This is a genomic window from Flagellimonas beolgyonensis (assembly GCF_003992615.1).
GTDB classification, from domain to species: Bacteria; Bacteroidota; Bacteroidia; order Flavobacteriales; family Flavobacteriaceae; genus Flagellimonas; species Flagellimonas beolgyonensis.
On the sequence record NZ_RZMY01000017.1, the window covers coordinates 596 to 115938 of the forward strand.

Genomic DNA, 115343 nt, shown 5'->3' on the forward strand with positions numbered 1-115343 from the left:
ACACCAGATTGTTCATTGTTGATTGAACATTAACCCTTGACCATTCACCTTTTACCCAAAAAACAGATTTCTCTCGCTCGTTTCACTCGGTTCGAAATGACAACATCAGACCACTGCCCACTGACTCCTAACTCCTAACTACCGAACACTAACTACTGCCCACTGTCTACTGTCTACTGTCTACTGTCTACTGTCTACTGTCTACTGTCTACTGTCTACTAAAATTATTTCTTTCTTTTATAAAGCGGCACAGAAGAACAGGCTTCGCCGTACATCACGCTTTTGGCAATGGGTTGAAGTTTGGCCATCGCCATGAGGTAGGCATTTTCAGGAACAGGTTTGTGGGAGCACCCTTTGATAATCACAGGCTTGTCCGTAAACTCGGAAACATCCAAATTTTCCAAAAGGGTTTGGTACAATGCCGTTTCCAAATCTTCCAAGTCGCCCACGACCACTTTTTTGGCATACGGCAGCAATTTGGAGGTGACCAACATATACGCCCAACCGGGGATAATGGCATCCGAGGAACACGTGAGTGCCACATATACATCTTGGTAAGCAGTCCAATCTTGGGCTTCCACATGGGTGCGAAATTCCTTTTCCCGAAGAATCAGACCTTCGTACAACCAATCTTTGATGTCCAATACCCTTCGCTCTCCCTTTGGATAATAATCCTCCAGGTCGAAGGTCATCAATTGGCTTTTTGCCACACGGTTTACGATTTCTTTTTCCATAATTGTCATTCCTGCAGGTACCTGAGCGTAGTCGAAGGTAGTCAGAAATTGTTTTGAAATAAGTTGGATCCGCATCGTGCTTCGACTTCGCTCAGCATCCGTGCGGAATTAGATCCAATTAAAGCAGTCCCAATTCCAATTTGGCTTCTTCGCTCATCAATTCCTGGGTCCAAGGTGGGTCAAAAGTGATTTCCACCTCCACATCGTTCAGGCTATCTATGGTCTTTACCTTTTCCTCGACTTCAACGGGGAGGGTTTCGGCCACGGGACAGTTGGGGGAGGTCAAGGTCATCAGGATTTTCACATCATTCGCCTCGTTTACGAACACATCGTAGATCAATCCCAATTCATAAATATCCACAGGGATTTCGGGATCATAAATGGTCTTTAAGATCTTTACTATTTTCTCCCCCAGTTCTTGGGTATCTATGGTGATTTCTTCGCTCATCCTGTTTTTATTTTAGTTGTGTTTGATAGGCCACGGCGTACAATTTCAATTGCTTGATCATACTGACCAGTCCGTTGGCACGGGTGGGCGACAAGTGTTCTTTCAGGCCTATTTCATCTATAAAATCGGTATTCGCATCAATGATATCCTGCGGCTTTTGGTTGCTGAAAGCGCGAATCAAAATCGCAATGATGCCTTTGGTAATAATGGCATCACTATCTGCCGTAAACACCAGCTTATCGCCGTCCAGCTCTGCATGTACCCACACCTTGCTCTGACATCCTTTAATGAGGTTGTCATCAGTCTTGTATTGCTCTTCTATCAACGGAAGGGATTTGCCAAGCTCGATCATGTATTCGTAGCGCTGCATCCAGTCGTCGAACATGGAAAACTCATCAACTATCTCTTCCTGTATATCTTGTATGTTCATGTTGCTGTTTTATTCAAAAGTACAAAGTGAAATGTTGTACGTCAAATCGTGGCTATAAACATAACCTTTGGTTATAAAAGCATGTTCTTGGCCCGCTTTACTCCTTCCACCAACTTGTCCACTTCTTCCTTGGTATTGTAAAAGCTGAAACTGGCCCGAACGGTTCCCGGTATCTTGTAAAAATCCATGATAGGCTGTGCACAATGGTGCCCTGTTCGTACCGCAATGCCCAATTTGTCGAGAATGGTCCCGATATCATACGGATGCACCCCTTCAATATTGAAGGAAATGACCGAAGTCTTATGCTTGGCAGTGCCATAGATTTTTAAACCCTCAATGCTGAGCAAGCGTTCCGTGGCATACTGCAACAGTTCGTCTTCGTACTGGGCAATGGCATCAAAACCGAGTTGGTTCATGTAATCCAAAGCAGCTCCGAAAGCAATACCGCCGCATATGTTGGGCGTTCCCGCCTCAAATTTATGGGGCAAATCGGCATAGGTGGTCTTTTCAAAGGTGACCTCGGCAATCATTTCGCCCCCTCCTTGGTAGGGTGGCAGTTTGTTGAGCCATGCTTCTTTTCCGTACAAAATTCCCACCCCGGTAGGACCGCACATTTTGTGGGCCGATACGGTGTAAAAATCAACATCCAACGCTTGTAGGTCAGATTTAATATGCGCTGCCGCCTGTGCACCATCGATCAAAACCGCCGCACCCACTTTGTGGGCTCCTTCAATGATTTCTTCAATGGGATTCACTGTTCCCAATGCGTTCGACACATGGTTGCAAAATACCAATTTTGTCTTTTCTGATAATAGATTGTGGTACTTCTCCATCACCAATTCGCCCTCCATGTTCATCGGAATCACTTTCAAAGTGGCTCCTGTACGTTCGCAAAGCATTTGCCATGGCACAATGTTGGAATGGTGCTCCATGGCCGAAACCAAAACCTCATCCCCTTTCTTAAGAAAGGAAGTGAAACCTGTGGCCACCAAATTTATACTATGTGTGGTCCCAGAAGTAAAAATCACCTCATGGCTTTTACCAATATTGAAATGCTTCTGGATTTTTTGTCGTGCCACCTCATAGGCGTCCGTGGCCTCTTGGGACAACGTGTGCACCCCGCGGTGAATGTTGGCGTTGTATCGGTGGTAGTAGTCCACAATCACATTTACCACCTGATTGGGAGTCTGTGATGTGGCCGCATTGTCCAAATACACCAAAGGTTGCCCATGTACCGTGCGAGCCAGTATGGGAAAATCCTTTCGGATAGTTTGTATGTCCAAAGAGGTTTCTAACATCTTGGGGTTTCTATTTTGGAGAATTACAGGTCAAAACCAACGCGTACACCCAGTTTATTGGCAATGATCTTGTTGATCCGGGCTTTGAGTTCCGGGATGCGTACACTTTGCAACACGTTGTTGGCAAAAGCATACATCAACAGGGCCGTAGCTTCCTTTTTGGGTATGCCACGCGACCTTAAGTAGAAAAGTGCCTCATCATCCAACTGGCCAATGGTACATCCGTGGGAACATTTTACGTCATCCGCAAAGATCTCCAATTGGGGCTTGGAATTGATAGTGGCCTTATCACTCAACAAAATATTATTGTTCTGCTGGAAGGCATCCGTTTTTTGGGCAATCTTGTCCACAATGATCTTTCCGTTGAAGACGCCAGTGGAGCTGTCCCCAAAAATTCCCTTGTAATCTTGATGGCTCTCACAGTTGGGCTGTGCATGGTTCACCAAGGTATGGTGATCCACATGTTGCTTATCGCCCAAAATGGTCACGCCCTTCAAGGTTGAATCGATGCGCTCCCCGTTCTGGTAAAAGTTCAGGTTGTTACGAATCAGTTTTCCACCAAAGGAAAAGGTATGCACCCGAACCACACTATGGTCCTTTTGGGAAATATAGGTGTTGTCCACCAACGAAGCGGTCAAGGCATCGTTCTGTACTTTGTAATAATCCACAATGGCATCCTTGCCTGCAAAGATTTCGGTCACCGAATTGGTGAATACCTCATTCTCTGTTAAGCTTTGGTGCCGCTCAATGATCTGTACCTCGGCATTGTCCTCGGCAACTATCAAGTTACGGGGTTGCAACATCAAAGCTGCTTCATTACCCGTGGCCAAATGCAAGATCTGGATGGGCTTTTTGGGCATTTTATTCTTTGGAATGTAGATGTACGCCCCTTCCCTGCTGAAAGCCGTGTTCAAGGTAGTCAAAGACTCGTCCTTGGAGGCCACTTTGTTGAAATACACATCGATCACCGGTTGGAACATAGGCTTACTGAACGCGGAGCTCATCAAGCAGACATCCACTCCATCATGCGTAGTTTCGGACAGGTACGAACTGTACACCCCATCCACAAAAACAATCTTGTAGGTGTCGATTTCGTGCAAGAAATATTTCTTGATGTCCTTGTATTCCAAAGCCGTTTCCTGCTTGGGAAAAATGCTGAAATCAATTTTTTGAAGACTGTTCAGCGATGTATATTTCCAGGCCTCCTCCTTTTTGGACGGAAAGCCCTTTTCCTCAAAATTCTTGATGGCCGCGGAACGCACCTCATGAACAGGATTGTCCAAATCCACGGTGTCCTCGAATGCCAAAAATGATGAGATCAGTTTTTCCTTTAAATCCATATTTTTTTCAGTTATCAGTGGTCAGTTTTCAGTAATTAGTCTTCTGAAATCCGATGTCTGAAATCTTATTTCTGTTTAAACCGTTGCTTCCTGTTTGATCCAGTCGTATCCTTTTTCTTCCAGTTCCAAAGCCAATTCCTTGGTACCGGATTTCACGATCTTTCCGTTGTACAATACGTGCACATAATCGGGTACGATGTATTCCAACAATCGCTGGTAGTGGGTAATTACAACCACGGCGTTGTCCTTGTTGCGCAATTTGTTCACACCATTGGCCACAATGCGCAAGGCGTCGATATCCAACCCTGAATCGGTCTCGTCCAAAATGGCCAATTTGGGTTCCATCATCGCCATTTGGAAAATCTCGTTCCGCTTTTTCTCACCTCCGGAGAATCCTTCGTTCAGGGAACGTGACAAGAATTTTCGGTCGATTTCCAACAACTCGGATTTCTCACGGATTTTTTTCAACATCTCGTTGGCTGGCATTTCTTCCAATCCCCTTGCTTTTCGGGATTCGTTGATGGCCGTTTTCATAAAGTTGGTCACCGTAACCCCTGGAATTTCAACAGGATACTGGAACGATAGGAAAATTCCCTTGTGGGCTCTTTCCTCTGGGGCAAGGTCTTCCAAATCCTCACCTTCCAACAGGATGCTCCCTTCGCTCACTTCAAACTCTTCTTTTCCGGCTATAACAGAAGCCAACGTACTTTTTCCGGAACCATTGGGTCCCATAATGGCATGGACCTCCCCTGCATTCACCTTCAGGTCAATGCCCTTTAGGATTTCCTTATCTTCTACGCTCGCGTGTAAATTCTTGATTTCTAGCATGCTATTCTTCTTCAAATATTATTTTAAATAATTGGGTGCCTTGGGCAACTTTTCAAAATCTTCCTTGGAATGCTGTAGGTATACCTTGGCTCCATTTGCTTCCGCAAATTCCTCAAAGGCTGCCATACTCGCTTTGGTCTGGGCCACATCGAAATTAAAAATGGGCACTCTACGATATTCCCTGTTCTCATAAAAATGGTACATATCCCCTGAAAGTAACATAGGGCCATGTTCGGCCAAATCCACATACAACACTTGATGGCCAGGGGTATGGCCCGGCATGTATTTCATAACAACTGTACCGTCGCCAAAAACATCATAATCCGTATTGGCAATTTTTTGGATGTTGTTCAAATCCTTGATGGAGTTGTAGATGTCTGGGTTGCTTTTTTGGTTCTCCTCACTGGTCACAAAATCGTATTCCTTTTCTTGGACCAACCACGTGGACCCGGCCAATTGATTGGCATGTCCGATATGGTCGAAGTGGGTATGGGAAAGGCCAATAAAATCGATATCCTCTAGTTTCATCCCGATACTGGCCAGTTGATTGGCCAATGAATCCTTTCTGGAAACGGTAAAGGCACCATCGGGCGAAGTGTAGGGAGCGTCCATGCCCACTAAACTTTCGGGAAGGCCAGCATCCCACATCAAGGTGCCTTTTGGGTGCACAATCACGTAAAACGCATCGGCAAACTCCTTGGACTGCCCTGTATAGGTAGTGTCCTGTGAAAAGAGTTCCAATTTGTTGGCATTCACGGTTCCTCCACTGAATGCATATAACTTAACCTCGGGTTTTGCTTCTTCCGTAACGGTTTCCGCCTCAGCGGTCTCCTTTTTGGCATCTTTACAAGCAAACGCTCCGATAATGAACAATACTGCGATTACCTTTTTCATCTGATTCTGACTTTTTGATTATCCTACTGAACCTTCCAAACTGATCTCCAGCAATTTTTGGGCTTCCACGGCAAACTCCATGGGCAATTTGTTCAACACTTCCTTGCTGAAACCGTTCACGATCAACGCGATGGCTTTTTCCGTGTCGATACCCCTTTGGTTGCAGTAGAAAATTTGGTCTTCCCCAATTTTACTGGTGGTGGCCTCATGCTCTATCTGGGCCGTTTTGTTCTTTACCTCAATGTAAGGGAAGGTATGTGCGCCACAACGATTGCCCATCAATAAGGAATCGCACTGGGAAAAGTTCCGGGCATTTTCCGCCCTGCTGTTCACCTGCACCAAACCGCGGTAGCTGTTTTGGGACTGCCCTGCGGAAATTCCTTTGGAAATGATCGTACTTCGGGTGTTTTTGCCCAAATGAATCATTTTGGTACCCGTATCCGCCTGCTGAAAATTATTGGTCACCGCAATGGAATAAAATTCCCCGATGGAATTGTCCCCTTTCAAAATACAGGATGGGTATTTCCAAGTAACTGCGGATCCTGTTTCTACTTGGGTCCACGAAATTTTGGCGTTTTTCTCGCAAAGTCCCCTTTTGGTCACAAAGTTGAAAACACCTCCCTTGCCTTCTTTGTTGCCAGGGAACCAGTTTTGTACGGTGGAGTATTTAATTTCGGCGTTGTCCAATGCAATCAATTCCACCACAGCGGCATGCAATTGGTTTTCGTCGCGCGATGGCGCGGTACAACCTTCCAAGTAACTCACGTAACTGCCTTCATCAGCAATTACCAACGTTCTTTCGAACTGACCCGTTCCTGCTTGATTGATCCGGAAATAGGTGGAGAGTTCCATGGGGCAACGCACACCTTTTGGGATATAACAGAACGACCCATCGGAAAATACGGCAGAGTTCAAGGCCGCATAAAAGTTGTCCTTTTTGGGCACTACGGTACCGATGTATTTTTTGACCAATTCTGGATGTTCCTTTATGGCCTCCGAAATAGAGCAGAAAATAATGCCCTTCTCGGCCAACGTCTTTTTAAAGGTGGTGGCCACCGACACAGAATCCATCACAATGTCCACGGCAACACCGGCCAATTTCTTTTGCTCCTCAATGGAAATGCCCAACTTTTTGAAGGTATCCAACAATTCGGGATCTACTTCGTCCAAACTGTCGTACTTCGGTTTTTTATTGGGTGCCGAGTAATAGGAGATATCTTGAAAATCGGGTTTTTTATAGGTCACATTGGCCCATTCGGGTTCCTCCATTTCCTGCCAAGCACGAAAGGCTTCCAATCGCCATTCGGTCATCCAATCCGGTTCTTCCTTCTTTTTGGAAATGGCAATCACGATTTCCTCGTTCAACCCTTTGGGCAGGGTATCCGATTCTATATCCGTATAGAAACCATACTCGTATTCCTTGGTCTCCAGTTCTTTCTTTAATTCTTCCTCAGTATATGCCATAAATTCTTAAGTTAAAAGTTAAAAAGACAAAATGGTCAAAGTCCACTGCGCTTTTTAACATACTTGATATAATTTGCCAACTGTTTTGAAATGTTGATGATATCCTTTTTGTATTCATCCAATTCTACAGCTTCAAAATAACCTATCTCTTCCATCAGGTTGAAAAGATTTCTAACTTCTCCGGCAGAGCCTTTGGAGAAATACAGGAATCGTATCAATTCTTTGTCGGTCTCTCTTTCAAAACCTTCACTTACATTATTCGAAATTGAAATGGTCGCCCTTCTCATCTGGTCAACCATAGCAAAATCTTCTTTCAAAGGACTTTTCTTCAATAATTCATAAACTTTGGCCATAAACTTTACTGCCATTTTATAAACCTCCAAATTTTCAAAACAGGAATATTTGTTCGTATTATTCAATAATCCTTTACTTATTTCCTTTTAACTCAGTTCGCTTTCATTTTACAGTGAAAAACTTTCGCCACAACCACAGGTACGTTGGGCATTGGGATTGTTGAAAACGAATCCTTTCCCATTAAGGCCACCCGAATATTCCAAGGTGGTGCCCACCAGGTACAAAAAGCTCTTTTTGTCCACAATGATGCGTACATTATTGTCTTCAAAAATCTTATCCGATTCGTCGGCGGTCTTGTCAAATTTCAATTCGTAAGACAATCCGCTACATCCCCCACTCTTTACACCAACACGCACAAAATCGGTAGCCGCATCGTAGCCATCCTCTGTCATAAGGGACACTACTTTTTGTTTTGCTGAATCCGACACTTTTATCATCTTACTTGTATTAATTCTAAATAGTCCACAAATATACTGTATTAGAAGGGTTTTACCACATATACTAACATTATAATAACGTATAATTCCATAGGGGTTCTCTATGGATTTGGGAAGGTCAATTTATTTTAATCACGACAAGATCATTGGAGCCTTTGGAAGTGAGTCCTTCAAAGTCGACACTGGCAGTTTCTCCGATCAGCACCAAACTGCCTTGGGCATCTTCGATCACATCAAATCCAAAATCCAAATTGGCTCCGCCGAAGGTTTTTTGATAGGTAATGTTACCCTTGGCATCGGTCTTGATGACCCAAAAGTCGTTTTCCCCTTTATTTTCAGTAACGTCTCCATCATTGCTCTTGGAATTTCCGGCAATCACAAATCCACCATCTTTAGTAACTTCTAGCCCCTTGGCATCATCAAATTCGGTGCCGCCGAAGGTTTTTTCCCAAAGCAGATTGCCCTTATCATCAATTTTGATGAGCCAAATATCAGAGCTTCCTTTGTTTTGGGAAACATCCAAATCATTACTAAACGTATGTCCCAAAATGGCATAGCCATTATCCGGGGTTTTTTTGATATCGTAGGAAACCTCTATTCCCGTTCCCCCAAACGATTTTTCCCAAATCAAATTACCAGTCACATCTATATGAACTACCCAAAAATCATAGCTTCCCTTGGTGTTCGAAATGTCAAAATCATTGCTTTCTGAAAACCCACTGAGCACAAATCCGCCATCATTGGATTGAACAACTGCATGGGCCCGATCGTTATTGGTGCCTCCAAAATAACGGCGCCATTCCAAATTACCGTTGGCATCGATCTTATTGCCCCAAAATTCACCCACCCCATGACGGGTAAGGCTGGGACTCAACCCAAAATTGCCCTCGCCGTTGGACAGGGTCACATCCAAAAAACCGGCAAAGAAAAACCCTCCGTCTTCGGTTTCCACAACATCGTAACAATGGTCATGGCCGGCAAAACCATAGCTATGTTCCCATAAAATGTTTCCGCTGGCATCCAATCGGACTACCCAATTGTCGTGGAAACCCTCATTATTGCTTCCATCCCCGTCATCGCTCATCGCATAGCCAACAATGGCATAGCCACCATCTGTTGTTTGAACCAGCGACTGGCCCCGGTCGTCTTTTGAGCCACCATAGGTCTTGCTCCACTGTACGTTGCCATCCACATCCAATTTTAACAACCAATAATCGTTCACTTCCAGTTGTTTTCCAGACAAATCACCATCAATGCTATTACTGTAACCCAAAATGGCATAGCCACCATCGTTGGTAGGGATTATTTTTTGTCCCACATCGTCGCCAGAGCCACCAAAATTTTTGATCCATTCCACTTCACCTTTAAAGCTTACATCATTAATTATGATTGGGTCCACCTCCTCATCGGAACAGGACCAAAAACCAATCAATATCAGGATACCACATAGTTTTTTCATACCCTAATTGGACTTCTGCACCACAAATAGGCCTCGATTCATATCATTGATGATGATCTTCCCGCTATCAAAGTAGGGGTAGATGCTCCATACGCCATCAAACCGTGCCGTATTGCTGGACGGATACGTATCAAAATACCCTGATTCCGTAAGGTTACCAGAAGCAATTTCCGATAAATCCAATACCCGCATACCAGCCGTATAATTTGCCAAGAAAAATTCGTTGCCCTTGGTATAACCATTATGATCAATGGCTCCAGTTGTTCCAATATAGGTGGCATATAAAGAAGGATTATCCAAGTCTGAAAAATCGAAAATCAGGGTTCTGGAATTGAAGCCGAAGTTGACTTCATCCAGTTCATCACCCAAAATAAAATACCGTTGGTCCTCGGTAAACCAACCTTGGTGGGTATAGCTTAAATTTGAATAGGCAAGTGTTTTGATTTCAACCGGATTGGATTTATCGGTAATATCCACAATGGCAATTTGGTTTTCGTTGGCCCCGATATAAATCTCGCGTCCCAAATAATCCAGATCAGGCCCAAAATAAGTTACTACCTGGGCATCATGACTATAGCCATTGGCACCATGTCCGCCAACGCCAACGGGATTCAAAGGGTTTTGAATATCCACAAAGTGAACTCCGCCATTAAACGCATCGTCCCTCGCGGTTCCCACAGGATAGGCAAACCCCGAATTGGGATTGATCACCACGTTATGGGCATTTCCGATGCCAATGTAGCGCGCATCCGCTTCAAAAACTTGGGGAGGGTCTGTCACGTTCCTAAGTTTTGTCAAATCGAATACCTGCATGCCATGCCCTGTAGCCTCTGCTACGATGTATGCATAATCGCCATACACCTTGACATCGCGCCATGGGCTATTGCTGGTGGCCGTCATCAATTTTCCGAGATAAAGGGGATTTTGGGCATCCGTAATATCCACAAATGCAGTTCCATTATTCAATCCAATAATGGCATATTCATTCCCTGTTGTGGTATCGGTCCAGCCCCAGATATCATTTCCAGATTGGGCATTTAATGCGGCTAGATCCATGTTGAAAAGTAAATCGTAGCCGTCGCACGGGAAGATTCCTGCCATACCCCCAATACAGGTTGACGACCCGTGTGTGATTTCTCCCGAGCCCATATCTGGGGAGCCTCCTCCCCCTGTTCCGCCTCCAGTGTCGCCACCTTGATTGCCGGGGTTTTGCACTATGGGATTATTTCCCGGATCACTGCTTTCTTTTGAACAGGCCCAAAAAAGCGTAAGCACGAAAATGGCACAGATTCCTTTCTTCAACATATCACAGCAATTTTATGTTTCTTTTAAAGATACAATTTAATATTATCCTCTTTACTTTTGCAAAATGCTAGAAGACAAGAATCCACAACGCACTGCATTGGAACAATTGGGCGAATTTGGCCTTATTGACCACCTTACCAAAAATTTTGAGTTGAAACAACCGTCCTCCCTGCTTGGTGTAGGCGACGATGCCGCTGTTATGGACTTTAAGGGCCAACGGACTGTTGTCTCTACCGATATGCTGGTGGAAGGTGTCCACTTCGACCTTTCCTACATGCCGCTCAAACATTTGGGGTATAAATCCATCATGGTCAATCTATCGGATATTTATGCCATGAACGCCATAGCCACACAAGTGACCTTGTCCTTGGCTGTTTCCAACCGTTTTCCTTTGGAAGCCCTGGAAGAATTTTATGAAGGGGTGGCCTTGGCGTGCAAACTGTACCACGTGGATTTGGTTGGGGGCGATACCACCTCATCCAACAAGGGCATGATCATCAGTGTTACCTCCATTGGCATGGCCGATGCAAAGGATATCGTTTACCGAAAAGGGGCAAAGCCCAATGATCTTTTAGTGGTTTCCGGTGACGTGGGTGGTGCATATTTGGGATTGCAGGTTTTGGAACGGGAAAAGGAAGTTTTCAAGGTAAATCCCAATAACCAGCCCGACCTTTCACCCTACTCCTATATCGTGGAACGTCAATTAAAGCCAGAATCGAGAAAGGACATTGTCGAATTATTGCAAAAAGTGGAGGTGAAGCCTACCTCCATGATAGACATCAGTGATGGACTTTCTTCTGAAATTATGCATTTGTGCAAACGAAGTGATGTGGGTTGTAACCTCTTTGAAGATAAAATTCCATTGGACCCTACGGTAATCTCGACCTGCGAGGAATTTCAAATGGACAGTACCATGGTGGCCTTAAGTGGAGGTGAAGATTATGAACTGTTGTTTACCATCGATCAGGCAGATTTTCCAAAAATAAAAGGCAACCCCAATTTGACGGTTATCGGCCATATGACGGAAAAAAGTGAAGGCGTTCATTTAATAACCCGTGCCAATACCAAAATACCTATAACTGCCCAAGGCTGGAACTCCTTCAAAGCATAAAAAAATCCCGAAAATCAAGGGCATCCCTACTCATGGTCTTGGGGCACGTAACCATTAGCAGCAGGCAATTACTTAAGTTTCCGGGATAAGATTTGGGCCTCTTAAAACCAAAAAAAGGGCTATGCCACTTGGTGCACTACCCTACTTTTTCTTTTTTGGTACATTTCTTCCAATGTACTGTTGATTTCTTGCATTTGGGGGGTTAGGGCCGAAAGTTTGCCGCTAACATCCGTGGTGACTTCTTTTTGGCAATGGATACATTTGTATTCCTTGATGTGTTGGGTCACTTTTTTGGAAACCACATAATGGTGACCGAACAAGTTGCAGAAAAAAGCGGAGAATTTGTTACCATGGTGATGGGTAGAAGTTTTCATAAGCTGGGGCGGTGTTTGGAAAAGCATTGGAAGCGATTTGGGGAATCGAAAAATGCTGTAACTTGTTAATGGTAATTTTTTGTTATATCGTTATTGTTTAGTTAGACATTTCTATACGAACGCTTGTTGATAACTTTTTATTTTGCGCGCATCCACTTAAAATTATTTTTTCGATGAAATGCTTCTTTTTCGTTATAAACGCAAAAAAACTCGTTGAATTACAGTTTTGAAATATACCAATTCGAAAAGAAATTATCAACACCCTATGAACAAAAAATCGTTAACAATTACCGCTTTCGCCCTTTTTTCCCTCTTTTTTGGAGCCGGTAACCTTATCCTACCTCCTTTACTGGGATTCAAATCGGGAAACATGTGGTGGTTGGTCGCTTTGGGCTTTTGTGTTTCTGGGGTCTTGGTTCCCCTATTGGGCATTTTGGCCCATGCCAAATTACAGGGAACCATGTTCGATTTTGCCAAAAAGGTATCACCCCTTTTCAGTACGGTATATTGTTTTATTGTTTATGCCATCGCCATAGCTTTGCCCTCGCCCAGAACAGCTTCCGTGACGCACGAAATGGCCATTCAACCGCTATGGGATTCCTCCTATTTGCTTACAAGCTTTGTCTATTTTGTTTTGGTGTTTGTATTTGTTATCAACCGTTCCAAAATACTGGACCTTCTGGGGAAATTGTTGACACCCGCTATTCTTATTCTTCTTCTTTTGATCATTGGTGCGGCTGTTTTCAAAATGGATTTTGACTTATCTGCATCCACTATTACAGCCCCATTCAGTAATGGCATTTTGGAAGGTTACCAAACCTTTGATGCCATCGGAGCCGTTGTGGTTGGGGCGGTGATCATTATTTCCATCAACCTGAAGGAAACTTCTTCGGATTATGTGGAAAAACGCCAACTGATTACCCGAGCCGGAATTTGGGCAGGAACGGGTCTATTTTTGGTCTATGCAGGACTGATTCTGACAGGAGCTTTGTTCAGCGCTTCGTTTGACCATGGCATTACCCGAACGGCATTGCTTCGAAACATCAGTCAAGGCACCTTGGGGGGTACGGCCAATTTGATGCTCAGCATCTTGGTTAGTTTGGCCTGTTTTACCACCGCTGTTGGGATTGTTACGGGCACTGCGGATTTTATAAAGGGCCAGTTCAAGGGTTCGGATATGGCCTATAAAATCACAGCCTTGTTGGGTTGTTTGTTGGGTGTTTTGGTCGGACAGTTTAATGTGGGCTATATTATTGCCGTGGCATTGCCAGCACTGATGTTCATTTACCCCATTACCATCATCTTGATCTTATTGAACGTGCTGCCTGAAAAATATACTTCGCTATTCACCTTCCGTGGCGTGGTGTTCACGACCATCCTGTTCAGTATTCCAGATTTTTTGGGAAGTATTGGATTTGGAGACAAAATCGCACCCTATGTCGATTGGATTCCTTTCCATCAATATCAAATGGGATGGGTACTTCCCGCTTTTATGGTGTTTGTGGCCCTTAACTTCTACCATATTGGCAAAGGAAGGGTCAATGCCTTTTGATCAAATAGCCTTTCTAAAACTGCAAAAAATAAAATTCTGCGTGGTCCCGAACGGTGTGATGTGATCGTGGGTCCTGCAGTTTAATGTATTGAAGCCAGTGAAGGTGCTTCCCATACTTTCCGGACTGTATTGGGTAATGTCCAATCCGCTGCATTTTTTGGGGCCATCCAAAGAAAAGGTGCCGATCACCAAATAACTATTAACACACTTGTTTACGATATCGACATAGTTTTTTACCTGATCGGGTTCGGTTAAAAAATGAAAAGCGGCACGGTCGTGCCATACATCATAATTGCGTTCCGGTTTAAAATCGACAATGTCGCTCACCACCCACTTCACATTTTTGGCCCTATCCCCCAATCTCTTTTTTGCCTTTTCAATGGCTTTGGCGGATATGTCCAACACAGTGATGTCCTCAAAACCTTCATCCAATAAAAAATCGACCAGCAGACTGTCGCCACCTCCTACATCAATAATACTTGAAGTATGTGGCAACTCAAAAGAATCCAAAAATTCCAATGAAACCTCTGGTCTTTTCTGTGTCCAGCTTACCTCTTCGGGCGATTTGGTGTTGTACACATTTTCCCAATGGGCTTTTCTATCCTCCATAACCAACAAAATTTTTAATCAATAAAACACAGTGTCAAAAAAGGCCTTCATCTTGGCCGCGTAAGGCACCCCGAACTTTTCAAAAGCGGCCCTGGTCTGGGCATCGGGTTTCCAGTCGAAAAAGGCATGGCCGGCACCATCCACTTCCCAGTATTCAACAGTTTGTCCTTGTTCTTTCATCTTATCGATAAACGGTCGAACGGTTTCATCCTTGATCAACATGTCCTCGGTACCCCGAACAATAAATTGTGGAACGGCCCGATCTGCGACATTTGGAACATGGTGGGAAGGCGAAACAGCTACCAGATAGCCTTGATCGCTCTGTGAAATGAAATTCTTAAAATCCTTGGCATCGAAAGGACCATAACTGGGAGCCGCGGCTTGAATGGCTTGGGTGATTTCGCTTTTCACCTGATCAACGGATTTCGCCTTTGGCATGTACGTGGGCATGTACTCGTATACCCCTTCGGTTTTACCAAAACCTCCATCGCCGATCATGGTACTGAGCAGTGCGGCAGAGGCTGATAAATGCCCCCCAGCACTATCTCCCGTGACGCCAATTTTGGTTGGATCGATTCCATATTCCGATGCATGTTCCTGAATATGCGCAATGGCTCCGAATACATCCTCGATCAAATTGTGCATGTAATTGGGTGTTTCGTCTCCATCCAATTTGTTCACCCAACGGTAATCGATGCTGAACACCACATATTGATTGTCCTTGGCCAATTCGCGGGCCAGGCCCCGCATAATGTCTTCGTTATTGGAGGACCATCCCCCACCGTGAATGATCACCACAGCTGGTAAATTCTTGGCGTTCTTGGGTGCGAACACATCATACTTTAACGGTTTAACACCAGGTTGGGCATACACCACATCATGGGTGACCTTCAGATTTTCAACCAAGGTGTCTTCAATAAAAACTGCACCAACCCACATATCTTTGTCCACCGTAATTTTCATGGTCGGCTCAAAACTTTCCACGCTGGTTGTCCCCCACATGCCTCCTTTGTAGGTGTAGTAAATGGCATCGAGGGCATACCCTGAATCCGGTGAGGCTGTGATTGTTAACTCAGTGCCTGCGGCAACTTTACCATCTTCAGGAATTGAAGGTGAAACCGAATACGTGCCATGTTCCGATGGCACCAGAGTCACTGTGAAGCTTTCTTGGGCATTCAGGTTTACATTGGTTGTCAGAGCAGCTAAAAATAGGGCCATGAAAATAATGGGGTTGAAAGTGAAGGTTTTCATTTAATGTTATATTTCAAATAGATTTTTCGAAGAGACTAAAGTTAAGACATTGTTCGCTATTTCGATGCGGACTGCCAGAACTCCGCTTTTAAATTTAACCTTCAGGAAGTATTTTTGTGATGCTATGAAAGAATTAACCGAACGGGAAGTAGACCGTATCATAGAAATGGCGTGGGAAGACCGAACCCCTTTTGATGCCATTACGTTTCAATTTGGTCTATCGGAACAAGAGACCATTGCCTTGATGCGCCGCGAAATGAAACCTTCCAGTTTTAGAATGTGGCGACAACGGGTGCAGGGCCGAAAAACCAAACATGCAAAATTGCGTGACCAAGAAGTTGACCGTTTTAAATGTAGTCGGCAGCGTCACATTTCGGGCAATAAGATTTCCAAACGGTAGTCCTATTATTACCACTCCAAAATCAATCGGAATGTGCTTGTGACAAAACCAATGCGGCAATGTCCCGCGTAATTTGGGTGGGTGAATTACAATCGCAATTGCTGAGCCCTACAACATAAATATCGGCTTCAGGCAGGTACACCCCCATCGATTTGAAACCAAAAATAGAGCCTCCGTGTTCATAGCTCTTGGCACCGTCCAATTGTTTGATGTGCCATCCGTACCCATAATTGATGGGGTCACCATTGTTCAATGTGTAATTGGTAAACGCCAGTTGCGTGGTTTCTTTGCTGAGCAACACATTGTCCTTGATGGCTTCTTGCCATTTAAACAAATCCTCTACGGTGGACATGAGCGAGCCAGAGGCATAGGGAATGGAAAAGCTGATGTGCCGCTTGTTCACATACCTGTCCTTATTGTGGTACCCTGAAGCCCTTTTGGGCACTACCGTGGTATGTGTGGCATACCTTGAAGATGACATGCCCAACTTTTTAAAAATCCGCTGTTCCACAAAATCAGCATAGCTCAATCCAGAAGCTTTTTCGATGATATGGCCCAAGATCACGTAGCCAGAATTGTTGTATTTGAAAGCTTCCCCAGGGGCAAAATCCATAGGTTCGTTTTTGAAAAAATCAATCATTTCGAGAGGCTCCATATCCTGTTTGGCGATGGCATTCAATCCTTTAACGCTAGTGAAACTTTTAATACCCGAAGTATGGGTTAGCAAGTGATGGATCGTAATGGTGTGGCCTTGGGTTGGATAATCGGGTATGTATTTGGTAATATCATCTTCAAGTTTCAATTTTCCTTCTTCCATAAGCATGAGAATGGCCACTGCGGTAAACTGTTTGGTCATGGAACCGATCTCGAACACGTTATCCGTTTGCATGGGCACATCCAATTCCAGATTGGCCATGCCAAAAGCTTTTTCGTAAACAACCGACCCTCCCTTGGTAGCCATAAACACCGCTCCCGGGCCATTGGTTGAGAACTTGGCCTGCAAGATTTGGCCTATTTGATGTGCCAGGGTTTGGGATTGTACTTGAGAAATAACCCCGATAAAAATTAAAGTGATGGCAATGAACAGTTTTCTGCTCCAAGTTGTAAAATGCATTCTTCCTTCCGTTTTTTGATTGGTAAGGTTGGACGACATTAACTTGATAAAGGTTACAGCACAGTGAAATATAAAGACTTGAACTAATCGTTTTGTCTACGCTTTTTCTGGTAGTAGTAAATTGCGTAGGCAATGCCGGCCAAAACCACAAACGGCAAATAACTGCCTATTACCACGCCAATTTCATACCAATCGTCTGGTGCTTCCGCCATCTTTTTTTCGATGTCGGATTCCTGTAATAACATCATGGAAAACAGAAAGGACATACCTATTTATTTGTTCATCAACTCTTCGATCTCTTCCACGGTTATGGGAATGTTGCGCATCAAATTAAAGGGCTCTCCTTTCTCCTGGATCACCACATCGTCCTCAATTCGGATACCCAGGCCTTCTTTGGGAATATAGATCCCAGGTTCCACCGTGAAGACCATATTCGCCTTCATCGGGGTCTTCAATTCGCCATAATCGTGGGTGTCCAGACCAATATGATGGCTGGTACCGTGCATGAAGTATTTTTTGTAGGCAGGCCAATCCGGGTTTTCGTTCTGCACGTCCGCTGTGTCCAACAATCCCAAACCAAGCAATTCGGAGGTCATGATCTTACCGACTTCTTTGTGGTATTCGGCCCAAAGGGTGCCAGGCACCAACATTTTGGTGGCTTCGTCCTTCACTCTTAAAACTGCATTGTATACCTGTTTTTGCCTATCGGTAAACCTTCCGTTGGCAGGAATGGTCCGGGTCATGTCGCTGGAATAGTTGGCGTATTCGGCAGCTAGGTCCATCAAGATCATGTCGCCATCTTTCACCTGTTGGTTGTTCACCACATAATGGAGCACATTGGCGTTGGCGCCCGAGGCAATAATCGGGGTATAGGCAAATCCTTTGGAGCGGTTACGGACAAATTCATGAAGGTATTCGGCCTCGATCTCGTATTCCCAAACCCCTGGTTTTACAAATTCCAAGATGCGACGGAACCCCTTTTCGGTGATATCGCAGGCCGTTTGCATCAGAGCTATTTCCTCCGGCTCTTTTACCCCTCGTATTTTTTGGAGTATGGGATTGCTCTTGGCCCATTGGTGGGCTGGATATTCTTTTTTGCATTTTTCAATAAAACGATCTTCCCGGGTCTGGGTTTCCACCGCTTGTCGGTAATGCTCGTTAGTGTTGAAGTAGATGGTGTCCGCCTCGGTCATCAGGTCAAAAAACACCTTGTCAAAATCGGTGAGCCAATAAATGGTCTCTATGCCCGAAACTGCGGTGGCCTGTTCCTTGGTGAGTTTTTCCCCTTCCCAAACGGCAATATGGTCGTTGGTTTCCCGAACAAAGAGCACTTCCCTGTGCTTTTTGTCCATCGAATCCGGAAACAACAATAAAATGGTTTCCTCCTGATCGGCGCCGCTCAAATAGAAAATGTCCCTTGCCTGTTCAAAGGGCATGGTACTGTCCGCGCTAATGGGATAAATATCATTGGAATTGAAGATCGCAATGCTTTTTGGCTTCATTTCGGCCATGAACTTTTTGCGGTTCTTAACAAACAAATTGCTGTCTATGGGGAAGTATTTCATACAAAAGTTTTGATTTCTCCAAATGTAGTTAATTGCCATACCGATCACAAATGATTACCTTCCCTAATAAAACGGTACCATGCAACTGACCCTGAGTATTCCTGCCTTGCTTTTTCCGGCCATTTCCTTGACCATGTTGGCCTATAATGCACGTTATTTGGCCATTGCGGCCCTGATCAGGCAATTGCACAAACAGTTTGAAGAAACTTCGGCACAACCCTTACGGCAACAGATCCATTATTTGCGAAACCGATTGGGCATTATCAAAAACATGCAAGCCTCGGCCATTGTCAGTTTTTTACTGGCAGCCGTTACCATGTTCTTGATCTATGTGGAAATGTCGGGTTGGGCCAATCTCTGTTTTGGCATCAGCTTGGTGTTGTTGATGGTTTCCCTCATTCTTTCCTTTTTGGAGGTACAACTCTCTACCAAGGCACTGGGAATACAACTGAAAAATATGGAAAAATAGTCCTCCCAATCCATTATAACGGATTAAAAATCAGGGTTTATTTTGATTGTTGTAGGAATAGTAATCACAATCCTGGATGCGCAAAAATCTTGGCCCTCAGCGTATCAATTGAAAACCCTTTTTTACCAATTTCATGGTGGCATCCATAAAAGAGCCTAGAATCCAACCTTTGTTGAAAACTACATTTGTTCCAAATGAAAATGGAACACTATGCAAAGGGTACGGGATTTGGATTTTTTTAGAAATATCAAGGAAATTAGGGAATATGAGTTCGGTACTTTTTATTTTTTTGATGGTTTGGTCATCTCCGAAATGAACGAGGGGGCCACTTTTGATTGGACTGCCGCAGAAAGGGTAATCGCATGCGTTTATGAAGTGCTTGGGAAAGGAAAGCCCGTTGCCTACATCAGTAATCGCATCAACGATTATTCGGTTGTCCCCACGGATTGGCTCAAATTTTATAAAAACAGGCACAAATTAAAGTACTATTCCGTTGTCGCTTATAATAAAAGCGGTTTGACCAGTTTGGTCTTGGAAAAAATGTTTTTCCGAAATAAGATCAGACAATTTCCAGATTTACAAAGTGCCATAAATTGGAGTTTGGCACAGGTTGGCAATGGTATGGCACCCATTTCCAAACAACCTCTCTAGAATTCGTTCCTGAACGGTATGCCAACAAATATCTTTATTTTCGAAACGCATTCCGCTCCACATACTGCACCATATGTTTGGCCACATTGATGCCGGTTGCGGTTTCAATCCCCTTTAAGCCGGGTGAGGCGTTCACTTCTATGAGCAAAGGCCCATTATTGGAACGGATCATATCCACCCCTGCAATGCCAAGTCCAAGGTGTTTTGTCGCATTCAGAGCAATGAACTTTTCTTTGGGCGTTAATTGAACCGGTTCAATATTGCCCCCTCTGTGCACATTTGATCTGAAGTCGTCCAACCCACTGGTCCGTTTCATGCTGGCCACAATTTTGTTCCCAACCACTATCACCCGGAGGTCTTCTCCATTGGCTTCCGCTATATACTGTTGGAGCAAAATGCTGGTATTCATATTGTAAAGTGTATCAATAATAGATTTGGCCGACTTTTTACTCTCTGCCAACATTACTCCTTTACCTTGCGTGCCTTCCTGAAGCTTGATGATCACCGGTGGACCGCCCAATAACTCGATTTGCTCTTCTACATTGTCCGGGTTGATGGAAAAAACGGTTTCCGGCACTGGGATTCCCTTTTTGGCCATGATCTGAAGCGTGGTCACCTTGTTCCTAGCTTGTAAAATACCCGAAGACCTGGCCGTACTGAACACATGGTTCAATTCAAATTGTTTTACGATGGCTGCCCCATGGCGGGTAACCGTGGTGCCTATTCTTGGAATGATTGCGTCGAAATCTTCTGTAATATTATCCGCTCCAAAATAAATCTGTGGTTTTTCAGCGCCCAGCTTCACCGAGCATTTGGTATGGTCGATCAGATCCACATAATGTCCGGCCAACGCTACTTCATCGGCAATTCTTTTTGTGGAATAAACATTGGCTCCTGTTGAGAGGATCGCGATATCCATTTTTGGGCATAATTTCCCTTTCAAATTCGTATAAATCTTTGGATTATAGGACTTTTTCAGGAATTTTATTTTAGGCCGAATGGCCATCCATGATCAGAATGGGCATGGTCAACACCACCTTTGTGCCCAAGGCCGCACCGGTTTTGTCATCCATAAGATCAACCACATCGAACTTAAAATCACCAGAATATTTTTTGGTGAAAAATTCCAACCTATCCTGAATAATGGACAATCCCAGCGATTTGCTCTTAAAGGGGTTTTCATGGTTTCGCAGTTGAGAGGCTTTGCGCCCTACACCATTGTCTTCAATACAAATTTGCAGGTATGCTGCCGATCCTTCAAGGGAATTAACCGTTATCTGCAATCTTTTTTGTCCTTTTTTGGTGGTGAGTCCATGCCAAATTGAATTTTCAACAAAAGGCTGTAGCAATAAAGATGGAATCAAAATATGATCTATTGAAAGGTCCTTTTCTATTTGGGTCTCATAAACAATGTTGTTCTTAAATCGGTCACTTTCAATTTCCACATACATTTGAATGATGTTCATTTCTTCTTCCAAGGTAACCAGATCACGGCGGGAACTTTCCAAAATGCCGCGGATCAGTTTGGAAAACCTCCCCAAATAATAAATGGCCTTTTCCTGATTGTTCTCTATCAAATAGGATTTTATGGAATTCAGCGCATTAAAAATAAAGTGGGGGTTCATTTGGCTCCGGAGTGCGTCCAACCGAAGCTGGGCAAACTTGTTCTCCATTTTCATGGTCAGTTTTTCCGTGCGTTCCTTTTGCGCTTCCGAGCTCAGCCCTTCGATCTCGGCCTTGGTCTGCAACAACTCGTCAGACAAGGTCCGGTTGATGCTTTCCTTGATCACTTGGTTCTCTTCCAGTTGATCGATGTATTTTTTTTGCACATCCGCTTTTTCCTTGTATACCATTTTCTGTTCCAGGCCAATGGCCAATGCAAACAGCAGGCTCTCCACAAGTACGCCCAGGTAAAAAATGTAAAGGGTCTCCGAGTTGGCCCTGGTCTTTTCAAAAGAGAACAGGGTGATGATCAAATAAGAAACAAAAAGGGCCGACATACCGGACAAAATGTACCACTTGATCATTCGTTTTTGCAGCAGTACCAAGTAAAAACCCCAAACAAAAACAACCAGGCTCATGGGCAAGAAGAAGAACCCGTGAAAATAATCGATCAAATACGATCTGGGATTGTTCAATTGCACGGCCCATAGGAGTAAATATATGGAGCCCACCCCAAAATAGGCCCTGTATGTCCACTTTACAAACCTGGGGTGGCTTTCCTTAAGCTTCATGATGTCGAGAATAAAAAAACTGAACAGCATGGAGGCCAACAATTGGGTGGGATAGTGTACCCATCCCACAAAAACCCTTCCGGCATGGGTATGAAAAAAATCAGAAAAAAAGACCCCATCGATATACTTGAGCAGGGTAATGCCGTTCATGAGGGCATAGAGGCTGTAAAAAAGATAAAATCGTTTTTTGTGCTGAAAGAACTGGATCAGAAAGAAAACAAAAAGGTAGAAAAGCACGGACACCACAAAAAAACCAAATCCATTTTGGTTGCTTTCTTTGAGGAAATCGATCAACGTGTCTCCCATTTGCTATTGGCCCATACGATTTAAAAATGCATCCTTTTTGGTTCGGGAAATCGGTATCTTTTTATTGTTGGACAAAACCAGATATCCTTCCGACCGAAGGTACTCGTTTACCTTGAGCAAGTGTACAATGTAGGAGTTGTGTATCCTAAAAAAGACCCTGTTGGGCAACATGTCCTCCAGCTCTTTCAACTTTTTGGAAACCAACAATTGTTCCCCCGACTGCAAAAAGACCTTGGAATAGTTGCCGTCCGACTCACAATACACAATTTCATCAACACGCAGGAAGAGAATTTTGCCACTTACCGGAATCTGAACCACTTGTGGCGCACTTGCCTTGGAAAGCGCCTCAAACGTCTGTTCAAACTGTAGTTGGAAGTTTTGTGAACCGTTCAACTTTTTCAATTTTTGAACGACCCCGGCAATATCGTCCTGATCCACCGGTTTCAATAAATAATCCACTGCACTTTCCTTAATGGCCTGTATGGCATATTGGTTGTAGGCCGTGGTGATCACTATGGCAAAATTGCGATATTCCAGCTTGTCCAGAAGTGAAAAACCACTCATTTCGGGCATCTCAATATCCAAAAAAACACAATCCGGTTTAAGGTAATTGATTCCCGAAATGGCTTCTTTGGGAGAGGTAAATGTCTCAATCAAAGAAATGAAATCCGGGTATTTTCGCAATTCCCACGATAAACTGTTTATGGCCGCAACCTCATCGTCCACAATAATTGCCCTCATAATCTAGTGCTTCTTTTTCTCCAAATTAAAGATTGAACCCCGTTCACTTTCCTTCATCGTGATGTATGGTACCAATTGGTGTATGTACGGCATTTATTGCGTATGGATGGCTTTTCACACATTGGACATCTCCGTTCATCGATCCGCACATTATTATTGGTTTCTGACGAAACTGATTCTACTACCAATCACAATTGCAAATTACCGCAGTATCCATCCTCCTAATTTGGCCCATTGAAACCCAAAAAACAAAAAAATGAAAACAAACGTATTATCATTTAAAGTATTCTTGCCAATGGTTTTGTCTATGGCCTTGGCTATTTCCTGTTCACCGGACGATGGAGCCGATGGTGCTGTTGGACCACAAGGACCACAAGGACCACAAGGGGAACAAGGTGTTGCCGGACCACAAGGGGAACAGGGTGAGCAAGGCGAACCCGGAACGGCCAACGTGATTTACTCGGATTGGGTGAATACCGAATTTGGCAACAACATTATTGCTACCTCCGAATCCTTTTCCATAGCTGCGCCTGAAATCGATCCCGATATGTTGAATTTTGGCACCATCTTGGTCTATGCGCGACGAATAGATGCGGAAATCGGCAATATTGTTTACCAACTGCCGATCGTATTTGGAGCAGCCAGGCAACAATCCTATTATTTCAGGGCCCAAAGTGAAGAGATTATCATTTCCGTTGTGGGCAATGAACAAGGTGAAAGCGTGGGCGACGGTGCATTTTTACAGCAATATCGCTATGTATTGATCCCAGGAGGTGTTTCCACTTCAGGAAAGTCGGGCCAAGAATTGGACTTTTCAAAAATGACCTATGAAGAGGTCATCAACCACTTCAATATTCCCGAATAGGTCAACCCTTACCACCAAAGTTCCCCCTACTATCAATAATAAAAAAGAAAGGAGATGAAAAAACCAATTTTTGTAATCACCTTGCTGGCAACCCTAATCCTATCCTGCTCACCAGATGATGGAGCGGATGGAGCGATCGGACCGCAAGGCGAACAAGGGCCTGCAGGCCCACAAGGTATACAAGGGGAACAGGGACCTACGGGCCCACAGGGAGAACCCGGGGAAACCGGCACGGCAAATGTCATCTATTCCGATTGGATCCCATCCGGATTCGATTCACCCATTGCAGCTGTCAATGCCTCTTTTGCCATTGAAAATGTAGAAGCATTGACCGATGAAGTAAAAGCAACTGGTTACATTGCTGTATATGGCCGGTATACCCAGGCATACACCATTATTCAACCATTGCCAAAATCGTTGTTTGGCCTCCGTATGCAGCATTACGATTTCCAGATCAATGATCTGAACCAGAACATTTACATCTGGATCAGTTCCATTGATGGCTCCGATATAGAAATTCCCATTTATGATGATTACAGATATATCATCATTCCCGGAGGGAATCCTGCCGCTGGAAAAAGCGCGTTGGATTATTCCAAAATGAGCTATAAGGAGCTAATTGCTCATTTCAAAATTCCCGAATAACATACAATCCTCATTTTATGAAAAAGTTGCTTATTATTTTTATCGCATTGCAGCCTCTTTTGGGTACAGGTCAGGAGAAGAATACCATCATCACCGTAAGTGCCAAAGCCATTTACGTTGATCCCGCACCTACGTTTAAAGCCACCGTATCGCTAAGCCCGGCCTTCTCGAGCTATGCTTCGGACGGCATGGACCTTGAAGCTTTAAAATCCCATTTTAAAAAGGCTTTGGAATCGAAGGGAATTGCCTGGGAAGACATAAAGGAAACCCCCTTTGAATTTGGCTTTGAAACCATGGGCTATGACAAAGAAGGTGCCGTGTACGAATACACCACGACATCCATCGAAAAAATGCGGGGCTTTTTGGAAATAAAATCCTTGGGGCTCCAACGCTTGAATGCCATTGCCCTATTGGGCATCAACCAGCGTGAATACCAAACCCTTTACACCAATGCCCTGAAAGATGCCCACTCCAGGGCAACAGCCATTGCAGCTGCAATGGGAAAAAATATTGGAAAGATCGTGAAGGTGGAAGACAACAATTATATAGGCAAAAACTTAGAAGTCTCCATCTATTACGACCGACCTGTTGGGGAACATATCTTTAGCTTCAATGTTGCTTATGAGACCCAATAACGAAAGCGCAAACCAGATGATTTCTTTAATTGATTTGCCATGAGAAACTCCTTTTCATTATCTAAAATAGTATTGCTGCTTTTCGCCCTTGTCTTGGTCTGCTGTAGCAAGGATGATGCAAACGATGTGGCCTTTAGGTATGGCATGAGTCAATTTCAAGTTGATTTTCGAGCAAAGGAAACCATCCCCGCCCCTTCCATCAATTGGCCAAATGAAATTGGAAGTTTTGCCTTAAAAACTCCCGTACAAGGTTTGAAAATCGATGAAACCACCGGTTCCATTGCCATTGATAGAGATTTGTCCTTAGGCGAAAACAAAGTAACCGTCATCGCACAAAGTGGCACCCAAACCTGGGAAACCAGCCTAACGGTGACCAGTGTAATGAAATATTCTTTTTGGGTGGGTGGCCGAAACCACAATCCCGATTCTGATGTGGTCGAATATAATTCCATAATGCAGTTGTACGCCGATGGCACCTTGGAAATAGAACTAATCGACAATCCAGACTCGAAAGGTGTTGGGGTTTGGTCCATCGAGGACAACATTGTTCAATTATGGTTATGTACCTATTGCAGCGATGAAGATCCACAGCAGATACCCCAATCCGACGAACATTCCTATTTTGAAGGAGTCATGGAAAACGACATATTCGACGCAAAAATTTCAGGAGCTTGGTATGTGGTGCGCTTTGATCCCGATTCAACGATCCAATACGGCAATTTCATTTTTGAATGGGACTGATTAAGGGTTCTTATGGCAACAATCAAAACTCCTTCGGGAGTTTTTTTGGTTTAAAACCCAATTTTTCCTTATAAAGATTCTAAATAAGGTGTTCGAACCTGAGTATTGTTTGTTAATAACTCGACCGTACCGTAAATTTGTTGAAAAACTAGCTTATAATGAGTTTGATAAAATCTTCGTTGGCCCGGAAATACGTGATGGCACTTTCGGGTCTTTTTTTGGTCACATTTTTGCTACTGCACGTGACCATCAATCTAGCTTCGGTTATTTCCCCTGATTTTTTTAACGAAGCCTCCCATTTTATGGGCTACAACCCATTGGTTCAATTTCTGATGCAACCCATCCTGATTGCTGGTGTAATCGTCCATTTTGTTATGGGCTTTGTCTTGGAAATACAGAACAAAAAAGCCAGAAGCATTGGTTATGTGAAGTACAATGGGAGTGCCAACGCTCCTTGGGTTTCCAGAAACATGATCTATTCCGGTTTAGTGGTCTTGGCGTTCTTGGGACTTCATTTTTATGATTTTTGGGTACACGAAATGGCCTACAAATATGTGGAGGCCAATCCAGAAGACCCAACCCGTTACTATCATGAGACGGTGGAGAAGTTTGCTCCCATCTGGAGAACGGTGCTCTACGTGGTATCCTTTGTGTTGCTCAGTCTGCACCTATGGCACGGATTCGCATCCTCCTTTCAATCCATGGGTGTTAACAACAAGTATACCCCGAACATTAAACGAATTGCCAAAACATTTGCGGTGGTGGTTCCCTTGCTATTTGCTTTTATAGCCATTTACCATCATCTTAACCCAATAACACATTAATTATGGGCATATTGGATTCAAAAATTCCATCTGGGCCATTGGCCGACAAATGGACCAAACATAAAAACGACATCAACCTTGTTAACCCTGCCAACAAAAGGAACATCGACATCATTGTCGTGGGTACTGGATTGGCCGGTGGCGCTGCTGCTGCAACGCTGGCCGAATTGGGTTACAATGTAAAAACATTCTGCTACCAAGATTCACCCCGAAGGGCGCACTCCATTGCTGCACAAGGGGGTATCAACGCAGCCAAAAACTATCAGGGCGATGGCGACAGCAACTATCGCTTGTTCTACGATACCATAAAAGGGGGCGACTACCGCTCACGCGAAGCCAACGTTTACCGATTGGCCGAGGTGTCCGGTAACATCATCGACCAGTGCGTGGCGCAAGGGGTTCCTTTTGCCCGTGAATATGGCGGTATGTTGGACAACCGTTCCTTTGGTGGTGTATTGGTTTCCCGAACCTTTTATGCGAAAGGACAAACCGGACAACAGTTGTTGTTGGGCGCCTACGCAGCCATGAACCGTCAAATCAATAGAGGTAAAATCCAATCCTTCACCCGTCATGAAATGATGGATTTGGTTTTGGTGGATGGCAAGGCACGTGGAATCATAGCCCGTGACTTGGTAAGCGGTGAAATTGAAAGACACAGTGCCCACGCCGTGGTATTGGCCACCGGTGGTTACGGTAACGTGTTCTTCCTTTCCACGAATGCCATGGGAAGCAACGTGATGGCTGCATGGAGAGCACACAGAAAAGGTGCCTTTTTCGCCAACCCATGTTTTACCCAAATTCACCCAACCTGTATCCCGGTTTCAGGAGAGCATCAATCCAAGTTGACCTTGATGTCCGAATCGCTCCGTAACGATGGCCGTATTTGGGTGCCCAAGAAAATGGAAGATGCCGTGGCCATCCGAGAGGGAAGATTAAAACCTACCCAAATTGCCGAGGAAGATCGCGATTACTATTTGGAAAGAAGGTATCCCGCTTTTGGTAACTTGGTGCCCCGAGATGTGGCTTCAAGGGCTGCCAAAGAGCGTTGCGATGCCGGTTTTGGCGTGAACAAGACGGGCGAAGCCGTGTATTTGGATTTCGCTTCCGCCATCAAGCGATATGGTAAGGAAAAGGCCCTGACCTCTGGTATTAAAAATCCGGATGAGGCCACCATCATTAAATTGGGTGAAGAGGTCATCGAAGCAAAATACGGTAACCTATTCCAGATGTATGAAAAAATCGTGGACGAGAACCCGTACAAAACCCCAATGAAGATTTATCCTGCGGTGCACTACACCATGGGCGGACTTTGGGTAGATTACAACTTACAGACCACCATCCCCGGTTGTTATGCTGCCGGAGAGGCCAACTTCAGTGATCACGGTGCCAACCGATTGGGTGCCTCTGCATTGATGCAAGGTTTGGCCGATGGATACTTTGTATTGCCTTACACCATTGGCGATTACCTTTCCAGCGATATTAGAACCGGTAAAATTCCTACGGATTCCAAAGAGTTTGAGGAAGCTGAAAAACAGGTTCGCGAACGAATGGAAAAATTGATGTCCGGTTCCGGAATCCACTCCGTGGATTACTACCATAAAAAACTGGGCAAGATCATGTGGAACAAATGTGGTATGGCCCGTAATGCCAAAGGTCTTGAAGAAGCCATCAAGGAAATTTCTGAGCTTCGTAAAGATTTCTGGGAAAACGTAAAGGTGACAGGAAGCATCGAATCCAAAAACCAGGAATTGGAAAAAGCCGGAAGGGTCGCCGACTTCTTGGAGCTTGGTGAATTGTTTGCGAAAGATGCACTCCATCGAAATGAATCCTGTGGAGGTCACTTCCGTGAGGAATACCAAACCGAGGAAGGAGAGGCACTGCGTGACGACAAGAACTTTAAATATGTGGCCGCTTGGGAATACGTGGGCGAGCCCAAAGATGCCAAATTGCACAAAGAGGATTTGGTGTATGAGAATATTGAACTGAAGACACGATCCTACAAATAAAACGCTATGAAATTATATCTAAAAATATGGCGTCAAAAAGACGCATCCTCACCAGGTAAAATAGTAGATTATACCCTAGATGGTGTAGAAGGGGACATGTCTTTCCTGGAGATGTTGGATATCCTAAATGAAGATTTGATCGCCAAAGGCGAAGAACCTGTGGAATTTGACCATGACTGTAGGGAAGGGATCTGCGGAACCTGTTCGCTACAGATCAATGGGGAGCCGCACGGTCCGGATAGATTGGTGACCACTTGCCAATTGCACATGCGTAAATTCAACGATGGAGACACCATTGTTATTGAACCCTTCAGGGCAAACGCCTTTCCAGTGATCAAGGATTTGATCGTGGACCGAAGTGCTTTTGATCGCATTCAGCAGGCCGGTGGCTATATTTCCGTGAACACTTCCGGAAATACGGTAGATGCCAACTGTATCCCGATCAATAAGCACGCTGCGGACGAAGCCATGGATGCAGCCACCTGTATCGGTTGTGGTGCTTGTGTGGCCGCTTGTAAAAATGCCAGTGCCATGTTGTTCACCTCAGCCAAGGTATCCCAGTTTGCTTTGTTGCCGCAAGGACGAGTGGAAGCTGTGGAGCGCGTACAGAACATGGTCCGCCAAATGGATTTGGAAGGCTTTGGAAACTGCACCAACACCGGTGCCTGTGAAGTGGAATGTCCCAAAGGCATTTCGTTGACGAACATCGCCAGAATGAACCGAGAGTACTTGTCTGCCTCAGTGAAGGGATAAGAAAATCGTTTATACCACTAAGAAAGCCCAAATTCCGATCGGAGTTTGGGTTTTTTGTTATCTTAAGGATATGTCCAAACCCTATTCCGAAGATCGCATTAAGGTACCCCGTTTTAACGAGGAAGGTGGTTTTTATACCACCCCGGAACGTTCCAAGATCATGGGCAAGATCCGTGGTAAGAACACCAAGCCCGAACTGGCTTTTAGAAAGGCATTATGGGAAGCGGGCTACCGATACCGGATCGACTACAAAAAACTTATTGGCAAGCCCGATATTGCCCTTAAAAAGTACAAGACCGTTATTTTTATCGATGGGGAATTCTGGCACGGTTACAATTGGGAGGAGCGCAAGCACAAGATCAAAACGAACCGTGAATTTTGGATTCCAAAAATTGAGCGCAACATCCAACGGGATGTGGAAGTGAATAACGCCCTTGCAGAAAAAGGCTATACCGTGTTTCGGTTTTGGGAAACAGAAGTAAAAAAGAACCTAGAGACCTGTCTGGCAACCGTTTTAGCCCATTTGGATGCCGTTAAAGCTGCTTCTTGACCACCTTGAACACTTGAAGGACCTCGCCCAAGGGCAGCTCAAAATCCTGGTATTCTGGGGAAGTGTTCAAATTATGGCAAAGTAATGACTTGGTAGCCTTATCGTACCCTGTAAGTTGCTTACAGATAATCCGATCTGCACAAACCAAGACATAGGACTGGTTCCAATGGGTTTCTTTGTCTCGTGCCAAATGTTCCTTTTTGATTTCCAATCCCAGCACAAAGGCTTTGTTGGGAATGGTCTCCAAACTGCCATCGTTCATGGAATCCCCGGAAATTTCAAAAATCCTGTGGGGTTCATCAGCCAAAAAATCGACAATAAATCCACCCTGAAACGGATTCTGTACCTTCTCATCCTTTAAACTGGCCAAGTACTTTTTGTGCCATTCCATCAACACCAAAGGTGCCATCACCAAATACTTTCCATGTTCCAACGGATAAAAAACGCTACCATGTTTGGTAAAGGGCTGTTTGTTGGTATAGGCCTCGCCCATATCGTTTACCTCATGCATGTACATTTCGGCAATGGTAAGCCCAAAATACTCGGCAATTTTGGTCAAGTTCTTAATGGGAATGTTCGCGTCCTTTCTTTCGTAGAGCTGTATGGTACGCAGGCTAACACCTATTTCTTTGCCCAATTCGGATTGGCTGATATTTTTTTTCCGCCTTAACTGCTTAATTATATACATTTATTTTCTATATTGTGTAATATTGTTACGCAATATGCACTAGCTGCAGCGAATCCATCGCTTTTCTGTAATTGGGTTACAGGCCAAATATAGAAAATAGGATTAGACCCCAACCAATTATTGTTCAATCCTAAATGAATTTTATATGGGTTCCATCAAAAATCTGGGTCTGGTCATCAACAGTGATCTTATTTTTAACGAGGATGATTTTGGCAGGCCGATCAGTGAGCGGCTTTCCGAAATCTTGAGGCGAAACACCTCCAAAAACGACTTGGCCAACATTGCCATCCAAAGCGAAGTTAGCTTTTCCACCATCCGGGATGTGATTTACCGGACCAATAGCTTGACCAAGGTGAATGCCATGGCCATTTCGCTCTTAATCCACGCTGCTTATGAAAACTCCATTGGGTACAAGTTGCGGGCCGAAGGGGACATTATGTTCTTGGGGAGACTATTGAAGGTCTAATCGCAACAACCAATCGGTCTGTTTATCGTTTCCGATATAGTATGGGTGTTCGCCAAATTTGGTGAATCCGTGCCTTTGGTAGAATCGTATGGCTTTCGGGTTATGCTCCCATACGCCAAGCCAAACAAAGGATTTGTTCCATTTTTTTGCTAAACAAACGACCTCTTGCAATAGCCAAGCACCTATTTGTTTGCCCTGATGTTCGCCAAGCACATAAATACGTTCCAGTTCCACAGCTTCCTTTTCATGTACATCGGTTTGGGCAGCTCCCACGTTCAGTTTACAATAACCGACCAAATCGTTGTCATCGAAAACAAAATAAAAGAAGGTGTCCGGATCATTGAGTTCCTTGTCCAATTGATTGGGGGCAAAAGCCTTTTTCAGGTACGCCTTAAAATCATCGGGGTCATTGTCCTTTTCGAAAGCGTCGATAAAGGTATCCCTGGACAGGTTCACCAGGGTTTGTAGATCAGCATTGGTGCATGCACGCAGGGTAAGCGACATTACGGTTGTTTCCGTTAAATGTATCGCAAAAAAAAGAGCCTAACAAAGTGTTGGCTCCAAATTTTTCAGGGGGAATTGATCTATGGTTTTAAAGCATAAAAAGCTTTTTGATCAAAAGCATGAATCCTGTAAAAAAATCATTTCTGTAAACCTGTACGTTCTCGTCCATTGTGTTATTAGATTTTAGGGCCATGGTTAATTTGGATTAGGTGTTAATTTGGGTGAAAAAATCGATATAACCAAATATAAATCCGATAAACGGCAATTTAAAACTAATGTTGTGTAATCAATTCTTTTTGTTGTAAAAAAACTGTTACTATTTGCTAAATCTGCATTTCTGGAATTTCACCTTCCACAATGAGATTTCCTTCCGTTGCCTTTTCGATTTCCTCAACGGAAACTCCTGGGGCCCGTTCCAATAGCTTGAAGCCTTCCGGGGTTACTTCCAGAACGGCCAAATTGGTCACTATCTTCTTTACACAACCCACTCCGGTCAAGGGTAGGGTACAACGTTTTAAGAGCTTGGATTCGCCTGCCCGGTTGGTATGCATCATGGCCACGATAATATTCTCTGCCGATGCGACCAAATCCATAGCGCCCCCCATGCCCTTTACCATTTTTCCAGGAATCTTCCAGTTGGCGATATCCCCGTTTTCGGCCACTTCCATGGCCCCTAAAATGGTCAAATCCACATGCTTCCCCCGTATCATGGAGAAACTCATGGCAGAGTCAAAAAAGGAAGCTCCAGGCAAGGTGGTGATGGTCTGCTTGCCCGCATTGATGATATCTGGGTCTTCCTCCCCTTCAAATGGGAAGGGACCCATGCCTAAAACCCCATTTTCACTTTGGAACTCCACGCTGATATCGTCCCGTACAAAATTGGCCACCAAGGTGGGTATACCGATGCCGAGGTTCACATAATACCCATCCTTTACTTCTTTGGCTATTCGTTTTGCTATTCCGTTTTTATCTAACATTAGTTTCTAGTTCTAACGGTTCGTTGTTCGATTCGCTTCTCATACTTCTCCCCTTGGAAAATGCGCTGCACAAAAATGCCCGGGATGTGAATCTCATTGGGGTCAAGACTTCCTGCTGGGAGCAGTTCCTCCACTTCGGCCACGGTAATGGTGGCTGCGCCGCACATACACGGGTTAAAATTTCGGGCCGTTCCCTTAAATATTAGGTTGCCGGCCTCATCCCCTTTCCAGGCCTTTACGAACGAGAAATCGGCCTTAAATGCAGGCTCCAAAACGTACATTTTACCATCGAATTCCCGAGTTTCCTTTCCTTCGGCCACCTCGGTTCCATAGCCTGCCGGGGTATAGAATGCAGGGAATCCAGCTTGGGCCGCCCTGCATTTTTCTGCCAATGTTCCTTGGGGAGTGAGTTCCACCTCCAACTCGCCACTCAACATTTGGCGTTCGAACTCATCGTTTTCGCCCACGTAGGACGATATCATTTTTTTGATCTGGTGCTTTTGCAACAACAATCCCAAACCAAAATCATCCACACCGGCATTGTTGGAGATACACGTAATATCCTTAATACCCAAACGCACCAGTTCGGCTATTGCATTTTCAGGAATACCACAAAGGCCAAAACCGCCCAACATAAAGGTCATACCATCCTCAACGCCCTGTAGCGCCTGTTGTACATTGGCAACTGTTTTCTTGATCATTCAATTCTCATTTTTGATTGCCTGAAATTACGATATAAATAAAAAAGCCCCAAGCAAATTGGCATATGCTTGGGGCAAATCGTTCAATAAATGCCGTGGTTAGAAATCCAGATCGTCCAAATCGTCTTCGGTGTCTATTTCATCTTCTTGCTGTTTGGAACAGTCAATATTGATTGTCATTTCTTCAGGAGCCACAAATTCTTCTTTTGAGACACCCAATTCTTGATTAGCATAATTCTTTTTCATGTACAGGGCCCAAATCGGCAAGGCCATAGCAGCTCCTTGTCCATAAGTTATACTCGAAAAGTGTATGGAACGCTCTTCTCCGCCGACCCACACGCCGGTCACCAAGTTGGGTACCATGCCCATGAACCAACCATCACTTTGATTTTGGGTGGTTCCTGTTTTACCGGCGATAGGATTGTTCAGTTCGTAGGGGTATCCTGTTATGATCTCTTTGTACACGGTTTGGTCTTTTGCACCTGTATGTCTTAGTCGAGCTCCAGATCCATATTGTGTCACCCCTTCCAAAAGGTTGATCATGGCATAAGCAACTTCTTTGCTCAACACATCCTTTGTTTCCGGAGTGTATTCATAAAGTGCGGTTCCATTTTTATCCTCGATACGGGTAACCATTACAGGTTTTACATATACCCCTTGGTTGGCATAGGTTCCAAATGCACCAACCATTTCGTAAACACTCACATCAGGTGTACCCAAGGCAATGGATGGCACAGCAAGGATATCTTTGGTAATTCCCATGTTTTTAGCCAATGAAACCACAGAACCGGGTCCTACTCTATCTATAAGCTGTGCAGTGATGGTATTCACTGAATTGGCCAAAGCACTTTTTAAAGTCATATTTTCACCCGAATACTTTCCATCGGAATTTTTGGGCCTCCATGCCTCCATGTTTCCATGTTTTCCTGCTTCAATACTATATAGGTTATCTGGTAGGGTGAAACATGGGGAATAGCGCAATTGATCTATGGCGGCAGCATACACAAAAGGCTTGAACAGAGACCCTGCCTGCCTAGAGCCTTGTTTAACCAGGTCGTATTGGAAATGTTTGTAATCGATACCGCCTACCCAAGCTTTTACGTGCCCTGTTTGGGGTTCCATGGACATCATGGCCGTTCTTAAAAATGTCTTGTAGTAACGAATGGAATCCATTGGAGTCATAATTGTATCCTTTTCATAAGAATCAGTATTCCAATCGAAAACGGTCATTTCTGTTTTTTCGTGGAAGGTGGCCTCAATTTCCTTTTCGGACAATCCCTCCCTTTTATAGTGGCGCCATCTTTCCGAATTCCGCATGGCACGATCCATAATGGTATCAATTGCACCGTTAGAGATGTCCAAGAATGGTGTAGTAGGATTTCGTTTGGGCGTGTTTTGATGGAAGAACTCGGCCTGTAAATTTTTCATGTGTTCCTGCACGGCCTCTTCGGCATTGCGCTGCATACGGGAATCCACAGTAGTATACACCTTAAGACCGTCCAAGTAGATATTGTACTTTTCCCCATCGGGTTTCGGATTCTCCTCAACCCAATTGTTCAGCCAACCTTGTAAATACATCCTAAAATAAGTAGCCAATCCTTCCCTATGCGATTCCGGACTGAAATTGATCTTCATCTCGGTCTGCTGAAGGGAATCTTTTTCCGATTCGGTGATATAGCCATATTTGGCCATCTGGGCCAAGACAGTATTCCTCCTGTTTTTCACCAATTCTTCCCTGCGTATGGGATTAAACAACGATGAGTTTTTCAACATCCCTACCAAAACTGCCGATTCTTCCGTTCTCAGTTCTGAAGGTTCCTTCCCAAAATAAATACGTGCTGCGGAACGAATACCATCTGCATTGTTGATAAAATCATATTGATTTAAATACATTGCGATGATTTCCTCCTTTGTGTATTGTCTTTCCAGTCGAGTAGCTATAACCCACTCTTTAACCTTTTGAACAAGTCTTTCCAAACCTCCTGAAGGCTTTTTTGTAAACAACAATTTTGAAAGTTGTTGGGAGATTGTACTTGCACCACCTTTTGTTCCCAAAAAAGCTACAGCCCTTAAAGTGCCACGTGCATCTATTCCTGAATGCTTAAAAAACCTTGCGTCTTCAGTAGCAACCAAGGCATCTACTAAATTTTGGGGCAACTCATTGTAATCAACAGGTGTCCGATTATCATTTAAATATAATTTTCCCAAGGTTACTCCATCGGAAGAGATGAATTCTGTGGCCAAATTCGTTTCCGGGTTTTCCAACCGTTCAAAAGTCGGCATCTCGCCGAACACGCCCCATGAGGCCAGTTGAAAAATCAATACAACGGACAGAATGCCCACTGCGAATAGAATCCAAAACCATTTTATGAACTTAAAAAAGTCCTGCTGTTTTTTTTGTCTGGTCTTTGCCATTGTTATTTGGGTACTTTTTCTATTTCCAGTCCAACATCGGTTATTCCATCCAATTCATGGAGGCCATCCACCTCACCATTTTTCCGCATGGCATGGAAAACATTCACCTTATATACGCCAGATTGGGAAAAAACGATGTTTTCCTTGTACCAAAGTTTGTTTTCCTTCACACTGCCCACGCCTTTGCCGAGCCATTCCCCGGTAGGTTGGGCCATCTTGTATTCGAGGGTATCCTTTATGGTGTTGCCATCCGGATATTCAAACTCAGTAATCAAAAATAAATTGCTAAACGGGTAGGTTTCATCATTTCTAACGTTGATGAACATGTTGTAGTTGGCCGTGGAATCGAGTTCGGAAAACTCAAAATTGACAGGCGTGTCCATCTGCCATTTTCCATTTTTTATCGGTCTGAAATCGGAATAGACCAAATTATCGTTACAGGAAGCCAAAACGACCGAGGCCATACAAACAAACAACATCTTATTTCGCATTATTGGATGCTTTGGGTTTCGATTTTCTGCGTTTCTTATTTCTTCTTTGCTTCTTTTTTGGCCTGTCGAACCTGGTCAGGCTGTCTTGTCCTACCACATTCTCAAAGGTTGTTTTTTCTTCGCTCACATTGTCCGCTGCATAATCCTCCAGGCTTTCGATTTTTTGGTTCTTCTTGTTCAGTTCCAAAATTTCCAGCACTTGATCCTTGGTCAATGCATGCCAATTGGCAGGTTCGTCTTTATAGGAAAACCACAAGGTCTCTTTAAAAATATCGGCTTTTTGGCAGAATGCGATTCCTTTCTTGGTCTGTAGCTTACTGTCGGATGGTGGGAAATCTTTGAGGGCTTCGAGGTACACATCCAGTTCGTAGTTGAGGCAACATTTGAGCTTGCCACATTGCCCAGCCAATTTTTGGGGGTTAAGTGCCAATTGTTGGTACCTTGCCGATGCCGTGCTTACCGATCTAAAGTCGGTCAACCAAGTGGAGCAGCACAGTTCTCGACCGCATGATCCTATACCGCCCAAACGTTGGGCTTCTTGTCGGTAACCGATTTGGCGCATTTCTATTCGGATTCCAAAGGCCCTGGCCATATCCTTGATCAACTGCCTAAAATCGACCCGATCCTCTGCCGTGTAATAAAACGTGGCCTTGGATCCATCCCCTTGAAACTCCACATCGCTCAGCTTCATTTCCAGTTTCAGGGCAATGGCAATTTCGCGGGATCGTTTTTTGATTTCCTCCTCACGATCACGGCATTTCTGCCAAATATCGATGTCCCGTTGGGTCGCCTTTCGATACACTTTGGGAAGTGTTTTGTCGTCCGGTGAAACCTTTTTCCGCTTCATCTGTACACGGACCAACTCCCCGGTCAACGTGACTACGCCCACATCGTGTCCTGACTTGGCCTGGGTGGCCACAACATCGCCAATGGACAGGGTCAGGTTATCCGAGTTCCTAAAAAATTCTTTTCTACTGTTCTTGAAACGTACCTCAACACAATCAAAAGGTTTTTGACCGTTGGGCAACGACATATTGGAAAGCCAATCAAAGACCGTTAGCTTGTTACAACCATCAGTGCCGCAAGTACCATTGTTCTTGCACCCACGCGGTTGTCCATCCTTCCCGGTTGAACAACTGCTACACGCCATATATAGTATCTTGATTTAAGGAAGTGTCAACCAATTCCTTAAAAAGGGTTCATAAATAATTTACATGGTAAATATAGTACAATTTGTTGCAGTAGTGAAATGCTATCTTCCCGATTTACAACCTTTGAGAGGATCAAAATGGAATTGTGCAGATTGGTTGGGCCAATTAGAAAAACCATTTGGTGGGTACAAGTCCCAAAAATGAAAGAGCCTTCCCGTGGAAGGCCCTTGCTCAATAGTATATCTTTTTCACAGCTAACTTTTCCCCACCCTGTAAATCTGAGCTCAATAGCTCTATGGATATGAGTTAGTATTTAGAAGATGTGTTGTTATTAAAAAGGTTGCGTCCCTTTTGTCGTATGTGGAAAGAAATGGTATTTTAGCCCTCTAACAATTTGGAAAGATGAGCAACGAAAAAGAAGCAAAATTAAAGGCGCTAAAGTTAACCCTGGATAAGTTGGACAAGACCTACGGCAAAGGAGCGGTCATGAAAATGGGCGACAGTGTTGTGGAGAATGTCGAGGTGATTCCTTCTGGATCACTGGGACTGGACATCGCATTGGGTGTTGGCGGTTACCCCAGAGGCAGGGTCATCGAAATATACGGTCCTGAGTCTTCAGGTAAGACCACGCTAACCCTTCATGCCATTGCCGAAGCACAAAAAGCCGGTGGTATTGCTGCCTTTATCGATGCGGAACATGCTTTTGATCGTTTTTATGCCAAAAAGTTGGGTGTGGACATCGATAACTTGATCATCTCCCAGCCCGATCACGGGGAACAGGCACTGGAAATTACCGACAACCTTATTCGTTCGGGTGCCATTGATATTGTTATTGTGGATTCCGTTGCCGCATTGACCCCAAAGAGTGAAATTGAAGGAGAAATGGGGGATTCCAAAATGGGGCTCCATGCCCGATTGATGTCCCAGGCATTGCGAAAGCTCACTTCCACCATCAGCAAGACCAAATGTACCGTAATCTTCATCAACCAGTTACGGGAAAAAATCGGTGTTATGTTCGGCAATCCCGAAACCACTACCGGGGGTAATGCCCTTAAATTTTATGCCTCTGTCCGTTTAGACATAAGACGTTCAACGCAGATCAAGGATACCGATGGAGAGGTCCAAGGAAACAAGACACGGGTAAAAGTGGTCAAGAACAAGGTGGCACCACCCTTCAAAACTGCTGAGTTTGACATCATGTATGGCGAAGGCATTTCCAAAATTGGGGAAATCCTGGATTTGGGCGTAGCCTATGAGATTGTTAAGAAAAGTGGCTCTTGGTTCAGTTATGGGGACACCAAATTGGGTCAGGGCAGGGATGCCGTAAAAGCACTTTTAATGGACAATCCAGAGCTTTCCGAAGAATTGGAGAACAAGATAAAGGAAGCCATTACCGCTGTTAAATCGTAGTTCCGACATCCTTCCTTTTAGGATAATTAACTTTTGACATTTAAAATCCTACGCAACCCTTGCCATTACTGCACATCTAGGGATAAAAAGGATTTGTTATGAAAAAAGTATTGATGCCCGTATTCCTATTTGTGGCATTGGCATTGTTCAGCTCTTGTGAACTGGACGATGATTCCCCCAACTTTTACTTTACGGCACTTACCGTTGTTGAGGCAGATGTGCCCGAATCATTTGTATATGGAAATACTTATGATATTAACGTAACTTACATCAGACCAAATGGCTGTACCTTCTTCGAAGGGTTTGATGTGGCTAAAACCGCAGAGACCGAACGGGAAATTGTGGTTGTTGGTTCCGTCCTAACCGATGAGGACAGGGCCTGCACACAAGCTTTGGAAGAAGTTGTGGCCACAATGAAATTCAGCGTAATTTACACGGGCCAATACACATTCAAATTTTACACCGGGGAAGATGCGAATGGTAATCCCACTTATATTGAGTATGCAATCCCGGTAACTGAAAGAACAACTAATTAGGGAAACAAGCCAAAATTGACCAACATTTGGATCTTGAAGAGCTGATACATAATTGCAAAAAAGGAAAACGGCAGGCGCAGGCCGAACTATACCGGAGATATTCCGGTATTCTTTTCGGTATGTGTCTCAAGTATTCCAGGAACAGAACTGAGGCGGAGGATAATCTGCACGACAGTTTTATGACCATTTTTGACAAAATCGATCAGTACAGTTTTCAAGGGTCGTTTGAAGGTTGGATGAAGCGGATCACCATAAATACGGTGCTACAGAAATACAGAAAGGATCAATACTTGAATGTTATTTCTGAAAATATTGAAGAAGAAGTAGAGGTGGAAACGGACCAAACCGATATCCGTTTGTCCACATTATTGGGATATATCCAGGAACTGCCCAATAAGTACAGAATCACATTTTGTTTGTACGTATTGGATGGATATAGCCACAAGGAAATCAGTGAGATGTTGGGGACATCCACTGGCACCTCAAAATCAAATTTGGCCAGGGCCAAATCCATTTTGAGGGATAAAATCGAAAAAACCAAAATAAACATTGCTTAAAAGAGACCAACGATGGGGAAAAAGAAATTAGAGCAATTGTTCAAGGAACGTTTTCAGGACTTTAGGGAAGTTCCGGACGAAAAGGTCTGGAATTCCATAGAAGCCTCTTTGGACAACAAAAAACAACGAAAACGGGTATTGCCTATCTGGTGGCCCTTGGGAGGCATTGCCGCTGCAATGCTTTTATTACTGATGGTGTTCAATCCTTTTGAAGACCAAATTACAGAAACGGAGCAGATTATTTCCGATACCGAAGTGACCGATCCGAATGTTTCCAGCAAAGAAAATAAAACAAACGGCGAAACACCAAGCGCGATCGTAAACAGCCCTGTTGAAGAAAGTGTGGCGAATACAACGACCCGAAAAGATGTGGTGGAAAAGGAAAATCAGCCTATTGTATCTTCATCAGATATCGGAAAAATTGTTGCCGAAACTTCGGGCCAAAAATCAAATTCCAACAAAAAAGATGCTTTGGCAATTGCTTCTGATAAAAGTTTGGCTTCGGCTAATTTGAAGGAAGAAAATGCCAATGAAAATGGGTTGTCCAATGCACAAGATCAAGAAGCCGGTGTGATCAAAACCATCATGGATCGTGAAAAAGAGGCCATTGCACTACATGATGAAACAAGGGAAAAACCCAATGCCATTGGCAATGAAAGCGAGGTTGAAAAAGAAACCGATGCAGTCGTTGAAAACCAAGAAGAAGGCAAAATATCCATCTATGATGCCATTAAGGAACAAGAAATGGAAAGGGATGCCGTGGCAGCAAATTCATCCGGCAAGTGGTCCGTTGGGCCTTCCGTTGCTCCAGTTTATTACAACGCATCGGGAAATGGCTCACCCATACACTCCGACTTTGCTTCCAATTCCAAGTCGGGCAATCTTAATTTGAGTTATGGTCTTACACTGGGCTATGAAATTGGCAAAAAACTGAAGGTGCGGTCCGGGGTGCACAAGGTCAACTTTGGCTATGATACGAACGATGTTGTATTTTCATCTTCACTTCGGTCCTCTACCAGCGACAAGTTTGCCAACATCGATTACAGCCAAAATTCAGAGACCATAGTGGTGCAGAGCAAAAAGGTGCCTTCCAATTCGGACGTTGCCAGTGCCAAGGAAATTGCTGTGAACGAAACCCCCGCCTTGGATGGAAAAATGGTTCAGCAACTGGGGTACATCGAAGTACCACTGGAACTGAATTATACCCTTATGGACAGAAAATTTGGAATGGACCTCATCGGCGGTTTCAGTTCCTTGTTTCTCGTGGACAATGCCGTATTGCTTGAATCCAACGAACTGGTCACCGAAATGGGAGAAGCCAATAATGTGAACAATTTTAATTTCAGTGCCAATTTTGGAATGGGCTTCAATTACGAGATTGCCCCCAAGTTCCAAATCAATTTAGAGCCCGTATTCAAATATCAATTGAACACGTTTACGAATACCGCAGGTAGTTTCCGGCCGTATTCCATTGGCGTATATAGTGGTCTTCGATTCAAGTTTTAGATATAAAGAAGTTGGTTAGGAAGATTGTCCCTTTAGACAATCACTTAAGTGCCCCCTATCGGTGAGGGGCACTTTTTTTGTAAGTAATTCATTTATAAATTTTTAGTACATTGACCCCAACACTAACCTCAAATGCCGTGAAAGACGAATCATTTGAAGATATTCTTATTTATTTTTCCAAATCACTATTGGGCAAAGAAAATGAGGAAGACATCCTGTGGGACGTAGCCAAGAACTGCATATCACAATTGGATTTTGTGGACTGTGTGATCTATGTCCTTGATGAAAAACGGAAGGTTTTGGTGCAAGAAGCTGCGCACGGACCCAAAAACCCTAAGGATAAAATCTTGTTCAACCATTTGGAAATCCCGCTGGGCAGTGGCATTACCGGAGCAGTGGCAGTCTCGGGAATTCCGGAGATCATCAACGATACCTCCAAGGATGTTCGATATATCCGGGACGACGAAAACAGGCTGTCCGAGATTTGCGTCCCTATTTTATATGAAGAGGAACTATTTGGAGTTATTGATTGCGAGCATCCAGAAAAAGACTTTTTTACCGCCAGGCATTTAAAAATGCTCACTGCAATAGCATCCATTTGCGCCATCAAAATAAAAAGTGTCCGTGCCAATAAGGCCCTGTTGGATAAACAGGATAAACTGTTCAAGATCCGGGAGGAAATGTTGGAACTGAAGCTCAAAGCCCTCAATTCACAACTCAATCCTCACTTTGTCTTCAATTCGTTGAACGCCATCCAATATTTTGTTACTTCCGAAAACAAGCCAATGGCCTTGGAATACCTATCCACTTTTAGCAGGCTCATCCGATTTTATTTGAAACAATTGGGCAAGGACACGGTTTCGCTATATAACGAGATAGACATGCTCCACTGGTATCTCAAATTGCAAAAATTAAGGTATGATGATGCTTTTTCCTATGATATTTCTTTGGAGAAAAATTCCGATAAACTTCAAGAGGCGAGCATCCCTACTTTGGTCATACATACCCTCTTTGAAAATATTATTGAACACGCCATGTTCAACCAACACCAAGGACAATACTTCAACATAGCATTTAGGGCAGCTTCGGAATTTGTGACCGTTGCCGTTTCCTGTCAAAAGAATAATTCAAAAAACAACGTGCTCCCAGAATACAGGGAAGGTATTTTAAGATGGAAAGACCATTTGGAACTGCTGAACATGGTAAAGGGCTATGATATAAAAAATGAAGTAAAGACCAGTTCCGATAATGGAAAAACCATCGATACAATTGTTCTAACCCTTCCCAATTTGACCAAAGCCTGATCGAGTCAAAATTTAATTTGAACTTAGTTCCTGTAGAATAACTTCCCTAACTTCCTCCCGAAGTGTGGAAGTATCCTCCGTCGCCAAAATACCTGTTTCGAAAAACGGATGTACCTTGACCCGCACCCTGCCGGGGCCACCACTCAGAAAAGTAAATGAAAAGCGTTTTTTGTTGTCGTAAAAGGTCATGGGAACCACCGGGATTTTGTGCGCAATGGCCATTTTAAAAGCGCCGTCCTTAAATTGGTCCAGGACCACATGTTCTTCCGGAACACCACCTTCTGGAAAGATACAGATGCTCAATCCCTGATCCAAACGCCTTTGTGCCCTGCGGTATACCCCAGTGCGACTTCGCACATCGTCACGATCCACCATAATGCACACCCTTTTGTAGAAAAAGCCAAAAATGGGGATGTTCACCAATTCTTTTTTTCCAACAAAGACAAAAGGATTGCGGCTCACCACCAATATGAGCATAATATCGAGCATACTGGTATGGTTGGCCACCAGCATATAGCTCTTGCCCTTCACCATGCGTTGCTCCCTTTTGATGATGGGAATGCATCCCATGCCATATAAAATGGGGCGTGCCCAAAAATTTCTTGCCAGCCAAAAAAATTGGGGATAGGTGTGTTCGGAAAGCGTGAGGGCCAACAAAAAAGGAAAAAATAGAAGAATGGGTAACGTTACCAGCACATAGAACCAAATCCTATATAAAACATGACCCAAGTTTTTGATCAGTCCGAGCATGCGCCAAAAGTAGAATTTTTGGAAATGAATACGGCATTTCCTCAAAAATCTTTGGAATTGACCAAGAATTGATGCCAATTTTTCCAAGTTGTCCATGTCGCTTTTTTTAATCCTAGGGTATACGTACTTTTACGGGCAAAATTGAGATATGGCCCGAATTCTGACCGGAATACAAAGTACTGGAGTGCCCCATTTGGGAAATATTTTGGGAGCGATCATCCCTGCCATAGAAATGGCCCAAGATCCCAAAAACGATTCCTTTCTTTTCATTGCGGATATGCACTCCCTTACCCAGATCAAGGATGGTGAACTATTGCGTAAAAACACCTACGCCATTGCCGCAGCATGGTTGGCCTTTGGCCTAGACGTGGAAAAGACCGTATTCTACAGGCAAAGTGATATTCCACAAACCGCAGAATTGGCCTGGTACCTGTCCTGTTTTTTTCCTTACCAAAGATTGACGCTGGCCCACTCCTTTAAGGACAAGGCCGATCGGTTGGACGATGTTAATGCTGGCATCTTTACCTATCCGATGCTCATGGCTGCGGATATCTTGTTATACGACGCAGATATCGTTCCCGTAGGCAAGGACCAATTGCAACATTTGGAAATGACCCGTGATGTAGCTTCCCGTTTCCATCATCAAATGGGGGAAACCTTTGTGTTGCCTCAGGCCAAGGTGCATGAACAGACCATGTACGTACCCGGTACAGACGGTGAAAAAATGAGCAAGAGCCGTGGCAACCTCATTGATATTTTTCAACCGGATAAAAAATTGCGCAAACAGATTATGGGCATCGTAACGGACAGCACCCCCATGGAAGAGCCCAAAGATCCTTCCAGCGATAATGTGTTTGCCCTTTACAAACTGTTGGCATCACAAGAACAGATCGAGGAAATGAGCGCCAATTATTTGGCGGGCAATTATGGCTATGGACATGCCAAACAGGCTCTCTACGAGGTGATCGTTGAAAAGTTCAATGAACCTCGAGAAAAATTCGACTACTACATGAACCACTTGGACGAAGTGGACGAAGCCTTGGCCATCGGTGCCGAAAAAGCACGCAAAGTGGCCCATGAGGTGCTAGGCCGGGTAAGGACGAAGTTGGGGTATTAAATCGCCTCGAACAATTTACCGGGCAAGGGTCGGATTACACCCTTCATTTCCATGGACAATAAAGTGGATGATGTTTTAAAAATAGGAAGGTTACAAGCCAAAGCAACGGTGTCCAACAATTGTTTACCGTTCAACTGCAAATACGAGTAGATAGACTGTTCTGTTGGGTCCAAGTCGACGAACAGTTGTTTTTGAATGGGTTGTTGCACCTTTTTTTCCTCCAATTCCCATCCCAAAAGGTAGACCAATTCCGCTGCCGAAGTCAACAGATGTGCCTTTTGTTGTTTAATCAGATCGTTGCAGCCCTTGCTCAGTTTATCGGTGGTTCTGCCGGGTACCGCAAATACTTCCCGGTTGTAACCGTTGGCCAACTCGGCCGTGACCAAACTCCCTCCTTTTTCGGCAGACTCCACTACAATGGTTGCCTCACTCATCCCGGCAATGATTCGGTTGCGTTTTAAAAAGTTCTCCCGGTCCGGTTTGCTCGTACTCCAAAACTCGGTAACAAACCCTCCGTTGGCTTCCATCTTGCGCTGGTACTTTTTATGGGCCTTTGGATAGATTTGGTTGAGGCCGTGCGCCAAGCAAGCAATGGTCTGCAAACCCTTGTCCATGGCCGCCTTTTGGATGGAAATATCCACGCCATAGGCAAATCCACTCACAATGACCGGGTCCAAAGGGGCCAATTCCTCAATAAACTCCATGCAGAAGGAACTGCCATAATTGGTAATGTTGCGCGTTCCCACCACACTGATGATCTTTTGCCCCGACAAATCCATCTTTCCCTTTGAGAAAAGCAAAATGGGGCCATCCACGCAATGTTTTAATCGAAAAGGATAATCGGCATCATTAAAATAGGAGATGTGCACTTGTTCTTTGGACAAAAACTCAAATTCCCTTTTGGCGTCTTCCAAATAAATGGGGTCGTGCAACCCTTTCAAGGTTTGGGTTCCAATACCATCAATTTTTAAAAGTCGGTGCTGTTTGTCCTCAAAAACTGCCGTTGGACTACCGCAATGGGCTATTAATTTTTTGGCAGTGATATCGCCAATATTGGGAATGGCCTGCAGCCTCAGGGCCGCAATAATTTCAGGTTCAGTCATTTGATTTGGGAGTCAAAGTTGTCCACAAAATACAGATTTTCAAATGTTAATAAAAAGTTATCCGGCATATTTTGTACTCTTCCAATTTTTACAATATTTGTGGCTATGCGGATTGATTCTTATATCGAAAAATTGCTTTTTGAGTACAATTGTGTCGTGGTACCCGGTTTCGGGGCCTTTTTGGCACATACTACCTCAGCTGTGATCGATGCCGCAAAAAACACTTTTGTACCCCCATCCAAGATCATTTCCTTTAATGCCCAACTTTCCAAGAATGATGGCCTGTTGGTTTCCCATATTGCCAAGGAAAAAAAATTAGGGTACGAGGAAATGCTTCAGGAGGTAGAGGCTGTTGCCAAAATGTGGAAACAACGGCTTAACCAAGGTGAATCCATCGAATTGTTCGGTATTGGCAAACTCTCCCAAAAGGACCAACGGATTCAGTTTCAACCAGAGAACAAAGTAAATTTCCTTACCTCATCCTTCGGGTTGTCCTCATTTACGGCCAATCCAGTACAACGTGAAGTAATGAAAGAGGAAATCCAGGAACTTGAAGAAAAAATACCGTTCATTATCACACCTGAACAGCGAGAGACCGCTTCATTCCGCTCCTGGTTAAAATATGCCGCTGTTATCTTCTTGGCCGTCTCCATGGCCGCAACTTCGTATCGCACCTACGATGACTTGAAAGAAAAAGAAGTGGCCGCGCAAGAAATAAAGGACAAAGAAGTATCCCGATTGATCCAGGAAGCCACCTTTTTTGAAAGTGCACCATTAGAACTTCCTGCCATCAGTATTGAAGTGACCAAAAAACAATTGGGCAAGCACCATGTAATTGCCGGTGCATTCCGTGAAGAACAAAATGCCGAAAAGCGAGTGGCCCAACTGAAGGACAAAGGCTTCAATGCCTTCTATTTGGGCATGAACCGCTACGGCCTGCACCAAGTAGCCTATGATAGCTTTGAGGACCCCAAGGAAGCCTTGGCCTTTTTGAAAAAGGTAAAGGCTACCGATTCGAGGGATGCGTGGTTGCTTTCGGAAAAATAGGTCTGCTTTCTTTATTTCCTATTCCCACTTGAATATCTTTGCGCAAAAATTAAAGGTATGCGCGCTAAAACTCCCAGTGAATCACGTACAATCATGACCGATTTGGTCCTGCCCAGTGAAACCAACCCCTTGAACAATCTGTTTGGCGGGGAACTTTTGGCGCGAATGGACCGTGCCGCCAGCATTGCGGCCAGACGTCACAGCCGCCGCATCACAGTAACTGCTTCGGTAAACCACGTAGCATTTAACCGTGCCGTACCACTGGGCAGTGTAGTCACCGTGGAAGCTTCCGTTTCCCGTGCATTTACATCTTCCATGGAGATTTTCTTGGATGTGTGGATCGAAGATCGCTTTACAGGGGAACGCACCAAGGCCAATGAGGCCATTTATACCTTTGTGGCCGTAGATGATACGGGAAAACCCACCGAGGTGCCCCCATTGGAACCGGAAACAGAATTGGAAAAGGAGCGATATGCCGCAGCCCTTCGCAGAAAACAGTTGAGTTTGGTATTGGCCGGAAAAATGAAGCCTGCAGATGCCACCGAGCTGAAGGCGCTTTTTATGTCCTAAGGTTTAAAAATCGAAGTTGTCCGGATCAGGTCCAAAACGCTTGCCCCTATCCAAGGCATTCAGTGCTTTCATATCCGCCTCGCTGATCTCGAAATCGAACAAGTCCGCATTGGCGATGATCCGTTCCTTTTTGGACGACTTTGGAATGGTCACCACGCCTTTCTGCAAATCCCATCGCAAAACAATTTGGGCTATGGTCTTGTTGTACCTATGGGCCATTTCTTTCATTACCTCCAAATCGAAAATATGGCCCTGCATCAAAGGGGACCATGCCTCGTATTGGATATTATTGGCATTGCAGAAATCCAATAGCTCTTGTTGCACCAAATACGGATGAAACTCCATTTGATTGATCATGGGTACAATCTCGACACTTGGCAACAAGTCTTCCAAATGGTGCTTCAAAAAGTTGCTCACCCCAATGGAACGTACTCGTTTTTCCTTATACAACCGCTCCAAAGCTTTCCAGGTGTCCTTGGAAAGTTCCCCTTTCGGCCAATGGATGAGGTAGAGATCCAAATAATCGGTCCCCAACCGCTTCAGGCTGGCGTCAAAGGCTCGTAGGGTTGCATCATAACCTTGATCGTTGTTCCAGACCTTGCTCACCAAAAAAACGTCTTTTCGGTCCACTTCACTTTCGCGAATGCCCTGACCTACACCTTCCTCATTATCGTAGATCGATGCGGTGTCGATATGTCTATATCCATGATTGAGGGCATCTTTTACCGCATGGATTACTTCATTGCCATCTTTGGAAAGATACACCCCCAATCCAAAATAGGGCATTTGGACCCCGTTGTGTAACTCGAAGGTCCCTTGTAGATTCGTAATTTTCTTCATGGTTTACAGTTGATAGATCCAATCTTCCGGATTCAAGCGATTGGAATCCCTATAAAGATAAAACTTCAATTTGGTTGTGCCATCCAACCGATTGGTATTTATTTCGCCCAATACCTCCTTGGCGGCCACTTTGTCGCCCTTCTTTACATATAAAGTGGACAAATTGTAGTATGTGCTGATGTAGTTTCCGTGCTTCAGCGTTACCCCTTTACCGCCGCCTGGTACCGAGATGATGGCAATGACCTCGCCTTCAAAAATGGCCCGTGCTTTGCTTCCCTTATCAGTAGTGATGGTAACTCCGTTATTGCGATGTTTGATGCCAGGGTACAATTTATCGGCATACTCGCCATACCCTTGGCTTTTGATGCCTTTTTCCACTGGCCAGATCAATCTTCCCTTATTGGCCGAAAAATTATCGGCCACCAATTTCGCTTCCGGGGTAAGGGCAAATGTGGCACTACTTGCAGATTTACCCGAACTTCTGTTGGAACTGGCAATGGCACTCTTGATCAGGTTCTCAATCTCACGATCGATCCTGCGGGCCTCTTTTTGTTTTTCGGCAATTGCTGCGGAATATTTGGCCTCATTTTGCTTTATGCTTCTCAAAAGGCTCCGTTGCGACTCAATTTCTTTGGACAGTTCGTTCTTGGCCTTGGTATTTTCGGCCAACAAGATTTCCTTTTCCTTTCGTTGACGGACCAAATCTTGGTTCAATTGGGTAAGCTCATCCGTTTTCTGGACAATTTCTTCCCCCTGTTGCTTTCGATGCTTTGCATATTGCTGCATATACTGCAGCCGTTTAAAGGCTTGGAAAAAGTTGTCTGCCGATAACAAAAACATCAATCGATTGCTCTGGGATTTGCTTTGATAGGTTTTCCGAATAAGATTGGCATAATCTTCCTTCAACAGCTTTAAATCTTCCCGAAGCTTACTGATGTTTCGAATATTGACATTGATCTGCCGATTGAGCAGATTGCTTTGTTGGTTGGTGACCCTAATCAGCTCTTGGCGCACATTGATTTTGTTATCCAATGCCTCCATTTGGTCCAAAACCGAGCCCTTTTCTTTACGCTCCGCAAACAGCAATCGGTTGATTTCCTTTATTTCCTGTTGCAGTCGGGAGCGTTTGGCCTCCAAGGCCTTTTGTTCACTGGTTTGTGCAGCTACAAATGTTGATGTAAAAAATACAACTAAAAGTATATGAATAAAATATGAAGTTTTACCTTTCATATTACTTTAATGTAATTTTATCGTAGCCTTTGGGGATTTTATAGGGAAAACTTATGGGTTTGTTCAATTCCAAGTTACGAAAACTTAGATCAATTGTGGTAAAATCGCCTTCTTCCTCCGCCACGATCTTGATTTCATCCGGCAACACGTTTCCAGAAATATCCTGATAGGTATATTTTGCTTTTAACTGTCTTGATTTCTCGGGCTGGGAAATTTCTTGGGCCGCAATTTTGAAATGTTTTGGCTCCAATTGGAACAAAATCTTGAACAGTTCTTGCGCATTTTTTGGCTTTAGTTGATAGTTACCCTCATACACATTCGAAGTAAATTTCTCCTTTCGCAGATCCAACACTGCGTTCCCCAACAAAAGGTTCTGGACTTTGTCAAAGTCGAGCTCGGTACCCAAAAGTTGGCTCAAGTAACTGAAGTCCCCTTCAAAATACTCGTTTTGCAGCTTGTTATAAAACGACACCTGTTTTGGGGTAATATGTGCCTTGACCATACCCAGGGGCGCACTCATCCAGATGACTTTGTCCTTTTCCATCCGAAGGCTTACGTTAACGCCTTGGCTTTCCTCTCCATCCGAATAATCAATTTTCACCCTGCCACTCAACGTTTTAAATCTGGGCTGATTGGTGTAGTGGTTATTGATGATGTTCTTTACTGACATTTTGGAATCCACTTCCCCGCCTGTCACTGTTCGTGTGCTTTTACAAGCGCCCAGTGTAAGCAGAAACACGCCCAAAAGCGATAGTTTAACAAATATGTTCTTATGTTGATGCATTATAATCCTGTGTTGATTTTGTTCAAATATTCATTGGCTTTTTGGGTATTGCCAATGGCAGTGTACGCTTTGGATAATTCTCTGTACATGTCATTGGCCAATTGTTGGTCGTCCAACAGATAGTCCAAACCGCTTTCCAATACCTCTATGGCCTTGTTCGAATTGCCATTGCGATGCAATGCTGCACCGTAGGCATAGTAAAAATAGGGCTGCAAGGGGTAGTTGTCCAAGGCATCCTTCGCCACATCCAAAAGCCCATTGTCGGATGCTGCAAGCAAATTTTCGATTTCGGCTCGTAATTGAGCGACGGGGTCTGTACTTTCTTCTTCTTCTTTCAATTTGGGAGCCGGTGTTTTGGCCAATTCCTGTCCTTTTTGAAGGGAATCATTGATTTTTTCGGTCAATTCGGTGACCAATCTTGAAGTGCCTAGCTCTTTCAAGATTCGCCTTGCCTCTTCATACTTTTGTTTTTTAAAATAGGCTACGGCCAGGTTCTCCTTTAATTTTTGATTGGCGTATGGAATTCGTTCCTGTATTGTTTCAAGTGGAGTTCCTTGCAGCTCCAGAATGGTGAGTAGATTGTCCGCATACCAAAAATCCGTTGGCTCTGCAATCAATGCCGCTATGGCGTACTCCTGTGCCTTGATGTATTGTTTATCCAGCAAATAAGCTTTGCCCAATTCATAATCCACCACGCTGTTATCGGGCTCCAGTTGCTTGCACTTAAGCAAAAGGTCAATGGCGCGGTCGTAGTTTTGAATACCCTTCTGCTTAAGGGCCTCAAAAAAGTTTTCTTGAAATTCGTCGGTGTATTCTTCGAGATAGACTGCGGCGCTTTCTTGTTCGTCTTGGGCATGAGAGGTGCCCCATGTCATCGCTGACACTGCAATTCCCATCCAAAGCAAAACCTTTTTTTTCATAACATCCTAAGTCCCCATCAACCCAATAAATCCATCTTAAAGTTATTCCAAAACGGAATAATCACCAATACTTATGGATTCAAAATTTCCATTGAATACCACATGGTTACCGATCATGGCATTATCCAAGTTGGCATTATATATTTTACTGTTCCCTTGGATCAAGCTGTTTTTGACCGTGCAATTCTCCAATACGGTATTATCGCCCACTGAAACATATGGGCCAACCGTTGTATTTTTCAGCACCACGTTTTCCCCGATGAAACAGGGTTCGATGATATTTGCGTTCTCTTGTTGTACCGAAGAAGAAATCATATTTTCTCCCTCTTGCTCCAAAAAGCCCAACATACGCTGATTTGTTTCCACGGTCACGTTTTTGTTCCCACAATCCATCCACTCACTCACCTTACCTGGTACAAATTTCATGCCCTTTTCCATCATTCGTTTGATACCATCATTAATTTGGTATTCGCCTCCGTTGGTGATGTCATTGTCCAGGACATGTTGCAGCTCATCTTTTAGCACCCCAACGTCCTTAAAGTAATAAATACCGATAACGGCAAGGTCGGAAATGAACTCCTTCGGCTTTTCTACCAACTCGACGATATGATTGTCCCCATTGAGCTTCACCACACCATAGGCTTCAGGCCGTTCCACTTGTTTTACCCAGATAACACTGTCCGCTGACTTATCAAGGTCGAAATCGGCCCGGATCAAGGTATCGGCATATGCAATTACCGCGGGGCCGCTCAACGACTCTTTCGCACTCATGATGGCGTGTCCGGTGCCCAATGGCAAATCTTGTCGGTATATAGATCCCTTAGCGCCTAACTCATTGGCCAGGTCCATCAGACTTTCAACTACATCATCCCCAAAAAATGCGGGGTCTCCTAAAATAAAGGCAACTTCCTCGATGGGTTCGCCCAACACTTTGGCAATATCGCTGACCAATCGGTGTACGATGGGTTTACCAGCTACCGGAATCAGTGGTTTGGGAACTGTTAATGTGTGTGGTCTTAATCGGGAACCCCTTCCCGCCATAGGGACAATTATCTTCATTTTTTACTAGTATCGTTATTAGTGTTTGTTTTTATTTGGTACCCGTACTGCCAAATCCGCCGGCTCCCCTATCGGTATCCGAAAGGGATGCGACCTCGACCCATTCGGCGCGTTCGTGTTTGGCTATCACCATTTGGGCGATGCGTTCGCCGTTTTCCACAACAAATTCATCGGAAGACATATTGGCCAAAATCACACCGACCTCTCCACGATAATCGGCATCGATAGTACCCGGTGCATTTAAAACGGTGATGCCTTTTTTGGCCGCCAAGCCGCTCCGTGGGCGCACTTGGGCTTCATAGCCAATGGGCAATTCCATGTAAATACCAGTTGGGATGATAGCTCTTTCCAAAGGTTTTAAAACAATGGGTTTATCCAAATTTGCCCTAAGATCCATCCCGGCCGAAGCCAAGGTTTCATAGTGTGGCAATGCATGCCCAGACTTGTTTATGATCTTAATTTCCACGTTTAACAAAAATGCTTTTTAGATTATCGCCTTCCATCTTATATACTAACCCCAAAAATACTAAAAGTAGTATGCTGCCGGCTATTAAATTTCTATTAAAAACATAGAAGGAAAGCGTTGAAAACAGGATGGATACGGAAAGATAAAATAGGATCTTCCGCATGTTGTAGGGCACTGGGTAATACTTTCTTCCAAAATAATAGGAAAGTAGCATCATACTACCATAAGCGGCCAGTGTGGCCAGTGCCGAGGCCATATAGCCAATTTTTGGAATGAACGCAATGTTAATGGTCAAGGTGATTATGGCCCCAATGGATGAGATGTATGCCCCGAACTTGGTCTGGTCCGTTACCTTGTACCAAACGGACAGATTGTGGTAGATGCCCAAACAAAAACTGCCCAAAAGGATGATGGGGACCACATTCAAGGCTTCCCAATACACTGGATTATGGAGCAACAATTTGCCCAACACATCGATAAAGACAATAACCCCCAAAAGAATGATACTGCCCAAAATGACAAAATAATTGGTGATTTGGGCATAGGTCCTTTCGGGTTTTTCAGAATTGGCATGGCTAAAGAAAAACGGTTCCACACCCATGCGAAACGCTGTGCCAAACAGCGTCATGAATAAGGCCAGTTTATAGCATGCCCCATACTTCCCCACTTCGGTTTCGGCAATGTCCGACGGCAATATTTGGGTCAGCAGGATCTTGTCCAACACCTCGTTAATGGTAAAGGCAATACCGGCTATCATTACTGGTCCGGCATACTTCATCATCTGCTTCCACAGCTTCGAATCGAATGTATAGGATGCCTTGAAATAACCAGGCAACAAGATCAAGAGGGTAATACCACTGGCAATCACATTGGAAATCAATACATAATGGATTTCCCAATTGGGCCTGTAGATGGATGCCATTAGAACGGATTCAGCATTTTCTGCCAATTCGGGCAAAATCAGCAGGAAAAACACATTGAATCCAAGGTTGATCGCCACATTCACCGTTTTCAAAACGGCATAGCGCATGGGTTTTTCATTCGCCCTCAATAAGGCAAACGGAATAATGACCAAGGCATCCAAGACCAATATGTAGGTGGTGAATTTCAGGTAATCCGGATTGATATCGGTTACCGAGGACAACCATTGTTTAACGGAAAGGGCGAAAATCAAAAAACCAACCGAAGTGGCCAATAAGGAAATCAACGAAGTGGAAACTACTTTGGCCTTATCTTCACTTTTATGATAGAACCTAAAAAACGCGGTTTCCATGCCATACGCCAAGAACACATTGAAAATGGCTATCCATGCATAAATATTGGTATACTGGCCATAGCCCGATGCATTTTCAAATACCGAAGTGTACAGCGGCAATAGGAAGAATGAAATGACCCTCGGCAATACCGTGGCCAATCCATAGATAAAAGTCTGTTTAAATAGCCTTTTTAACGGGTTCAATAGGTGCGTGTTCTTTTAATGCCCCTGTTAGGCGGCTACAAGTTACACAAAAGCCCTTAGTCCCAATAGGTGCACAAACAAAAAGGCCACCTAAAGGTGGCCTTTTCTATAATATCTTGTTTTGATTACCCGTTCAAAGCCTCAGCTCCACCAACAATTTCCAAAATTTCGTTGGTAATGGCTGCCTGGCGTGCCTTGTTGTAGGAAAGGGTCAATTGCGCCTTAAGATCCTTGGCGTTATCAGTGGCCTTGTGCATTGCCGTCATACGTGCACCATGCTCACTGGCAAAGGAATCTCGAATGGCCTTGAACAATTGTGTTTTAAGCGATTTTGGAATCAACTGCTGTACAATTTCCAACTTGGAGGGCTCAAAAATGTAATCTCCAGCGGTTGCAGTATCGCCTTCCATGGCAACAATCGGCAAAAATTGCTCGGTCATTACAATTTGGGTCGCGGCATTTTTGAACTTGTTGTACACCAAATCAATCTTATCATAGTTGCCCGAAGTGAATTGCTCCATCAAGTACTCGGCAATTTCGGCAACATTGTCGAAGGTCAAATCATCAAAGATGCCATTGTGATTGGAAACGATGGTGTTCTTTTTACGAAGAATGTCATTTCCTTTCTTGCCAATGGTCACAAAATCCACTTGCTTTCCTGCATAGGTATCGGCAACCAACATATTGCTCTGCTTGATGATGTTGGTGTTGAAAGCCCCACAAAGGCCCCGGTTCGAGGTAATGGCAACCACCAATACCTTTTTAACCGGTCTGCTCATTGCAAATTCACTACCGCCATCGCCTTCCAAACTGGCACTCAACCCTTGCAAAAGTTCAGTGAGTTTGTCCGCATACGGGCGCATGGCCGTGATGGCATCCTGGGCTTTTTTCAACTTTGCAGCAGACACCATTTTCATGGCACTGGTAATCTGCATTGTTGATCCGATGGATGAAATCCTATTCCGTATTTCCTTTAGATTCGCCATATAATTTTAGTAACCAGGTTCTAGTAGTTAGTATGGAGTTCGTGTTCATTTACCCTATACTAACCACTAAATACTTTAGACTAATTTTTGTACTTACTTGAAAGATCTTTACAAACCGCAGTCAATGTATCAGCAACCTCATCGGTCAACTTACCGGCCTTAAGGGCATCCAGTACATCTCTGTGCTTGGCATTCAAGAACTCCAAGAAATCCTTTTCAAATTCTTTTACCTTGTTCACGGGAACATCCCTCAACAAGTTTTTGGAACCGGCAAAGATGATGGCTACCTGATCTTCCACGGTGTAAGGGTCGTTTTGACCTTGTTTCAAAATCTCCACGTTTCTTCGTCCTTTTTCGATCACGTTCAAGGTAGCGGCATCCAAATCGGAACCGAACTTGGCAAATGCTTCCAATTCACGGAACTGGGCTTGGTCCAATTTCAAGGTACCGGCCACTTTTTTCATGGACTTGATCTGCGCGGAACCACCCACACGAGATACGGAGATACCCACGTTGATCGCCGGACGTACACCTTGGTTGAACAAATCCTGCTCCAAGAAGATCTGACCATCGGTAATGGAGATCACGTTGGTTGGGATATAGGCAGAAACGTCACCTGCTTGGGTTTCAATGATCGGCAATGCGGTCAAAGATCCTCCTCCTTTTACTTTGGACTTCAAAGATTCAGGAAGGTCGTTCATGTTTTTTGCAATATCGTCATCGGCGATGACCTTGGCAGCACGCTCCAACAATCTGGAGTGCAAGTAGAAAACGTCACCAGGGTACGCTTCACGTCCCGGTGGTCTTCTCAACAACAAGGACACCTCACGATACGCCACGGCCTGTTTGGACAAATCATCATAGATGATCAAGGCTGGACGACCTGTATCCCTAAAATACTCCCCGATGGCAGCACCGGCAAAGGGAGCATATACCTGCATTGGGGCAGGATCGGATGCGTTTGCAGCAACAATGGTAGTATAGGCCAAAGCGCCTTTGTCTTCCAATGTCTTGGCGATGGCAGCCACTGTTGATGCCTTTTGTCCTACGGCAACGTAGATACAGTACACAGGCTCACCAGCGTCAAAAAATTCTTTTTGGTTCAGGATGGTATCGATACAAACCGTGGTCTTACCTGTTTGCTTGTCACCGATTACCAACTCCCGTTGTCCACGACCGATTGGGATCATAGCATCTACTGCCTTGATACCAGTTTGCAATGGTTCGTTTACAGGCTGTCTGAAGATTACCCCAGGCGCCTTTCTTTCCAATGGCATTTCAACGGTTTCGCCAGCGATAGGTCCTTTACCGTCGATGGGAGTTCCCAAGGTGTCGATAACACGACCAACAATTCCTTCACCAACGTTGATGGATGCGATACGTTCCGTTCTTTTAACGGTAGCACCTTCCACGATTTCTTTGGTTGGGCCCAACAATACCACACCAACGTTGTCTTCTTCAAGGTTCAAAACGATTCCCTGCATGCCGCCATCAAACTCCACCAACTCCCCGTACTGGGCATTGGCAAGTCCATAGACACGGGCAATACCGTCACCTACCTGTAATACGGTACCTACTTCGTCCAACGAAGCGGTCGCTTCGAAACCTGATAACTGTTTTTTCAAAATTGCTGATACCTCAGCGGCTTTTACTCCTGCCATTTTTATAGACTATTTGTAAATTCTCTTTTTAATCCGTTCAATTTGTTAGCGATGCTCGCATCGTATTGGGTGTCGCCCACGCGAAGCACAAAACCGCCCAAAATGCTTTCGTCGATCTTGTTTTCCAGGGTTACTTTTTTTCCGGTTACCTTGGTCACTTGGTCCAACAGCTTCTTTTCCAATTCGGGGGTCAAAGGAACTGCCGTGGTTACATAGGCCACTTCCTCGCCCTTCATCTTTTCATATTGAATGATGTACTTATAGGCCACTTCCTGCAACATGGCAATCCGCTTGTTGTCCAACAGGGTCTGCACGAGGCCTTTTGTGATCTCATCGTAACCCTTGAAGACTTCCAACAAAACATTTTTCTTAAGCTCAGCTTTGATAACAGGGCTCTCCAACAGTCCCTGAAGCTCTTTGTTCCCAGAAAGTGTATCGGCAATGGAACGCATGTCCTTTTCCACGGCCTCGGCCGCTTTCTTTTCCACTGCGTAGTCCAATGTTGCCTTTGCGTAGCGTATGGCTGCCCTGTTCCCGTTCATGCCCTTAGTTCAATTTAATATCACCCAACATATCGTCAACCATTTTCAGTTGCTTTTTTTTGTCGGATAGTTCTTCCTTGATCACTTTTTCGGCAATCTCTAAAGAAAGGCTTGCCACTTGGGCCTTGATATCGGCCACAGCTGCCTTTTTCTCCGCTTCGATGGCGGCTTGGGCCTGTTTGATCATTTTATCGCCTTCGGTCTGTGCTTGTGCTTTGGCCTCGGAAACAATGCCTTCCTTGATTTCGCGAGCCTCCTTCAACATGGCATCGCGCTCTGCCCTAGCTTCTTTCAACAGTTTTTCACTATCGGCGGTAACGTTTTGCATTTCCTTTTTGGCAGCCTCTGCTGCTTCAAGGGCATCCTTGATCCCTTCTTCTCTTTTTTCAACAGCATTGAGGATGGGTTTCCATGCGAACTTGCGCAACAAAAGCAATAGCCCAATGAAAAGCACCAATTGCCATACGAACAAACCAAGTGAAAACTGTTCTAGTAACTTCTCCATTTATCTTGAATATTTAAAGTCTTTTAGTACTATACCATTTTAAATGAAGGGCCATAGCCAACCGCTATGGCCTTCATTTTTGTTTTTCCGGTAATTACGCTGCAAATAGAGCGGCGAAACCGATACCTTCAATAAGAGCGGCAGCGATCAACATGGCAGTTTGGATCTTACCAGAAGCTTCAGGTTGACGGGCAATGGCTTCCATTGCCTGACCACCGATTCTACCGATACCCAATCCTGCTCCGATTACGATCAAACCAGCACCTACGATGTTTGGAATTGTCATGATATATGTATTTAAATATTAAACGTTCTAATTAATGATGATCTTCTTCCACTGCCATTCCAAAATAAAGGGCAGACAGCATGGTGAAAATATAAGCCTGCAATGCTGCCACCAACAATTCCAACAAGGAAAGTGCAAAGGCCAAAGCAAACGATAATGGACTTCCGATCCAGTTCTTAAAAATGAACATGAGTCCGATGATACTCATCAATACTACGTGGCCCGCCGTAATGTTGGCATACAAACGAATCATCAACGAAAAAGGTTTGATGAAGGTTCCCAACAATTCGATAGGGGCCAAAATGATTTTCATGGGAACGGGGACGCCTGGCATCCAAAAAATGTGTTTCCAGTAATTCTTGTTTCCGGAAAATGTTGTTATAAAATAGGTGATCAAAGCCAAGGCAAAGGTCACGGCAATATTGTTGGTCACGTTCACGCCAAGTGGGGTCAGACCCAATAGGTTGATGATCCACACAAAGAAGAAAACGGTCAACAAATAGCTCATGTACTTTTTGTACTTGTGCTCCCCAATATTGGGCACAGCGATTTCATCGCGAACAAAAACCACCAAGGGCTCCAAAACACGACCCAATCCTTTGGGCAAATGGCTCTTTTTGTAATTGTTCGCCACGGAGCGGAACATCAAGAACATCAACAAGCCAACCAATGCAATAAAAACCACGTTTTTGGTAATTGAGAAATCCAAGGGCTTTTCGTTGGTAGGATGTGCCTCCTCAACCACCAAATTTTCGCCAAAGGCATCCTCAGTGTGGGTGTCCTCATCATGATGGGCGCCAAAATTAATGGTACCCTCGGAATCGGTCTTGTAAATTTTATTGTGGTAAAGTGCATAATAGCTACCATCGACTTCGGCAACGGCTTCTCCGTGCTCGAATTTAGAAGAGGAGAAAACCTTCAACCCATTGTCCCAAAGAATCACGGGCAATGGAAACCCAATGTATTTGTGCTCACCTTCATCCGTAGTGTATGAAAACAAAGTGAAGTCATACGAATCCAAAAGGTGGTGATCGATATATTCCTTTATTTCGGTCTTAAGATCATGGGCGCCAGTTTCGTGGGCTTCTTCCTCATGGCCTTGGGCCGATACAAATCCCGTTGTCAATATGAAAACGGCAACAAAAATTTTACTTAAAAACGAATATCGCATATCACTGCAACTAAGGGTCCTGAAAAATTGGTGCAAAAATACATTGCTCCGTTAAAAGAAAAAAGCTTTTTGTAGTAATATTTCCCAGTTTGATTTTTTTACGAGATTTTAAGGCTTTATTCCACAGTATTAAGCAGTTTCACCAAAAAAAAGGTCTCAATAAAGAGGGAAAATAGATAGGGAACGAAAAAAGCCAGAAACTCGATACGGTCAAGAACGCCATCCCGGTGATAGCCGGGATACATAAAAATGAAAAATAGCACGAACTTCAGCAGGCTTCCACCCAAAAAAAAGAAGCCCAAAAGGTCGCGATACTTGTTTCGGAAGCTATAAATGGAAAAGAAGACCATGGAGGCCATCACCAAATTGAGCAGGTAGCTTTTCACCAACTGATGGCCAAAGGGCTCAAAACCTTGATGCTCCAAAACCCAGGCATGGCCGAAGAAAAGCAGCGCCAATCCCAATACGATCAAAACAATAAAAAAAATAGGGAACGATTTGATGTTCAATTTTGAATCTTTTTCAATTGCTGAAGCACCAAATATATGGAAATGGCAACACCCAATAAGGTGCAAATGGGCATGAAAATCTTTTCGGTCCCAAAATGCCCATCGAGCCATTTTCCCCCTTGCACCGATAAATAAATAACAACGCCCATTTGTATGGCCGAACCAGACAAACGGGCTGCAGTATTCAATGTGTTTTTTAAGTCCTTACGAGGCTTTTGCTGGCTCATTGCTCTTGGTCTCCATTTTTGGAGAAGAAACCACTGAAGCGCCCTTGCCCATGGTACAGGCAGCGTTAAAGGTTGCTCCCGGCTCCACGGCCAATTTGGATACACTTACGGTACCTTCGATCACGGCGGAGGCCTTTAGTGCAAGCAGGTCGGTCACCATAAGTTCACCATTGAATTTTCCTTCAATGTCGGCATTCACGCATTCAACTTTTCCTTTGATGTAGCCATCCTTGCCGATCACCACTTTTCCGGAAGTTTTAACGTTGCCTTCCAGTTTGCCGTCGATTCTAAAGTCCGCTTCGGAAGTGATATCTCCCTTTATCTTCGTGTTCTTCTCTATTCTGTTGGGTTGTCCGCCAAATTCATTCATAGGTCGTGGTTTTTTGTTGTCAGAAAACATTGTGTTCTAGGGTTTTGGGGTTTAATATTGTGCTTTGTATGATTCTATGTTCTTATGGACCTGGATGATTTTGTAATTGTCCGATAAAACTACAAAATTCTCATCTTTAATGCGGTAGTCCTTATTGTTTTTTATCAGTTCCGCAAAGCCCAGGGCAAAGTCCTTGGACCTAAATCCATGAACTACTATAAACTCGTCCTCCAGGTTGTAAATGTCCTTGGATACGATGTTTCTGTAATTGAGGTCCTTTATCGCTTCTTCCAATCGGTTCTTCAAGGCCATTGCCTTTACATCGTCCCTGATCTTGAAAGGGAACACTACTTTCCAATTGCCGGTTCCCGGTGAACCGGTTTCCGGTGAAAATTCCTTGTTTTCCAACTTGGGCAATTGTTCCTCCACCATTTGTTCCGCTTTTTTCCCCTCAGGGTTATTCGGATAGGTAAGGGCCACATAGTTCAAGGCTTCCTTGAACGGTTCAAAACCTTGCAGTCGTCCTATGGCATTTGCCTTTAACATTTCGAATTTGGGCACAATGGGGTCTCCTGTAAATTTGCTGATATAGGCCTCCGACTGGGTGATCACCTGCAAAAATTGCTGGTCTTGGTACAATTTGTACAATTCGGCATAGCGGGCATCGGGGCTATCGGTATTGCCTTCCAACACCGCTTGGGGGTTCAATAATATCTCGGCATAGCGGGTATCCGGATGGTTGTTGATGATATCCTGTTTCATGTTCGTTGCCAAGGGACTTCCCGATTCCTCATAGATTTTGAACAGGTTGTATTTAGAAGGAAGGATCAATCTTTCTTCAGGATTTGAAACCAATACACGCTCCAATTTGGCCGCAGCCAACATATTGTCCTTGAATTGTTCCTTATAGATCAATCCAAGCTGATAGTTGGCAAAGTTCCGTTCAGTCTTTAGGCTATCGATTGCTGAAACTTCTGTTGGAATTTGTGCCAAGTAAAAGTCCAGATCGTATTTGTTGTCGTCCGTAAGGGTTTGCGAAGGCTGATTCGTCTCAGCTATGATCTCGCCCGTAGCTTCGGAAACCAACGCTTTGGATTTGTTGCTCCATCGCCAATCGTCCTCTAGGGAGCGGCTGCCCCATCGGGTCTTGAACTCGTTTTTGCCATACCCCAAACTGGTGATGTTGTAAAAGTAGAACTTACCTTGGTTTTCCTTGCCCCCCTTGCTATTGGCGAACGTTGCGAAACCGGCGGTGGCCCGTTTTAGTTCCTTTTCAGCGGCTTCGGCATCCTTGCGTTTCAGCTCTGCAATATAGTCTTCAAAATAGGCCTTGCGTTCGGCCTCCGACATTTGGTACAATGTGATCACACTATCGGCATGCTGTACAATGTCCTCGTATTTGATCACATTTTCGAGGTTGTCCAGTTTCTTTTTGATGTTCCGGTGCTCGCGGGTATTCTCGGCCAAATTGGTCAAAGTACTGTCATAATAAGCGCCGGCTGTTTTGTACTGGTCCTGATCAAAATAGTAGTCGGCCAAGCTTTGATAGTTCAAGGCATTCAGTTTACGCTCTCCTTGGGTAGCCTTCAGCGATTTGTTATAGTAGGCAATGGCCAAACTATCAGATTCGGTTGCCAAATGGAATTCGGCTATTTCACGATAAATCTTGTCCAAAAAGGGACGGTTTTCCCTGTTTTCCTCCAAATCGGTGAGGTATTCCAATAATTCTTCTTGGTTATCAGCCGTTAAGGTGGTGTTCTGGATTTTCTTCAAATGGGCGTTGATCATGTAGACGCGTGGCGACTTTCGGTTAAGATCGATCACCTTATTAAAGGCATAATTGGCACTGTCCTTATGGCCCATTTGGTTGTACAACTGCCCAATTATGAACAGATACCTGCCTTTTTCTGGATTCTTTTTGGTGTAGGCTTGGGCCACCTTCAATTTTTGAATTGCAGTATCGGGTGCATTCAGGTTGATGTAACATTGGGCCAACACGGCATTGGCATCGGCATACTCTTGGTCTTTAAGCTTTTCGTACTTGAACAAACGCTTTAGGTTCTTAATGGCCACTTCGGGATTGTCCAGCCGCATATTGGTTTTTTCACGCCAAATGGTGGCTTCGTTCAGCTTATCGCTTTCGGCATATTTGCGGAGTATGTAGTTGAAGGCTTCAAGTGCCGGAATATACCGTTGATCAAAATAGCGCGACTTACCCAGCAGCAGGAATGCTTCATCGGTTTGCGGATTTCGTTCCTCATCCTTGATGTCCATGCTGTGCTTTTGAATGGCCTTGGTGGCCTTTTCCTCAGCAATGATAAAATTAGGGTTGTTGTCCTCGGAATCGAGCTTGACCTCATCGGTTACTTTTAACCGCTCCACGGGAAGGATTTCCCAATAATCGTCACGGTAGGTGGCACTGATCTCTTCCAGCCCTTTTTCAAAGGCCAAATTGCCATTGTACAGAGTGTTGTACTTGGTGTTGAGTGCGTGCCAATTTCGGTTGATGAATTTATCCTTTTGAGTGGAACAGGCATTAAATACAATGCCCGCCAAAACCAAAGCACCTAAAAATGTATGACGAAGCTTCAAAATTATCGATAATCGTGTGTAACCTTAACTCAAAAAAGTTCGGATTATTATAAGGCTTATCGATAAAATACCATTAAATAATCATTTGGTTATGAGCTTTAAATAAATGGTGCCTTCTTCCCATAAAAATCCTTTAGAGCCAATTACGATTCTGGAAATGGCTTCTTTAATAGGAAGAACATTTTTATGGGGCCCTATTTCAAACAATTTCACCAAAGAATTTAGGTTATCGTCATAGCTAAGCCCCACATCACCAAGTAATCCATATTTTTTTAAATACTTGGCGTCATTCTTGCTCTCTACCCCAATACGTAGGAGCAATTGTTTTTCTCCATTTCTTACAAGTTCAATCTTGGAATCCATTTTCACATCCAGCAAAAGAGTGAACCCTTCAATTTCACCAGTAACAATGGAAAACAGGGCCTCGTCAATGAACTGAGTGTCCAAAGACGATGAAGATGGGCCTTGCTTTTTGATTTTTTCCAGCTCTTCTTTGAACTGATTGACCATAATATTGGTAAACTCGTCGTTGTAAAGATTATGATTTCTCTTATTGGAATATTGGTCAATCTCCCATTCCAACCTTTTGATTTTAGGATAATTACGGTCCTTCAACCTTAAGAGGCAATCCAATTCTCTTTGGACATAGCCCAATTCCTTGTAGTTATTGTCTACAGCAATAAAATCGTGATCCCTTTTATTATCTTCAATGGTAAGTAACAGGCGTTGTTTCTCCCATTGATAAAAATCAATCAACAATTCGAGGTCTGTGGCCATTGGTCAATGTTTGTACCCTAAAGATAATCCTGATTGACTGACACAAACAAAAGAATGATCAATTATCCCCCAAAGAAAGCTTCCAACTCTTTCAAGGTTTCGGTAGAGGTATGGATATCCTTCACAATTTCGCCCTTATTGAGCACCACAATACGCTCACAAACCTCGGTAACATGGATCAAATCGTGGCTGGATACCAATACGGTAACGTTCTCCTTTGCCGCCAATTCCTTGATGATGCCCTTAAGACGGATCTGTGTGGTAGGGTCCAAGTTGGCAAAAGGCTCGTCCAAAATCACCACTTCGGGATTGCCGATAAAGCTGGCCACGATCCCCACTTTTTTCTGGTTTCCTTTGGAAAGGTCACGCAAATATTTTTTTTGACCCAGAATCTCGCCATGGAAGAAATCGCTGTAGCCTTCCAATAAAGCATCCACATCGGCTTTGTTCCTGCCCCTTAGTTCACCAATGAAATAGAAATACTCCTCGGGGGTTAAATACCCTATCAAAAAGGATTCATCAATAAAAGCGGAGGTAAACGGTTTCCACGCTTCGCTTTCATCCACCTGAACCCCGTTGTTGATGATATGGCCAGTGGATGGTTGGATCAGGTCCAACAACAAGCTGAACAAGGTGGTCTTGCCGGCACCATTGTTCCCTACCAAGCCAAAACTTTGGCCCTTGGGAATTTCAAGATGGTCGATGTTCAAAACGGTCTGTGCTCCGTATTTCTTTGTTAAGGTGTGTGCTGTTATCATAGTGTTTTTATAGTAATGGTCGATTTGCTATTTCTGTTTGTATGCCAATAAGGTTTTGTATTTCTCTTTTTTATAGATGCCCTCGATCATACGGAACACCCGTTCCTTGAACACGAAGCCCAACAATCCGAAGGCGGCCACAAATAGGTACCCCGCAACAGGGCCGATCAGTAAGTGGCCAAGGGCATAAATGGCAATGGGCAACGCCAATTTAGGCAGCGTCAAGAGCAATGTCTTTGCATTAAAGGCCTGTTTATCGCCAAATGCCTTTTTGTTCGAGGTCAATTCGATGGGCGTTTTAACATAGGCTCCACCCCAAAGCACCAAATAACTGTTGATGCCCACGTTGTAAATGGCCCCGACCAATACCGCGGCATAGGCTTCCCACCCAAAATACAGGTAGAAAGAAGCCAATATGGTGGATATGACCGTGGCAATGATCACCAAGTACCATTTTGAGGTCAAATATTCCCGGTATTTGATATTCTGGCTCATCATTAAAGGGTAATAACTGCTGTCCCAACTGGGTACATACTGACCGAAGCTGAACAGGAATCCTCCGGTAACAAAAATGCCGGCAAAAATTTTCCAATAGGCGTTATCGTATACCTCAATGGCACTGGTAAAGAACAGCAATCCATAAAAGATGAAGAAAAACCCGGTAATCACGGCGGTCCGTGACCTTTTGTTCCTTTTGATCAATTTGATGTCGTTTTTCAAGAAGGTGCCCAAATTACCAAAACGATCCAGCCATTCCAGGTTTTCGGTCTTCGCCTCGGTCTGTTTTTGGGCCAGTCCTCCATCAAGGTACATGTGCTTTTTGAAATAGGTAAAGGCTGCAACGTACAATAAAGCCAAAGCAACCCATGGAATTAGGGCCGTCCAGGGCATATCATAGAAAAAATCGAAAATGGGCTGGGTGTACACCGTAATATCGAACCATTGGTAGTATTGCGAAGCCCCTGCAACAATGAACAGTGCGGCCAAGACGTAAAATACACCGTCTTTATTGTTCACCATAATGTTGATGAAGTTATTGCAATAGAACAGGGCCATCATGGCCAAATGCCATCCTACCACTTGGGCCAATGGATAATCCTTGGTCAACAATACCACGCTGAAGGGTACAAAGAAAAAGGCATGGGCCAGGTTAAAGAAGGAAACCACTGTTTTGCCCAGTGAATAATTTACCACCTGGCTTTTTTTGAAGGGCAAATACAACAGCGGTTTGATGTTCGTCACCGGCATTTTCTGCAACATGTACCGAAACACCAGGTCGAAGGCCAAATAGTAGATCATGAATCGGTTGATTACCCGCAAAGGGTCGCCCAGGCCAGCTTCTTCAATGATGAAATACGACCCGAATCCCAAACTGAGGAAAACCAAGATGAAATAAAGTGCCCCGAGGGCCATTAAGATCTTGAACCAAATCTCGGTCTTAAATGAGGCGGACCTAAAAAAGGATTTCCATTGGAGTCCGATAAAATAGTTGAACATGGCTAGTTTTTTTTAGTTGGTATCTAAAATATTCGATTTGTTACAAAATGCATCGTTTTTTGAAAAATAGCTGCCCAAAACAAGGGTAATCCGTAATTTTGCAGCAAATTTTTATTTGATGAGTGACTTTCATGCCCTAAAAATAGCCTCGGTTGATCAACTTACTCCTAATGCCGTGGCCCTTACTTTCGAAATTCCGGAAAACCTTAAACCCTCTTTTTCCTTTAAAGCTGGCCAGTACATCACCTTGAAACACCAAGTAAATGGCCAGGAACTACGCCGGGCCTACTCCATATCCTCGCCACCATCCTCAGGAAAACTGACAGTGGGCATCAAAAAAATGCCAAGCGGTACATTTTCTGTTTATGCGAATGAAAAGCTCAGCGCCGGTGATGTGTTGGACGTAATGCCGCCAGAAGGTCGTTTTGTGTTTGATGCAACAGGTCCGAAAAATATTGCTGCCTTTGCTGCAGGGAGTGGCATTACTCCGATCATGAGCATTGCAGAAACCGTTTTGGAGAGCCATCCCGAAAATACCATGGTGCTGGTTTTTGGCAACCAATCGCCAGAGGAAACCATGTATTTCAAGGAAATTCAAGCGTTGAAAGAAAAATATACCGAACGATTTTTTATACAGTACATCTACAGCCGATCCAATGTGCCGGAAGCCCTATTCGGTCGCATAGAAAAATCCACGGTGAACTTTGTGCTCAAAAACAAGTTCAAGGAAACCACTTTTGATGGGTATTACCTCTGTGGTCCGGAAGAAATGATCCATATGGTAACCGACACCCTGAAATCCAATAGCATTGCTGAAGACAAAATCCATTTTGAATTGTTCACCAGTTCCGATACCGAGGATACTATGGCTGAAGACTTGGAGGGCATGACCCAAGTGGAGGTATTGTTGGATGATGAGACCTTTTCCTTTGTGATGGATCGCAAACAGTTGGTGCTGGATGCCGTCCTGAAACAAAAAATAGATGCGCCTTATTCCTGCCAAGGCGGGGTATGTAGCAGTTGTATCGCCCGAATTACGGAAGGCAAGGCCGAAATGGTGAAAAACCAGATTTTGACCCCTGGAGAAATTGAGGAAGGACTGATCCTGACCTGTCAGGCCCATCCGTTGACGCCTACCTTAAAAGTGGATTACGACGACGTTTAGCCTTAATCCTTTTTGGAAAGCATTCTTTCCATGGCACGGCTACCGTGGTCATAGCCAATATTGAAGGCATTTTCAATCCCTTTTCGGTCCAAAACCCCAATTTTGTCCAATTCCTTGGGCTCAATATAAAGGTCGCATTCGTGCAATTTTTCGTCGTTGGAGGCGTGAATCATCAAACTGGTGACCCTGCTCGTCAATTGGATGGAATTGCGCAAGTCTTTCTTTTCCATTGGAACAGTAATCGAAACGTTGCTGCCTATTACGTAATCTGCTCGGGTATCCACATATTCCTTGGGAAAGTTGTTCATGATACCTCCATCGGCATACAGCACATTATCAATATTCACAGGACTGAACACTGGGGGCAAAGCTGCCGAGGCCAACAAGGGTTTGATGAGCGGTCCTCGGTCAAAAACCTTTTCCTTGCCGCTGAGCAAATCGGTTGCCACGATAAACAGTGGTTTTTTTAAGGATTCAAAGGTGTTTTCCTTGAAATACTTCTTGAACATACTTTCATAGCGTTCCGTGTCGATAAAACCGGGTTTATTGATGGTGAAGAAACTATATTGAAAAATGGGCGTCTCTTTAAAAAACCCCAACATTTCTTCCACGGTATTTTTATTGGCATAAAGTGCCCCTACCAATGCGCCAACGCTTGTTCCGGCGACCACATTGGCCTCAACACCATGTTCTTCCATGGCCTTGATCAGTCCAATATGGGCCATGCCACGTACTCCTCCTCCCGAGAGCACCAAACCTATAGACTTGTTTTTCTGTATCACTTTTTGCTTCTAAATACCGAACAAAGGTAAACCAATGCAGCATTCAATCGCCAACCCAACAAGAGATTAACCTTAATTTGATGGTGGAGGTTCCAAAAGGGTTTGTTTTGACCTAAAATTGCAACTTCATCCCTTGATAATGGAATTCAAAATTAGTGCAAGTACCGACTGGCGAGTCGGTTTTCACCACCCCACACCTCAATTTGTACACTTTAACGATCTGATTTCGATGATCATCGAACATTTCACAATGCCTTGATTTTCAAAACCGACTGGCTGGTCGGTTGATCTAATTCTGGCAAAAGGGATACTGTTTGTAATGCATATTGCCTTTTTGCGACTGAAATCAATATGGATAAATGTTGTATGTTTAGGTTCAACATTCAATTAAATTCATCGTTATGGCCGATTCGTATTATGACCCCGCAGATCTTAGAAAATTTGGAAAGATTACCGAATGGAGCGAGGAGTTGGGGACCAAGTTTTTTGATTATTACGGAAAAGTTTTTGAGGAAGGGGCCCTTAGTGCCCGTGAAAAATCCTTGATCGCTTTGGCTGTTTCACATGTGGTTAAATGTCCGTATTGTATCGACGCCTATACCAAGGATGGTCTTCAGCGCGGAATTACCAAAGAAGAAATGATGGAAGCCGTGCATGTTGGTGCCGCCATTGAAAGTGGCGCTACCCTAGTCCATGGGGTCCAAATGATGAACAAGTACAACAAACTGTCCATGTAATCCAAAAACGATCAATGGAGCAAAGCATACTGACGGAACTAAAAAAAGCAGCTAAAAAATCGCTGAAAGCGCGGCACAATGACCTCGCCGACAACCATAGACAATTGCAAATCCTTAACGGGGGGCTGTTTGCTGATGGGGAACTCCCCTATTTTAAGAATAAAATTGCCGAAACCAATCAATTTCCGCTAAAGCCGAATACATTGGAAATTTTGCAGATCAATGTGGGTTATATGTGCAATCAGGTTTGTGAACATTGCCATGTGGATGCCGGCCCGGACCGTAAAGAGATCATGACCCGCGAAACCATGGAACAATGTTTGGAAGTCATCCGTAATACCGGAGCCCATACGTTGGATCTTACCGGGGGTGCTCCCGAAATGAACCCCAATTTTAGATGGTTTGTAGAAGAGGCCAGCAAAGCGGGTATCAAAGATTTCATTGTACGCTCCAACCTCACCATAATTTTAGCCAATAAAAAATACTATGATCTCCCGGAGTTCTTCAAAAAGCACAACGTACATGTAGTTTCCTCCATGCCGCACTATACGCGTGGCAAAACGGATAAGCAACGGGGCGATGGGGTTTTTGACAAATCGATAAAAGCACTGCAAATGCTAAATGCGGTCGGCTATGGCATGCCCGATAGCAGTTTGCGGCTTGATTTGGTGTACAATCCCTCAGGGGCTTTTTTACCTACTGACCAAGCGGCATTGGAACACGACTTTAAAAAAGCATTGAAGGAAGATTTTGATATCGACTTCCACAATCTCTTTTCCATTACCAATCTGCCCATTTCACGCTTTTTGGATTATTTGATCGCCTCCGAGAATTATGAGGACTATATGTATGCGCTTGTGGATGCATACAACCCAGCTGCTGTGGCCAATGTGATGTGCACCAATACCATTTCCGTGGGTTGGGATGGTTGGCTGTACGATTGCGACTTCAACCAAATGCTCGACCTAAAGGTGGCCAGTACCGTGAAACACATCAAAGACTATAATGAAGATTTGTTGAACGATCGGGATATTGTTATTTCCCAACATTGCTACGGATGTACCGCTGGAGCGGGCAGTAGTTGCCAAGGGAGTGTGGCTTGATTTTATGTTGCTAAATTTCGTTTTACGAACCCCCCTTTAGATTGGGTTCATTGCCGCCCATTGGTTTCTGGATTCTTCCTTTTTTCCTTTTATGATTCCAAATAAATAGCAAACCCATAATGATAAAGGGCAAATTGATAGAAGCCACAATCGCCAAGCTTATCCCTATTGAGTTGTTCATCCTAAAGTTGTGAACAAATATTACTGGTGCGAACAATAGGGCAATGACCAAAAAAATTAGGCCTCCAATAAACTCTTTTTTCCAGGCAATGATCAAAATCACCAATAAAATAAAGGATGGTACAAGATGAATGGCAAAAGCGACCAACTGCTGCCAAAGGGTTAGATTCGGATTAAAAGCATCAAGCGCAAAAATGCCTATGAACGCAATCGCGAGAATGCCCAAAATTCGTGGCAACCAATGTAATATCTTATCCGATTTATGCATCATACCAAATTAAGACCTGTCAACCAATAGGTTTATTACTTTATGCAAAAGGCTATGGCAATCTTATGACTTTTTGTAGGCATTTGTAGTGATTAAAATCATAAGGATAAGCAATATGACGTTTTTCCCGCCTTGCTCAAGTATTTTGTAAAATCATCCTTATAACTTGTCCCATTTGAGGGTTGGCCTAAAAAGGTTTTGACGTTAATACTTGTAAATCTTGCTAAAATACATGGTCATTGGACCTAAAATCCCATCCTTTAACCGACCCACCGGTCGGTAACAGAATTCCAACACTTTGTTTTTGGTCAATTTATTTACCTTTTACCGATTATTATTCTATCTACATCCTGAATTCTTTTGGTTCGGGGCATTTCGTAAAAACTTTGTAACCGACTTAACGGTCTAAAACCCAAATCTTATGGAAATGTCCCTAAAACGTAGGGAGACTATGCACAGGCTATGTGCAAAAGGTCTCGAAATCTTCAACGAGAAAGGTTATTACAACACCAGTTTGGACGACATCCTCACGGAACTGAACCTATCAAAAGGTGCTTTTTACCATCATTTTAAATCCAAAGAAGATTATTTCATCAGCATAGTTCAGAACCTCATGGTTCAAAAAGTGTATGCCCTTCTGGTGGAACCACTGGACACTTTTGAAAACCCACTGCCCATCATTGTGGAGAGTCTTGAAAATGCACTGGAACCGGGACGGCAAAATGAAATGGCCTACGGTTTTATGCTCAATGATTTTTTGACAGAATTCCATAAACGGAACGAGGAAATCAGCCGATACTTAAAGGATATCATCAATGTTTGGGAAGTAAACCTGGTTTCTGTGCTCAAAAAAGGAAAAGTTGATGGCCACATTGCCCGTCATGTGGACTGCGAAGGAGTAGCTACCTACATAATTGCCTCATTCATGGGCATGCGTACCTTGATGATGGACAGCTCCAACCGACAGTTGAAATACCAGTACATTCAACAATTAAAGCAATACTTCAAATCCTTGGAAACTGAACGTGTATTGGCCTAATCGGTCAAGGTATGAAATCAAAAATTTGTTAAACGTCAATAGCTATCACCAAAGGGATTGATGACGGATGGACAGCATCCGTTCCACAATACACAAAATGTGTGTGGCTACCTTTGTTTGCAGAAGCATCAAACTGAAAAAAAGACGCAAATTTTTGTAAATTGTTTTTACTTCCACATACCAATAAATCATTGTTTGCGACAGATACACATGTTGGCCCTTTAGTGACGAACACCTGTAAAGAGGCCAGCATTTTTTCATAAGGGAATGGATCAACTGATTGATCAGCCAAGACCTCAATTGAAGTAGAGACATATTTCAACGTCGTTTCCAAATACCTCAAAGCTTCATGGCTACCGACAATTTCAATTTCACTATTGTCATTCGCAGCAAATATTTTAATCATGTTAATATCCTTGATAAAAGTGAAGTTAGAAACGTTTTTCCAAAAAAATTTCCACGAATTGATGGATGCCTGTTTTGGGTTGAAAAATTCTCCCAATCAACTTAGGGTTGCTTCCAAAATGGAGCACACTTTATCTGTTATTTCCTGTGGCTTTATGGTTTCCATCGCCTTTTCATACCCTTTTGGAACTTTGTTGCCATACACAGAGGTGGGAATCAATGGAAAGTGTTCCCGATTTGCCATCAATGCATTCTCCAAAGGCTGACCAAAAGGATAAAACCCGGCAAACGGATGGGTGACCCCCCAAACCGTTATTACAGGAATCCCATAATTGGCGGCCAAATGGGCATTGCCACTGTCCATGGAGAGCATTACATCCAAATTGGAAATCAACTGCAGCTCTTCGGCCAGAGTAAGCTTACCGGCCATACATAAGGTATTTGGATAGGCCGCTGAAATACGTTCCAACTGCTCAACCTCGCTTGCACCACCGCCAAACAACAATATTTTATACTTATCGGTATTGGAAAGTGATTTAATAACCCGTTCCATTTGGCCCAGAGGATACATTTTACCTTCGTGGGCAGCGAAAAGGGCAATGCCCACCCATTTTTTGGTGTCGGGTTGCACCAAATCCACTAATTTATCTGAGAGAGCCTGACGTTCCAAGAGTTTCACATCGTCCAAATTGATAGGAAATCCCAAACGCCCAAAAACATCGGCATAGCGTTGATGGGTACTCTTCAGCTGCCTGAAAATTTTATTTTTGGTCCGTGTCAGCTCCCCCTTTTCTTTTCTGCCCTTGTCCAATTGCACAAAGGGGATGCGGTCCAAGGCAACATATTTTTTAAGGATTCGGCTACGTAAAACGTTGTGCAAGTCAGCGACAGCATCAAAATGCAGGGGTTTTAGTTCTTTGTACAATCGCCACAGGCCGATTAATCCCTTATGACGGTTTTTTACGTCTGCTTCGAAGACGGATACCCTGTTCAACCCAGAAAAAATGGGTAAAAACTGTTTTTTGGTCAGTACTGTAATTCTGATATTGGGATACTTGGCCAACAAAGCGGAGATTACGGGAACAGTCATGGCCACATCGCCCATGGCCGACAATCGAATGATCAACAGATGGGTTTCCCTACCCTTTTTGTCCACGGAGCACTGGGTTTAATTCATCGTCGTTGTACATTTTCATCTGTTTGTAGACTTTCATGTACTTGTTACCAGCCTCAATATCGGCCAACAATTGATCAATGGCCGCAGATAGATCTTTGCGTTGCTCCAATAGCACCTGTAACTTTTCGTTGCATTTTTTGATGTGCTCCGGGGATGCATCGGTGCGGTTCACTTCCTCTTGCATGTGATAGATCTTGAGAGCCAGAATCGACAACCGGTCAATGGCCCAAGCGGGACTCTCCGTGTTGATAGTTGCATCATCCTTAACTTGAACCGATTGGTATTTTTTCAGAAAATAACTATCGATGTACTCCACAAGGTCAGTGCGGTCCTGGTTGCTCGCATCAATCTTTCGTTTGAGGTCCAGCGCAGCTACTGGGTCTATTTCAGGATCGCGAATGATATCTTCATAATGCCATTGCACGGTATCTATCCAATTTTTACGGTACAGTAAGTGTTCTATTTTATCCTTTGGATAGGGATTGTGGAACTCCTGGTAGACATCATCCTTGATATGGTAGGTATCGATACTTTCCTGAAATATCTTGAACGCAAACTCGCTGAACATAGCCTTAAAATTTTTTCAAAGATATTGCTTTATGCCTTAACCCAAGTGCCGAACGATAAAAAGCAGGGTTGCCAATAGGGTGCTAGCCACTAGAATGGCTTCTTGCCAATTGGTTTTTTTGATTTCTTCAAAATAGTTCACCAAAAATACAGCTGCGGGAAAAAAGGTAATCAGCAAAGGCGACTCGTGCACTGGTGTCATCAACGACATGATAACTCCCAAGATAAAGGCCAAGAACAAAATGCGCAACAACAGTAACTTACCACCCCCCACATTTCGCAAACGGATAAAAACCAAAATGGCGACCAAAAGCACAATGACAAAAAAGAACAATGCCTTAACGTTCAATATGTCCGCAAGGGAAGTTGCGTTCAGAAAACCGATGGAAAACCGATAGTGCTCCCCAAAAAATTCAAGATTGCCCATCACTTTCAACCATGTAAACACCAACATAAAAATGGTGGCCAACCCAATAAAAGGCACCAACCAATTCTTAAAATTTTTTCTATCGTACATATTGATCACAACGAAAACCAATACCATAAAGAGCAGTGCCCAGTCATAAAACAAACTCGCAATGGCTACCAACAAGGAGGCATCAAAAATCTTATGCTTAACATTTCTAATGGATTTTAGCGATAGTAAGCGCCAAAGTGCTAAGAGCAGAAAAAAATTGGCATATATCGCGGTGCCCATCTCCAATTCTTCTGAAAATCCGATGACCAATAACACAAAAAAGAGCATGCCGTAGGAATTGTAGTCGGTCACCTTTTCGGTTTTCACAATTTGGTTGATCACATAAACCGTCAACAACAGCACACCATATTTGAACAATTCCAAGGGAAGAATTTCGCTGACAATCTGTTCGTTAAGTCCAAAAAAAACATGGATACTGAAGAAGAGAAACAAAAAGATGGCCAGGACGATGTAATTAATGGGCTTTGTTTTACCGAAAAAGCTTGAAATCATGCTATCTTTTGCTACTTTTGTAAAGTAAATATAGCCAAGATGAGCAAGTTTTTTTACGGTATAGAAGACTTATTTGTAAATCACCTTTTTGCCCCTTACGATTTTTTCCGTTTTATGGATAGCTGGTGGGGTTCCAATACTATCAACTGGATTTTCTTTGTAATTGGATTGATTGCCGCCACCTATTGGATGGGGCAGTTGAAAATGTTCAACGATAACGGCGAAGAGGACAAGAGCATCAGCTCCCATTCTTACCTATAGATCGAAACCAAGGTCTTTTCTGTAGTACATTCCCTCAAACTGGATCTTCTCCATGTTTTGATAGGATTGTTTTAGTGCTTCCTTAAAGTCATTCCCGAATGAGGTGATTGCAAGGACACGCCCTCCATTGGTAACCACCTTTCCGTCAGATACTTTAGTTCCTGCATGGAACACCAAGGAACCCTCGACTGTATCGGTGCCGGTAATTTCCATCCCTTTTTCATATGCTTCAGGATAGCCTCCCGAAACTGCCATAACGGTTGTTGCTGCCCTATCGTCAATCTTTAGGTCGATTTGATTTAAGGTGCCATTGGCCATGGCCAGTAATACCTCCACCAAATCGCTTTGTAGTCGGGGCATCACCACTTCGGTCTCTGGATCCCCCATACGTACGTTGTACTCGATAACCTTAGGGTCGTTGCCCACTTTGATCAAACCGATAAAGATAAACCCAACATACGGCAAATTGTCTTTTTTAAGGCCCTCTACGGTCGGTTTTACGATGCGCTGCTCTATCTTCCGCATAAACTCCGCATCTGCAAATGGAACCGGGGAAATGGCCCCCATACCGCCCGTGTTCAATCCGGTATCGCCTTCTCCGATTCGTTTGTAGTCCTTTGCCGTGGGAAGGATTTTATAATTGGTTCCGTCCGTAAGTACAAAACAGCTTAACTCAATGCCGTCCAAGAATTCCTCAATAACTACCGTGGCACTGGCGTTTCCAAATTTGGAGTCGACCAACATGGATTTCAATTCGTTTTTGGCCTCCTCCAAATCCTGAAGGATCAAAACGCCTTTTCCAGCCGCCAATCCGTCTGCTTTGAGCACGTATGGCGGTTTAAGGGATTCCAAAAAGGCACAGCCCTTTTCCAAGGTTTCGGCCGTAAAACTTTCGTAGGCCGCGGTGGGAATGTGGTGCCGCATCATAAATTCCTTGGCAAATTCCTTACTGCCCTCCAAAGCCGCGGCCGCCTTTTGTGGTCCAATCACCGGAACGGACTTCAACACCTCATCATTCAAGAAAAAATCATGAATTCCATTCACCAGCGGATCTTCCGGACCTACCACCACCAAGTCCACCTTTTCTGAGAGTACCAATTGTTTAATGGCCTTAAAATCGTTGACACCCACCTCAACATTTGTTGCAATCGCGGCCGTACCGGCATTACCGGGGGCAACGAACAATTTTGTTGTTTTGGGACTTTGGGAAATTTTAAGGGCAATGGCATGTTCGCGTCCACCGGAACCCAGAACCAGAATGTTCATGATAGAAAGTTTTGGCAAAAATACGTTTTGATGCCGATTTGACTAGTTGTTTGGCGAGAAATCTCGGTGTTGCTGCCATAACTCCTCGTGGGAAAGGGACTTAAAATAATCGTATGCTTTTTTGAGTCCTTCCGAACGATGCACTTTGGGTTCCCAGCCCAAAATTTCCTTGGCACGGGTAATATCCGGTTGCCTTTGGAGGGGATCGTCCTGTGGCAAGGGTTTGAAAATGATTTTTTGATCCGTTCCTGTCAGCTTGATGATTTCTTCGGCAAACTCCAAGATGGTAGTTTCATCGGGGTTGCCAATGTTGAGGGGTTCCACGTAATCGCTCATCAATAAACGGTAGATTCCTTCGATTTGGTCATCGATATAGGTGAAGGAACGGGTTTGGGAGCCGTCCCCAAAAACGGTCAGGTCCTCCCCTCGTAATGCCTGTCCCATAAAGGCGGGCACCACTCGGCCATCATTGAGCCGCATACGGGAGCCGTAGGTGTTGAAAATTCGAACGATACGAGTGTCCAATCCATGATGCCGATGATAGGCCATGGTAATGGATTCCATAAAACGTTTGGCCTCGTCGTAAACCCCACGCGGCCCAATTGGGCTCACGTTGCCATAATAATCCTCATTTTGGGGGTGCACCAAAGGGTCGCCATACACTTCCGAAGTGGATGCGACCAATATGCGTGCCTTATGGTCCCTGGCCAACCCCAATAGATTCATGGTGCCCAATGAACCTACTTTCAATGTTTCGATGGGAATTTTTAGGTAATCGATTGGGCTGGCGGGTGAGGCAAAATGCAGGATATAATCCATGCGCCCTGGAACGTGGACAAATTTGGTTACATCGTGGTGGTAAAATTCGAACCGTTTTAAGTGGAAAAGGTGCTCAATGTTTTTGATATCCCCGGTAATGAGGTTATCCATACCAATAACATGGTGGCCTTCGGCGATGAACCTATCGCAAAGGTGCGAACCCAAAAAGCCAGCTGCCCCGGTGATGAGTGTTTTTTTCATTTTTTTATACTCCCCTTGAAAACAAAACAGTCGTTACTGTTTTGAATATAATTCGTAAATCAAGTGTTATTGAACGGTTTTTAATATAATAAAGATCATATTCCAGTTTTCTGATTGAATCCTCCAAATCCTCCCCATATTTATACTTCACTTGTGCCCATCCAGTTATTCCTGGCTTGAACAAGTGTCTAATTCCATAAAAGGGCAATTTATCATTTAATTGATCCACAAAAACTTTTCTTTCAGGGCGAGGGCCAATAAATGTCATTTCTCCCCGAATTACCGAAATTATTTGTGGTAGTTCATCTATTCTGAACATTCTCAAAATCCTTCCGAAAGGCGTAATTCTGCTATCGTTTTTAGTAGCCATCTTTGCCCCCTCTTTTTCTGCATCCACCACCATGGATCTAAACTTATAAATCTTGAACTCCTTCCCATGTTGGCCAACCCTCTCTTGGGTGTAAAACAATGGCCCTTTGTTAAAAAAGAGATTTAAAAACCACACAAAAGGGCAGACCATAACAAATACTACCCCAACAAAAAACGACAATAAAAAATTTACCAAAAAATTGAAAATAACCTGGAGGTATCTGATCTTTTTATTTTTCAGCTGAAGCAGCTCATAAAAGCTATGATGATGGGAACTTATCGGCATTGCTTCATAAATATTCTCATAAAATGAGGTATAGGTAATGATTTCCTTGCCTCTAAGCATTGAATTCAGCAAAAGTTCTTCCAAATCTTTTGGCAACTTGTCATAATCTTTAACATTCAATATCCAAGTATCGATTTTTTGGATTGCCTCGACAAACGCTTTCTTTTGAACAAGTGGGTAAATTTGCCCAATGCCAAATGTAAGCTTGACCTTATGAAACGTATTTTTCCCGTCTCCATTGATTTTATCGATATAATCCTTTATGTTTTCCTCTGAGCTTTCATCGTAAAGAAAAAACACGTTCTTTGTTGTAGGTATTATTTTAAAGACGTTGCTAAAGAAAAGTCGCCACAGCCCCACCTCAATTGGCGTCAACAACAAAAACGAAATCAATGGTATTCTCCAAAAGCTCACATCATAGGTGAAAACAGTGAAAATAAACACCAAAAAAACAAACAACGCGGTAATGTAAACAGATTGGGACAGGACATACCTCCTTCTGGCTACTTTTTCCAGATTATAAAAATCAAGAATATAAGAGAGGGCGGAATAGATAAAAATTCCAAAAACGAAAACGAAAACCTTAAGGCCTATTGAAATATACTCTTTGTCAATAGCATAGTTTATCAACAGGTTTAGGGAAGTCAATATTATCAACATATCCCCAACAAGAAGAATAAATTTCCTCTCTCTGGCGTTAAGGATTGATGGTCTAGACATTGTTAATCGAATCTATTTCGGTCAAAAGTAACTCTTCAATTTTATTATGATGGCCGAAAAAAGATAAAAAATGGATTTACCCAAGGACAAACCCTCCAGCTCCCTATAAATTTTCCACTCGTATTTTATCAGTTTGAATTTATTTGAAGATATGGATTGATTCCCTGTACGATAACTTGATAGTACTTCATCTAGCCCAAACGCATCTCCCTTTTTTAACAACTTAAGCCAAAGGGCATAATCCTGTCGCTTTCGTATAGTTGGCATATACTGTTTCCCGAAATAATCAACGCTATAGATTACCGTTAAGCATCCTATTGGGTTTTTATATAATGCAGATTTATATGTGACTCTTTTTTTTGAAGGAATAGTCTTTCCTGTCGGATTTCCTTCAGAATCTATTATATCATATGCAGTAAAGGTAAAATGGCACCTGTTTTCTTGCATAAATACAATTTGCTTTTTCAGTTTTTCGGGATACCATTGATCATCACTGTCCAAAAAAGCAATATACTTACCCTTTGACTCTTCGATGGCTCTGTTTCTAGCAACCCCAGCCCCGCTATTCTCAGAAAGCTTAAGGTATCTTATCCTATCTTCTTTTTCTGCAAAGCCTTTAATTATTCTAGCCGAATTGTCGGTTGAGCAATCATCCACCAATATGTGTTCCCAATATGGGTACGTCTGATCAATTACGGAATTAATACAAGCTAAGAGGTATTTTTCGGAATTGTGGACAGGGGTAATTATGGATACAATATCATTCAATTTTAAATTGTATTACTGATTTATATTATGGATTTTCCATAAGACCTTTAATTATGTATACTAATAAAAATTTAAAAAAATTTTCTCTCTTTCTTCAAACTATAGTACTTTTCCTTGTCACGACAAGAAAATACCTTGGCAGGATGTCCACCTGCAATTCCGAGTGGCTCTATATCATTCACGACAACACTTCCCGCCTGAATTATTGCACCCTCGCCAATCTTTACACCTCCCAGAATGATCACGTTTATTCCCAACCAAACATTATCCTCAATGATTACATTTTTGACTATTAAGGTATTGTCATATGGTATTGCCTCCCCCATATGATTATGATAGGATGTGATTATTTTGCAACCATAACCCGAATGAAAATTACTGCCAATAAAGCATTCACCTTTTCCATAAACAATCAATCCATTGAAATGGACGTTATTTCCCACCCTTGTTTGTTTACTTAACCTTGTGTATCCATTGGCTCTAATGGAAGTATTGAAATTTCCACTTGACCTTTTGGCCAAAAAAGTAAAAAATAATGATTTTAATTCTTTTACTAGTTTCTTCATAGGACTTGGATCTTTTATTTCCACCTTCCTATTAATTTATTCATTAAAATGAAAGGTGGGATTAGGTGTTATAATAAAAACTCTGAGCTTTTAATCTGTTATTTAGAATTTATCATGTACCAACAAACACTTTTTAAAAAGCAGTTCTAAATTTAAGACAAAACTCCTTACTGATTTTAATTGGTAATTATCTGTTTTAACCTCTATTTGCTGCAATATATCCTGATTTCTGAAAGTGCTTGTGATAAAGAAAAATGAAGCTCATAAAAATCAATGGGTCAAAAATATATATACCAGTATTGGCCGACACAAAAACCAAATAGCAAAGGAAAAAACCCTTAAAATAATAGCCTTTGACTCGTTTGTCCAAATTATAACATGCTGCAAAAAATGTTGCTAAAAAAGTAAGATAAAGTATCAGGCCAAATAAACCTCCATTAAAAAAAATTTCAAAAAAGGTATTATGGGCTGATCGTATCGTTTCATCATGATAACCTTCGAGATAACCTTTTAACTGATTGATTCCGTGGCCAAAAAATGGCTTTTCCCATGCTTTCTCCAACACGTACTTCCATATTTCAAACCTTCCGGTCCCCGTTTTGGCATTTTCCAATCTTGATTGAATGACATTGTTGAACCATGGGTTGGTGTAGAAGTAGTATAAACCGATGCCCAAGAAGGTGAATACGGCAAATAAAGCTTGGACAACCTTTCCTTTTTTGAAAATGATATAAGCCAAGACAAAAATGAGTAAAACAACAAAGGTCATAGATAGGGTCATCAAACTACATAACAATCCAAAAGCGGCCCATTTGTATAATTTGTTTTGTAAAAAAACCAAAATAAAAAATGAACTTATCCAGTTAAAGGAATATGACCCCATGCTCAAACCTGTTAGTCTTGGCATATTTGTCCATTTACTAAAAATACCCCCTAAAACTCGATTCGTTTGATCTGTATAGAACAACGGCATATAGTCGACGCCCTTTACATAATAAAAATAGGTCCCCAATAAAAAAAAGGCCACGGAAACAATGTAAAACCACTTACCCAACCTACATATTATAATATTAAATTTTCTTTGGCCAATTTCAACAAGAAAAAAACGGAAAACGAAATAAAAAAAAACCAAGGCCGCCTCGCCTATTATCGCTTTAGTTGCGGAAGCATAATCATCACAATACAATATTGTGATAGGCAAGTAAAGCATCAGCAATAGCCATGAAGCCTCGAAAGGCAATAATTTATATATTTTTATAAGTGGCAAAAAAAACAAACCGCACAGGACAAAGAAAAGCATGTAGCTTTTTAGGAAAGGAACCCCAAAAATGTCTGTTGGGACAAACAAAAAAAAGCAGAAAAATATCAACAATGAAATTTCTATAAGCCTTTTCAAAATATTGTGTTTTTAGGACTTAATCATTTTTACAAAATCTTCTTCTCTCTCGATTATTGATTTAACAGGAAATAAAGATCCAAAATATTTAGTCGCAAAACCATCAATATCAACCAAAATATTGGGAATGCCTAAATATTGAGCTTCCAAAGCGGTCGTAGAAAACACTGTTGAGTGATGTGTACACCAAAAAATGGCTTCATAAAAACCACAATTCCTTAAAAATAGAACATTCCCGGAATGTTTTATTTTCCCATATTTTTCATCCCATGTGCGAGGAATAATCACGTACCCTACCTCTTTATCCAAGTTGGCCGACCGGACAATAAATGGGATATATTTGTCTTCCAAGGGCACTTGTAAAGATACTCCAACCACATTATTGTAGTTTTTGGTAAATACTTCCAATGAGCTGTTATTTTTTTTACCTTCTTTTTTAAGGCAATCCAAAAAATAGTCTCCTTTAATTTTTATTTGGTGCTGCTGATAAATCCCTCGGCGTTGCAAAGCCTTTTTATCAATACTTGAAAAAACCCAGAATTCTGCAGGGAAGTAAGAAGCGTCCAAACTAATTTCGGAGTTGTATGAAGGATGAGCATCACCAACGAAGCCATGTTGTCCTTCTATGACTTTTATGCCGGAATCGTTGGCTGCCTTAACCATATAATTTCTTGTGGCAGAATAATAGGTGGCCACAAATATTCTTTTGGGCCTTCTCAACTTAAAGAAAAACCTGTAAAACTTATAGTACCCTTGAAACTGTTTCATTTCTTTGAGCACATCAAACTCTATATTGTATTTGTTCAATATGGTTTGAAGGTGTGAATATTTATCCGGGAAAATCAATTGGCATTTAACGGTAAAAAAACCTAATAAATCCAAAATCGTTTGTGAAACAATATGTTTGGAATGAATCATATGGGTTGGTCGGAAAGCACCTTCTGTCAATGATATAAAAAGAGTTCTGTCTTGTTCTCCCTCATTAATGAAAGGGTCTATCACTCTATCAAAATAAGCCCCGTTCATTATTTTACGATATTGGTCGTTGGTAAATACCAAGGTGTCATAAGTCCGAAACCAGTGTTTGAAGCCATAAAAAAGATTTGCAAAAAAATGTTTGTTGAACACTTCTTTAAATCGGCTCTTATTTCCCCCTTTGCTGGAACCGCCGAACAGGTTCATATACAACCTATTTCTGAGAAGGGCCCATTCACCATAATTTTCAAGGATATTATGGTTTTCGGACTCAATCCTAAAAATCAAATCTTCTATTTCTTCTAAGCTCATTTTAATTTGACTTTTAGAATTTCCATTGGGTGCTTTTGGTGAATTAAACAAAAAAGTAGAATGCTGGATATAGAAAAAACTATCAACATAACCATAGCTTCCAAAACTTCATTTCCCAATGATATCTTCATTAGTAAAAAGGTTAGTAAAAAGCTAAATAGAATATAAAGCAAGTTTTTAAGGCTCTTAAACTCAAAGTTGGTCTTCTTTTTTACCCCGTAGACCAAAAGTACATTCGTAATAAAAATCCCCATAAGTGTTGCCAATGCTGCTCCTACAAGGCCATATTGTTTTATTAGGATAAAATTTAACCCCAAATTGACCATCCCCCCAATAAATATGAACAAGGTTTTGGCCCTGACCAATTTGGGGGTAAGCGACATTATGTTGACATTTATGAAATAGATGCTACTAAATGCGTATGTAAAATTAATATAAACCACAACGTCCTTTGCGGCAATATAAGATTCATCCAATACATACTTGATAAAATATGGGCTTAGGATGGAAGCATAACCTGTCAAGACAACCGCTATAAGAACATAAAAATTGGCAAACCTGTAAATCTCTCCGTAATCTTTCTTTCCACTTTCATATATACTCATGAAATGTGGTAAATACGCATAGTTCAAAGCCCTAAAAATCAAAACTAAAATGGCGCCCATCTGAATAGCTATTTGATATACGCCCAATGCAGAAAGTGTTAACAATGCCAATATGTAAAATCTATCTACAATTATATTAATCGTTGCAAGCAACTCTGTTGGCAAGTAGGATATTGAATAATGAAAAGATTCGGAAATAAATTCTCTTTTAAGTACAAAACGGACCTCCTTAAACAAAAACAAGAGTATAATTACCATAAAAAATAAATTGGACAACAAAAGGGATAGAATGTACCCATCATGTTTCATTCCCTTTTGAATTATGGTTATGCCCATTAGAGCAAATTGAAGTGCGTAAAAGATAGAATATAAATAAGTATAGCGTTTTAACTTTTGTTGCGCCTTTAAAAGCGCCAGGTATGCCATATTAAATGGTTGTAAAACACATATCAAAAAAATCCATATTAAATATGGATTAAATGGCAATTCCGGGAAAATCCATGTGAAAAGTGGTTCACCAAAGAGAATGAAAACACCCAAGAACACAAGACATGTTATGAATAAAAAAAGAAAGCTAGATCCTAAAAATTCTTTTAGTTTTTCAGGCTTATTTGCATATTTAAAATAGTATCTGGAAATAGATGCGGTAGCGGAAAGTGAAAATATGATTGCCAAAAATTGAATAATCATGAGTGCGGATGATATAATTCCGTACTCTTCCGTGGTCATATAATACGTAAAAAGGGACATGAGTAGAAACATGATCCCCTTTTGAAGGGCCTCTATAATAGCATAGGAAGTGGAAAATGCTATAATTTTTTTTAGCAAAATAAATTCATTTTAAAATTGAAGTTCCAGTTCTTGATTCGCTAAATTTTTTACCAGGGGCCATGGTAATAAGGCAATAAAAAAAACAATAAAAAGATAAGCCCGAATATCTGTTAAACATAGATTCAAACAAAAAATTGATCAATAACAATAACAGAAAGCTTAAGACAAAGCTTGGGGGATTATATGCTATTCCTTTTTGCCAAACCAGCACCATCATTAGAGCCAAGAGGAAAAGTCCAGTTATCCCCAGTTCCAAAAGCATTTGCAAGTATTGGTTATGCGCGTTTAAATCTTGGAGTGTTCCCGTTTCAAATTTGCGATAATATTTGTTCAATTCTTTGTTTACATCAGCTATACCTACTCCAAAAACAGGATTTTCCCGAATTATCTGTACTGCGGTATACCATAGCAAAGGCCTACGGTCAATATTGTTTAAACTGGTTATTTCGTCGACCGTGCCATCCGGATTGAAATATCTTTCTACGTTGGTTTTCATCCTCGCCAATCTTGGGTCTGATTTGTACAGAATAATCCCGGACAAGATAATGGCACAAAAAAGTGCAACACGGCCCAATTTGGTCTTTACCAAAAAGAAAAGATAATAAACGGCAATTAAAAACAGGGCAATGTATGAGGCACGATTCATCGTCATTCCTATTGAAATAAGAAGAAATATGATACTTGACCTTGTTTGTAATTTATTCTTAAAAGGGAATTCAATCAAGATAATTAGAGCAAAGGTTAAATACATTGCGAAATACACGGTTTGGTGCAAAACTGAAAAATGATTGCCAAAAAAGTGGTTGCCACCATATATTATGGAATGGTAGGTGGAAAAGCCTTCTATAAGTTTTGGCCTAAAAACCAAGATACCATCTTGTTGTCCCATGGATCGCAGAAAAGCTAAAAGCAAACAGACCCCAATGGCACTTATGCAACCATAAACGAAGAAGTGAAGTAATCTCACCTTGTCCTTGAAGATCTTCGCTCCTTTTAAAAAAAAAATTATGGGGAGTGCCAAAAAAGAAAGTTTATGTTCTAAAAAATGCCCGTCAAATGTATCGGAAAAAAACAATGATATTGCTATCGCCACATAATAAATGATCGGAATCAAGAAGGCTACATTCCAACAAAGAGCTTCTTTTTTTATAGTGGCCAAGGCAACTATAAACCATAGCCCCAAACATATGGTCGATAATTTTTGACTTATTGGTAAAAGGAAAGTAAAAGCCAAGGGAAGATAAGCAATTAAACCTTGTACATTCTTTTTTAAAGTCAAAGGCATATATTACCTGTTTAATTCTGTCTAAATCCTTGCTTTCTATTGCCCCAATCCCCCGATTGGGAAACTCTTGTAGTTATTGATAAGAGATATCCTTAGAAATTAATATTTAATCATTGATCCCTGATCGATTTACCGTATGCCTTAATTTCCATTCTCCCTCGGCTGTTAAAGCCCATAGATGTGGGGACCTAAAATTATCAATCAATTCAAAGAAGTGATCCTCTTGCATATCGATATATTTCATGCAATCCCCAAAATAACGATCTGGGAACTCTCCATCAAAACGATTGACTAATGCCTGTGCCTCTTCTCTATTAATATGGCTATTCCTTATTTCTTGTGAAGCATCATAAGTGGTTCTGCCTATTCCAAACTTGATATATGTGGTATAATAGTGCAGATCATCTATCTTATCGTCAATACTATTATACTTACTATATGTTCCTTGTGTTCTGAATGGACGTGCTTTAAATCCAGTATTCTCGGTGGCATAATAATAAACTTCTTGAGGGGTCCATTTGAGATAGTATCCCAGGTAGTGGACTTCAATGCTTTTATCTTGCAACTCTTTCACTGTAGGAGGGAAAAATGACATTAGATCCGATAATCTAATATCATATTTTTCTTGTATTTCTTTTACGGATAGGCCTCCAAGATAAATATCATCAATGTTGGTAAAACTGTAATATGACTTGTCTCTTAACGAGGTTATATTATCAGCAATTGGGTTCCCATATTCTGCTTCGTTTTCTCCATAAAAAATTAGAGGTATATCAAACTTAGCAGCAAATTTTGGTGCAAGGTTTTTTTGTCCCAAAATAAAGGTTTGGAAGGGATGGAAAAGGTTTTCAATGGAAAGCTTGGTCAGAAGTTTCATCACATTTCCATTACGCCTGAACGAATAGTTGTCAAACCCTCCTGTATCAATCCAATTTTTCCAGTTTTCATAACCATAGTCCGTATATAAAATTGGAGGCCACGTAATGGTTAAAGGGTTCATGCCGTACTTATACTTCAATATATGGGCTTGATAAGCACTATCTTTACCGCCACTACCTGGAACCAAACAGTCATACCCCCCATCCGATCTCCTGTATTTGTCCAATAACTTTACAAGCTCTCTTTCCCTTGCTTCCCAATCTATGTTTTCCTTTTTCTCGGCAGTTCTACAAGCATCGCAAACCCCATGCTCATCAAAATGCATTGTTGTCTTCTTGCTCTTATTGGTGTGTTTAAATTCTATGGCGGATGTTGGGCGTTGATTGGACATCACACATTTTTCACAGAATTTCACATCAACTGGCAATCCATAAAAAGCAATACGGTCTTTTGGCTCAATATCAATGTTATACCATCCTTTTTCAACGCGCTCTTTAAATGGAGTATCTAATGGATTTGCATTCATGCTTTACTTATTATTTATATTAAAAACTATTAAACCAATTTTTGTAAATCTCCAATCCTTTTTCCCCGCTCTTTTCTGGGTGGAACTGGGTTGCAAAAATATTGTCTTTTTGCAAAGATGAGCAATAGTTGGTCCCATTGTATGTTGTAAGGGAAGATATTGCTCCAATATCTTCAATATCTGCATAGTACGAATGCACGAAGTACATAAACTCTTCGGACTTTAAACTATTTAAGGGCGAGTTTTCCCAATTCCCGTTTTTCGGATCTACAATAGTATTCCACCCAATTTGTGGAACCTTGAAATTTTTTTCCAAATCATTGGGAAACTTGCGGATGGTTCCGTTTACCAGTCCCAATCCTTTGGTAGCCCCAAACTCTTCACTACTTTCAAACAACAATTGTAAGCCGAGGCAAATACCCATAAAAGGATTCCCACTTTCAACAAAATCTTTGATAGGTTCAATTAAATCCAATCTTTCAAGGTTTTTCATTGCCTGTTGAAAAGCCCCAACCCCTGGAAGGATGACAGCATCTGCATTTCGTATCATTTGAGGGTTGTCGGTGATATCAACTTCAAAACCAAAATATTTGCAAGCGTTAATAACGCTATAGAGATTGCTTGAACCATAATCTACAATAGCCAACTTGATGTTTGTCATGTTTCTCATAAAGTTCGACATGGTATCTGATGTGACACCATGTAAGATTTTATTTGTTCTATGCTAAATGGACTGATTTTGCCAAAGGCCATTCCCTTTTTTAAAAACTCTGTGTTTCCTTCTTTACTTGAGGTTGAAGGGGTATTGTTTTTAAGAAAATCATAATGCAGTACGGAAGCAAAGGCCAAAGCATTTACGTTATATTTGACAGCTTTGCCAATATCATCCAGTTGACCCGCTCCTCCATGTGCAACTACTGGAACGGTCACTTTGGACGTCACCTGTTCAAGTAGGTCATAATCATACCCTTCTCCGGTACCCTCTTTGTCTATAGAGGTAATTACCAATTCCCCGGCGCCCAATTCTTCGGCTCGTTGTGCCCAACTCACCACTTCAACACCGGTATATTCACGGCCGTTATCAGTGAAGGCAAGATAGTTGCCATCACTTTGCTTTGCGGCTTCAATTGTTACAACTATTGTTGACGACCCAAAAGTATTAGCGGCTTCTGTAATTAGTCCTGGATTGTTGATTGCAGCGGTGTTGATGGCAACTTTATCCGCGCCTGCTTTCAGCATGGTCTTAATGTCCTCGATAGATCGGATCCCGCCGCCCACAGTTAGGGGAACAAAACTAAATTTGGCAACATTGGAAATAAGGTCGTGAAGCCCATTTCTGTTATAAAGGCTTGCAACCACATCTTGATAAAACAATTCATCGGCACCTTGCTGATAATAAAATTTGCTGAAATCTTCCGGCTGGCCCAATACGCGCAAACCTTCCAAATGGATTCCTTTTACCAAATTGGGTCCTTTTACATCCAAACGCGCTATGGTTCTTACTGTATTCATAATGTTACTATTCCTTCTTTCAATAAGAATTCACTTATCCTCCAATCCAACATTTCGTCCAAATCCATAGAAGAAAGCTCATCCATAACATACTTTTTTATTTTTGTGAATTTCCCAATCGGTTTTTCTTTAAGGGCGTTTGCATTTATAATGTAAATTGCCCCATTATATTCATATACCTTCGGGATTTCTTGTCGGCCTGAAAAATCTCCTTTTTTTGATTTCTCCAAAAAACCTCCTTTCTCTTCAAAAAGATTATAATATGGATTGGATTTGGTTTCTTTTACCGAAACCACCATGTCTATTTCCTCCTCATATATTGTCAATGCTTCTTTCACATGGGTTAATTTTCTAAAGGGTGATGTTGGCTGCAAAAGTACTACTATATTGTATTTTTTGCCCTTTGACTCAAAATAATTCAGCGCATGTAAAAGTACTTCGTATGTGCCGGCAGTATCGCTGGCCAAACTGGACGGTCTTATAAAGGGCACTGATATGCCGAATTGCTCTGCTACCTGTTTAATGTCGATGCCGTCCGTGGATACACAAATGTCCTCCATAGGAACAATTGCTTTAGCGATTTCAATACTATGGGCAATCAATGGTTTATCCCCCAATAGTTTTATGTTCTTACCAGGTATCCCTTTTGATCCGGCCCTAGCGGGAATTACAACCAAAATATTGTTTGAAGAAATCAAAATATTATTGGATATGTTTTACAAAATTTTGGGCCTGCACATAATCAGATGGCTTGCCTATATCAATCCAGTATCCAACGATTGGATTGAAAACCAGTTTTTTTCCCTCATCCACAATCGTTTCCATTAAATCTGTAATATTATAAAATTCATTTTTGGGGATTTTGGCAACAAGCTCCTTCTTGAAAATATAAATCCCTGCATTGGACTGATATATGTAGGAAGGCTTCTCTTTGAAACCCTTCACTTCATCCCCATTTGTTTCAAAAACAGCATAAGGCACATCCACTTTATATTCAGTTGAAGCTACAACCATATCCGCTTTGGTCTTTAATAACTGTATGTAAAGATCTTCATAATCTGCGTTAGTGAATAAATCGCTGTTCATCAACAAAATATGTTCATAGTTGAATTGTTGCACAAGGGATAGCGCACCAGCGGTTCCCAAAGATTTCTCCTCCCAGATATACTCTATTGATATTCCTTTGGCACTACCATCCCCGAAATATTCTTGAATTTGTTCCCCAAGGTACCTTACCGAAATATAGATTTTCTTTATTCCATAAGTTATTAACCGGTTTATGTTATGTTCAATGATAGGTATGCCAGCTAAGGGCAACATTGGCTTGGGAACACTATCTGTAAGCGGACTCAGACGCTTACCTCTTCCACCTGCCATAATAACACAGTCGATCGGTAATTCAGCTTCAATCTTGTCAACATCAACAAGCCTTACAAAACGCCCATCTTTATCCAAAATAGGTAGCATTTTTATGTTTTTTTTGCGGTAGTCACTTACCTTGATAAAGGATACTGGCTCCTTGACATGGATAAAATCCTTATTACAAACTTCTTCAACCGGTTGGTTTAAATCCTTGTTTCGAATAAGTACCCGTCGTATATCTCCATCAGTCAAGGAACCTTTCACCTTATGGTCTTCATCAATTACAAAAAGAATTAAACGGCTTACGTCTTCCTCAATATTATTGAGCTGAATCAAGGCTTCATAGATTGATTTGTTACTTGGGATAAGTAGCTTTCTCATATACCTTTTTTAATTAATGTCGTAAAAAACTTTCTTTAAGTTTATCAAATTATGGGATTTAATCTCCTTTAGGATTTGCTGGGTCGCCGATCCATTTCCATAAATATTTTGCTGCAATCGAATATTGTTGACAAAATTGTGGTCGCTTGCCTTTTGTATCGCATTTTTAATTTCATTCACTTCCGCATTGCAATTTATTACACTAACTGGCATTAATCTTCCCTTTTGTCGATCCCCAATGTTTATCGTTGGTATTCCAAAATATGGCACTTCCAATATACCACTTGAAGAATTTCCTATCACGAATTCGACAAACTGGAGCGTCGACAGATATCGGAGTTGCCCCAATGATGCAAAACCAACGGCCTTAAGCTTGTTTTTGTTAACATAATCATCAATCATTTGATTAATAATCCTTCCTCCTTTATCGGAATTGGCTTTTGTAAAAATCAGCGTACAGTCTTTTATTTCATCTATTGCCTGCAATAATGCATTAAACTGTTCTTCTGCTGTAGAATTTTCTAAAGTTACTGGATGAAAGGTTATTAGTACAGCTGTTTTATTGAATTTTAGGTCAAGGGATTTTTCAAGTTCCTTTTTGGGCAACAGATCAAGACTTTTTATACTGTCAATGCCGATTGCACCAACATTGAAAACCCTGGAAGGGTGTTCGCCCATTTGTATGATTCTATTCCTATAACAATCGGTTGAGGCAAAATGTAAGTGGCTCATTTTGGTTATAGCGTGTCTAATGAATTCATCGTAGGCCCCTTCGGTGGTTTCTCCCCCATGTATATGTGCAATTGGAATCGATGCTACAATGGCCGCAGTAACAGCTGCTAAAATCTCCGTTCGGTCCCCTAAAACAACCAACAAATCTGGCTTTAACTCGTCAAAGGCTTCCGCAAATCCAATTATGGCTCGTCCTATTGCCTTTGCTATTGATTTGGCCGAATCCCCATCCAATCCGTCCTCTATCTTTACATCAATACTGAGGCCATCTGATTCAATTTCTCTATAGGTACTTCCAAACTCAGGGATTAGGTGCATTCCTGTTGCCAACAATTTGAGCTCAAGTTCGCTGTCTTCTTTAATGGCGAATATTAATGGCCTTAGCAAACCATAATCTGCTCTTGTTCCCGTTACGATAGCTATCTTCCTCATATTAAGTCGTCCTCATTGTAATCGATTGCCGCTCTTGTACCTAATATTTGGTCCCATTTCATGGGTGAAATGCCATTTCCCGGTCTTTTAATTGTAAGGTTGTGCTCAGTAAACAATTCTCCCTTTTTGATGTTTTTGGAGGCCACAATGCTCTTTCTTGCAATTATTTTATTTTTCGATTCACTTCGGGTTGGTGCCTTTTCAAAAGAACCCAGAGCAAGTTCTATATTACGAATTGATTGTACCATATTTATCAATTCATCCGGTTCCAAAGAGGCCTTATGATCTGGACCTTTCATGTTCCTGTCCAAAGTGAAGTGTTTTTCGATCACCGTTGCTCCCATGGCCACAGCGGCAATGGGCACTTCAATTCCCAACGTATGGTCCGAATATCCTATTTTGACGTCCAGTTCCTTGCCAATTGTTTTCATTGCTCTTAAATTCACGTCGTGCATCGGGGTAGGATACTCAGTATTGCAATGTAAAATGGTAATGTCCGACTTTTTCGTTCCTGACGCTGTGAGTACGTTCAGAGCATCTGATATCTCAATCATATCGGCCATCCCAGTTGAGAGAATCGTTTGCTTACCGAAACCTCCAATTTTTTTTAGATAGGGGAGGTTGGTTATCTCTCCAGAAGGTATTTTGAACAGGTCCAAACCAAAATCGAATAAAAATTGTAGGCTTTCCAAATCAAAACCAGTGGATAAAAACTGAATTCCTTTTACTTCACTATATTCTTTAAGCAGATAATGGCTTTCTTTCGAGAGCTCAAGCTTTCGGAGCATATCGAATTGCGTACTTCTTTGATTCCCTGTATTCTTGGTTTGATAATCCGCCATTAAGGCATTTTTGCTTGCTAATTTTTTGGAATTGAATGTTTGAAACTTAACATAGTCGGCGCCAGCGTTAGCTGCCACATCGATCAAAGCTTTTGCCAATTCAATATCGCCATTGTGGTTAACACCAGCTTCTGCAATAATAAGTACTTTCTTCATTTGACTTTACTTAATGGATTACCTGCATAAACCCCATTACCCATAACATGCTTTCGCACTAAACTTCCTGAGGAGATCACCGAATTGCCGCCAATCTTTATACATTGATTCACCACTGTTCCACTTCCAATAAAAACTCTGTTTCCGCAACTAACTTCGCCATTTAAAATAGTCCCCGTTGAAATATGGCAAAAATCGCCGATTGAACAGCCATGCTCTATTATTGATCCAGAATTAACAATACAACACCTGCCCAAATTTACTTTGGCATTAATAAACACATTATGATGAATGACTGTTCCCTCAGAAATGGTCGCTTCTTTAGAAATATATGAAGTTTTAGACCTTATTATGGGCAATTTCCCCCCTTTGGAAACTACTTTGTAATATAATTTTTCCCTCAGTACACTATGTTGAATTTGGCCGACTGTAATAACAAATTGATACTCCTCAGATATTAATTTTTCAATTTGATCGTCATTCCCAATAATAGGATAGCCCAATACTTCCTGAGGCACATTTTGATTGTATGATGGGTCCAATATTCCTTTAATGGCAAACTCACCCATGCTGTGTATTACATCGATGACCGATTCACAATGTCCTCCACCTCCAAGTAAAATCAATTCTTTCATCTTACACTGCTTGGAATGTTAACCACTCTTTGCTCCAGCCATTCTGAGTTTTCTAAATCACCGCTCCAAGTATTCCTATACATCGGTAAACGGTTCATTAATTTCCAAATCGGACGGGTCATTATGCCATTACGATTCGTGGCTTCCAGAAAACTATCCCTTGTCTCCCTGTTTTCTAACACTATAGCGTTTAACCAATAATTACTTTCGCACTCAGCTGGCTCAGCTATAAAATCAATTTCATCCATTTTTTTAAAGAATTCTTGGTACTTACGGGCTGTACTGCGCTTGTTTTCAAGAATTTTTGGAAGAAGCTCCATTTGAGCGCAACCTAGTGCGGCATTCAAATTGGGTAATCTGTAATTGTATCCGACTTCATCATGATAAAATTCCCATATATGGGGAACTTTTGCTGTTGTTGTTAAATACTTTGCCCGCCTTGCTATACCTTCATCGTTCGTAATTATCATTCCACCACCTCCTGTCGTAATAGTTTTGTTCCCGTTAAAACTCAGGGTGCCCATTGCTCCAAATAAACCTGTATGTTTATTTTTGTAATAACTTCCCAACGATTCCGCCGCATCTTCTATCAAGGTTATATTGTGTGTGGATGCCAATTCTGATAACTCTTTCAATTTTGCGGGATGACCAAATGTATGCATCGGCACCAAGGCCTTTATAGTCCTTCCAGAAACCTTGTTTTTACATAACCCATCTTGTTGTTCGGTGTAGTTCACCAAAAATTCTTCTAGCTTTTCTGGAGATAAACTTAGTGTATCGAGATCAACATCAATAAAAAGGGGGTGCGCTCCAATATAGCTTACTGCATTGCAAGTTGCCACAAATGTTAAGGGTTGTGTAATTACCTCATCTTCTCTCCCTACCCCGGATAGTAAAAGCGAAATGTGCAGGGCGGCTGTTCCATTTACTGTGGCAATGGCATATTTTGCTCCTGTAAAATCAACCATTGATTGCTCAAAACTATCTACATATTTGCCAACACTTGATACGAAGGTTGAATCAATACAATCTGCTAAATAGGCCTTTTCGTTACCGTTAAAAAAAGGTTCGTGTAAAGGAACAAACTCTTTGTGATTGTACAACCCACGAATAAAATCTATAGTTTCCTTGAACATTTTACTATTTACATTTTACTATCGAGATATTTGTCCTTTTCCTGATGGCCAAAATTGGGTATCATTTCATAAAAAAGCGAAACAATATCTTCTTTGTTCCAAACCTTGTTGTCCAACATTGCCATTATGTTCCTTTCAAATTCTTGAATCATTTGTGAATCATATTCCAGCTTATTTTTAATTACCCCAAGATTAACGAAACGTTCCATGTCCAGTTGCTCATTTTCAGTGAAAAACTCTTCAAAATCCTTTTCACCTGTTGTGTCACTTTTTACGAATAGACATGGCCATTTCCTTTGATCGGGGAGCGTGTTGGCCAATGCTCTGGCCTCTTCTTCAGTATTGCACAAAATAGGTTCGTAACCCAAACTTCGCAGATATCTTTGTGCAATTTCAGAAAATGTAATTAAATGAAGTTCCTCACTCAATTTTGGAAAATAAATATCCCTGTTCTCTCCAAATATGCAAGACATCAAACAAAGTTCACCGGATTCTTTGGGGGTTACAAAATATCTTTTGATATCATTCGGAGCAACCAAGGGTTGTTTTTTTTGTATCCGATTATCAAATCCATTCAATAATGATCCATCTGAGAATGCAACATTGGCGAAACGGGCTGTCGAAATTGGGATTTCCTCGCTTCTACGCATCAAAAACATTTCCATTATCCTTTTTGAACCTCCCATCATGTTAACGGGGTTGGCAGCCTTATCTGTAGAAACACAAAAATATTTCTTGACACCTCCAGCAATGGATTGTTGAATGGTCTTATCTGTATTAAAGATATTCACTCTAATCATTCGCATTAATGTGAATGGGTCCTTTTCACTCCTAACGTGCTTAAGCGCTGACAGGTTTAAAACATAATCATAGTTGCCATCTGCTTCTATGAAAGCATCATATTCAATAGAGCCTATATCAAGAGCGAATGTTCTGAAATCACCTTGAATATATCCGTGAGAACTTCTAATATCCCTGACCAGCTCAACAAGATTGTTCTCACTCAAATCAACAACATGTAGCTTTTTGGGATTCCTTTTGAATATTTCTTTGGTAACAGCTTGACCAATTGATCCGGCTCCACCCAAAACCAAAAAACTGGAGCTCTCTACCTCTTCTCTTAAGCTGTGTTCATGGCTGTTTATATCTTGAGTAAAGAGTTCACTTTCTCTACCAATCAATGACAGAATCGAATTCATTTTCAAAATAGTTTTATAATCTGGATTATTTTTAAAATAGTTCAGGTTCAAAAATTACTTCGTCACTTCTTTAAAAGACGATAATAACCTATCTTTTAATGACCTGACTATTTCTTTTTTGGTAATCGACCAGTCAATCGCTAATACGATGTCATCATATCTTATCCCTCCCTCTGCTCCTTTCTCATAGTAATTATCACATTTATATATAATCATGGCAGTCTCGCTCAAGGTTAAAAATCCATGTGCAAATCCTCTTGGAACAAAGAGCTGTTTTTTGTTCTCAGCATTAAGTTCTATGGACAAATGCTGACCAAATGTAGGGGAATCTTTACGTAAATCCACCACCACATCCTGAATTTTTCCCTGTAACACCGTTACCAACTTTGCTTGGACATGTTCGCCTTTTTGAAAATGAAGTCCACGTAACACACCCTTTTTTGAAAAGGAAATATTATCCTGGACAAAGTTTACTTCCAGACCGATGGCCCTACAAAAATCCTTATGATTATAGCTTTCAAAAAAATACCCTCTTTCATCCTTATGAACCGTTGGTTCCAAAATAAAACACCCTTTGAGTTTTGTTTCTGTGGCCATTATCATACTTCTCTGTTCAAAATACCCAACAAACGGGTTCCATACCCGCTTTTCAACAAAGGCTGGGCCAGTTGTTTGAATTCTTCTTTGGAAATATAGCCCATTTCATAGGACGCTGCCTCAATTGAGCCTATTATAGTCCCCTGCCGCTCTTCAATAACCTCTACAAACTGGGAGGCCTGCATCAATGCCTGAAACGTCCCCGTATCCAACCATGCGGTTCCCCGGTCCATGATACTGACATTCAACTTGCCCCGATCCAAATATTCCTTGTTCACATCGGTTATTTCCAATTCGCCTCTTCTACTTGGTTTGATGTTCTTTGCAATGGAAACTACCTCGTTGTCGTAGAAGTAAATGCCTGGTACCACATAATTGGATTTGGGCTCTTCCGGTTTTTCCTCAATGCTGATGGCCTTCCCATCTTCATCAAACTCCACAACACCATAACGGCCTGGGTCGTTGACCCGGTACGCATAAATAATACCACCAACGGGGTTGTTATTGGACTTCATTAATTTGGACAGTCCAGTACCATAGAAAATATTGTCGCCTAAAATCAAGGCCACTTTGTCATTGCCAATAAATGTTTCGCCAATAATAAAAGCTTCTGCCAAACCTTTTGGCTCGGGCTGAATGGCATACGAAAAGGAGCACCCGTATTTATTTCCATCGCCCAACAATTCCTTGAAAAGCGGCAAGTCTTTTGGAGTGGATATAATCAATATTTCCCGGATGCCAGCATACATCAAGGTAGATATTGGGTAATAGATCATTGGCTTGTCATAAATGGGCATCAACTGCTTGCTCACCGTTAGGGTAAGCGGATGCAATCTACTTCCAGTTCCTCCTGCCAATACAATTCCCTTCATTACACTTATTCTTGATATTGGGTTTTATAATAATCCTTGTAATCTCCTGAAGTTACGTGCTCCAGCCACTCCCGGTTTTCAAAATACCAATCAATGGTGCGATCGAGCCCTTCTTGAAAAGTAACTGATGGCCGCCATCCCAATTCATTTTCAATTTTGGATGCATCGATGGCATATCTTAGATCATGGCCGGGCCGATCTTTTACAAAGGTGATCAATTGCTCTGATTGGCCTTCCTGCCTGCCCAATTTCACATCCATTATTCGGCACAGCATTTTGGCCAAATCGATATTCTTCCATTCGTTACCACCCCCAATGTTAAAGGTTTCGCCCAACTTACCGGAATGAAAAACCAGATCTATGGCTTCGGCATGGTCTTTCACATAAAGCCAATCCCGGGTATAATTGCCATCTCCATAAACAGGCAACGGTTTGTTATGGATGATGTTGTTGATGAAAAGGGGAATCAATTTTTCGGGAAATTGATTGGGCCCATAATTATTGGAACAATTTGAAATGACATAAGGAAGACCATAGGTTTCTCCATAGGCCCTCACAAAATGATCAGAGCTGGCCTTGGAGGCTGAATAAGGTGAATTGGGGTTGTATGGGGAGTTTTCCGAAAACAACCCGGTGTTCCCCAAGGTGCCATAGACCTCATCGGTACTAATATGGTAATATTTGAATTGCTGGTTGTTTTTTGCAATTTCTAGGGATGCATTCAAAAGATTTACGGTGCCCAACACATTGGTCTTCACAAAAGATAATGGGTCTGTGATGGAACGATCAACATGAGATTCCGCAGCTAGATGGATTACCCCATCGAACTTGTGCCGATCAAATAAGGCATTAATCATATCAACATCCGTGATATCACCTTTTATAAACGAGTAATTGGGCTGGTTTTCAACATCCTTAAGGTTTTCCAAATTACCGGCATAGGTAAGGGCATCAAGATTATATATACGATATGCCCTGTACTTGGTGACAAACCTTCTAACCACATGCGAACCAATAAAACCGGCGCCTCCCGTTATTAATATGTTTTTTTGGACTTGTCCTCCCATTCAGGATAGTTTTATACCAGATTTTTGATTATCGGTTTCTAATTTTTGGCAGATTCCGTCAAACTAGCACACTGTTTTGGGGTCTTTTGGCTAAAGTACGATAATTCCTGTCCAATATTAAGCTCGTCTTGTCGGCCAATCCGTTCTCTTTAAGGATTTGTTTGGCAAAATCATACCAGGTCATTGCTTTTCCATCGGTAAAATGATGGGTCCCAAAAGGGACCTTCCCTGTCAAAACTTCTTCAATGATAAACCTTGCCAGGTTCTCGGTATTTGTAGGACAACCCTTTTGTGCATCTGTAATTCGCAATTCTTGTCCTTCATTTGCGTTTTGAAGCACTGTCCGGTAAAAGTTGTGTCCATACTTTTTGCTATACAACCAAGAGGTCCGAATAATGTAATGGTTGCGCAATATTGCTCGAATATATTCCTCTCCTTGCAATTTTGATTTGCCATATTGATTGATGGGGTTGGGGACATCTTGAACCGTGTATGGACTTGTTTTATTACCATCAAAAACATAGTCTGTTGAAATGTGAATGAGGGTAACATTGTATTTGTTACATGCTTTAGACAAATTCTTAACTCCTTCGGCATTTACTTTAAAAGCAAGCACTGGTGTTATTTCGGATTGTTCCACATTGGTGTAGGCAGCGCAGTTGATACAATAATTGTATTGGCCTTTTTGGAACACAGATTCTATGCTCTTTGGGTTGGTTATGTCAAGTTCGGTGGACGAAGTAAAATAAAAATTACAATCAAAATTAGGAGACAATTCCTCCAATGTCCTCCCCAATTGACCTTCAGATCCCGTGACAATGACCTTGCCCATTAAAAACACCCGCTATGCTTGGTTAAACTTCAAGTTCAGCTGCTTTCTTGTTAAGATAGCGCAATATTGATATCAGAAAAAACAGAGAGACCAATACAATCGGTATGAGTATGATTTTCTTTCCAAAAAATGTTTTTTTCACTTGATGTGGCTTGCCAAAATTGATAACCCCGATCGGGCTTGTCAATTCTTTAAGCTCCATTTTTCTAGTTTCAATGTCTTCTATCAACCTTGATTTGAAACTCAGTAGTCCCGCAACATTTAAACTTTCTTCATTTTGCAAAACCAGCCTACCTGAATCCAATGTATTTTCAGGTTTACTCAGTTTTTCGGAGTACCCTTTTATAATGGTGTCTATTTGAGCAATTAAAACTTCATTTTGTTTGATTCTCGCAACCGAATTTTCCGTATGAACCGCCAAAAGTTCTTTAAAATAGTTGTTTGAATTAATATAATCAATCAGCTTTTTTGCAACATTACCACCAGATGTTTCTTTGAATTTGAAAGATATTCTATGATTTAGCTCCGTATTCTTTAGCAACTCTTCTCGTAAAACATCAGAAACCAAATCTGTGTTTTGGAACTTTTGAAGTATTTCCAAATACTCCAGCTGCTTTTCCGCAGCCTTTTCCATGTCCTTATTTACAGGCTCAATCGAAACTTCAAACCCCTTTATTTCTTCCAGCGAAATTCCCATTTCCCCAAAAAAAGATTCATTCTTGGCTTTGATATTGGATTCAATTTCTGAAATGACGTCATACAGGTAATCCTTGCTCTCCAAGTTTGGGCGTACAATTACATCTATCTGCATTTTATCAGTTGAGATAAATTTTAACCCGTAACCAATGGCACCTCCCAATATTACCAGAGCGGCAAGGGTAACTGCATTCTTTTTTAAATACAGGAAAACGCGCAAAAAGAAGATTCCCAACTTATTGAAACCTTTGCCAATCAATTGGAACAACTGCCCCAAATCGATTTCATCCGATGTATTTTGATTAACTGGTTGCTCTGCCATAATCTAAGAATTGAAAATCTGTTTTAATATTCTGTCTGTTATCAAATATGTGGGCTTCACGCCCGTTGTACCCAAACCGCCCGATGCCAAGGTGCTTCCCGTTTCCAACGGGTTGTCCGAGGCGTAATAGGCATAACGTACCTTCACATCTTTTTTGATGCTCATTCGTATTTGTGAGGCTGATTGAACTGCTTTTTGGTAGTGGATCCCTTCCATTTCCAAACCGATCACATTCCAAGTTGATTCGTGGAAAAACTTCAAGATATCCTTGTTCTGCAACGAGGTTCCCAAAACGGTTACCATGGTGCCTTCCAAAACTTTTAGGCCGTGCCCTTCAAAATCCGAGGCACTTAATTCGTTCTTGAATGGGTAGTTGTCCGCCGTGCCCTCAAAAATATGGGCCGATGGGATCATGAGGTCTCCCTTGCCACCCTCCAAGATACCGGCCTTCCCCATTATGGAAACCGAATCCACGTTCAAGAAATGTTTTTGGTCATCTTGCTCAAGCGGCTTCAACAACTCATCAATGGTCTCATAAGCCTGCTCGCCAAAAGCATAGTCCATGACAAATATAACAGGTTTTTCATCCTCACCGATATCTTTGGGCAAATCATAGCAACAATTGCCATCGCCAAACTTGGCGGTATCAAATATTTGAACATCAATGTTGGTCCCTGATTTATCGTCCAAGAAAATCATCCCGTTCTGTTCGGCATGCTTTTGCACTTTTTGATTGAGTGCCTTGTGCTTTTCCGATCCCAATGATTCAAATATCTTCAGGGACTCTGCATCTGGGAATTCCTTGGCAAGTGCCTTGCGTGCAAACAGGGAGTTCATTACACTGTGCATATTGGCGCTGATAATGTGCAATGGCCTATGGAACAATCCATTATCCATCAACGTTTTTTTGATGGTGGAGGCCCACTTATCCCCGTGCAAATGGTGTCCCAGACGTTCGCGCAATAACGGGCTAAAGGTAATCGTCCGCTTGTTTCCGGTGGTCTCTTCTTCTATCGCCAATTTGCCCAGCCAATACATTACATTCAAAAAGCGGTCGGGGTCCTCGGGCGTTTTAAGTTTATGGTACATCTCGCCCACCTCTTCAAAGGTGCGGCTCAAAATGTTGGCCAAATGAATCAGGGCCACTTCCCTTTCATCATCCGTCTTTTCTTCTTTTAATACAAACTCGGTCAACTTGTCCCAGTCTCGAATGGTAGCATTCCCATCATCAACCAAAACCCTTTTACAGATTTTCCCGGATTCGATGAACAAAAACGTCAAGTGGGTCAGAATATCATAAATGTCACTGCGCCCACGAGTAATTTCGATGTTCATTTGTTCGTCATCGATGCGGTAACAGTTCCTTCTCCGTTTGGGCGGTATGATGGGTTTTAAATGTGATTTGGAGAATCCTTCGTCCGAGGTAAGGTTAATGAATCGACATTCCTCGATGCCTTCAGGCAATCGCTCCAAAACATAGATAAGTCCGTTGAGTTCTGCCTTGTCCTCGGCAATGGTGCCATAAATTTCAGGCCTCAACAATAAAAGGGCATTCCTTAAGGCATTTCCCGATACCCCGGAGGGTTTGTAAAAACCACGGTTGAGCAGATGCCGCATGGTAATGTACAATCGCTCTATGGCATTGGTGGATTCCTGGGCCCTGGTTGTTTGTTTTACTTCTGTTGCCATCATTACTTCTGGCAAAAATAAGTGAATTCCCAAGAAACTTGTACGGTTATTGGTCAACTAATTTTGAAGGGCTCTAGACCATCAGCCACTTTACGGTCGTTGGAAAGCCGTTGTACCTTATTTTGTCCTCCCAATTTTCCGATGGTCTTCATATATTCTTGAAAGCCATTGGGTTTGATTGTAGAAATCTTCAAAGGTTGCAGAATATTACCGGCTATCAAATCCAAATAATAGCTGTTCTGCTTTTTCATGTGTTCCTCGATTATTGTAGTAAACTTAACCATGTCGGACGGTTGCCTTTCAAACTCAATAAACCATTCGTGGTAAGGCAATTGCCCTTTTTCAGGATTGGTCTGGGGGGCCACCGTAAACTCGTTCACCATGGCATCGGTGCCTTCCACCGCCAACTGGAGGGCTTCCTCCACCTCTTTTGCAATCACATGCTCACCAAAGGCCGAGATAAAATGCTTTATCCTTCCGGAAACTATAATTTTATAAGGCTTTTTAGAAATAAACCGAATGGTATCTCCAATATTGTAGGCCCATAACCCTGCGTTGGTGGATATGATCATGGCGTAGTCCACATCCAATTCTACTTCGGAAATGGTTAAACGCTTGGGATTTTCATCAAAAAATTCATCTGCTTTTATAAACTCGTAAAAGATGCCAGCATCCAATAACAGCAACATTCCCTTTTCCTTTTGGGAATTTTGATAAGCAAAAAAGCCTTCACTCGCTGGAAAAAGTTCAATACTGTCCACTTTTCTGCCAATAAGGTTTTCGAATTTGGCGCGATACGGTTCATAATTGACTCCCCCATAGATAAAGAGTTGGAATTCCTTGAAAAGCTCGCCAACTTTCTTACCGGTTTTGGCATTCAGTTTCTCAAAATACATCTGCACCCATGAAGGAATACCTGCGATAACGGTCATGTTTTCCTTTTCGGTTTCCTCCACAATCTTGTCCACTTTGGTTTCCCAATCCTCAATACAATTGGTTTCCCAACTGGGCAATCGGTTCTTTTGAAGATAATTGGGAACATAATGGGCCGAGATTCCGGATAAACGGCCCAATTTGATGCCTCCTTTTTCTTCGAGAATGGGACTGCCTTGCAAAAAAATCATTTTGCCATCCACAAAATCCGCGTTTCCGGTTTCGTGAATGTAATTGAGAATGGCATTTCGGGAGGCCTCTACCTGATGTTTGATGGATTCCTTGGTAATGGGAATATACTTGGCGCCCGAAGTAGTTCCCGATGTCTTTGCAAAATAGATGGGCTTTCCGGGCCAAAGCACATCTTCAACGCCTTCAATAATGCTTCCGATGTACCCTTTCAATTCCTCATAGTCCCGAACTGGCACCTTTTGCGAAAAATCAGCATAGGTGTGGATTTCCGCAAACCCATGATCCTGTCCAAATTGGGTGAGTTTTGCGCTGGCAACCAAATATTGAAAAACACGCTCCTGTGTTTCATGGGGGCGTGCCACCCATTTTTTGGTCTTTTGGGCAATTCTTTTCGCAAATATCCTTGCTGCAAATGCTTTTAATGACATTTAGTTGAAGTCGATATAGTTCTGTGGATCAACCGGTTTTCCCTTCCGCCAGAGTTCAAAGTGTAAATGGGGACCTGTGGTAAGTTCGCCGGTATTACCTACTGTGGCAATCACCTCACCCGCCTTTACCAAATCTCCTTGTGCCTTGCTCACGGAACCATTGTGTTTATATGCCGAGGTAAAACCATCCTGGTGTTCAATGATGATCACATAACCGGTATTGGAGGTCCATTCCGCAAAGAGTACCGTACCGTCGGCAATGGATTTAACAGGGGCATCCTTTGCCGCTACAAGATCTACTGCAAAATGCTTGCTCTTTGCATCATACGCCTGGGAAAGTGTCCCATCCACAGGGGCAAACATAAGGGTGCCCAAATTTTCAATATTCCGCTCGAACAGGTTGTATTTGTCCTCCAACTCCACTTCTTCACGAAGCAATAGATCTTCCCGAATCGGTGATAGGTCCACTGAAGCAGGATCCAGCTTGTACTTTTCAAACAAGGAATCCCTGTTTTCTTGATTGTTTTCTATATCGCCCCGGAGCACTTTCCTCACATTATCCAAATACCGATTGGTATAGTTTAAAACAGTGACCAAAGAATCCGTTTTATAGGTAAGTTCCGTGGCCTGCCGTTTCAATTTTGTGGAAGAATAGCCTGGAATGTATTCCCTTAGCGGTGTAAAGGCAATGATGAGGGTGGTAACACCAATCAACACAATAATGAACAAGGTGCCGGTGACAAAGACGTTCATCCTACTCAACTTAAAGGATATCTTTTCCTCAAAGGTGCTTTCGTTAAGGATCACCAAGCGATACTTGTGCAACAGCTTGCGTTTGATCTCCTTTCTTTTCTTTTTGTCCTTTGCCATAGTCAACAAAGATAATCTTAGATTTTAATATTGTTGTTAAGCTTTTTAAAAAGCACTTTTATTTGCATTATCAACGGTCGTCCATTATTGCTAATTTTCGTTAATCCGATATGGTGGTACCGTTCTTTTTAGTACTTTTATCCTTCAATTTAAAGTTTTCAAATTATGATTGCTCAAAATATTTTTCTAGGAATGCTCGGACCATGGCAAATCGTATTGATCGTTGTTGTTGTGCTATTGTTGTTCGGGGGCAAAAAGATTCCTGAGTTGATGAGAGGTCTGGGAAGCGGCATCAAAGAATTCAAGGATGCCTCCAAAGAAGAGGAAAAATTGGAGAGCGACCACAAGGAATCCAAGTAATTGGACTTTTTTTCCTTAATTATATCCCCTTTTAGGCCCTATATTTAAAGGGTTAATCGATGAAGAACAACATTTTTGGCGTGTTCATGCCTTAAATTCATTCTTTCACAACAAAAAGTTAATCTCCCCTTTACCTTATCCTATTTTAGCGGTTCAAACTAAACGTTAAGCCACCTTTGCTTAACCTCCAAACCATCAATTAAGGTGGTTTGTGCAGATGGAGTGGTAATGAGAAAACTGATCTTGCTTATTCTTTTCTTTGTCTCCCTTGGGGTACACGCCCAAGAGGTTAGCTTGTTGCAGTATAATGAAAGCAATACGGGAGAAGTCGCCTATGGCAATCCCAAAAGACTGCCCGAGCCCGATTTTACCAAATCGCTGGATCGGATGAGCGACAGAAAATTGACGAAATATGTGCGCGAAAATGGGGTGGCCGAAAAATTGGTTGAGAAAGGCGACGAGTATTTCGATTTGATGTGGTATGCCGAAGCCGCAAGAATCTATGACATTGTTCTTGAAAAAAGTGAAGTGGCCCATTCCCTTAAACTGCTCTCCCGGGCAGGTGATTCACATTATTATAGTGGAAACATTGAAAAATCGTACCAATGGTACAACGAACTGTACCAAAAATACACGGATGAGATTCCCGAAGATACTTTTTTTAAGTATACCCAAACCCTAAAGGGCACAGGCAAATACAGTCGGGCCGCGGCCATAACCCAGATTTTTAGACAAAAAAGAAACGAGCCCCTCAATGAACTGGAGAACGTTAAGCCAGTTACTTGGAAAGGTGCCTCCTCAGTCAAGATCAAAAATTTGGCCATCAATTCCATTTATTCCGATTTTTCACCCATGTTCCACAACGAATCGGAAGTGGTATTCGCTTCTGCCAAGGACTCTTCCATATATACAACAAGGCGCTACCGTTGGACCAATCAACCGTTTTTGGACCTGTACGTGGCCAAGGCAAAAAATGAAGAAGGTGATCTAATGGGGGCAAAAAAATTCTCGAAAAACATCAACTCGAAGTACCATGAAGCTTCCATGGCCTTTTCTTCGGACCAAAAAACCATTTATTTTACGCGAAACAACTTTGGTAAAAAGTTGAAAAGGGGCAAAAATGGTATCAACCACCTTAAAATCTATCAATCGACGTTTGTAAATGGGGAATGGTCCGAAGCAGAGGAACTTCCTTTCAATAGCGACGATTATTCCACGGGGCACCCTACCATAAGTCCGGATGGCAAACAAATGTATTTTGTTTCCGACAGACCTGGAGGGTATGGTGGAACCGATATCTATGTGGTGGATATACTTGGCAACGGTCAATTTTCAGAACCGAAGAACCTGGGGCGCACGGTAAACACCAGCGCCAAGGAAATGTTCCCGTACATCACCGACAATGCCCTTTATTTTTCCTCCAACCGATCCATGGGTTTTGGTGGTCTGGACGTGTTCAAATCAGATTATGCCAATGGGTATTTTAGTGTGGGGGTAAATATGGGCGAACCCATTAACAGTAGTAGGGACGATTTCTCTTATATCGTTGATTCAACTGGACAAAAAGGCTATTTTGCCTCCAACCGACTAGGTGGAAAGGGCGATGATGATATCTACTCTTTCCTATATACCTTCAACCTAAACACCATTTCCGGAATTGTGGAAGATGCTTCAACTGGGGATTTACTCGAAGGAGCCAAGGTTGCCTTGCTGACCAAAGACGGTGAATTGCTGGCAGAGACCACAACAAACGCCGAGGGACGCTATACATTTAAAAATTTGGAGTCCACTACCGAATACACCGTTCAAACGGAAAAAGAAGGTTATTTGGAAGATAAGGCCCTAACCAACACCAAAGACAACAAGGGAATTGAAATCACCCAATATTTAAAACAGCTCAAAACCAACGATGAGATTCTTGAGCCTTCCAAAAACTTTGAGCCGAATAATGTGTATTTCGATTTCGATAGCTATCAAATTAAACTGGAAGCTGCCCAGGAACTGGACAAACTCGTGGCCATCTTAAAGGAAAATGAAACACTCGAACTGAAGATAGCTTCGCACACCGATTCTAGGGGCTCCCATGTATACAACAAATACCTATCCGATAAACGGGCAAAGGCAACCCGGGATTATGTAGTGTCACGTGGCATAGACCCAGCACGGATACTGAGCGCCATTGGTTATGGTGAGGAACGCTTGCTCAACAATTGCTCCGATGGCAACAAATGCCCCCCGGACAAGCACCGTTTAAACCGCCGATCCGAATTTATTATCGTTGAACAATAAAATCAAATGCCCCACGTTCGGGGCATTTTTGTTGTTTTTAGCCCTCATTTTGCACTTTATCGATCGTACCCTTCGTCGAACGGCTCTTTCGCGGTTTGCATTTCGTCGATAAAACGAATATGCTGATGGGTTTTTTGAAACCCACTATGATTTTCGACCCTTTTTTATTGCGTTTTGACCCGATATTTTCAGCCTCCCCTTTCAAAAGCAAAACTTTGTCATGTCTTTAAATCTTAAAATCTGACTTATGAAAAAAGTACTACTCGTTAAAGAAATTTATTTGGAAGCCTTCAGAAACTTGGGGCATATTATAATAGAACGCTATTTCAAATTTTTTGCCTGGTTTAGCTTCGTTATGTTTTTTATTGTGCTGTATGCATTTGTATACCGTATAGCTACAGGCTTCGCATTTGACTAATAAACCGACCGACCTAAGCATTTAAAGAACAGAAAAGCCCGACAATTGCCGGGCCTTTTTGATTTTATAACGGTTGGTATGCACTAATCTGCCGAAGGAGCAGGATTGAAATCCACAGTCTTTAAAATTGCTTCCAATTCGAACATATAGTCCCTTTTTTCGGTTGATGGGGCAAAAGTAAAGCCTTCCAAAATCAATCTTCTATTGTTCTCCTTATCGTTGATGATATAGGTAAGGAACGGCCCTGCCATAGGATAGCCATGGATTTCCCAAACTCCCTTTACCTCAGCTGCCTTTTTGCCGCCAATTTCTGCCGGGAACACATAGGGTGAAAATGCCTTTTCAGTGATCATATAGGTGTTTTCATAAGGTCCAGGAATGTATTTCTCGCCAATGGAGTCACGCATCCGCACAATATCCTGTACAAAGGTCGAATCGTTTGTAAAGCTGTCCCAGGGCATTTCATAGGCAATAATGTTCATGGTGCCTTTTGGAATCTGAATGTCCATCCAAACAAAATTCTTCTCGTGCTTGCCAACTTTGTATAGGGAGGGAACCTTTAAACGAATCCCAAATTCTTCTTCCATGGCTTTATCCTTGCTCAATGAACGTTCAAATCGACGTTGTGACTCGGCAATCTCGACATCTTTGAATTCCTTGATGGCAATGGGTGCCAAGGAATCCAGTTTATGGATCATGATCTCATCGGTCGGACCGGTAATAACAGCCACTTTTTGAGGTTGGGAATAGGCATTGGACTTGATGTGCGCCAAAATGGTCGAATCTCTTTCCACATACAAAATGGATCTGGAATAGGTGGTGGTGCCCTTAAAAACCTTTGGGGGAAGTTGGGTAATGCTGAACAGCGGTTCAATTTGGGGCAACCCAATGATCTGGGCCGCGAATTCGTCCCGAATTTTGTCCCCGACCGGGCCTTTCCAAAGTTCGGTATCCATCACAACCATCAAGGAATTTACGGGTCCGGTGGAAGGCGGTAAAAAACGTTTTTGTTTTCCTGAGTCGTTACAGGCGAATACTGCCACAAGTAACGTAGCTACGAATAGTGTTCTAATTTTTTTCATCTTGTGTTAAATTTACGAAGAACAATCGCACAATTTGAGTTTTGTGCCCGGTTTTAGATTATTCCCACTAAGACCGTTCCATTCTCGTAAATTTTCTACAGAAACTCCCGGATATTTTTTGGAAATGGTCCATAAAGAGTCCCCTTGTTGCACCGTATGTACTTTGGTTCCGTTGACAGCTGTACTTGAATTGGACGAACTTTTGGTGCTATTGCTCGCGATATACGGCTTTCTCGGGAAAATGGTAAGGCGTTGTCCAATTCTTAGGTTATTGCTGCGCAATCCGTTCCACCGTTTGATCTCACTTACTCCAACGCCGTAGCGTTCGGCAATCTTACCCAAATAATCGCCACTTTTCACTTTGTAACGTACCTGGTCGTTGGCCGCGATCATTTGTGGCAACGGTTTTTCGACGGAGTCGAGTTCCTTTTTTACATAGGCATAGATCTGCTCCTCGTTTGAAACGAACTTTCCAATTTTGGATTTTGGCAAACGAAGGGCATAGTCTTTACCCTTTACTTTTGGAATGATGTTGAGTTTGTATGCCGGGTTCAGCATTTCCAACTCTTCCGTGCTAATGTCCACCAGTTTTGAAATTTGGTCGAAGGTGATCAGGTGTTTCACGTGAACTGTATCGGTCTCAAAATAGGGCCGGTCTGCTTTTTTATACTGAAGACCATGTTCCTCAGCATATTCAAAAATATACATGGTGGCCAAAAATGCGGGAAGGTAGCCTGCGGTTTCACGTGGAAGAAAAGGACGAATGTTCCAATAATTCTCATAACCCCCAGACCTTCGAATGGCCTTGTTCACATTACCAGGACCTGAGTTGTAGGCGGCCAGTGCCAAATCCCAATCATTGAAAATCTCATACAGTTTTGCCAAATACTTGCTTGCCGCTTTGGTGGCCATAATGGGATCGTGGCGTTCATCCACATAGCTGCTCACATCCAGCCCGTACATTTTTCCGGTGCTGTACATAAACTGCCATAAACCCTTGGCTCCAACCCGGGATCGTGCCTTGGGGTTAAGTGCAGATTCTACAATGGCCAAATATTTGATTTCCAAAGGAATATTTTGGTTGTCCAGTTCCTGCTCAAAAAGTGGGAAATAAAACTGGCTCGAAGTGATCATCCGTTGCATCAAGTCCCTTCTACGGGTCAAAAAGGATTTGATCACACTCTCCAAGGAGGGGTTATAGGTAATGTTGAACGGTGTTTTTTCGTTCATGCGGGCCAAACGTGCCTTCAAGGTATCTGTGGGCAGGTCAATTTCAAAAATGGAATCGTTTGCTGTGTCCCTTTGGATTTCCAGTACCATATCACTGAAAAGTTCGGCGTTGCTGTGCAATTCCTTCAGCCAAAGGCTGTCGTACCTTCGGGCCTCTTCCAAATCTGCCAACTCAAAATTTCCGTTTGTATTGGCCTCCATGGCAATGGGTTCACCATCTATCTTGGCATTGGAGAGTTGGATCTTGGTTGCTTCGCCTTTGGCAAGCGAAGTGGAATCTTGCCCATTTGCAGGGCGGGAGACTTCTTGCTGGGCTACCACAAAATGTGTCGCCGAAAGTAGCGCTGCGCAAACAACTAATTTCAATTTTTGGCTCATTTGGACAAGGTTTGATTTTCGGGGTCAACGAAAATGGTGTTTTTTTCTGAAAAAAAGAAATTCATTAACAAAAACACCATACTATCAACTCCGTTCCCACTATCTCATAACGTGGGAGTTAGTCCAATATTGCGGCAATTCCAGGCAGGGTTCTACCTTCAAGGCTTTCCAACATGGCACCTCCTCCTGTGGACACATAACTCACTTTGTCCTCGAAGCCAAATTGTTTTACTGCGGCAACTGAATCACCACCGCCCACAAGTGAAAACGCACCTCCTTCGGTGGCTTCATCAATGTAGTTGCCAATGGCAATGGTTCCCTTGGCGAAGTTTTCCATTTCGAATACGCCCACAGGTCCGTTCCAAAGAATGGTCTTGGAAGCCAAGATCACCTGCTTGAAGATTTCCAAGCTCTTGGGCCCGGTATCCAAGCCTTGCCAACCATCGGGAATCTTGTCCACGTCCACAAATTGGGTATTGGCATTGTTGTCAAAGGCATCCGCGGCCAATACATCCACGGGCAAATATACTTTTACATTTTTGGCTTTGGCCTGTTTTAGAATCTCCAGCGCCAACTCCATTTTATCGTCCTCGCAAATGGAATCACCGACCTTTCCGCCTTGGGCCTTCACAAAGGTGTAAGTCATACCCCCACCAATGATGAGGTTGTCCACCTTGTCCAAAATATTTTCGATAATGGTTATTTTGGAAGACACCTTCGCACCTCCCAAAATGGCGGTCACAGGCTTTTCTCCAGTGGCCATTACTTTATCTATGGCCTTTATTTCCTTGGCCAATAAGTATCCAAAACATTTATGATTGGGGAAGAACTTAGCTACAATGGTCGTGGAGGCATGTGCGCGGTGCGCGGTGCCAAAGGCATCGTTCACATAAATATCACCCAGTTTGGACAGGGCTTCGGCGAAGGCCTCATCCCCAGCTTCTTCTTCATTATGAAAACGAAGGTTTTCCAACAAAAGCACCTCACCGTCTTGAAGATTGGCAGCGGCATCCTCGGCAACTTTGCCCACACAATTCTCCGCGAATTTTACCTGCACCCCAATAATTTCGGAAACTGTTTCACATATATGGGAAAGCGACATGTCGGGGTTGGCTTTTCCTTTTGGCCTGCCCAAATGACTCATCAATACGGCGGAACCTCCATCTTCCAAAACTTTAAGAATGGTTGGTTTGGCCGCGTCTATCCTACTGGTATCCGTTACATTGAAATTGGCATCCAAGGGTACATTGAAATCTACACGGATCAATGCCTTTTTTCCTTCAAAATTAAAATCGTCTATCGTCTTCATGCTTTGTGTTCTTTTTGAGCGTTTCAAAAGTAAAGATTTCCTGCTGGTTGGAGGACCCGTGGGTGTTGAATTTTTAGAGTTCCAACAAAATACTTGAAAATGGCAAAGAACTTAAACTGTATCTTTGGTTTATGCTTTTCAAAAACGTTTTAGGCCTCGAGCATATCAAAAACCATTTGGTGACGACTGCCGATACTGGAAGGGTTGCGCACGCACAGCTTTTTGTGGGGCCCGAAGGCTCCGGCGTTTTGCCCATGGCCTTGGCCTATGCACAGTACCTTTTGTGCGGAAACAGCGGTGGAGAAAACGAGGGTGCCAACAGTGCCTGCAATGCAAAGTGCCATACCTTAACGCATCCAGATCTTCATTTTGCCTTTCCCGTTTCCAATTCTGACAAGGTTAAATCGCACGCAGTAAGCGACCATTATTTGGAGGAATGGCGTCAGTTTGTAAAGGAGCAGCCTTACGGTAACCTTTTCGACTGGTACCGACATATCGGCATTGAAAAAAAACAGGGGCAAATTGGGGTGGATGAGGCCCAGGATGTGGTCAAAAAGCTTGCCCTTAAATCTTACGAAGGCGGCTACAAGGTGCTGATTATTTGGATGGCCGAAAAAATGAACATATCCGCCGCCAACAAATTATTGAAATTGATCGAGGAACCCCCAGCCAAAACAGTGCTGTTGTTGCTTGCAGAGGAAGAGGAACAGATCATCAACACCATCCGCTCCCGATGCCAAATTTTACATTTCCCCCCCTTGGCCGAGCAGGCCATTGCAGATGCTTTGGTAAACAGAGGGGCAAACCATACCGAAGCACAAAGCATTTCACAAGAAGCCAATGGCAATTTCAACAAAGCCCTAGATCTGTTACATAAGGATTCTGAAGATCTCGTTTTTGAGCGCTGGTTTGTACAGTGGGTAAGGAGCGCATTCAAGGCCAAGGGCAACAAAGGAGCGATTCAGGAGTTACTATTATGGAGCGATGAAGTTGCGAAAACCGGTCGCGAAGTGCAAAAACAGTTCTTGAACTATTGTCTGGCCATAATGCGCCAGGCGCTTCTTTTAAATTACAAAACCCCGGAATTGGTACATGCCAAAATACGTGTGGAGGGATTTGACCTTCAAAAGTTTGCGCCCTTTGTACATGAAAACAATATTTTGGATATTGTTGCCGAATTGGAGAAGGCCATATTTCACGTGGAACGGAACGGAAACTCAAAGCTCATTTTTACGGATTTGTCCATTAAACTGACCCGGCTCTTGCATGCCAAAGCCGCCAAACTAAAAAACTGACCATGGAAAATTTGACATCGAACGCAACTGAAATTCTCTTATTGGTTTTTTTGACCATTACTTTTTTACAAAGTGGAATAGATAAGGTCTTGGACTGGAAGGGAAACCTAAGCTGGTTGACCGGCCATTTTGCAAAATCTTTGTTTAGGGGAGGAGTGCCAGCGCTATTGGGCATCATCACCGTTTTGGAAATGATTTCCGGTATTCTTTGTGGTGTGGGTATTTTTCAATTCGCCATTGATGATGAGGGAACCATGGGACAATATGGGGCCATTTTGTCTGCCATAACATTGCTGATGCTGCTTTTGGGCCAACGGGTGGCCAGAGATTACGACGGGGCCCGAACCATTGTGGTTTATTTGATCCCCACTGTGTTTTTGGTGTATCTGATGACTTAACGGTCAACTTTCAACCTCAACTTTTAGACTAATCAGCCATTGAAACACCTCTTGGTTTTTTCCTTGGCATAAAAACTATTGTTATGGGGATGGAATCGTACTTGTTCAAAATTGAGCTCCACCAAAAAATAGAGCCGCAGAAATTAAATGACATTTTCAACACGTTAGGTCTTCAATTGGTTGAACAAAAAATGGGAGAGCATGAAGAACCATCTGAGTTCTTCCATGAATTATTTACCGATGATGGGATTATCGAAACCCATAGTTTTTTAACGCTCGGCGAAAAACAGCTTTGCCAGTTCTATTTACGGTTTTCCATTTGCAGTCCTCCGAAAATTGTTGACAGAACCTTCGAATTACTGGTTGCTCTGAATACCATACTACCCATCCGTGTCAAGGATATGGAATCCTTGAATTACTTGCATCTGGGTCCAAAGGGTCGCCTTAGGCCTGATTTTGATGTTGAACGCAGTGCTTACATTCCCATTGATGTAACAATTTTCAAGCAAAACCTTGATGGAATTGCAAAAAGAGCACTTTTACTGGATGAAGATAGAGAACGCTCCGTGATACGGGGTGGGTCTGCCACATTGGATCACTTGGAAAACAAAAATTGGCTCGGCCGATTTTTGGGATGGATTTTCAACTAAAACTTTCCCGTAGAACCTAATCCACAAATTTTTAATTTTGGTTCCACCCGTCTTTTGGATAATCCAAATCGGTTAGTCACGAAATCCCTTTTCACCATGACATTTGAAGAAGCCGTATATCACAGACGCTCCACCCGACTTTATAAAGATGAGCCCATTGATTCAGATAAAGTAAAGCGTTGTTTGGAACTGGCCACTATGGCGCCGAACAGTTCCAATATGCAACTCTGGGAATTTTACCATGTTACCGATCCCGATGTGCTGAAAAAACTAGCTGTTGCCTGTTTGGGGCAACAAGCGGCAACTTCGGCCCAACAAATGGTGGTTTTTGTAACGCGGCAAGATCTGCACCGCAAAAGGGAGAAGGCCATGTTGGCCCTGGAGACCGCCAACATTCAAAAAAACAGTCCCAAGGAAAAACAAGAAAACCGTTTAAAAAGATGGCAACTCTATTATGGACGTGTGATGCCATTTTTATATGCCCGCTTTTTTGGAATACTAGGTTTGTTGCGAAAAGTTATTGTGAATATTGTGGGGCTTTTTCGACCCATTACCTATCAGGTTTCCGAAGGCGACATGAAGGTCGTGGTACACAAAACCTGTGCATTGGCGGCCCAAACCTTTATGTTGGCCATGTCTGCTGAAGGGTATGACACCTGTCCCATGGAAGGCTTTGATAGCAGAAGGGCCAAACGCATCTTGAAGTTGCCCTACGGTGCCCAGATCAACATGATTGTTTCCTGTGGCATTCGGGCCGAAGGAGGGGTTTGGGGCGATCGAATGCGGATCCCTTTTGAAGAAGTGTACCATCGGGTTTGAGTGTAAAGATCTTCACACTGAAAAATGGATTCGTGTGCGGTACTAATTCCCGATCCAAAAACAAATGCCGCCAAAAATAAAATTAGGTGTGCTACATTTACACAAATGAACCGCTGTTATGAGCCAAAATCCCACTGACCAAAAAGGCACTAAAATTGAAACCATGACCCAAGCCCAAAATGACATGCAAAAGGCCTATGCAGGTGGCTCGTTGGGAGCATTGGTTTCCGGTTCGGTCTGGTTGGTAGCCGCCATCGTTGCGTTTTGGGTCTCATCGCAAACGGCGGTCTGGACCTTGTTCTTTGGAGGAATGCTCATTCACCCTCTTGGTATGGTGGTTGGCAAATTGGCTGGTTTTTCAGGACAGCATGATAAAGGTAATCCTCTTGGTCAATCCGCTATGGAAGGGACCCTGTTTATGCTACTATGTATTCCATTGGCGTTGTTGCTTTCCCTTCAGAACCACGCTTGGTTTTTTCAAGGTATGTTATTGATCATTGGAGGCCGGTATTTGACTTTTGCAACACTATACGGAAACAAAACCTATTGGTTATTGGGAGGGGTTTTGGGTGCAGCTGCCTTTCTACTCTTTTTTATCAAGGCAGATGCTGCCATTTCAGCTTTGTCCGGGTCCACAATAGAAATCGGTTTTGGAATAATACTGTTTCTTGGTTTTAAAAGATCAATTACCTAACTGTTAACCTAGTTCTAATTTGGAAGAAATCAGAATATATTTTGAACAACACTACGGAATCTCATCTTCTGATTGGACTGTTTTTTCATCCAAACTCCGCCAAAAAGATTTTAAGAAAAAGGAAACGCTCCTAGATGTGGGTCAAGTTGAAAATTATTTGTCCTACGTCCAACGAGGTATTATACGGCAATATATTCCTTTGGAAAATGTCGATTTAACCTTTGGGTTTGTGTTTGGCGGCTCCTTTGTTAGTGGATATGATTCGTTCTTATTGCAAAAACCTTCGGAATATAGATTGGAGGCCCTCACGGAAGGGGTGCTGTGGCAACTGAGCTACCACGACTTGCAAGAAGTGTACAAATCTTCGCGAATTGGAAATTTTATTGGAAGAAAGGCAAGTGAAGAACTCTATTTGAAAAAATCCAAACGAGAGATTTCGTTGCTGCAGGACAGTGCCGAAGAGCGATATCTTAAATTATTTGAAGAGCGACCGGAGCTTCTTCGGGAAATTCCCTTAAAATATATTGCTTCATACATCGGAGTAACACCCCAAGCACTCAGCCGTATCCGCCGGCGAATTAGTTAACCCAGGTTCATTGCCTCCCTTGTCTTTTTACCGAATCTTTGTTTAAAAAAATGAAGCCGCTATTTGTACTATTAACCTCTTTTTTTGTCTCCATAATTATAATCAGACTAGCAAAAAGAAACTTGGACTATGCCCTTGCGGGTAGAATTTCTTTGGTCTGTATGTTTATTTTC

Annotated in this window: 123 protein-coding genes (1 of these 123 cut by a window edge); 36 read left to right on the plus strand and 87 right to left on the minus strand. The window is 42.6% G+C overall.

The window, feature by feature from the left end; translation table 11 throughout:
* Window positions 1–224: 224 nt before the first annotated feature.
* From EO131_RS13170 to EO131_RS13225, 12 genes are all read right to left on the minus strand, one after another.
* Complete coding sequence (locus EO131_RS13170; protein WP_127023680.1) at window positions 225–734, minus strand: DUF2480 family protein; 510 nt, start codon at window positions 732–734, stop codon at window positions 225–227.
* Between the two features lie 118 nt (window positions 735–852).
* Window positions 853–1182 carry an SUF system Fe-S cluster assembly protein gene (locus EO131_RS13175; protein WP_127023001.1) on the minus strand — a complete coding sequence of 110 codons (330 nt, stop codon included), beginning with the start codon at window positions 1180–1182 and terminating at the stop codon, window positions 853–855.
* Window positions 1183–1189: 7 nt separating this feature from the next.
* On the minus strand, window positions 1190–1612 hold the full coding sequence (locus tag EO131_RS13180; protein WP_127023004.1) for a SufE family protein: 423 nt from the start codon (window positions 1610–1612) through the stop codon (window positions 1190–1192).
* 71 nt (window positions 1613–1683) lie between these two features.
* Window positions 1684–2910: an aminotransferase class V-fold PLP-dependent enzyme gene (locus tag EO131_RS13185; RefSeq protein WP_127023007.1), complete on the minus strand. Its 1227-nt coding sequence runs from the start codon at window positions 2908–2910 to the stop codon at window positions 1684–1686.
* A 23-nt stretch (window positions 2911–2933) separates the two neighbouring features.
* Window positions 2934–4250, minus strand: a complete 1317-nt coding sequence (gene sufD / locus EO131_RS13190) for a Fe-S cluster assembly protein SufD (RefSeq protein ID WP_127023010.1) — start codon at window positions 4248–4250, stop codon at window positions 2934–2936.
* A 75-nt stretch (window positions 4251–4325) separates the two neighbouring features.
* The gene (sufC, locus tag EO131_RS13195) at window positions 4326–5078 is read right to left on the minus strand and encodes a Fe-S cluster assembly ATPase SufC (protein ID WP_127023013.1); all 753 of its coding nucleotides are present in this window, start codon (window positions 5076–5078) and stop codon (window positions 4326–4328) included.
* 18 nt (window positions 5079–5096) lie between these two features.
* Window positions 5097–5972 carry an N-acyl homoserine lactonase family protein gene (locus EO131_RS13200; RefSeq protein ID WP_127023016.1) on the minus strand — a complete coding sequence of 292 codons (876 nt, stop codon included), beginning with the start codon at window positions 5970–5972 and terminating at the stop codon, window positions 5097–5099.
* An 18-nt stretch (window positions 5973–5990) separates the two neighbouring features.
* On the minus strand, window positions 5991–7436 hold the full coding sequence (gene sufB / locus EO131_RS13205; RefSeq protein WP_127023019.1) for a Fe-S cluster assembly protein SufB: 1446 nt from the start codon (window positions 7434–7436) through the stop codon (window positions 5991–5993).
* Window positions 7437–7471: 35 nt separating this feature from the next.
* Complete coding sequence (locus EO131_RS13210) at window positions 7472–7855, minus strand: four helix bundle protein (RefSeq protein ID WP_262707788.1); 384 nt, start codon at window positions 7853–7855, stop codon at window positions 7472–7474.
* Window positions 7856–7897: 42 nt separating this feature from the next.
* Window positions 7898–8227 (minus strand): HesB/IscA family protein, encoded by a 330-nt coding sequence (locus tag EO131_RS13215; protein WP_127023025.1) that lies wholly within the window; start codon window positions 8225–8227, stop codon window positions 7898–7900.
* A 118-nt stretch (window positions 8228–8345) separates the two neighbouring features.
* Window positions 8346–9686 (minus strand): hypothetical protein, encoded by a 1341-nt coding sequence (locus tag EO131_RS13220; RefSeq protein WP_127023028.1) that lies wholly within the window; start codon window positions 9684–9686, stop codon window positions 8346–8348.
* A gap of 3 nt (window positions 9687–9689) precedes the next feature.
* Window positions 9690–10991, minus strand: a complete 1302-nt coding sequence (locus EO131_RS13225; RefSeq protein ID WP_313790038.1) for a choice-of-anchor B family protein — start codon at window positions 10989–10991, stop codon at window positions 9690–9692.
* Window positions 10992–11055: 64 nt separating this feature from the next.
* On the opposite strand from EO131_RS13225, the gene thiL reads away from it, so the two are divergent.
* Window positions 11056–12102, plus strand: coding sequence for a thiamine-phosphate kinase (gene thiL / locus EO131_RS13230; protein WP_127023031.1), 1047 nt, complete (start codon window positions 11056–11058; stop codon window positions 12100–12102).
* A gap of 119 nt (window positions 12103–12221) precedes the next feature.
* Here the strand turns inward: thiL and EO131_RS13235 are convergent, their stop codons facing one another.
* A complete protein-coding gene (locus EO131_RS13235) occupies window positions 12222–12476 on the minus strand; it encodes a hypothetical protein (RefSeq protein WP_127023034.1) in 255 nt (84 codons plus the stop codon).
* Between the two features lie 265 nt (window positions 12477–12741).
* Between EO131_RS13235 and brnQ the strand changes: the two genes are divergently transcribed.
* On the plus strand, window positions 12742–14028 hold the full coding sequence (gene brnQ / locus EO131_RS13240; protein ID WP_127023037.1) for a branched-chain amino acid transport system II carrier protein: 1287 nt from the start codon (window positions 12742–12744) through the stop codon (window positions 14026–14028).
* On the opposite strand, the gene EO131_RS13245 is transcribed toward brnQ, so the two are convergent.
* Together EO131_RS13245 and EO131_RS13250 are read right to left on the minus strand one after the other, a co-directional pair.
* Window positions 14029–14637 (minus strand): class I SAM-dependent methyltransferase, encoded by a 609-nt coding sequence (locus EO131_RS13245; protein WP_127023045.1) that lies wholly within the window; start codon window positions 14635–14637, stop codon window positions 14029–14031. It abuts the gene before it with no gap.
* Between the two features lie 18 nt (window positions 14638–14655).
* Window positions 14656–15888, minus strand: coding sequence for an alpha/beta fold hydrolase (locus EO131_RS13250; protein WP_127023048.1), 1233 nt, complete (start codon window positions 15886–15888; stop codon window positions 14656–14658).
* A 124-nt stretch (window positions 15889–16012) separates the two neighbouring features.
* Here EO131_RS13250 and EO131_RS13255 point away from each other — a divergent pair, with 124 nt between their 5' ends.
* Window positions 16013–16288, plus strand: a complete 276-nt coding sequence (locus tag EO131_RS13255; RefSeq protein WP_127023051.1) for a TIGR03643 family protein — start codon at window positions 16013–16015, stop codon at window positions 16286–16288.
* Window positions 16289–16310: 22 nt separating this feature from the next.
* Here the strand turns inward: EO131_RS13255 and EO131_RS13260 are convergent, their stop codons facing one another.
* Genes EO131_RS13260 through EO131_RS13270 form a run of 3 tightly spaced genes read right to left on the minus strand, consistent with a single transcriptional unit; the run spans window position 16311 to window position 18967 of the window.
* Complete coding sequence (locus tag EO131_RS13260) at window positions 16311–17441, minus strand: serine hydrolase domain-containing protein (protein ID WP_241243846.1); 1131 nt, start codon at window positions 17439–17441, stop codon at window positions 16311–16313.
* A 44-nt stretch (window positions 17442–17485) separates the two neighbouring features.
* A complete protein-coding gene (locus EO131_RS13265; protein WP_127023055.1) occupies window positions 17486–17668 on the minus strand; it encodes a hypothetical protein in 183 nt (60 codons plus the stop codon).
* Window positions 17669–17674: 6 nt separating this feature from the next.
* Window positions 17675–18967: an aminopeptidase P family protein gene (locus tag EO131_RS13270; protein ID WP_127023058.1), complete on the minus strand. Its 1293-nt coding sequence runs from the start codon at window positions 18965–18967 to the stop codon at window positions 17675–17677.
* Between the two features lie 79 nt (window positions 18968–19046).
* Here EO131_RS13270 and EO131_RS13275 point away from each other — a divergent pair, with 79 nt between their 5' ends.
* Both EO131_RS13275 and EO131_RS13280 read left to right on the plus strand, forming a co-directional pair.
* Window positions 19047–19436 (plus strand): DUF2721 domain-containing protein, encoded by a 390-nt coding sequence (locus EO131_RS13275; protein WP_127023061.1) that lies wholly within the window; start codon window positions 19047–19049, stop codon window positions 19434–19436.
* Window positions 19437–19646: 210 nt separating this feature from the next.
* Window positions 19647–20087, plus strand: coding sequence for a hypothetical protein (locus EO131_RS13280; protein ID WP_127023064.1), 441 nt, complete (start codon window positions 19647–19649; stop codon window positions 20085–20087).
* 34 nt (window positions 20088–20121) lie between these two features.
* On the opposite strand, the gene EO131_RS13285 is transcribed toward EO131_RS13280, so the two are convergent.
* From EO131_RS13285 to EO131_RS13295, 3 genes are all read right to left on the minus strand, one after another.
* Entirely contained in the window at window positions 20122–21006 is an 885-nt protein-coding gene (locus tag EO131_RS13285) for a RimK family alpha-L-glutamate ligase (RefSeq protein ID WP_127023067.1), read from the minus strand.
* Window positions 21007–21076: 70 nt separating this feature from the next.
* A complete protein-coding gene (locus tag EO131_RS13290; protein WP_127023070.1) occupies window positions 21077–22627 on the minus strand; it encodes a histidine kinase in 1551 nt (516 codons plus the stop codon).
* A gap of 3 nt (window positions 22628–22630) precedes the next feature.
* Window positions 22631–23368 (minus strand): LytR/AlgR family response regulator transcription factor, encoded by a 738-nt coding sequence (locus EO131_RS13295; RefSeq protein WP_127023073.1) that lies wholly within the window; start codon window positions 23366–23368, stop codon window positions 22631–22633.
* Window positions 23369–23624: 256 nt separating this feature from the next.
* On the opposite strand from EO131_RS13295, the gene EO131_RS17300 reads away from it, so the two are divergent.
* The 8 genes from EO131_RS17300 (at window position 23625) to EO131_RS13340 (ending at window position 30387) form a co-directional block, all read left to right on the plus strand.
* Window positions 23625–24233, plus strand: a complete 609-nt coding sequence (locus EO131_RS17300) for a hypothetical protein (protein ID WP_206512895.1) — start codon at window positions 23625–23627, stop codon at window positions 24231–24233.
* Between the two features lie 54 nt (window positions 24234–24287).
* Window positions 24288–24878, plus strand: a complete 591-nt coding sequence (locus EO131_RS17415; protein ID WP_127023079.1) for a collagen-like protein — start codon at window positions 24288–24290, stop codon at window positions 24876–24878.
* A gap of 17 nt (window positions 24879–24895) precedes the next feature.
* On the plus strand, window positions 24896–25513 hold the full coding sequence (locus EO131_RS13315) for an SIMPL domain-containing protein (protein ID WP_127023083.1): 618 nt from the start codon (window positions 24896–24898) through the stop codon (window positions 25511–25513).
* Window positions 25514–25552: 39 nt separating this feature from the next.
* Entirely contained in the window at window positions 25553–26254 is a 702-nt protein-coding gene (locus EO131_RS13320) for a hypothetical protein (RefSeq protein WP_127023086.1), read from the plus strand.
* Window positions 26255–26412: 158 nt separating this feature from the next.
* On the plus strand, window positions 26413–27078 hold the full coding sequence (locus EO131_RS13325) for a succinate dehydrogenase cytochrome b subunit (protein ID WP_417935635.1): 666 nt from the start codon (window positions 26413–26415) through the stop codon (window positions 27076–27078).
* 2 nt (window positions 27079–27080) lie between these two features.
* Entirely contained in the window at window positions 27081–29084 is a 2004-nt protein-coding gene (locus EO131_RS13330; protein ID WP_127023092.1) for a fumarate reductase/succinate dehydrogenase flavoprotein subunit, read from the plus strand.
* Window positions 29085–29090: 6 nt separating this feature from the next.
* Window positions 29091–29837, plus strand: coding sequence for a succinate dehydrogenase/fumarate reductase iron-sulfur subunit (locus tag EO131_RS13335; protein WP_127023095.1), 747 nt, complete (start codon window positions 29091–29093; stop codon window positions 29835–29837).
* A gap of 70 nt (window positions 29838–29907) precedes the next feature.
* Entirely contained in the window at window positions 29908–30387 is a 480-nt protein-coding gene (locus EO131_RS13340) for a very short patch repair endonuclease (protein WP_127023098.1), read from the plus strand.
* On the opposite strand, the gene EO131_RS13345 is transcribed toward EO131_RS13340, so the two are convergent.
* A complete protein-coding gene (locus EO131_RS13345; protein WP_127023101.1) occupies window positions 30371–31075 on the minus strand; it encodes a helix-turn-helix domain-containing protein in 705 nt (234 codons plus the stop codon). The genes EO131_RS13340 and EO131_RS13345 overlap by 17 nt on opposite strands.
* Window positions 31076–31220: 145 nt before the next feature.
* On the opposite strand from EO131_RS13345, the gene EO131_RS13350 reads away from it, so the two are divergent.
* Window positions 31221–31541: a hypothetical protein gene (locus EO131_RS13350; RefSeq protein ID WP_127023104.1), complete on the plus strand. Its 321-nt coding sequence runs from the start codon at window positions 31221–31223 to the stop codon at window positions 31539–31541.
* Here EO131_RS13350 and EO131_RS13355 read toward each other — a convergent pair.
* The 6 genes from EO131_RS13355 to EO131_RS13380 all read right to left on the minus strand — a co-directional run bounded on the left by EO131_RS13355 (window position 31527) and on the right by EO131_RS13380 (window position 37779).
* Window positions 31527–32045, minus strand: a complete 519-nt coding sequence (locus EO131_RS13355; RefSeq protein ID WP_127023107.1) for a GNAT family N-acetyltransferase — start codon at window positions 32043–32045, stop codon at window positions 31527–31529. The two genes, EO131_RS13350 and EO131_RS13355, sit on opposite strands and share 15 nt — an antisense overlap.
* Before the next feature lie 323 nt (window positions 32046–32368).
* Window positions 32369–33022: a CoA transferase subunit B gene (locus EO131_RS13360; protein ID WP_127023110.1), complete on the minus strand. Its 654-nt coding sequence runs from the start codon at window positions 33020–33022 to the stop codon at window positions 32369–32371.
* Window positions 33022–33723: a CoA transferase subunit A gene (locus EO131_RS13365; protein ID WP_127023113.1), complete on the minus strand. Its 702-nt coding sequence runs from the start codon at window positions 33721–33723 to the stop codon at window positions 33022–33024. Before EO131_RS13365 ends, EO131_RS13360 begins: the two co-directional genes overlap by 1 nt.
* A gap of 99 nt (window positions 33724–33822) precedes the next feature.
* Entirely contained in the window at window positions 33823–36138 is a 2316-nt protein-coding gene (locus EO131_RS13370; RefSeq protein ID WP_127023116.1) for a penicillin-binding protein 1A, read from the minus strand.
* Window positions 36139–36140: 2 nt separating this feature from the next.
* Window positions 36141–36629 carry a gliding motility lipoprotein GldH gene (locus EO131_RS13375; RefSeq protein ID WP_127023119.1) on the minus strand — a complete coding sequence of 163 codons (489 nt, stop codon included), beginning with the start codon at window positions 36627–36629 and terminating at the stop codon, window positions 36141–36143.
* The gene (locus EO131_RS13380) at window positions 36619–37779 is read right to left on the minus strand and encodes a PSP1 domain-containing protein (RefSeq protein ID WP_127023122.1); all 1161 of its coding nucleotides are present in this window, start codon (window positions 37777–37779) and stop codon (window positions 36619–36621) included. Before EO131_RS13380 ends, EO131_RS13375 begins: the two co-directional genes overlap by 11 nt.
* Window positions 37780–38182: 403 nt before the next feature.
* Between EO131_RS13380 and recA the strand changes: the two genes are divergently transcribed.
* From recA to EO131_RS13405, 5 genes are all read left to right on the plus strand, one after another.
* Entirely contained in the window at window positions 38183–39190 is a 1008-nt protein-coding gene (gene recA, locus EO131_RS13385) for a recombinase RecA (protein ID WP_127023125.1), read from the plus strand.
* 98 nt (window positions 39191–39288) lie between these two features.
* Window positions 39289–39726 carry a hypothetical protein gene (locus EO131_RS13390; protein WP_127023128.1) on the plus strand — a complete coding sequence of 146 codons (438 nt, stop codon included), beginning with the start codon at window positions 39289–39291 and terminating at the stop codon, window positions 39724–39726.
* A 26-nt stretch (window positions 39727–39752) separates the two neighbouring features.
* Complete coding sequence (locus EO131_RS13395) at window positions 39753–40283, plus strand: RNA polymerase sigma factor (protein ID WP_127023131.1); 531 nt, start codon at window positions 39753–39755, stop codon at window positions 40281–40283.
* A 12-nt stretch (window positions 40284–40295) separates the two neighbouring features.
* The gene (locus EO131_RS13400; RefSeq protein ID WP_127023134.1) at window positions 40296–41789 is read left to right on the plus strand and encodes a hypothetical protein; all 1494 of its coding nucleotides are present in this window, start codon (window positions 40296–40298) and stop codon (window positions 41787–41789) included.
* A gap of 137 nt (window positions 41790–41926) precedes the next feature.
* On the plus strand, window positions 41927–43093 hold the full coding sequence (locus EO131_RS13405; RefSeq protein WP_241243853.1) for a histidine kinase: 1167 nt from the start codon (window positions 41927–41929) through the stop codon (window positions 43091–43093).
* Window positions 43094–43105: 12 nt separating this feature from the next.
* On the opposite strand, the gene EO131_RS13410 is transcribed toward EO131_RS13405, so the two are convergent.
* Window positions 43106–43843 carry a lysophospholipid acyltransferase family protein gene (locus tag EO131_RS13410; protein ID WP_127023140.1) on the minus strand — a complete coding sequence of 246 codons (738 nt, stop codon included), beginning with the start codon at window positions 43841–43843 and terminating at the stop codon, window positions 43106–43108.
* A 148-nt stretch (window positions 43844–43991) separates the two neighbouring features.
* Between EO131_RS13410 and trpS the strand changes: the two genes are divergently transcribed.
* A complete protein-coding gene (trpS, locus tag EO131_RS13415) occupies window positions 43992–44960 on the plus strand; it encodes a tryptophan--tRNA ligase (protein ID WP_127023143.1) in 969 nt (322 codons plus the stop codon).
* Here trpS and dprA read toward each other — a convergent pair.
* Complete coding sequence (gene dprA, locus EO131_RS13420) at window positions 44957–46063, minus strand: DNA-processing protein DprA (RefSeq protein WP_127023146.1); 1107 nt, start codon at window positions 46061–46063, stop codon at window positions 44957–44959. The two genes, trpS and dprA, sit on opposite strands and share 4 nt — an antisense overlap.
* Window positions 46064–46168: 105 nt before the next feature.
* Here dprA and EO131_RS13425 point away from each other — a divergent pair, with 105 nt between their 5' ends.
* Together EO131_RS13425 and EO131_RS13430 are read left to right on the plus strand one after the other, a co-directional pair.
* Window positions 46169–47110 carry an HU domain-containing protein gene (locus EO131_RS13425; RefSeq protein ID WP_127023149.1) on the plus strand — a complete coding sequence of 314 codons (942 nt, stop codon included), beginning with the start codon at window positions 46169–46171 and terminating at the stop codon, window positions 47108–47110.
* 57 nt (window positions 47111–47167) lie between these two features.
* Complete coding sequence (locus tag EO131_RS13430) at window positions 47168–47680, plus strand: acyl-CoA thioesterase (protein ID WP_127023152.1); 513 nt, start codon at window positions 47168–47170, stop codon at window positions 47678–47680.
* Window positions 47681–47683: 3 nt separating this feature from the next.
* On the opposite strand, the gene EO131_RS13435 is transcribed toward EO131_RS13430, so the two are convergent.
* From EO131_RS13435 to EO131_RS13530, 20 genes are all read right to left on the minus strand, one after another.
* Window positions 47684–48520 carry an aldo/keto reductase gene (locus EO131_RS13435; RefSeq protein ID WP_127023155.1) on the minus strand — a complete coding sequence of 279 codons (837 nt, stop codon included), beginning with the start codon at window positions 48518–48520 and terminating at the stop codon, window positions 47684–47686.
* A 3-nt stretch (window positions 48521–48523) separates the two neighbouring features.
* Window positions 48524–49750 carry a murein hydrolase activator EnvC family protein gene (locus tag EO131_RS13440; protein WP_127023158.1) on the minus strand — a complete coding sequence of 409 codons (1227 nt, stop codon included), beginning with the start codon at window positions 49748–49750 and terminating at the stop codon, window positions 48524–48526.
* A gap of 1 nt (window position 49751) precedes the next feature.
* Entirely contained in the window at window positions 49752–50534 is a 783-nt protein-coding gene (lolB1, locus tag EO131_RS13445) for a lipoprotein insertase outer membrane protein LolB1 (protein WP_127023161.1), read from the minus strand.
* Entirely contained in the window at window positions 50534–51454 is a 921-nt protein-coding gene (locus tag EO131_RS13450) for a tetratricopeptide repeat protein (protein ID WP_127023164.1), read from the minus strand. The genes lolB1 and EO131_RS13450 overlap by 1 nt, the downstream gene beginning before the upstream one ends.
* A 42-nt stretch (window positions 51455–51496) precedes the next feature.
* Window positions 51497–52513, minus strand: coding sequence for a sugar phosphate nucleotidyltransferase (locus tag EO131_RS13455; protein ID WP_127023167.1), 1017 nt, complete (start codon window positions 52511–52513; stop codon window positions 51497–51499).
* A 31-nt stretch (window positions 52514–52544) separates the two neighbouring features.
* On the minus strand, window positions 52545–52979 hold the full coding sequence (gene dut / locus EO131_RS13460; RefSeq protein WP_127023170.1) for a dUTP diphosphatase: 435 nt from the start codon (window positions 52977–52979) through the stop codon (window positions 52545–52547).
* On the minus strand, window positions 52969–54438 hold the full coding sequence (locus EO131_RS13465) for a lipopolysaccharide biosynthesis protein (RefSeq protein WP_127023173.1): 1470 nt from the start codon (window positions 54436–54438) through the stop codon (window positions 52969–52971). The genes dut and EO131_RS13465 overlap by 11 nt, the downstream gene beginning before the upstream one ends.
* A 125-nt stretch (window positions 54439–54563) precedes the next feature.
* Entirely contained in the window at window positions 54564–55424 is an 861-nt protein-coding gene (gene atpG, locus EO131_RS13470; RefSeq protein WP_127023176.1) for an ATP synthase F1 subunit gamma, read from the minus strand.
* A gap of 80 nt (window positions 55425–55504) precedes the next feature.
* A complete protein-coding gene (gene atpA / locus EO131_RS13475) occupies window positions 55505–57085 on the minus strand; it encodes a F0F1 ATP synthase subunit alpha (protein ID WP_127023179.1) in 1581 nt (526 codons plus the stop codon).
* Window positions 57086–57087: 2 nt separating this feature from the next.
* Window positions 57088–57627, minus strand: a complete 540-nt coding sequence (atpH, locus tag EO131_RS13480; protein ID WP_127023182.1) for an ATP synthase F1 subunit delta — start codon at window positions 57625–57627, stop codon at window positions 57088–57090.
* 4 nt (window positions 57628–57631) lie between these two features.
* Window positions 57632–58132 carry a F0F1 ATP synthase subunit B gene (locus EO131_RS13485; RefSeq protein ID WP_127023185.1) on the minus strand — a complete coding sequence of 167 codons (501 nt, stop codon included), beginning with the start codon at window positions 58130–58132 and terminating at the stop codon, window positions 57632–57634.
* 94 nt (window positions 58133–58226) lie between these two features.
* A complete protein-coding gene (atpE, locus tag EO131_RS13490; protein ID WP_053970734.1) occupies window positions 58227–58418 on the minus strand; it encodes an ATP synthase F0 subunit C in 192 nt (63 codons plus the stop codon).
* 31 nt (window positions 58419–58449) lie between these two features.
* On the minus strand, window positions 58450–59589 hold the full coding sequence (gene atpB / locus EO131_RS13495) for a F0F1 ATP synthase subunit A (RefSeq protein WP_127023188.1): 1140 nt from the start codon (window positions 59587–59589) through the stop codon (window positions 58450–58452).
* A gap of 116 nt (window positions 59590–59705) precedes the next feature.
* On the minus strand, window positions 59706–60098 hold the full coding sequence (locus EO131_RS13500) for a DUF6168 family protein (protein ID WP_127023191.1): 393 nt from the start codon (window positions 60096–60098) through the stop codon (window positions 59706–59708).
* A complete protein-coding gene (locus EO131_RS13505; protein WP_127023194.1) occupies window positions 60095–60325 on the minus strand; it encodes an AtpZ/AtpI family protein in 231 nt (76 codons plus the stop codon). The genes EO131_RS13500 and EO131_RS13505 overlap by 4 nt, the downstream gene beginning before the upstream one ends.
* Complete coding sequence (locus EO131_RS13510) at window positions 60303–60725, minus strand: bactofilin family protein (protein ID WP_127023197.1); 423 nt, start codon at window positions 60723–60725, stop codon at window positions 60303–60305. The genes EO131_RS13505 and EO131_RS13510 overlap by 23 nt, the downstream gene beginning before the upstream one ends.
* 21 nt (window positions 60726–60746) lie before the next feature.
* Window positions 60747–63287 (minus strand): type IX secretion system periplasmic lipoprotein PorW/SprE, encoded by a 2541-nt coding sequence (gene porW / locus EO131_RS13515; protein ID WP_127023200.1) that lies wholly within the window; start codon window positions 63285–63287, stop codon window positions 60747–60749.
* 81 nt (window positions 63288–63368) lie between these two features.
* Complete coding sequence (locus EO131_RS13520) at window positions 63369–64064, minus strand: hypothetical protein (RefSeq protein ID WP_127023203.1); 696 nt, start codon at window positions 64062–64064, stop codon at window positions 63369–63371.
* 62 nt (window positions 64065–64126) lie between these two features.
* A complete protein-coding gene (locus tag EO131_RS13525; RefSeq protein ID WP_127023206.1) occupies window positions 64127–64822 on the minus strand; it encodes an ABC transporter ATP-binding protein in 696 nt (231 codons plus the stop codon).
* Window positions 64823–64849: 27 nt separating this feature from the next.
* A complete protein-coding gene (locus EO131_RS13530) occupies window positions 64850–66319 on the minus strand; it encodes a DUF5687 family protein (RefSeq protein ID WP_127023209.1) in 1470 nt (489 codons plus the stop codon).
* A gap of 118 nt (window positions 66320–66437) precedes the next feature.
* Here EO131_RS13530 and EO131_RS13535 point away from each other — a divergent pair, with 118 nt between their 5' ends.
* Window positions 66438–67484, plus strand: a complete 1047-nt coding sequence (locus EO131_RS13535) for a ferredoxin--NADP reductase (protein ID WP_127023212.1) — start codon at window positions 66438–66440, stop codon at window positions 67482–67484.
* Window positions 67485–67486: 2 nt separating this feature from the next.
* On the opposite strand, the gene EO131_RS13540 is transcribed toward EO131_RS13535, so the two are convergent.
* Window positions 67487–68266: a patatin-like phospholipase family protein gene (locus EO131_RS13540; protein WP_313790039.1), complete on the minus strand. Its 780-nt coding sequence runs from the start codon at window positions 68264–68266 to the stop codon at window positions 67487–67489.
* Between the two features lie 401 nt (window positions 68267–68667).
* Here EO131_RS13540 and EO131_RS13545 point away from each other — a divergent pair, with 401 nt between their 5' ends.
* Both EO131_RS13545 and arsS read left to right on the plus strand, forming a co-directional pair.
* A complete protein-coding gene (locus EO131_RS13545) occupies window positions 68668–69003 on the plus strand; it encodes an arsenosugar biosynthesis-associated peroxidase-like protein (RefSeq protein WP_127023215.1) in 336 nt (111 codons plus the stop codon).
* A 14-nt stretch (window positions 69004–69017) separates the two neighbouring features.
* Window positions 69018–70106 carry an arsenosugar biosynthesis radical SAM (seleno)protein ArsS gene (arsS, locus tag EO131_RS13550; RefSeq protein WP_127023218.1) on the plus strand — a complete coding sequence of 363 codons (1089 nt, stop codon included), beginning with the start codon at window positions 69018–69020 and terminating at the stop codon, window positions 70104–70106.
* Between the two features lie 22 nt (window positions 70107–70128).
* Here the strand turns inward: arsS and EO131_RS17515 are convergent, their stop codons facing one another.
* Window positions 70129–70557 carry a DUF7670 domain-containing protein gene (locus EO131_RS17515; protein ID WP_470295069.1) on the minus strand — a complete coding sequence of 143 codons (429 nt, stop codon included), beginning with the start codon at window positions 70555–70557 and terminating at the stop codon, window positions 70129–70131.
* A gap of 418 nt (window positions 70558–70975) precedes the next feature.
* Between EO131_RS17515 and EO131_RS13555 the strand changes: the two genes are divergently transcribed.
* Window positions 70976–71593, plus strand: a complete 618-nt coding sequence (locus EO131_RS13555) for a TetR/AcrR family transcriptional regulator (RefSeq protein ID WP_127023221.1) — start codon at window positions 70976–70978, stop codon at window positions 71591–71593.
* Window positions 71594–71621: 28 nt separating this feature from the next.
* Here EO131_RS13555 and EO131_RS13560 read toward each other — a convergent pair whose 3' ends face one another.
* Genes EO131_RS13560 through EO131_RS13575 form a run of 4 tightly spaced genes read right to left on the minus strand, consistent with a single transcriptional unit; the run spans window position 71622 to window position 74712 of the window.
* Window positions 71622–72095 (minus strand): hypothetical protein, encoded by a 474-nt coding sequence (locus tag EO131_RS13560; protein WP_127023224.1) that lies wholly within the window; start codon window positions 72093–72095, stop codon window positions 71622–71624.
* Window positions 72096–73154 (minus strand): glycosyltransferase family 9 protein, encoded by a 1059-nt coding sequence (locus tag EO131_RS13565; RefSeq protein WP_241243854.1) that lies wholly within the window; start codon window positions 73152–73154, stop codon window positions 72096–72098.
* On the minus strand, window positions 73138–73743 hold the full coding sequence (locus EO131_RS13570; RefSeq protein ID WP_127023227.1) for a DUF4254 domain-containing protein: 606 nt from the start codon (window positions 73741–73743) through the stop codon (window positions 73138–73140). The genes EO131_RS13565 and EO131_RS13570 overlap by 17 nt, the downstream gene beginning before the upstream one ends.
* A 36-nt stretch (window positions 73744–73779) precedes the next feature.
* The gene (locus EO131_RS13575) at window positions 73780–74712 is read right to left on the minus strand and encodes a DUF6427 family protein (protein ID WP_127023230.1); all 933 of its coding nucleotides are present in this window, start codon (window positions 74710–74712) and stop codon (window positions 73780–73782) included.
* A 39-nt stretch (window positions 74713–74751) separates the two neighbouring features.
* Here EO131_RS13575 and EO131_RS13580 point away from each other — a divergent pair, with 39 nt between their 5' ends.
* Window positions 74752–74973: a DUF6341 family protein gene (locus EO131_RS13580; RefSeq protein ID WP_127023233.1), complete on the plus strand. Its 222-nt coding sequence runs from the start codon at window positions 74752–74754 to the stop codon at window positions 74971–74973.
* Here EO131_RS13580 and purD read toward each other — a convergent pair.
* The 27 genes from purD to EO131_RS13715 all read right to left on the minus strand — a co-directional run bounded on the left by purD (window position 74968) and on the right by EO131_RS13715 (window position 103662).
* A complete protein-coding gene (gene purD / locus EO131_RS13585; RefSeq protein ID WP_127023236.1) occupies window positions 74968–76239 on the minus strand; it encodes a phosphoribosylamine--glycine ligase in 1272 nt (423 codons plus the stop codon). The genes EO131_RS13580 and purD overlap by 6 nt on opposite strands.
* Window positions 76240–76281: 42 nt before the next feature.
* On the minus strand, window positions 76282–77259 hold the full coding sequence (locus EO131_RS13590) for a UDP-glucuronic acid decarboxylase family protein (protein ID WP_127023239.1): 978 nt from the start codon (window positions 77257–77259) through the stop codon (window positions 76282–76284).
* Between the two features lie 4 nt (window positions 77260–77263).
* Window positions 77264–78634 (minus strand): exopolysaccharide biosynthesis polyprenyl glycosylphosphotransferase, encoded by a 1371-nt coding sequence (locus EO131_RS13595; protein ID WP_127023243.1) that lies wholly within the window; start codon window positions 78632–78634, stop codon window positions 77264–77266.
* A gap of 21 nt (window positions 78635–78655) precedes the next feature.
* On the minus strand, window positions 78656–79402 hold the full coding sequence (locus tag EO131_RS13600) for a glycosyltransferase family 2 protein (protein ID WP_127023246.1): 747 nt from the start codon (window positions 79400–79402) through the stop codon (window positions 78656–78658).
* A 71-nt stretch (window positions 79403–79473) separates the two neighbouring features.
* Window positions 79474–79968 carry an acyltransferase gene (locus EO131_RS17450; protein ID WP_127023249.1) on the minus strand — a complete coding sequence of 165 codons (495 nt, stop codon included), beginning with the start codon at window positions 79966–79968 and terminating at the stop codon, window positions 79474–79476.
* A gap of 196 nt (window positions 79969–80164) precedes the next feature.
* A complete protein-coding gene (locus EO131_RS13610) occupies window positions 80165–81268 on the minus strand; it encodes an O-antigen ligase family protein (RefSeq protein WP_127023252.1) in 1104 nt (367 codons plus the stop codon).
* Window positions 81269–81376: 108 nt separating this feature from the next.
* Complete coding sequence (locus EO131_RS13615) at window positions 81377–82546, minus strand: hypothetical protein (protein WP_127023255.1); 1170 nt, start codon at window positions 82544–82546, stop codon at window positions 81377–81379.
* Window positions 82547–82647: 101 nt separating this feature from the next.
* A complete protein-coding gene (locus EO131_RS13620; RefSeq protein ID WP_127023258.1) occupies window positions 82648–84084 on the minus strand; it encodes a lipopolysaccharide biosynthesis protein in 1437 nt (478 codons plus the stop codon).
* Between the two features lie 7 nt (window positions 84085–84091).
* On the minus strand, window positions 84092–85372 hold the full coding sequence (locus EO131_RS13625; RefSeq protein ID WP_127023262.1) for an O-antigen ligase family protein: 1281 nt from the start codon (window positions 85370–85372) through the stop codon (window positions 84092–84094).
* Between the two features lie 106 nt (window positions 85373–85478).
* Window positions 85479–86777 carry an N-acetyl sugar amidotransferase gene (locus tag EO131_RS13630; protein ID WP_127023265.1) on the minus strand — a complete coding sequence of 433 codons (1299 nt, stop codon included), beginning with the start codon at window positions 86775–86777 and terminating at the stop codon, window positions 85479–85481.
* A gap of 19 nt (window positions 86778–86796) precedes the next feature.
* Window positions 86797–87423 carry an imidazole glycerol phosphate synthase subunit HisH gene (gene hisH / locus EO131_RS13635; protein WP_206512896.1) on the minus strand — a complete coding sequence of 209 codons (627 nt, stop codon included), beginning with the start codon at window positions 87421–87423 and terminating at the stop codon, window positions 86797–86799.
* 20 nt (window positions 87424–87443) lie between these two features.
* Window positions 87444–88289 (minus strand): imidazole glycerol phosphate synthase subunit HisF, encoded by an 846-nt coding sequence (gene hisF, locus EO131_RS13640; protein ID WP_206512897.1) that lies wholly within the window; start codon window positions 88287–88289, stop codon window positions 87444–87446.
* Window positions 88286–88987 carry an acylneuraminate cytidylyltransferase family protein gene (locus tag EO131_RS13645; protein ID WP_241243855.1) on the minus strand — a complete coding sequence of 234 codons (702 nt, stop codon included), beginning with the start codon at window positions 88985–88987 and terminating at the stop codon, window positions 88286–88288. The genes hisF and EO131_RS13645 overlap by 4 nt, the downstream gene beginning before the upstream one ends.
* A gap of 4 nt (window positions 88988–88991) precedes the next feature.
* Window positions 88992–90032 (minus strand): nucleotidyltransferase family protein, encoded by a 1041-nt coding sequence (locus tag EO131_RS13650; protein WP_127023271.1) that lies wholly within the window; start codon window positions 90030–90032, stop codon window positions 88992–88994.
* A gap of 9 nt (window positions 90033–90041) precedes the next feature.
* On the minus strand, window positions 90042–91196 hold the full coding sequence (neuC, locus tag EO131_RS13655; protein ID WP_127023274.1) for a UDP-N-acetylglucosamine 2-epimerase: 1155 nt from the start codon (window positions 91194–91196) through the stop codon (window positions 90042–90044).
* Entirely contained in the window at window positions 91193–92194 is a 1002-nt protein-coding gene (gene neuB, locus EO131_RS13660) for an N-acetylneuraminate synthase (RefSeq protein ID WP_127023277.1), read from the minus strand. The genes neuC and neuB overlap by 4 nt, the downstream gene beginning before the upstream one ends.
* Entirely contained in the window at window positions 92191–92829 is a 639-nt protein-coding gene (locus EO131_RS13665) for an acetyltransferase (protein ID WP_127023281.1), read from the minus strand. The genes neuB and EO131_RS13665 overlap by 4 nt, the downstream gene beginning before the upstream one ends.
* Window positions 92826–93965 (minus strand): LegC family aminotransferase, encoded by a 1140-nt coding sequence (locus EO131_RS13670; RefSeq protein WP_127023284.1) that lies wholly within the window; start codon window positions 93963–93965, stop codon window positions 92826–92828. The genes EO131_RS13665 and EO131_RS13670 overlap by 4 nt, the downstream gene beginning before the upstream one ends.
* A gap of 8 nt (window positions 93966–93973) precedes the next feature.
* Window positions 93974–95164, minus strand: coding sequence for a UDP-N-acetylglucosamine 4,6-dehydratase (locus EO131_RS13675; protein WP_127023287.1), 1191 nt, complete (start codon window positions 95162–95164; stop codon window positions 93974–93976).
* A 54-nt stretch (window positions 95165–95218) separates the two neighbouring features.
* The gene (gene rfbC / locus EO131_RS13680) at window positions 95219–95767 is read right to left on the minus strand and encodes a dTDP-4-dehydrorhamnose 3,5-epimerase (RefSeq protein WP_127023290.1); all 549 of its coding nucleotides are present in this window, start codon (window positions 95765–95767) and stop codon (window positions 95219–95221) included.
* Window positions 95764–96633, minus strand: a complete 870-nt coding sequence (rfbA, locus tag EO131_RS13685) for a glucose-1-phosphate thymidylyltransferase RfbA (RefSeq protein WP_127023293.1) — start codon at window positions 96631–96633, stop codon at window positions 95764–95766. The genes rfbC and rfbA overlap by 4 nt, the downstream gene beginning before the upstream one ends.
* Window positions 96634–96638: 5 nt before the next feature.
* A complete protein-coding gene (rfbB, locus tag EO131_RS13690) occupies window positions 96639–97700 on the minus strand; it encodes a dTDP-glucose 4,6-dehydratase (RefSeq protein WP_127023296.1) in 1062 nt (353 codons plus the stop codon).
* Between the two features lie 58 nt (window positions 97701–97758).
* Window positions 97759–98532: a dTDP-4-dehydrorhamnose reductase gene (rfbD, locus tag EO131_RS13695; RefSeq protein WP_127023299.1), complete on the minus strand. Its 774-nt coding sequence runs from the start codon at window positions 98530–98532 to the stop codon at window positions 97759–97761.
* Window positions 98533–98554: 22 nt separating this feature from the next.
* Window positions 98555–99550: a hypothetical protein gene (locus EO131_RS13700; protein WP_127023303.1), complete on the minus strand. Its 996-nt coding sequence runs from the start codon at window positions 99548–99550 to the stop codon at window positions 98555–98557.
* A gap of 3 nt (window positions 99551–99553) precedes the next feature.
* Window positions 99554–101242: a DUF6909 family protein gene (locus EO131_RS13705; RefSeq protein ID WP_127023698.1), complete on the minus strand. Its 1689-nt coding sequence runs from the start codon at window positions 101240–101242 to the stop codon at window positions 99554–99556.
* A 50-nt stretch (window positions 101243–101292) separates the two neighbouring features.
* Window positions 101293–102792: a GH3 auxin-responsive promoter family protein gene (locus EO131_RS13710; RefSeq protein WP_127023306.1), complete on the minus strand. Its 1500-nt coding sequence runs from the start codon at window positions 102790–102792 to the stop codon at window positions 101293–101295.
* Window positions 102793–103662, minus strand: coding sequence for a M23 family metallopeptidase (locus EO131_RS13715; protein WP_127023309.1), 870 nt, complete (start codon window positions 103660–103662; stop codon window positions 102793–102795).
* Between the two features lie 165 nt (window positions 103663–103827).
* Here EO131_RS13715 and tatA point away from each other — a divergent pair, with 165 nt between their 5' ends.
* The 3 genes from tatA (at window position 103828) to EO131_RS17175 (ending at window position 106729) form a co-directional block, all read left to right on the plus strand.
* The gene (gene tatA / locus EO131_RS13720) at window positions 103828–104022 is read left to right on the plus strand and encodes a twin-arginine translocase TatA/TatE family subunit (RefSeq protein WP_127023313.1); all 195 of its coding nucleotides are present in this window, start codon (window positions 103828–103830) and stop codon (window positions 104020–104022) included.
* A 228-nt stretch (window positions 104023–104250) separates the two neighbouring features.
* Complete coding sequence (locus EO131_RS13725) at window positions 104251–106311, plus strand: OmpA family protein (RefSeq protein WP_127023316.1); 2061 nt, start codon at window positions 104251–104253, stop codon at window positions 106309–106311.
* 247 nt (window positions 106312–106558) lie between these two features.
* Window positions 106559–106729, plus strand: a complete 171-nt coding sequence (locus tag EO131_RS17175) for a DUF6747 family protein (RefSeq protein ID WP_164731696.1) — start codon at window positions 106559–106561, stop codon at window positions 106727–106729.
* Between the two features lie 83 nt (window positions 106730–106812).
* Here EO131_RS17175 and EO131_RS13730 read toward each other — a convergent pair whose 3' ends face one another.
* The 3 genes from EO131_RS13730 to EO131_RS13740 form a co-directional block, all read right to left on the minus strand.
* Complete coding sequence (locus EO131_RS13730; RefSeq protein ID WP_127023319.1) at window positions 106813–107811, minus strand: DUF4837 family protein; 999 nt, start codon at window positions 107809–107811, stop codon at window positions 106813–106815.
* 12 nt (window positions 107812–107823) lie between these two features.
* Window positions 107824–109419 carry a LysM peptidoglycan-binding domain-containing protein gene (locus EO131_RS13735; protein WP_127023322.1) on the minus strand — a complete coding sequence of 532 codons (1596 nt, stop codon included), beginning with the start codon at window positions 109417–109419 and terminating at the stop codon, window positions 107824–107826.
* 118 nt (window positions 109420–109537) lie between these two features.
* Window positions 109538–110728 (minus strand): phosphoglycerate kinase, encoded by a 1191-nt coding sequence (locus EO131_RS13740; protein ID WP_127023325.1) that lies wholly within the window; start codon window positions 110726–110728, stop codon window positions 109538–109540.
* A 131-nt stretch (window positions 110729–110859) separates the two neighbouring features.
* Between EO131_RS13740 and EO131_RS13745 the strand changes: the two genes are divergently transcribed.
* From EO131_RS13745 to EO131_RS13770, 6 genes are all read left to right on the plus strand, one after another.
* Window positions 110860–112023 (plus strand): DNA polymerase III subunit, encoded by a 1164-nt coding sequence (locus EO131_RS13745; RefSeq protein WP_127023328.1) that lies wholly within the window; start codon window positions 110860–110862, stop codon window positions 112021–112023.
* Between the two features lie 2 nt (window positions 112024–112025).
* Complete coding sequence (locus EO131_RS13750; RefSeq protein WP_127023331.1) at window positions 112026–112421, plus strand: DoxX family protein; 396 nt, start codon at window positions 112026–112028, stop codon at window positions 112419–112421.
* 83 nt (window positions 112422–112504) lie between these two features.
* On the plus strand, window positions 112505–113071 hold the full coding sequence (locus tag EO131_RS13755) for a hypothetical protein (protein ID WP_127023333.1): 567 nt from the start codon (window positions 112505–112507) through the stop codon (window positions 113069–113071).
* A gap of 96 nt (window positions 113072–113167) precedes the next feature.
* Window positions 113168–113890 carry a nitroreductase family protein gene (locus EO131_RS13760; protein ID WP_127023336.1) on the plus strand — a complete coding sequence of 241 codons (723 nt, stop codon included), beginning with the start codon at window positions 113168–113170 and terminating at the stop codon, window positions 113888–113890.
* Between the two features lie 118 nt (window positions 113891–114008).
* The gene (locus EO131_RS13765; protein ID WP_241243856.1) at window positions 114009–114584 is read left to right on the plus strand and encodes a DUF7010 family protein; all 576 of its coding nucleotides are present in this window, start codon (window positions 114009–114011) and stop codon (window positions 114582–114584) included.
* A gap of 19 nt (window positions 114585–114603) precedes the next feature.
* Entirely contained in the window at window positions 114604–115170 is a 567-nt protein-coding gene (locus EO131_RS13770; protein ID WP_127023339.1) for a Crp/Fnr family transcriptional regulator, read from the plus strand.
* Window positions 115171–115297: 127 nt separating this feature from the next.
* Here the strand turns inward: EO131_RS13770 and EO131_RS17180 are convergent, their stop codons facing one another.
* Window positions 115298–115343 carry the final stretch of a hypothetical protein gene (locus EO131_RS17180; RefSeq protein ID WP_164731697.1) on the minus strand. 98 nt of this gene lie beyond the right edge of the window, so only the last 46 of its 144 coding nucleotides appear in the window; its start codon lies off the right edge, out of view — the gene reads right to left on this strand; it ends in the stop codon at window positions 115298–115300.

Excerpts from the sequence above, each read along its gene's own strand:
- EO131_RS13170 (WP_127023680.1), bottom strand. The coding sequence starts at position 734 with ATGGAAAAAGAAATCGTAAACCGTGTGGCAAAAAGCCAATTGATGACC.
- EO131_RS13175 (WP_127023001.1), bottom strand. The coding sequence starts at position 1,182 with ATGAGCGAAGAAATCACCATAGATACCCAAGAACTGGGGGAGAAAATA.
- EO131_RS13180 (WP_127023004.1), bottom strand. The coding sequence starts at position 1,612 with ATGAACATACAAGATATACAGGAAGAGATAGTTGATGAGTTTTCCATG.
- EO131_RS13185 (WP_127023007.1), bottom strand. The coding sequence starts at position 2,910 with ATGTTAGAAACCTCTTTGGACATACAAACTATCCGAAAGGATTTTCCC.
- sufD (WP_127023010.1), bottom strand. The coding sequence starts at position 4,250 with ATGGATTTAAAGGAAAAACTGATCTCATCATTTTTGGCATTCGAGGAC.
- sufC (WP_127023013.1), bottom strand. The coding sequence starts at position 5,078 with ATGCTAGAAATCAAGAATTTACACGCGAGCGTAGAAGATAAGGAAATC.
- EO131_RS13200 (WP_127023016.1), bottom strand. The coding sequence starts at position 5,972 with ATGAAAAAGGTAATCGCAGTATTGTTCATTATCGGAGCGTTTGCTTGT.
- sufB (WP_127023019.1), bottom strand. The coding sequence starts at position 7,436 with ATGGCATATACTGAGGAAGAATTAAAGAAAGAACTGGAGACCAAGGAA.
- EO131_RS13215 (WP_127023025.1), bottom strand. The coding sequence starts at position 8,227 with ATGATAAAAGTGTCGGATTCAGCAAAACAAAAAGTAGTGTCCCTTATG.
- EO131_RS13220 (WP_127023028.1), bottom strand. The coding sequence starts at position 9,686 with ATGAAAAAACTATGTGGTATCCTGATATTGATTGGTTTTTGGTCCTGT.
- EO131_RS13225 (WP_313790038.1), bottom strand. The coding sequence starts at position 10,991 with ATGTTGAAGAAAGGAATCTGTGCCATTTTCGTGCTTACGCTTTTTTGG.
- thiL (WP_127023031.1), top strand. The coding sequence starts at position 11,056 with ATGCTAGAAGACAAGAATCCACAACGCACTGCATTGGAACAATTGGGC.
- EO131_RS13235 (WP_127023034.1), bottom strand. The coding sequence starts at position 12,476 with ATGAAAACTTCTACCCATCACCATGGTAACAAATTCTCCGCTTTTTTC.
- brnQ (WP_127023037.1), top strand. The coding sequence starts at position 12,742 with ATGAACAAAAAATCGTTAACAATTACCGCTTTCGCCCTTTTTTCCCTC.
- EO131_RS13245 (WP_127023045.1), bottom strand. The coding sequence starts at position 14,637 with ATGGAGGATAGAAAAGCCCATTGGGAAAATGTGTACAACACCAAATCG.
- EO131_RS13250 (WP_127023048.1), bottom strand. The coding sequence starts at position 15,888 with ATGAAAACCTTCACTTTCAACCCCATTATTTTCATGGCCCTATTTTTA.
- EO131_RS13255 (WP_127023051.1), top strand. The coding sequence starts at position 16,013 with ATGAAAGAATTAACCGAACGGGAAGTAGACCGTATCATAGAAATGGCG.
- EO131_RS13260 (WP_241243846.1), bottom strand. The coding sequence starts at position 17,441 with ATGTCGTCCAACCTTACCAATCAAAAAACGGAAGGAAGAATGCATTTT.
- EO131_RS13265 (WP_127023055.1), bottom strand. The coding sequence starts at position 17,668 with ATGTCCTTTCTGTTTTCCATGATGTTATTACAGGAATCCGACATCGAA.
- EO131_RS13270 (WP_127023058.1), bottom strand. The coding sequence starts at position 18,967 with ATGAAATACTTCCCCATAGACAGCAATTTGTTTGTTAAGAACCGCAAA.
- EO131_RS13275 (WP_127023061.1), top strand. The coding sequence starts at position 19,047 with ATGCAACTGACCCTGAGTATTCCTGCCTTGCTTTTTCCGGCCATTTCC.
- EO131_RS13280 (WP_127023064.1), top strand. The coding sequence starts at position 19,647 with ATGCAAAGGGTACGGGATTTGGATTTTTTTAGAAATATCAAGGAAATT.
- EO131_RS13285 (WP_127023067.1), bottom strand. The coding sequence starts at position 21,006 with ATGGATATCGCGATCCTCTCAACAGGAGCCAATGTTTATTCCACAAAA.
- EO131_RS13290 (WP_127023070.1), bottom strand. The coding sequence starts at position 22,627 with ATGGGAGACACGTTGATCGATTTCCTCAAAGAAAGCAACCAAAATGGA.
- EO131_RS13295 (WP_127023073.1), bottom strand. The coding sequence starts at position 23,368 with ATGAGGGCAATTATTGTGGACGATGAGGTTGCGGCCATAAACAGTTTA.
- EO131_RS17300 (WP_206512895.1), top strand. The coding sequence starts at position 23,625 with ATGAAAACAAACGTATTATCATTTAAAGTATTCTTGCCAATGGTTTTG.
- EO131_RS17415 (WP_127023079.1), top strand. The coding sequence starts at position 24,288 with ATGAAAAAACCAATTTTTGTAATCACCTTGCTGGCAACCCTAATCCTA.
- EO131_RS13315 (WP_127023083.1), top strand. The coding sequence starts at position 24,896 with ATGAAAAAGTTGCTTATTATTTTTATCGCATTGCAGCCTCTTTTGGGT.
- EO131_RS13320 (WP_127023086.1), top strand. The coding sequence starts at position 25,553 with ATGAGAAACTCCTTTTCATTATCTAAAATAGTATTGCTGCTTTTCGCC.
- EO131_RS13325 (WP_417935635.1), top strand. The coding sequence starts at position 26,413 with ATGAGTTTGATAAAATCTTCGTTGGCCCGGAAATACGTGATGGCACTT.
- EO131_RS13330 (WP_127023092.1), top strand. The coding sequence starts at position 27,081 with ATGGGCATATTGGATTCAAAAATTCCATCTGGGCCATTGGCCGACAAA.
- EO131_RS13335 (WP_127023095.1), top strand. The coding sequence starts at position 29,091 with ATGAAATTATATCTAAAAATATGGCGTCAAAAAGACGCATCCTCACCA.
- EO131_RS13340 (WP_127023098.1), top strand. The coding sequence starts at position 29,908 with ATGTCCAAACCCTATTCCGAAGATCGCATTAAGGTACCCCGTTTTAAC.
- EO131_RS13345 (WP_127023101.1), bottom strand. The coding sequence starts at position 31,075 with ATGTATATAATTAAGCAGTTAAGGCGGAAAAAAAATATCAGCCAATCC.
- EO131_RS13350 (WP_127023104.1), top strand. The coding sequence starts at position 31,221 with ATGGGTTCCATCAAAAATCTGGGTCTGGTCATCAACAGTGATCTTATT.
- EO131_RS13355 (WP_127023107.1), bottom strand. The coding sequence starts at position 32,045 with ATGTCGCTTACCCTGCGTGCATGCACCAATGCTGATCTACAAACCCTG.
- EO131_RS13360 (WP_127023110.1), bottom strand. The coding sequence starts at position 33,022 with ATGTTAGATAAAAACGGAATAGCAAAACGAATAGCCAAAGAAGTAAAG.
- EO131_RS13365 (WP_127023113.1), bottom strand. The coding sequence starts at position 33,723 with ATGATCAAGAAAACAGTTGCCAATGTACAACAGGCGCTACAGGGCGTT.
- EO131_RS13370 (WP_127023116.1), bottom strand. The coding sequence starts at position 36,138 with ATGGCAAAGACCAGACAAAAAAAACAGCAGGACTTTTTTAAGTTCATA.
- EO131_RS13375 (WP_127023119.1), bottom strand. The coding sequence starts at position 36,629 with ATGCGAAATAAGATGTTGTTTGTTTGTATGGCCTCGGTCGTTTTGGCT.
- EO131_RS13380 (WP_127023122.1), bottom strand. The coding sequence starts at position 37,779 with ATGGCGTGTAGCAGTTGTTCAACCGGGAAGGATGGACAACCGCGTGGG.
- recA (WP_127023125.1), top strand. The coding sequence starts at position 38,183 with ATGAGCAACGAAAAAGAAGCAAAATTAAAGGCGCTAAAGTTAACCCTG.
- EO131_RS13390 (WP_127023128.1), top strand. The coding sequence starts at position 39,289 with ATGAAAAAAGTATTGATGCCCGTATTCCTATTTGTGGCATTGGCATTG.
- EO131_RS13400 (WP_127023134.1), top strand. The coding sequence starts at position 40,296 with ATGGGGAAAAAGAAATTAGAGCAATTGTTCAAGGAACGTTTTCAGGAC.
- EO131_RS13410 (WP_127023140.1), bottom strand. The coding sequence starts at position 43,843 with ATGCTCGGACTGATCAAAAACTTGGGTCATGTTTTATATAGGATTTGG.
- trpS (WP_127023143.1), top strand. The coding sequence starts at position 43,992 with ATGGCCCGAATTCTGACCGGAATACAAAGTACTGGAGTGCCCCATTTG.
- dprA (WP_127023146.1), bottom strand. The coding sequence starts at position 46,063 with ATGACTGAACCTGAAATTATTGCGGCCCTGAGGCTGCAGGCCATTCCC.
- EO131_RS13425 (WP_127023149.1), top strand. The coding sequence starts at position 46,169 with ATGCGGATTGATTCTTATATCGAAAAATTGCTTTTTGAGTACAATTGT.
- EO131_RS13430 (WP_127023152.1), top strand. The coding sequence starts at position 47,168 with ATGCGCGCTAAAACTCCCAGTGAATCACGTACAATCATGACCGATTTG.
- EO131_RS13435 (WP_127023155.1), bottom strand. The coding sequence starts at position 48,520 with ATGAAGAAAATTACGAATCTACAAGGGACCTTCGAGTTACACAACGGG.
- EO131_RS13440 (WP_127023158.1), bottom strand. The coding sequence starts at position 49,750 with ATGAAAGGTAAAACTTCATATTTTATTCATATACTTTTAGTTGTATTT.
- lolB1 (WP_127023161.1), bottom strand. The coding sequence starts at position 50,534 with ATGCATCAACATAAGAACATATTTGTTAAACTATCGCTTTTGGGCGTG.
- EO131_RS13450 (WP_127023164.1), bottom strand. The coding sequence starts at position 51,454 with ATGAAAAAAAAGGTTTTGCTTTGGATGGGAATTGCAGTGTCAGCGATG.
- EO131_RS13455 (WP_127023167.1), bottom strand. The coding sequence starts at position 52,513 with ATGAAGATAATTGTCCCTATGGCGGGAAGGGGTTCCCGATTAAGACCA.
- atpG (WP_127023176.1), bottom strand. The coding sequence starts at position 55,424 with ATGGCGAATCTAAAGGAAATACGGAATAGGATTTCATCCATCGGATCA.
- atpA (WP_127023179.1), bottom strand. The coding sequence starts at position 57,085 with ATGGCAGGAGTAAAAGCCGCTGAGGTATCAGCAATTTTGAAAAAACAG.
- atpH (WP_127023182.1), bottom strand. The coding sequence starts at position 57,627 with ATGAACGGGAACAGGGCAGCCATACGCTACGCAAAGGCAACATTGGAC.
- EO131_RS13485 (WP_127023185.1), bottom strand. The coding sequence starts at position 58,132 with ATGGAGAAGTTACTAGAACAGTTTTCACTTGGTTTGTTCGTATGGCAA.
- atpE (WP_053970734.1), bottom strand. The coding sequence starts at position 58,418 with ATGACAATTCCAAACATCGTAGGTGCTGGTTTGATCGTAATCGGAGCA.
- atpB (WP_127023188.1), bottom strand. The coding sequence starts at position 59,589 with ATGCGATATTCGTTTTTAAGTAAAATTTTTGTTGCCGTTTTCATATTG.
- EO131_RS13505 (WP_127023194.1), bottom strand. The coding sequence starts at position 60,325 with ATGAGCCAGCAAAAGCCTCGTAAGGACTTAAAAAACACATTGAATACT.
- EO131_RS13510 (WP_127023197.1), bottom strand. The coding sequence starts at position 60,725 with ATGTTTTCTGACAACAAAAAACCACGACCTATGAATGAATTTGGCGGA.
- EO131_RS13520 (WP_127023203.1), bottom strand. The coding sequence starts at position 64,064 with ATGGCCACAGACCTCGAATTGTTGATTGATTTTTATCAATGGGAGAAA.
- EO131_RS13525 (WP_127023206.1), bottom strand. The coding sequence starts at position 64,822 with ATGATAACAGCACACACCTTAACAAAGAAATACGGAGCACAGACCGTT.
- EO131_RS13530 (WP_127023209.1), bottom strand. The coding sequence starts at position 66,319 with ATGTTCAACTATTTTATCGGACTCCAATGGAAATCCTTTTTTAGGTCC.
- EO131_RS13535 (WP_127023212.1), top strand. The coding sequence starts at position 66,438 with ATGAGTGACTTTCATGCCCTAAAAATAGCCTCGGTTGATCAACTTACT.
- EO131_RS13545 (WP_127023215.1), top strand. The coding sequence starts at position 68,668 with ATGGCCGATTCGTATTATGACCCCGCAGATCTTAGAAAATTTGGAAAG.
- arsS (WP_127023218.1), top strand. The coding sequence starts at position 69,018 with ATGGAGCAAAGCATACTGACGGAACTAAAAAAAGCAGCTAAAAAATCG.
- EO131_RS17515 (WP_470295069.1), bottom strand. The coding sequence starts at position 70,557 with ATGATGCATAAATCGGATAAGATATTACATTGGTTGCCACGAATTTTG.
- EO131_RS13555 (WP_127023221.1), top strand. The coding sequence starts at position 70,976 with ATGGAAATGTCCCTAAAACGTAGGGAGACTATGCACAGGCTATGTGCA.
- EO131_RS13570 (WP_127023227.1), bottom strand. The coding sequence starts at position 73,743 with ATGTTCAGCGAGTTTGCGTTCAAGATATTTCAGGAAAGTATCGATACC.
- EO131_RS13575 (WP_127023230.1), bottom strand. The coding sequence starts at position 74,712 with ATGATTTCAAGCTTTTTCGGTAAAACAAAGCCCATTAATTACATCGTC.
- EO131_RS13580 (WP_127023233.1), top strand. The coding sequence starts at position 74,752 with ATGAGCAAGTTTTTTTACGGTATAGAAGACTTATTTGTAAATCACCTT.
- purD (WP_127023236.1), bottom strand. The coding sequence starts at position 76,239 with ATGAACATTCTGGTTCTGGGTTCCGGTGGACGCGAACATGCCATTGCC.
- EO131_RS13590 (WP_127023239.1), bottom strand. The coding sequence starts at position 77,259 with ATGAAAAAAACACTCATCACCGGGGCAGCTGGCTTTTTGGGTTCGCAC.
- EO131_RS13595 (WP_127023243.1), bottom strand. The coding sequence starts at position 78,634 with ATGTCTAGACCATCAATCCTTAACGCCAGAGAGAGGAAATTTATTCTT.
- EO131_RS17450 (WP_127023249.1), bottom strand. The coding sequence starts at position 79,968 with ATGAAGAAACTAGTAAAAGAATTAAAATCATTATTTTTTACTTTTTTG.
- EO131_RS13610 (WP_127023252.1), bottom strand. The coding sequence starts at position 81,268 with ATGCTTTTCTTTGTCCTGTGCGGTTTGTTTTTTTTGCCACTTATAAAA.
- EO131_RS13615 (WP_127023255.1), bottom strand. The coding sequence starts at position 82,546 with ATGAACCTGTTCGGCGGTTCCAGCAAAGGGGGAAATAAGAGCCGATTT.
- EO131_RS13625 (WP_127023262.1), bottom strand. The coding sequence starts at position 85,372 with ATGCCTTTGACTTTAAAAAAGAATGTACAAGGTTTAATTGCTTATCTT.
- EO131_RS13630 (WP_127023265.1), bottom strand. The coding sequence starts at position 86,777 with ATGAATGCAAATCCATTAGATACTCCATTTAAAGAGCGCGTTGAAAAA.
- hisF (WP_206512897.1), bottom strand. The coding sequence starts at position 88,289 with ATGAATACAGTAAGAACCATAGCGCGTTTGGATGTAAAAGGACCCAAT.
- EO131_RS13650 (WP_127023271.1), bottom strand. The coding sequence starts at position 90,032 with ATGAGAAAGCTACTTATCCCAAGTAACAAATCAATCTATGAAGCCTTG.
- neuC (WP_127023274.1), bottom strand. The coding sequence starts at position 91,196 with ATGAGGAAGATAGCTATCGTAACGGGAACAAGAGCAGATTATGGTTTG.
- neuB (WP_127023277.1), bottom strand. The coding sequence starts at position 92,194 with ATGAAGAAAGTACTTATTATTGCAGAAGCTGGTGTTAACCACAATGGC.
- EO131_RS13665 (WP_127023281.1), bottom strand. The coding sequence starts at position 92,829 with ATGAAAGAATTGATTTTACTTGGAGGTGGAGGACATTGTGAATCGGTC.
- EO131_RS13670 (WP_127023284.1), bottom strand. The coding sequence starts at position 93,965 with ATGTTCAAGGAAACTATAGATTTTATTCGTGGGTTGTACAATCACAAA.
- EO131_RS13675 (WP_127023287.1), bottom strand. The coding sequence starts at position 95,164 with ATGAATTCGATTCTGTCATTGATTGGTAGAGAAAGTGAACTCTTTACT.
- rfbC (WP_127023290.1), bottom strand. The coding sequence starts at position 95,767 with ATGATAATGGCCACAGAAACAAAACTCAAAGGGTGTTTTATTTTGGAA.
- rfbA (WP_127023293.1), bottom strand. The coding sequence starts at position 96,633 with ATGAAGGGAATTGTATTGGCAGGAGGAACTGGAAGTAGATTGCATCCG.
- rfbB (WP_127023296.1), bottom strand. The coding sequence starts at position 97,700 with ATGGGAGGACAAGTCCAAAAAAACATATTAATAACGGGAGGCGCCGGT.
- rfbD (WP_127023299.1), bottom strand. The coding sequence starts at position 98,532 with ATGGGCAAGGTCATTGTCACGGGATCTGAAGGTCAATTGGGGAGGACA.
- EO131_RS13700 (WP_127023303.1), bottom strand. The coding sequence starts at position 99,550 with ATGGCAGAGCAACCAGTTAATCAAAATACATCGGATGAAATCGATTTG.
- EO131_RS13705 (WP_127023698.1), bottom strand. The coding sequence starts at position 101,242 with ATGATGGCAACAGAAGTAAAACAAACAACCAGGGCCCAGGAATCCACC.
- EO131_RS13710 (WP_127023306.1), bottom strand. The coding sequence starts at position 102,792 with ATGTCATTAAAAGCATTTGCAGCAAGGATATTTGCGAAAAGAATTGCC.
- EO131_RS13715 (WP_127023309.1), bottom strand. The coding sequence starts at position 103,662 with ATGGCAAAGGACAAAAAGAAAAGAAAGGAGATCAAACGCAAGCTGTTG.
- tatA (WP_127023313.1), top strand. The coding sequence starts at position 103,828 with ATGATTGCTCAAAATATTTTTCTAGGAATGCTCGGACCATGGCAAATC.
- EO131_RS13725 (WP_127023316.1), top strand. The coding sequence starts at position 104,251 with ATGAGAAAACTGATCTTGCTTATTCTTTTCTTTGTCTCCCTTGGGGTA.
- EO131_RS17175 (WP_164731696.1), top strand. The coding sequence starts at position 106,559 with ATGAAAAAAGTACTACTCGTTAAAGAAATTTATTTGGAAGCCTTCAGA.
- EO131_RS13730 (WP_127023319.1), bottom strand. The coding sequence starts at position 107,811 with ATGAAAAAAATTAGAACACTATTCGTAGCTACGTTACTTGTGGCAGTA.
- EO131_RS13735 (WP_127023322.1), bottom strand. The coding sequence starts at position 109,419 with ATGAGCCAAAAATTGAAATTAGTTGTTTGCGCAGCGCTACTTTCGGCG.
- EO131_RS13740 (WP_127023325.1), bottom strand. The coding sequence starts at position 110,728 with ATGAAGACGATAGACGATTTTAATTTTGAAGGAAAAAAGGCATTGATC.
- EO131_RS13745 (WP_127023328.1), top strand. The coding sequence starts at position 110,860 with ATGCTTTTCAAAAACGTTTTAGGCCTCGAGCATATCAAAAACCATTTG.
- EO131_RS13750 (WP_127023331.1), top strand. The coding sequence starts at position 112,026 with ATGGAAAATTTGACATCGAACGCAACTGAAATTCTCTTATTGGTTTTT.
- EO131_RS13755 (WP_127023333.1), top strand. The coding sequence starts at position 112,505 with ATGGGGATGGAATCGTACTTGTTCAAAATTGAGCTCCACCAAAAAATA.
- EO131_RS13760 (WP_127023336.1), top strand. The coding sequence starts at position 113,168 with ATGACATTTGAAGAAGCCGTATATCACAGACGCTCCACCCGACTTTAT.
- EO131_RS13765 (WP_241243856.1), top strand. The coding sequence starts at position 114,009 with ATGAGCCAAAATCCCACTGACCAAAAAGGCACTAAAATTGAAACCATG.